The organism is Micromonospora sp. NPDC048063, assembly GCF_043202855.1.
Lineage (GTDB): Bacteria > Actinomycetota > Actinomycetes > Mycobacteriales > Micromonosporaceae > Micromonospora.
The window spans coordinates 544866-656573 of the sequence record NZ_JBIDBG010000002.1; the positions used below are offsets into that span (position 1 = coordinate 544866).

Below are 111708 nucleotides of genomic sequence, written 5' to 3' on the forward strand. Positions count from 1 at the left end.
CGGGGGGGGGGGGGGGGGGCCGCCGGGGCCGCGCCGGGGGGGGGGGGGGGGGGCCGGGGGGGGGGGCCCGGGGGGCCCACACCCCGTCGGTGGTCGCGTGCCGTCCGTGCCTGGCTGTCCGTTGTCCGGCATTGGCCGTGGGGGAGGCCCGTCGGGACGTCCGTCGGGAGGCGACGGCGATGCGGTGGCGAGGTGTCGACCGCGAGGTCGCGGCCCGTCGGCCCGCTCTTGACCGGGCCGGTGGGGTGGGTGCGGTGGGCGCTGTCGAGCTGCCCCGTCTGTGGGACCACCCCCGTCACAGCAGGCTCGGTCGCCTGCGGCGGCATGTTGTGCCCCATCTGTGAGGGCAGCTCGACAGGAGCCGGGCGGCGGCACGTGCGGCGTCGTCCCGTGGGTCCGGTTGTGTCCCGTCTGTGAGGGCAGCTCGACAGGGGTCGGGTGGCAGTGTCCCGTGGGTCCGGTTCGGGGTGTGACCGGGGGCATCGTGGGGGCGGAATCGTGGCCGGGCCGGGGTCGTTACACCCTGCGTACGGCCGAGCAAGACCCCCGCCCTCCGGCGGGCTGGCGTGCGGGCCCCCGGAATGTTGGTGGGCCGCCGGTCGTTACACATGGTCCCGGCCAGTGAAGGACGACCCCCTCGCCCTGCGCGGGCCGCTCCCGGTCTTCACGGCCGGTCTGATTCTTCCCGGCGCGTGACGCGCCGGATCCCCCGATTTCTTGAGCGCCGGACGGTGCTTGCGCCCCGCTGAACCCCCTTCGGCGTGTGGTGCCAACCCCCGAATGGAGCGTCTGATGAACACGATCCTGCGTAAGAGCGTTCTTGGTGTTGCTGGTCTGGCTTTTGCCGGTGGTGTGTTCGCCGGTCCGGCTGCTGCTCACGCCGCCCCGACGGTCGAGTCGGGTAAGCCTGTGGCGGTGGCGGTGCAGGCTGACAAGCCGGCCGTGGACAAGTCGAAGCTGATCCCGCATGGCGTGCAGGGTGCGCAGTCGCGCATCGACCTGACCGACGAGCAGGTCGCCAACGCCAAGGCGATCATCGCGGCGACGAAGAAGGCCGGCATGGACGAGCGGGCCGCGGTGGTGTCGATCGCGACGGCGTTGCAGGAGTCGAAGCTGGAGAACCTGGGTCATCTGGGTGACCGCAACGACCACGACTCGCTGGGTCTGTTCCAGCAGCGCCCGTCGAGCGGTTGGGGCACGGTGGAGCAGATCACCGACCCGGAGTACTCGACCACGGCGTTCCTGAAGGGTCTGAAGCAGGTCGACGGGTGGCAGGACATGCCGCTGACCGAGGCCGCGCAGACCGTGCAGGTGTCGGCGTACCCGGACCACTACGCCCAGTGGGAGCAGCAGGCCGCCGACCTGGTCGGCGAGCACTGGAACAGCTGACACACCGACATTCACCACAAGGGGGATCGCTGGCCGGCGCCCGACACGGGTGCCGGCCAGCGGCACATCTCCACCACCGACGACGGCCGGCACCCCACGCGGGGTGGCCGGCCGTCGGTGCGTACGAGGGTCAGACGCGGAAGCCGGCGGCCCGGGCCGCCTGACGTTCGCGGCGTCGGTCGGACCGGCGACGCAGGAACCAGACGACGAAGAGGACCAGCCCGAGCAGGAACGCCAGCACCAGCACCGGCAGGATGATCGCCACCATCGACATGACCACGCTGGTGGCGTCCTCGGCGGTGCTGGCCACCGGGGCACCGACGCCGGCCGTGGTCGCGTTGACGACCGGTCGGGCGGCGGACTTCAGCAGGTGCACGCCGAGGGCGATCAGCACCCCGGTCACCACCGGGACCCACTGGTGGGAGGAGAAGAAGCTCCCCGGGTCGCTCACCGTCACCGTCTCCGACGACGAGCCCGCGCCGAAGGCCAGGCCACCAGCGGTGGGCCGGACCACGGTCTGCACCACGTCGTTGACGTGGTCGACCACGGGCACCTTGTCGGCCACGACCTCGATGACCAGCAGCACCGCCAGGATGGCGAGCACCCAGCCGTTGCCGAGCCACTGCCAGCCGGCGGGCAGGTCGATCAGGCTGGTGTGGCGGGCCAGCAACCCCATGGTGAGCAGGGGGATGTAGGCGTTCAGCCCCGCTGAGGCGGCGAGGCCGGTACCGGTGAGAACTTCGAGCACCGACTCAGCATCCCACCGCCACGCCAGTGCCGCTCGGTGGCGCGGGCCGGGGCCTCCGCTACCCTCGTCGGGTGCGGTTGGTGATTGCGAAGTGCTCGGTGGACTACGTCGGACGGCTCTCGGCCCACCTGCCGCCGGCCACCCGGTTGTTGATGGTGAAGGCGGACGGGTCGGTGTCGATCCACGCCGACGACCGGGCGTACAAGCCGCTGAACTGGATGAGCCCGCCCTGCCGGCTGGAGGAGGCCCCCGGCGTCTGGCGGGTCGTCAACAAGGCCGGCGAGGAGCTGCGGATCACCCTTGAGGAGATCTTCCAGGACACCTCGTACGAGCTGGGCGTCGACCCGGGCCTGCGCAAGGACGGCGTGGAGGCGCACCTCCAGGAGCTGCTGGCGGCCAACCCGGAGACCCTCGGCGAGGGGTTCACGCTGGTCCGCCGGGAGTACATGACGGCCATCGGCCCGGTGGACCTGCTCTGTCGGGACGCCAACCAGGGTGCCGTGGCGGTGGAGGTGAAGCGGCGCGGCGAGATCGACGGCGTGGAGCAGCTCACCCGGTACCTGGAGCTGATGAACCGCGACCCGCTGCTCGCGCCCGTCGCCGGGGTGTTCGCCGCGCAGGAGATCAAGCCGCAGGCCAGGGTGCTCGCCACCGACCGGGGCATCCGCTGCGTCGTCGTGGACTACGACAAGCTGCGCGGCATCGAGCGGGACGAACTCACCCTCTTCTGACGCCCTCCGCCCCAGGGCTCACCGGCCGTACATCGCCTTGATGGCCCTGACGAGCCGGGCGACGTCGGCCGGCGTCCGCTCGAAGGTCGTGGAGGCCAGCAGCGACCGGGCCCGCCGGCGGGTGATCGCCTTGGCGCGGCTGAACTCGCGCAGCCCGTCCTCGCCGTGGATGCGACCGAAGCCGGAGTCGCCGACGCCGCCGAACGGCAGCGTGGACATCCCGGCGAAGGTCAGCGTCGAGTTGACCGACGCCATCCCCGAGCGCAGCCGCCGGGCGATGGCCACCGCGCGCCGCCGGCCGAAGACCGAACCCCCCAGGCCGTACGACAGGGCGTTGGCCCGGGCGACGGCCTCGTCGGCGTCGCGGACCCGGTTGACGGTCAGGGTCGGGCCGAAGGTCTCCTCGCGTACGGCGAGTGAGTCCTCCGGGACGTCCACCAGCACGGTCGGGCGCACGTACGGCGGCTGCACCGCGTCGGCGCCGCCCAGCACCGCCCGGCCGCCCCGGGCCAGCGCGTCGTCGATGTGCCGGCGGATCACGTCGAGCTGGCTCGGCATGGTGATCGGGCCGATGTCGGCGTCGTCGGGGCCGACGGTCAACCGGCCGGCCCGCTCGACCACCTTCCCGACGAAGGCGTCGAAGACCGGCTCGACCGCGTAGACCCGCTCGATGCCGATGCAGGTCTGGCCGGCGTTGGTGAGCGCGCCCCAGACGCAGGCCTCGGCGGCGGCGTCCAGGTCGGCGTCGGCGTCGACGATCATCGCGTCCTTGCCGCCCGCCTCCAGCAGCACGGGCGTCAACGACTCGGCGCAGGCCGCCATCACCTTCCTGGCGGTGGCGGACGAGCCGGTGAAGGCCACCTTGCCCACCCCGGAGCGGCAGAGTGCGGCGCCGACGTCGCCGAGCCCGTGCACCGCGGTGAACACCGGGTGCTCCGGCACCACCTCGGCGAACGTGTCGACCAGCCACTGCCCGACGGCGGGGGTGTACTCGCTGGGCTTCAGCACCACGGCGTTCCCGGCCGCGAGCGCGTACGCGACGGAGCCGATCGGGGTGAAGACGGGATAGTTCCACGGCCCGATCACGCCGATCACCCCGTGCGGCTGGTATTCGAGGTGGGCGGAGAACTCGGCCAGGACGAGCCGCGAGCGGACCCGGCGGGGGCCCAGCACCCGGCGGGCGTTGCGGGCCGCCCAGTCGACGTGCTCGACGGCGCTGACGATCTCCACGACGGCGTCGGCCAACGGCTTGCCGCCCTCGGCGTGCACCAGCTCGGCCAGCTCCTCGATCCGCCGGGCGAGCAGGGCCCGCCACCGCAGCAGCCGCTCCCTGCGCCCGGCGAAGCCGACCCCGGCCCACCACTCGCCGGCCGGGCGGGCGCGGTCGACCGCCCGCGCGACGTCCTCGGCGGTCGCCACCGGCAGGCGACCGACCTCCGCGCCGGTCGCCGGGCTCGTCGACACCAGCCGACCGTCCTCGATGACCGGGGTTCCCGGGGCATGCACAGCCGTCATGACGGAAGTCTAGACCTGAGGATTACTCGCCGGTAGGGTGGCGCGCCCGCTGGTTCCGGTCCGCCGGGTCGCCCGTATGGCAGAGGTCATGGCCCGCCGTCAGGCCTCGTTGAACGAGGTGGTGCCCGATTCCGTGGACATGGTCGGGGCGTCCGGCCGGCCGGGACTGTTTTGCGGTCCTTGTCAGCCGGTGGACGCCGAACCGGCGAACGGGAGGTGTCCGGCCGGGGGCGTGGAGGTGACCGCCCGGCGGTCGAGGGCGACCACCGTGTGGTGGCAGGCTGACGCGCGGGGTGACCGTGCGGGGTGGGGGGCTGACTGTCCATGGAGGAGCGTCCGGAACTGATGCCGTTGCTGACGGTGGCGGGCGGGGCGATGCGGGGGCTGAGTTTCCGGGTCGGCCCGGTGCGGCAGGTGATCGGCCGGGTGCCGACGGCCGACGTCGTCGTGCCCGACGCGCACCTGAGCCGCCGGCACGCCGAGGTCTGGCTGACGGACGAGGGCGCCTGCCTGGTGGACCTGGGCTCGACCAACGGCACCTGGCTGAACGACCGGCGGATCACCGGCGTGGAGCGGTTGGCCGACGGGGACGTGATCCGGGTCGGGCGCACGGAGCTGCGCCTCTTCGACCCGGGCGTGGCGCGGACCGATCCGGTGGGGCTCAGCTTCGGCCAGCCGCGCCGGGACCACCGCCCGACGCTGCCGCTGCCGATCGCGACCCCGGCCCTCCCGGGCGCCGACCCCCTCGTGACCCCCGCCCGGCAGGCTGCCCAGCCGGTGCCGCCGCTGTCGGCCGCGATGCCGGCCCTCCAGGGTTCCGACGCGGTGCCGCCGCTGCCGGTGGGCGCGCTGGGGCCCGCTCCGTCCTGACCTGTCGCCGCACACCTCCCGACCACCGAACATGGTGAAAGGGCCCATGGACGCGGCCGGGGCGTCGTGGCAGCATGCCGCGGATGGAGACCGGACAGCAGCTCGTGTCGGCGAACGGGATCACCCAGGCGGTGCGGGTGGCCGGGCCGCCGGACGGCGTGCCCGTGCTCCTGGTCCACGGCAACTGCTCGTCCGCGGCGTTCTGGAAACCGCTGGTGCGGCGGCTACCGGACACCCTCCGGGTGGTCGCGCCCGACCTGCGGGGCTACGGGTACACCGACACCGCCCCGGTGGACGCGACCCGGGGGTTGACCGACTTCTCCGACGACCTCGCCGCGCTGCTGGACGAGCCGTCCCTGTTCGCGCCCGGCGCCCGGCCGGTGGTGGTCGGGCACTCGTTGGGCGGGGGAGTGGCCATGCGGCTGCTGGTCGACCACCCCGACCGGGTGGCCGCGCTGCTGCTCGCCGCGCCGGTCTCGCCGTACGGCTTCGGGGGCACGCGCGACCTGGCCGGCACGCCCACCACGCCCGACTTCGCCGGCACCGGGGCGGGCACGGCCAACGCGGAGTTCGTCAAGCGGCTGGCCGCCGGCGACCGGGGCGCGGACAGCCAGGCCAGCCCGCGCAACGTGCTGCGGGCCACCTACGTGGCGGACCCGGCCTCGCTCGGCGACGACGAGGAACTGCTGCTGGACACCCTCCTCACCACCGCGACGGGCGACGACAACTATCCGGGCACGGCGGTGGACTCGGCGAACTGGCCCGGCACCGCCCCGGGCCGGCGCGGGGTGCTCAACGCGCTCTCCCCGGCGTACTTCCGGGTCGCCGACGAACTCGTGGCCGTCGCCGGCAAGCCGCCGGTCACCTGGATCCACGGGGACGCCGACGTGATCGTCTCGGACACCTCGCTGTTCGACCTGGCCCACCTGGGCTCGCTCGGCGCGGTGCCGGGCTGGCCGGGGGCGGATGCCTGCCCGGCGCAGCCGATGGTGGGGCAGACCCGGGTGGTGCTGGAGCGCTACGCGGCGGCCGGCGGCGCGTACCGGGAGGTGCTGCTGCCCGGCTGTGGGCACAGCCCGCACCTGGAACGGCCGGCCGAGTTCGTCGCCGAGTTGCTCCGGCTGACCGGCGGGGCGGCCTGACGACGGGCGGCCGACGACGGGCCGCACCGCTCGTGAAATACCCCACCGCGTCTCGACAACCGAACGTCACGTGGCAGACTCGCGCGCATAACCTTAGTGGCCGTTCACGCGGCTGTGCGGAGCATTGGGGAGGCCGGTCGTGGCGCGCGAGTTCACCAGCGTGGGCGTTGTGGGTCTGGGCACCATGGGTGCCGGCATCGTCGAGGTATTCGCGCGCAACGGCGTCGACGTCGTCGCGGTCGAGATCTCCGAGGGCGCGCTGGAGCGCGGCCGGGCCACCCTGACCGGCTCGACGGACCGGGCCGTGGCCAAGGGCAAGCTCGCCGAGGCGGACCGGGACGCGCTGCTGAGCCGGGTCCACTGGCAGGTCGGGCTGGACGCGCTGCACTCGGTGGACCTCGTCATCGAGGCGGTGCCCGAGCACCTGGACCTCAAGCAGCGGATCTTCGCCGAGCTGGACCGGGTCTGCAAGCCCGAGGCGATCCTGGCCACCAACACCTCGTCGCTGAGCGTCACCGAGATCTCCGTCGCCACCAGCCGGCCCAACCAGGTGATCGGCATCCACTTCTTCAACCCGGCCCCGGTCATGAAGCTCGTCGAGGTGGTCCGGACGGTGGTCACCTCCGCCGACGTGGTCGCCGACGTGGAGGCGCTCTGCGAGCGGCTCGGCAAGGTCGACGTGACCATCAACGACCGCGCCGGCTTCATCGCCAACGCGCTGCTCTTCGGCTACCTCAACCACGCCGTCGGCATGTTCGAGTCGCACTACGCCACCCGCGAGGACATCGACGCGGCCATGAAGCTCGGCTGCGGCCTGCCGATGGGCCCGCTGGCGCTGATGGACCTGATCGGCCTGGACACCGCGTACGAAATCCTGGACACCATGTACCGGCGCGGCGGCCGGGACCGCCGGCACGCCCCCGTGCCGCTGATCAAGCAGATGGTCACCGCCGGGCTGCTCGGCCGCAAGTCCGGCCGGGGCTTCTACACCTACGAGCGGCCGGGCTCCCCGAAGGTCGTACCGGACGAGCGGACGCCCGTGGCGGCGGAGCCGGCGCTGGCCGACGGCGCGCGGGCCATCGCGAAGGTGGGCGTGGTGGGCTCCGGGACGATGGCCACCGGCATCATCGAGGTCTTCGCCAAGGCCGGCTACGAGGTCGTTTCGGTGACCCGGGGCGCGGAGAAGTCCGCGAAGGTCTGCGAGGCGGTCAAGACCTCGCTCAACAAGGGCGTGGTGCGCGGCAAGCTCAGCGAGGACGACCGGGATGCCGCGCTCGGCCGGGTCAACTGGTCGGCCACCCTGGAGCACCTCGCGGACGTCGACCTCGTGGTCGAGGCCGTGGTGGAGGAGCTGAGCGTCAAGAAGGCCCTCTTCGCCAGCCTCGACGAGATCTGCAAGCCGGGCGTCGTGCTCGCCACCACCACCTCGTCGCTGCCGGTGATCGACGTCGCGATGGCCACCCAGCGGCCCGCCGACGTGGTCGGGTTGCACTTCTTCAACCCGGCCCCCGTCATGCCGCTGGTCGAGATCGTGCAGACCATCCGGACGTCGGCCGAGACGACCGCCACCGCCCGCGCCGTCTGCGCCGCGCTGGGCAAGACGGGCGTGGTCTGCGGCGACCGGTCCGGCTTCGTCGTCAACGCGCTGCTCTTCCCGTACCTCAACGACGCGGTCAAGATGCTGGAGGCCAGCTACTCCACCGCCGACGACATCGACTACGCGATGAAGCTGGGCTGCGGCTACCCGATGGGCCCGTTCGAGCTGCTCGACGTGGTCGGCCTGGACGTCTCGCTGGCCATCCAGCGGGAGCTCTACCTGGAGCTGCGTGAGCCGGGCTTCGCGCCCGCCCCGCTGCTGGAGCACCTGGTCACGGCCGGCTACCTGGGTCGCAAGAGCGGCCGCGGCTTCCGCGACCACACCCGTCGCTGAGCGGGTCAACGCCCGGCGCCGGTGACGGCGTCTGCATGGTGTGACCTTCGAGGAGTACGTCAGCAGCCGCGGGCCGGCCCTGATCCGGCTGGCCCGGCTGCTGACCGGGGACGAGCACCGGGCCGAGGACCTCACCCAGGACGTCCTCGCCCGCGCCTACGTGCACTGGCGGCGGATCGCCAGGGCGGACCGGCCCGACGTGTACGTGCGCCGGATGCTGGTCAACGCCAACCACTCCTGGTGGCGCCGGCGTACGAACCGGGAACTGGCGACGGCCGACTTCGCCGAGCGGCCGCAGCGCGGCGACCTCGGCGGCGAGACCGCCGACCGGGACGCGATGTGGCGGCTCGTCCTCGGGCTGCCGGAACGGCAGCGGGCGGTGCTCGTGCTGCGCTACTACGAGGACCTCGACGACGCGACCATCGCCCAGATCCTGGGCTGCTCGCCGGTCACCGTCCGCACCCATGCCATGCGGGCGCTCGCCCACCTCCGGGAGCGCTGCGGCCTCCCGACGACGAACGGGAGCCGGCCGTGACCGACCTCGACGAGCGGATCGTACGGGCGCTGCGCGAGCGCGCCGAGGGGGCGGTGGACACCGACCGGTTGACGGCGCGGGCCGTCGCCGGGGGAAAGGCCCGCCGCCGTCGTCGTCGGGCCGGCGCGGGGGTCGCGGTGGGCCTGGTGGCGGTGCTCGGGTTCACCATCGCCACCAGCGCCGGCTGGCTGGAGGGGGTACGCCCACCGCACGCCGCCGCGCCGGGAACCTCCGCGGTGACGCCACCCCGGGCGGACGGCGTACCGGGGGCCGCGAGCCGGCCCGACCTGGTGGGCACGGATCCGCAGGTGCTGCACTTCGGGTTGGACCCGGCACGGGCCCGCTATCTGGGCTGGGAGGTCTGGTCGGGGGTGGAGCTGGTCCGGGCCGACGTCGGCGGGGGCCGGGCGGTCACCGTCGAGCTGACCACCTCCGCCGGCGCGCTCATGCACGATGTGGTCAACGGAATGACGGTCGAGGAGGCCTACGACGGCAGCGACCGCCGGCACCGGGGCAGGGGAGACACGCCCAGCTGGGTCCGGCTCTGGCAACCGACCCGTGGCCTGTACGCCCGGGCCACCGTGACCGCCGCCACCGCCCGGGAGGTCGACGTGGCGGTCCGCGCCCTCCGGCTGGGCGACGCGCGCCGCTGCGACGGTCCGGTGCGGCTGACCACGCTGCCCACCGGCGCCCGGCTCACCGGCTGTCGGGTCGAGGCGGACTCCTTCCCCGACACGCTGCGGGTGTCGCTGCGGGTAACCGCGAACGAGCAGCGGCAGATGACCGTGTCCTTCGAGTACGCGAGCAGTATCGCCAGCAGCCGGACCGAGGGGAACCGGACGATCGCCGGCCGGCCCGCCTACCGTTACCCGCAGGGCGAGCAACTGGAGCTGCTCGGCTTCCCGCAGGCCCACCTGGTGGCCGACTTCGGCTGGCCCTTCGACGGCTTCACCGAGCAGGACGCCGCCGTCGTACTGGGCGGGGCACGGGTGGCCGAGGACCCGATCCGCCCGGAGACCTGGGACTGACCGGTCGTGCGCCCGTGCCGGGCCGGCCCACAGGTCGGCCCGTACGCTTGGTGACCGTGAGCCCCCGTCGCAACCGACCCCGCCGCGATGACACCGCCCACCTCGACTCCGACCGGGCCCGGCAGGGCGTCGCCTCGGTGCAGCAGTGGCGCGACGGCGAGTGGCAGGTGCGCGGAATCAGCGGCGGGGCGTCCACCAAGACGTACCGCTGCCCGGGCTGCGACCAGGAGATCCGGCCCGGGGTGGCGCACCTGGTGGCGTGGCCGGCCGACGGGCGGGGCGACCTGACGGACCGGCGGCACTGGCACAGCGGCTGCTGGCGCGCCCGGGACCGGCGCGGGCCGGTCGTCCAGCGCGGTCGCGGCGCCCCCAGGTACGGCTGAGCGATCTGGATCACCCTGTTTCCGCCCCGCCCGGCGTTCCCCGGCCGCACGGGTGAGACTGGACGGGTGAGCACACCGATCCGCGCGTCCACCATCCTGCCCGGGCATCGCGAGGACATCGAGCTGCACACCGCGGACGGACTGCGGCTGGTCGGCGAGCTGGCCCGACCGCTGGACCGGGAGCCGGTGGGCACCCTCGTCTGCCTGCACCCGCTGCCCACCCACGGCGGGATGATGGACAGCCACGTGTTCCGCAAGGCGGCGTGGCGCCTGCCGGCCCTGGCCGACCTGGCGGTGCTCCGCTTCAACACCCGGGGCACCAGCAGCCTGCGCGGCACCAGTGAGGGCACCTTCGACAACGCCGTCGGCGAGCGTTTCGACGTCGCCGCCGCCATCGAGTACGCCGAGTTCGCCGAGCTGCCGAACATCTGGCTGCTCGGCTGGTCGTTCGGCACCGACCTGACCCTGAGGTACGGCTGCGACCCGGCGGTCACCGGGGCGATCCTGCTCTCCCCGCCGCTGCGCTACTCCACCCCGGCGGACCTCGACCACTGGGCGGCGTCCGGCAAGCCGCTGACCGCCCTGGTGCCGGAGTTCGACGACTACCTGCGCCCCGACGAGGCGCGGGAACGCTTCGCGGCGGTGCCGCAGGCCGAGGTGGTCGGGGTGCCCGGCGCGAAGCACCTCTGGGTCGGCGACGCCGAGACCGTGCTGGACGAGGTGGTCCGCCGGGTCGCCCCGGCCGCCGCCGTGCCGCTGCCGACCACCTGGGACGGCCCGGTGGAGACCGGCGACGTCAGCGCGTACGCCGACCGCACGGTGGCCTCCTTCGCCGACCGCCCGGTGCCCGGCCCGCCCGCGGGCCAGGCCGGCTGACCCGCCCGCGGGTCGGGGCGGTCGTCGCGGTCCTGGCCGGGGTCAACGGGACTCCTGCCGGGGCAGGATCACCTCCCGCAGGATGAGCTGGAACGCGGCCACCGCCGGGATCGCGATCAGCGCGCCCACCACGCCCAGCAGGGACACGCCGAGCAGCGCGGCGACCAGGGCGGCCACCTCGTTGACCGCCACCGACCGGCGCATGACCTTGGGATAGATCAGGTAGTTCTCCACCTGCTGGTAGATCAGGAAGAACACCACGCAGGCGATGCCGACCGGCAGGTCGGTGGCGAAGCCGACCAGGCTGACGATCACCGCGCCCAGCGTGGCGCCGATCTGCGGGACGAGGTCGGTCACCGCGACCACCACGGCCAGCGCGAACGGGTACGGCAGCCCGACGGCCAGCGCGAAGACGAACGTGGTCGCCCCGGCCAGCACGGCGATGCTGAGCGCGCCCACCATGTACGCGCCGACCTTGGTCAGGATCTCGTCGCCGATCAGCCGCACCCGCTCCCGGCGGGACCGGGGCACCAGCGAGTAGCCCAGGTCGCGGAGCCGGTCGAAGTAGGCCAGGAAGTAGATCGTCAGCACCAGCACGGTCAGCCCCCGGAACACCGTGCCGAAGACCATCTGGGCCCCGCCGAGCACCCCGCCGAGCGCCTGCCCGATCGTGGCCGGGTTCGCCGCGTTCCGCAGCCGCTCCATCAGGTCGTACCGCTCCACCAGGTCGTTGACCGTCTGGTTGCGGCGCAACTCCTCCAGGTAGCTCGGCAACTGGTCCACGAACTGCCCGGTCTGCGTGACGATCGGCGGCACCAGGGCGAACACGCCGCCGCAGAGGAGCAGCACGACCGTCAGCGCGACCGTCGCCACCGCCGCGCCGTGCGGCAGCCCCCAGGACCGCAGCCGGACCACGGCGGGGTGCAGGCCCACGGCGAGGAAGAGCGCGATGAGCACCAGGACGAGGATTCCGGCCGCGTTGCGCAGGCCCAGATAGAGGGCGTACGCGAGCAGCACCCCGGCCGCACCCGTGAAGCCGACCAGGAAGCTGCTGCGCCGCAGCGGTCGCCCCGGCCTGCCGAACCGTCCCGGCCCGACGGCCGGGGGCTCGTCGCCGCCCGGCGCCGACGCCGGGCCCTCGGTCACCGCCCCGGCCCGTTCCTGCTCGGCGGCCCGTCCCCACCCGGGCTCGGCCGTCCCTTCTGGCTCGGCGGCCCGCGTCCGTCCCGGGTCGTCGGCCCCCTCCGGCTCGGCGGCCCGCGTCCGTCCCGGGTCGTCGGCCCGCACCGGCTCGGCGGCCGTCCCGGCCGGGTCCGGGGTGGCCCCCCGCTCCCGGTCGGCGCCCGACGCCGAGGGTCCGTCCTGTGCCATCCGGACCTCCCTGATCGACTTCCGCCGGCGCCTGCCGGCCCCCGGGCGCGGGGACCCCAGGTCCGGGGGCTCCGATCAGGAGCGTAGTGGTCGTCAGGGCGCCGGACCGACCCCGTCCGTCCCTCGGGTCGCGTCGGCCCGGCCGCCGGCCCACCCCACGGGATCCGCCGCCCGGCCGCTGTCGAGCTGCCCTCACAGACGGGGCACGACCGGATCCCACAGGATGCCACCGCCCGGCCGCTGTCGAGCTGCCCCCACAGACGGGGCACACCTGCCCCCGGCGGACGTGGCCCCGCATGGCCTCGACCCGGCCGATCAGGCGGCAGGCAATCGGGCCTGGTGTGACGGGTGGTCCCACAGATGGGGCAGCTCGACAGCGCCCACACCACCCGACCCGCCCGTGCGACGGGGCGGGTGGTCAGTCCTTCTCGACGACGACCTTGCTCGGCTTGGCGCTGCGCTCGTCGGTGGTCGGCTTCGTCGGCCGCTTGCCGTTCTCGCCGGTGCTGGTGATCTTCGTCGGCGTGGCGCCCCGGCCGGCCTCACCCGGCACCGCCGCCACGGTCGGCTCCCCCTCCACGCCGGCGCTGGCGGTGCCGCCGTCGACGGTGGTCACGGAGGCGACCCTGCCGCTCTCCGGCTGCCCGGCGTCCGCCGGCTCGATCCGACCCTTGGCTGGCTGGCCGGCCTCCGCCGGCTCGACCTTGCCCGCGCCGGGCCTGCCGTCCGCGGCCGGGGCGGCCTCCTTGCCCCCGGCCCCACCCGCCGAAGCCGCTGCCGCTCCGGCCGGCGTAGCCTCCTTCTTCGCCTCGCCCGCCCCGGCGGCGGTCGACGCCTTCCCGCCGTTCGCCGTCGCGGTGCCGGTCCCGGCCGGCCCGCCGTCGGCCACCGGGCCGGCCGCGGCGGTGGCCGTCCCGCCCGGTCCGTCGGCCGCACCGACCAGCCCCAACCGCAGCTCGGCCACCTGCCGCTGCAACTCGTCGGACTCCTGCCGCGACTTCCACGTCTCCTGCCGCAGGTCGGCGAGCTGCTGCTGGGCCTGCGCGATCTCCAGCATCACCTGGGCGAGCTGCTGGCGGCTCGCGGCGGCCTCCTGCTGGGTGGCGGCGAGGTGCTGCTGGGTGGTGGCCAGGTGCTGCTGCGTCGTCGCCGCGTACTCCTCGAACTGGCGACGCGAGGTCGCCACGTGCTCGTCGGCCTTGCGGCGCTTCTCGGCCGCCTCCGACTCGGCCCGGCCGAGCAGCGTCGCCGCCTCCTCCTCGGCCTGGCGGCGCATCGCCAGCGCGTCCCGTTCGGCGGCCTGCCGGACGGCGGCGGCACCCTGCTCGATCTCGTTCTTCCGGCTGGTGTACTCCGACTCCAGCGCGGCGCGGCGCGACTCGAACCCGGTCTCCAGCTCGTCGTGCCGGCTCTTGTGCTGCTGCTCCAGCTCGGCGAGGCGGGTCTTGTACTGCTTCTCCAGGTCGTCGCGGCGCTTGGTGAACTCCTGCTCGGCGGTCGTCCGGCGCTGGGTCAGCTCGCGGTCCGCCGCCTCGCGGCGGCTGTTGACCTCCTGCTCCACCCCGGCCCGCCAGGCGCCCAGCTCCTGCTGCGTCTGCGCCCGGGCCTGCTGCACGTACGCCTCGGTCTCCGTGCGCATCCGCTGCACGTACGCCTCGGTCTCGGCGCGGCTGCGCTTGGCCGCCTCGGCCGCCTGTGTGGTGAGCCGCTCCGCCTCCTGCCGGGCCTTGTCGCGGGTGGCCCGGCCGGCCTGGGCGGCGTCGTCGATGATCTGCTTGGCGTCCCGCTGGGCCTTGGCGTGGGTGGCCCGGCCCGCCTCGGTGGCCTGGTCGACCAGGCGCTTGGACTCCTGCTGGGCCTTGGCGTGGACCTCCTTGGCCGCCTCGCGGAGCTGGGTGGCCTCCTGCTGGGCCCTGGCGTGGACCTCCTTGGCGGCCTCGCGGAGCTTGGTCGCCTCCTGCTGGGCCCGGTGGTGGATCTCCTTGGCCGCGTCCCGCAGCTGGGTGGCCTCCTGCTGGGCCTTCGCCAGCGCCTCCTGGGCGGCCTTGCCCAGCCGCGCGGCCTCCTCCTTGGCGCCCCGGACCGCGGCGTCCGCCTCGGCCCTGCGGGCCGCGCTGTGCCGCTCCTCCTCCGCCCGGCGGGCGGCCAGCGCGATCTCGAAGTCCTTGAGCGCGGCGGCGGCCTGCTCGCGCGCCTCCTCGATGATGTTTTCGGCGGCGGCCCGGCGCGCCTCGATCTCCTGGTTGGCGGCGACCAGGACCGCGTCGGCCTGCTCCTCGGCGAGGGTGAGGATCTGCTCCACCCGCGGGCCGAGGTGCCGGAAGGAGACGTTCTCCAGCGCGCCGGAGGACTTGCGCGCCTGGGCGAGGTCCCGCTGGAGGACCTCCACCTGGCCGGCGAGCTTGTGGATCTGTGTGTAGGCCTGCTCCCGCTCGGCCGCGAGGGCCGCGATCTCGTGCTCCGCACGAGCGACGTACCGGTCGACCTGTCGTTTCTCGTACCCCCGCAGAGCGGACTCGAAGCTGGGCTCCGTGGTCACGTCCCCGCCGAGAGCGAACAGTTCCTCGCCGTGCGACATGCCCCCATCCTCACACGCATCCGGCTCTGCTGGGGCGATACGGACGCCCCGGATGGGACCTACTTCACTGCGGCCACGCTCGGGCAATTCCCTGACGGGCAAACGCATACGGCGCGGGGCACACCGGTCACCCGGTGTCACCCCGCGCCGTCGTCATGCCCCCCGGTCGGGTCGGTCAGTTGGACGTCTCGGCCGCCACCCGCTCGTCCGCGCCGTCGGCCTTCTTCGCCTCGGGCTTGGCCGGCGCGGCCTGGGCGGCCGGCTGCGCGGCCGGCACGCCCGGCACGATGCCGGCAAGGCCGGAGAGCATCTGGCCGAGCTGGGAGGTGACGGCGTCCTTCTGCCGGGTGAGGTCCTCGACCTCGCGGCGAGCCGCCTGGGTGGTCAGTTCGGCCTCGGTGCGCGCCTCGGTGAGCAGCCGCTTCGCCTCGGCCTTCGCCTCGCTGAGCGTCTTGTCGGCGAGCGCCTTGGCCTTGTCGACCGTCTCGTTGGCGGTGCGCTCCGACTCGACCCGGCGGGCCTCGGCGCGCTGCTCGATCTCCTTGGCCCGCTCCTGCGCGGCGTGCGCCCGCTGCTCCGCCTCGCTGACCAGCTTCTGGGTCTGCGCGACCTGCGCCGCGTGCCGCTCCGACTCCTCACGCTCGGCCTTCTCCCGGCGCTCGGCGAGCTGGAGCTCCAGGGCCTGGAGGTCCTTGTCGCGCTTGTCCCGCGCGTCGGTGAGCAGCTTGGTCGCCTCGGCGCGCTTCTCCTCGGCCTCCCGGGCGGCCTTCGCCCGCTGCTGGGTGATCTCCCGCTCGGCGGTCGCCCGGAGCGTGGCGACCTCGCGCTCGACGGTGGACTTCAGCTCGGCGACCTCGTGCGCGGTGACCGTGCGCAGCTGCTTGGTCTCGCGGTCGGCGTCGGCGCGCAGCGTGTCGGCCTCGCGCCGGGCCTGGACGCGGACCTCGGCGGCCTCCCGCTCGGCGGCGGTGCGGACGGTGCCGGCCTCCCGCTCGGCGGTGGCCTTCATCGCCGCCGCCTCGGCCCGCGCCTTGTCGGTGATCTCACGGGCCTCGAGGCGGGCGGCGGAGAGGATGCCCTCCGACTCGCGCTTGGCCTCGTTGCGGTGGTCGTTGGCCTGCTCCTCGGCCAGCCGCAGGATCTGCTCGACCCGGGTGCCGAGGCCGGAGAGGGTGGGCCGGCTGTTCTCCTCGAGCTGCTTGTTGGTGTCGGCGAGCTTCTGCTCCAGCGTGCTCATGCGCTGTTCGGCCTGGCGGAGCCGGCGCTGGGCGTCGTTCATGCGCTGCTCGGCCTCGGCCCGGGCCTGCTCGGACTGGGTCAGCGCGGCCGTCATCCGACCGATGAAGTCATCGACCTGGTGGGTGTTGTAGCCGCGTAGGCCGACGGTGAAATCGGGCTGGGAGTTCGCGTTATCGAAGAACGCAAGAGGGGAGGACTGCTGGGGCATTGGGACATACTCGCAGACTCCCCAGGGTGCTTCGCAAGAGCGGTCCCGAGCTTTCGCGTCCTCTTTACATGGTCAACTACGGGAGCCCCGGGAGGCGGGACCAATCGGCGATCTTGGCAGGTCCCGGGCGGGTCGGTCGGCACAGAGAGTGACTACGGAAAAGGGCCGCGGGAGATCGCCGCGGCCCTTTGTCGCGCATGGCCGGGTCGCTCGAATGAGCGCCCCGCGTCGGTGGCGGAAAACGATCGTCCTTCGCCCCCAATGGTCGTCGGTGTGGTCAGTGGCCGCGGAACCGGTTGATCGCGTCCTCGTGCCGGGAGCGCAGCTCGCGGTCGCGCACGCCGAGCCCGTCGGAGGGGGCGAGGCAACGGACGCCGACCTTGCCCTGGTGCGCGTTGCGGTGCACCTCGTACGCGGCCTGGCCGGTCTGCTCCAGGCCGTAGGTCCTGGACACGGTCGGGTGGATTCTGCCGAGTGCCACCAGCCGGTTCGCCTCCCACGCCTCCCGGTAGTTGGCGAAGTGGCTGCCGACGATCCGCTTCAGGTGCATCCAGAGGTAGCGGTTGTCGTACTGGTGCTGGTAGCCGCTGGTGGAGGCGCAGGTGACGACGGTGCCGCCGCGCTTGGTCACGTAGACGCTCGCGCCGAAGGTCTCCCGGCCCGGGTGCTCGAAGACGATGTCCGGGTCCTCGCCGCCGGTCAGCTCGCGGATCCGCTCGCCGAAGCGGCGCCACTCGTCCGGGTCCTGGGTCTCCTCGTCCTTCCAGAAGCGGAAGCCCTCGGCGGCCCGGTCGATCACCAGCTCGGCGCCCATCCTGCGGCACAGCTCCGCCTTGTCCGGGGAGGACACCACGCAGACCGGGATCGCTCCGCCGTTGAGCGCCATCTGGGTGGCGTACCCGCCGAGGCCGCCGGAGGCGCCCCAGATCAGCACGACGTCGCCCTGCTTCATGTTCGCCCCGTGGTGCGACACGAGCTGCCGGTACGCCGTCGAGTTGACCAGGCCGGGGCTGGCCGCCTCCTCCCAGCTCAGGTGGCGCGGCTTGGGCATCAGCTGGTTGGCCTTGACCACGGCCAGCTCGGCGAGGCCGCCGAAGTTGGTCTCGAAGCCCCAGATCCGCTGCTGCGGGTCGAGCATGGTGTCGTCGTGCCCGGCCGCGTCCTCCAGCTCCACCGACAGGCAGTGCGCGACCACCTCGTCGCCGGCCTTCCAGCGGGTCACCCCGGGCCCGGTGCGCAGCACCACGCCGGCGGCGTCCGAGCCGACCACGTGGTACGGCAGGTCGTGCCGCTTGGTCAGCTCGGAGTGCCGGCCGTAGCGCTCGAGGAACCTGAAGGTCGGCAGCGGCTCGAAGATGCTGGTCCAGACCGTGTTGTAGTTGATCGCACTGGCCATCACCGCGACGAGCGCCTCGCCCGGCCCGAGTTCCGGCGTCGGCACCTCCTGCACGTGCAGCGCCTTGCGCGGGTCCTTGTCCCGGGTGGCCAGGCCGTCGAACATCCCGGCCTCGTCCGCGCGCACCACGACGCCCCGGTACGACTCCGGCACCGGCAGGCCGGCGACGCCGCCGAGCTCCCGCTCCGGTTGGTCGGATCCCTCCGCCGCCATGATCGCTTCGAGGATGTCCTGCACGTCGACCTCCCGTTCGTCCGCACCCGCGCACGCGGGCCTGGGTGCTGCCATCGTCGGCGCGAGTGCGGCCGGCCGCCATGTCGGCATCCGACACATCCGACACGGCCGCGCTCCTGTTGAGGCGGGACGTTACTGAACGGTAGCTAGGGCTGGAAGTCCTCTGTGAAAAACTGCATCGGCCGATGCGTGGAGGTGTCCGGGCGGCGGTCGTACCGCGCAGTGCCGCGCTCGACGCCGGTGGTCACCGGCCCCCAACCCGGCGGCGGGGGCCGGTCGTGGGCGTCAGTGCGCGGCGGGCTCGACCAGCTCGACGAGCACGCCGCCGGCGTCCTTCGGGTGGACGAAGTTGACCCGGGAGTTCGACGTGCCGCGCTTCGGGGTGTCGTAGAGCAGCTTCACGCCCCGCTCGCGCAGCGCCGCACAGGCGGCGTCGATGTCGGCGACCGTGTACGCCACCTGCTGCACGCCCGGCCCCTTGCGGTCCAGGAACTTCGCGATGGTCGACTCGGGCGTCAGCGGGGCCAGCAGTTGCAGGCAGCCGCCCTCGGTGGTCGGGCCGACGGCCAGCATCGCCTCGCGGACGCCCTGCTCGGCGTTGGTCTCGGTGTGCACACAGCGCATCCCGAAGGTGCGCTGGTAGAAGTCGATCGCGGCGTCCAGGTCGGCCACGGCGACCCCGACGTGGTCGATGCGGAGCAGGCCGATGCCTGTGACATAGTCGGCAGCGGTCTCGGCGGGGGAGTTCTCAGCCATGGCGCTAGTCTGACCGAACAATCGTTAAGGCGTACAGGTCGGCACCCCCTCGGAGGCAGGTTATGGCTTCGGTGATCGTCAGCGGCGCGCGGACCCCCATGGGGCGCCTGCTGGGCAACCTCAAGGACCTCTCCGCGACCAGACTCGGTGGCGTGGCGATCAAGGCGGCGCTGGAGCGCGCCGGCGTCACCCCCGAGCAGGTCCAGTACGTGATCATGGGTCAGGTGCTCCAGGCCGGTGCCGGGCAGATCCCGGCCCGCCAGGCGGCGGTCGAGGCGGGCATCCCGATGTCCGTGCCGGCCCTGACCATCAACAAGGTCTGCCTCTCCGGCCTGGACGCGATCGCCCTGGCCGACCAGCTCATCCGGGCCGGCGAGTTCGACATCGTGGTGGCCGGCGGCATGGAGTCGATGACCAACGCCCCGCACCTGCTGCTCGGTCAGCGCGGCGGCTACAAGTACGGCGACGTCGTGGTCAAGGACCACATGGCGCTGGACGGGCTCACCGACGCCTGGGACTGCTGCTCGATGGGCGAGTCGACCGAGCGGCTCGGCGCGAAGCACGGCATCAGCCGCGAGGAGCAGGACGCGTTCGCCGCGGCCAGCCACCAGCGGGCCGCCGCCGCGCAGAAGAACGGGCACTTCGCCGACGAGATCACCCCGGTGGTCATCCCGCAGCGCAAGGGCGACCCGCTGGTGATCAGCGAGGACGAGGGCATCCGCCCGGACACCACCGTCGAGGTGCTGGCCAAGCTGCGGCCCTCGTTCACCAAGGACGGCACGATCACCGCCGGCACCTCCTCGCCGATCTCCGACGGCGCCGCCGCCGTGGTCGTGATGAGCAAGGCCAAGGCCAAGGAGCTGGGCCTGACCTGGCTGGCCGAGATCGGCGCGCACGGCAACGTGGCGGGGCCGGACAACTCCCTGCACTCGCAGCCGTCCAACGCCATCCAGCACGCCCTGAAGAAGGGCGGGCTGAGCGTCTCCGACCTCGACCTCATCGAGATCAACGAGGCGTTCGCCCAGGTCGGCATCCAGTCCACCCGTGACCTCGGCATCAGCCCGGACAAGGTCAACGTCAACGGCGGCGCGATCGCGCTGGGCCACCCGATCGGCATGTCCGGCGCCCGGCTGGTGCTCACCCTGGCCCTGGAGCTCAAGCGCCGGGGCGGCGGCACCGGCGCGGCCGCGCTCTGCGGTGGCGGCGGCCAGGGCGACGCACTGGTCATCCACGTCCCGGCCCCCGGCGAGAGCGGTCAGTGAGCGCGGCGCACCGCTGATCCGGTAGCCGCCGACAAACGAAGGCAGTGCAGTGAGCGGGAGGAGTGAGCCGGTCTTGCGAGCCCCGCAGCCGCGAACAGAGGCAGCACAGTGAGCGGGAGGAGTGACCCGGTCTTGCGAGCCCCGCAGCCGCGAACAGAGGCAGCACAGTGAGCGGGAGGAGTGAGCCGGTCTTGCGAGCCCCGCAGTCGCGAACAGAGGCAGTGCAGTGAGCGAGATCGTCGACGACGTGCCGGCGGCGGGCGCACCCCCGGTGCGCCGCAGCCGGGACGTGCCGATGCTGGTCGAGCGGGCCCGCGCGGGGGATCCCCGCGCGGTGGCCCGGCTGATCACCCTGGTCGAGTCGGGCGACGAGACGCTGCCGCGGATCGCGGCGGCGCTCGCGCCGTACGCCGGGCAGGCCCAGGTGGTCGGCCTGACCGGATCGCCCGGGGTGGGCAAGTCCACCACCACGAACGAGCTGGTCCGGGCGCTGCGCGCCCGGGGGCACCGGGTCGGCGTGCTGGCGATCGACCCGTCCAGCCCGTTCACGGGCGGGGCGATCCTCGGCGACCGGGTCCGGATGCAGGACCACGCGACCGACCCGGGCGTCTACATCCGCTCGATGTCCAGCCGGGGGCACCTCGGCGGGCTGTCGGCGGCCACGCCGCAGGCGGTCCGCGTGTTGGAGGGCGCCGGCTGCGACGTGGTGCTGGTGGAGACCGTCGGCGTCGGGCAGGCCGAGGTGGAGGTCGCCTCGCTGGCCGACACCACGCTGGTGCTGCTCGCCCCGGGCATGGGCGACGCGATCCAGGCGGTCAAGGCCGGCATCCTGGAGATCGCCGACGTCTTCGTGGTCAACAAGGCCGACCGGGACGGCGCCGACGCCACCTACCGCGACATCCAGGGCATGATCGCCCTGGGCGAGCGCGGCCCGGGCGACTGGCGGCCGCAGGTGGTCCGTGCGATCGCCGCGCGGGGCGAGGGGATCGACGACATCGCCGCCGCCATCGACAAGCACCGGGGCTGGCTGGTCGAGCACGGCGAGCTGCGCCGCCGCCAGGAGGCGCGGGCCGCCGCCGAGATCGAGGCGATCGCGCTGGGCGCGCTCCGCGCCCGGATCGGCTCCCTGCGCGACGGTACGGAGCTGCCGGCGCTCGCCGCGAAGGTGGCCGAGGGTGCCCTCGACCCGTACGCGGCGGCCGACGAGCTGCTCGCCCAGCTCGGCTCCTGAGGCGTCCCCTCCGGTACCCGCCGACCTAGTACGCTCGCACCGCTCCACGGACCCGTGGGGCGGTGCGCGGCGAGTGGGGGGACGATGGGCGACGAGGCGACCCAGGAGCTGTCGGTGACGCCGGACGCGGTGGCGGGCGGGAGCACGCACGTCTCCGACGAGGTGGTGGAGAAGATCGCGGTGGCCGCCACCCGGTCGGTGCCCGGGGTGGCCGAGCTGGGCGGCGACGTGGCCCGGTTCTTCAACGCGGTGCTCGACAAGGTCGGGCTGGACCAGGTCGGCGACGCCCGGCGGGGCTGTTCGGCCCACGTCACGAACGGCGCGGCCGTGGTCAACCTCGTCATCGTGATCGAGGCGGGTCGGCCGGTGCCGCAGGTGACCGACGCCGTCCGGGCGAAGGTGACCGAGGCGGTCGAGGCGTACGGGCTGCGGGTCGACGAGATCAACATCCGGGTCGACGACGTGACGCTGGGGGAGCCCGCCGCGCCGACCGCCTGACTGGTACGGGCAGCTCAGGTTACCGGCCGGTACGAGTATCCTTAGCGATCGTTCAGGCTGGGCTCTACACTCGACGTGCAGGTCGAGGACTCGAGGAGGAGCCCCGCGGATGAACGCCGACGAGATCGCAGCCGGACGGGCACGCTGGCAGGCCCGCTACGACGCCGCGCGCAAGCGGGACGCCGACTTCACCACGCTCTCCGGGATGGCCGTCGACCCGGTCTACGGGCCGCCGGAGGGCGTCGCCCACCCGGGCTTCGAGCGGATCGGCTGGCCGGGCGAGTACCCGTACACCCGGGGCCTGTACCCGACCGGCTACCGCGGGCGGACCTGGACCATCCGGCAGTTCGCCGGCTTCGGCAACGCCCGGCAGACCAACGAGCGCTACAAGATGATCCTCGGCGCGGGCGGCGGCGGCCTCTCGGTCGCCTTCGACATGCCCACCCTCATGGGCCGGGACTCGGACGACCCGCAGTCGCTCGGCGAGGTGGGCCACTGCGGCGTCGCGGTGGACAGCGCCGCCGACATGGAGACGCTCTTCGACGGCATCGACCTGGCCGGCGTGACCACCTCGATGACCATCTCCGGGCCGGCCGTGCCCGTGTTCTGCATGTACCTGGTTGCCGCCGAGCGGCAGGGCGCCGACCTGTCCCGGCTGGACGGCACGCTCCAGACCGACATCTTCAAGGAGTACATCGCGCAGAAGGAGTGGCTCTTCGACCCGGAGCCGCACCTGCGCCTGATCGGCGACCTGATGGAGTACTGCGCCCGGGAGATCCCGCGCTACAAGCCGCTCTCGGTCTCCGGCTACCACATCCGGGAGGCCGGTGCGACGGCCGCGCAGGAGTTGGCGTACACGCTCGCCGACGGGTTCGGCTACGTCGAGCTGGGGCTCTCGCGCGGGCTGGACGTAAACGTCTTCGCCCCGGGCCTGAGCTTCTTCTTCGACTCGCACGTCGACTTCTTCGAGGAGATCGCCAAGTTCCGGGCCGCCCGCCGGATCTGGGCCCGCTGGCTGCGCGACGTCTACGGCGCGACCAGCGAGAAGGCGCTCTGGCTACGGTTCCACACCCAGACCGCCGGGGTGTCGCTGACCGCCCAGCAGCCGGTCAACAACGTCGTACGGACGGCCGTCGAGGCGCTCGCCGCGGTGCTCGGCGGGACCAACTCCCTGCACACCAACGCGCTGGACGAGACCCTCGCGCTGCCCACCGACGAGTCCGCCGAGATCGCCCTGCGTACGCAGCAGGTGCTGATGGAGGAGACCGGGGTGACCAACGTGGCCGACCCGCTCGGCGGGTCGTGGTACGTGGAGGCGCTCACCGACAAGATCGAGGCCGAGGCGGAGGCGATCTTCGCCCGGATCCGGCAGCTCGGCGGGGAGGGCCCGCACCAGATCGGCCCGATGACCTCCGGCATCCTGCGCGGCATCGAGGACGGCTGGTTCACCGGCCACATCGCCGAGTCGGCCTTCGTCTACCAGCAGGCGCTGGAGAAGGGCGACAAGAAGATCGTCGGCGTCAACTGCCACACCGGCACGGTCGCCAAGGACCTGGAGATCCTGCGCATCTCGCACGAGGTGGAACTGGAGCAGCGCCGGGTGCTGGCCGAGCGCAAGGCCGGCCGGGACGACTCCGCCGTCAAGGCGGCCATCGAGCGGATGGTCGCGGTCGGCCGGACCGACGGGAACATGATCCCGGCCATGCTGGACGCCGTACGCGCCGAGGCCACCCTCGGCGAGATCTGCGACGCCCTCCGCGCCGAGTGGGGCGTCTACCGCGAACCCGCCCGCTTCTGACCCCCACCCCCTTACCCCTCCGCGATCTTGCACTTTCCGCCCTGGCAAAAGCCGCATAGGCCGTGTACCGGGGGCCGAAAGTGCAAGATCGCGGAGGGCTGGGTGGGTGGGCGGGAGCAGGCGTGACAGTTGCAACTGTCGCCGTCGCGGTTGATCTGAGTTCGGCGGGTCGCGTGCGAGACTAGGTAACCATGAGCGACCCACGGATCACCTCGTCGATCTTCACCCGCGGCGCGGTCGACCTCAGCGCGCTGCGCACCCCCGCACCGGCCCCCGCCCGCCCCACCGCCCCCGCCCAGCCCGGCCCCTCGGGCGGCCTGCCCGGCACCGCCGGCGGCGGCGTCAGCGTCATCGACGTCAGCGAGGCGACATTCCAGTCCGAGGTTCTCGAACGCTCGCTCACCACACCGGTGATCGTGGACTTCTGGGCCGAGTGGTGCGAGCCGTGCAAGCAGCTCTCGCCGGTGCTGGAGCGGTTGGCCGCGGAGGGCGGCGGCGCCTGGGTGCTCGCCAAGGTCGACGTGGACGCCAACCCGCGGATCGCCCAGATGTTCCGGGTGCAGGGCATCCCGATGGTCTACGCGGTGGTCGGCGGCCAGCCGATCGACGCCTTCTCGGGCGTGGTGCCCGAGGCGCAGCTGCGGCAGTGGATCCAGGCGGTGCTCAAGGCCGGTGGCGTGACCGTCGCCGAGCCGGAGGACCCGCGCCTCGACGAGGCCGACGACGCCCTGATGAGCGGCGACCTGGACGCGGCCGAGCGCGCGTACAAGAAGATCCTCGCCGAGTCCCCGGCGGACGCCGCGGCGGAGGCGGGCCTCGCCCAGGTCGGGCTGGCACGCCGGGTGGCGGGGGCAGACCCCGGCGCGGCGATCGCCGCCGCCCAGGCCAACCCCGACGACGTCGAGGCCCAACTCCTGGCCGCCGACATCGAGGTGCTCAGCGGTCAGGCCGAGGCGGCGTACGCCCGCCTGGTGGGCCTGGTCCGCCGCACCGCCGGCGACGACCGCGAGAAGGTACGCCAGCACCTGGTCGGCCTCTTCGCGGTCGCCGGGCCGGAGGACCCGGCGGTCGCCTCGGCCCGCCGGGCGTTGGCCAGCGCCCTGTTCTGAGCACGTAGCACGCCAGCGCGGGCCGGCGTTCCGGCCGGCCCGCCCGACACCTGAGGACGGGAGCCCATGATGCGCCGGATCGCCGTCCTCGACGCGCCCAGCAACCTCGGCCTGCGCCCACCCACGCCCACCTCGGTGCCGGGCTGCGCCAAGGCCCCGGGCGCGCTGCGCGACCAGGGGCTGCTCGCCCGGCTGCGGGCCCGGGACGCCGGCTGCCTCACCCCGCCCCGCTACGACCCCGGCGACTGGCGACCCGGCGACGGGGTCTGCCACGCCCGGGAGATCGCCGACTACTCGGCGGCGCTCGCCGAGCGGATCGGCGCCATCATCGACCGCGGGGAGTTCCCGCTGGTCCTCGGGGGCGACTGCTCGGTCCTGCTCGGCTCGGCGCTGGCCATGCACCGGCTCGGCGAGGCGGTCGGCGGCCGCATCGGGCTGGTCTTCGTCGACGGCCACTCCGACTTCCGGCACCCTGGCAACGCCTCCTACGTGGGCGCGGCGGCGGGGGAGGACCTCGCCCTGGTCACCGGGCGAGGGCAGGCCGACCTGGCCGCCATCGAGGGGCGCCGGCCGTACTTCCGGGACATCGACGTGGTGGTGCTCGGCATCCGCGCGCAGGACGAGTACCGCCTGGACCTCCAGGCCGCCGGGATCACCACCCGTCCGGTGCCAGCGCTGCGCGCCGAGGGCGCGGCGCGTACCGCCCAGTGGGCGCACGAGCAGCTCGCCGACTGCGCCGGCTACTGGGTGCACATCGACGTGGACGTGCTGGACCCGGCCGTGATGCCGGCCGTGGACGCCCCCGACCCGGGCGGCATCGCCTTCGCCGAGCTGGAGATCCTGCTCGCCGGGCTGGTCGACACCCCGCACTGCCTCGGCGTCGAGCTGACCGTCTTCGACCCCGACTACGACCCGGACGGCGCGTACGCGGCCGAGATCGTCAACACCGTGGTGGCCGGGCTGCGCCCCGTCTCCGCCCCGGGCGCGTTGCCGCCCCGGCTGCTGCCGGACTCGTCGGCGGCTACCGCCCCCACGGTCCGCGCCTCGTCGGCCGGCAGCTCCTCGGTAGGTGCCTCGCCGGCCGGCAACTCGTCGGTCCGCGCCTTGTCGGTACCCTCGGCCCGGCGGGGCAACGGCCGTCCCGAGCCCCCGATCATGCCCTCGCCCGTTCCCGCTGCTGCCGCCGTCCCCGCCCCCGAGGACGACGATGACGACCGTGACCCGGGCGGCGGCGTCGAGGCGCGCGCCGAGGACGTTCCGCCGGCTCTTCTCGGCCCGGTCGGCCCGATTGCTGCGGTCGGCCCGGTCGATGCGGTCGGGGCGGTCGCCCCGGTGGCCGACGGCACCGGTCCCGGTCCCGGTCTGGGTCCCGGCCTGGCCGCGCCGGAACCGGTCGGTCCGCCCGCCTCCGCCGGGCCTGGCCTGTTGCGCCGGGCGCCGCTCGCGGGCCTGGGTCCGGAGGATTCGTCGCCCGCGACCGACGACGGCACCTCGCCGTCCACCGCCGGCATCGCCTGACGGCCGTCGGGGTCTCCGACAGGTCCGGTCCGATCGGTTCGTCCGACTCATCCGACTCATCCGGCTCATCCGGCTCATCCGGCTCGGTCGATCCCGGGCGACCCGGTCGTGCGTCCGGCCCCCGGCGGCGTCGGCCTCTGGCACCCGGCGGCTTGCCCAGGCCGCGTGCGCTGGTGCTGGGCAGCTGAGCTGCACGTCTGCGTGCCCAGCTTCGCCCGGCCCGGGCTGACTCGGGAGTGCCGGTGGAACCTCATGGCTGTCACCGTCGACGTTTGACGTCCATGAGGTTCCACCCGTGGTGTCTGCCGGAGCTGGTCGGTGCCGGTCCCGGACCGTGTCCGTGGCTGCCCCGTCTGTGGGGGCAGCTCGACAGCGTCGAGCCGGCGGGCGGCGCCGCGGTCCGCGTCACCCGGCCCGGTCCGCGTCACCCGGTCCGGTCGGGTGCGACCCGTGGTGGGGTTGGCGCGCGCGGGGCGCGTCAGCGGGCCAGGGCGCGCAGGAAACGCTCGGCGGCGGGGACGGCGGTGGCGGTGCTGGCGCCGCCCTGCTCGACGAAGACCGCGAACGCGACGTCGCCCTGCCAGCCGACGAACCAGGCGTGCGTGTGCGCCGGGTTGTTGTCGTACTCGGCGGTGCCGGTCTTGCCGTGCACCGGCGCGCCCGGCACGTCCTTCAGCGCGGTGCCGGAGCCGGCGGTCACCACCTCGCGCATCATCGCCTTGACGGCCTCGACCGACTCCGGCTTGAGCTGGGAGCCGGGGGCGGCGGGCTGCGCCGGCGCCGGGTCCAGCACCAGTTTCGGCTGTTCGAAGCGGCCCCGGGCGACCGCCGCGGTGGCGGACGCCATGGCCAGCGGGCTGACGACCGTGGTGCCCTGTCCGATCGCGGCGGCGGCCTGCTCGGTCGCGCCGCCGTTCGCGGAGACCTTGCCCGTGAAGGCGTCGAGGCCGACGTCCCACTGCCCCTCCAGCCCGAGCGACCGGCCGGCGACGGCCAGCCCGTCGGGGCCGAGCTTCGGCGCCAGCGCCGCGAACGCCGTGTTGCAGGACTTGGCGAAGTCGGTGCGGAACGGCACCGCCCCCAGCTCGAAGTTGTCGGAGTTCTTGAACGGCCGGCCGTCCACCGTGAACGTCTTCGGGCAGGCCACCGTCGCGTCCGGCGTAACCGCGCCGAGGTCGAGCAGGCCGAGCGCGCTGACCATCTTGAAGGTGGAGCCCGGCGGGACCTGGGCGGTGAAGGCCAGGTTTTCCCCGGCCGCGCCGGGACCGTTGGCGGCGGCGAGCACGGCACCGTCGCTGATCCGCACCGCCACCAGCGCCGCCCGGCGCTTCTCGGCGCGCAGGGCGGCGTCGGCCGCGTTCTGGGTGGCCACGTCGAGCGTGGTCTTCAGCGGCTGCCCCGGCTGCGGCTCGCGGCGGAACACCTCGGTGCCGGTGGGGACCAGCGTGCCGTCCGGGCCGGGGCGCTCGGTGATCACGGTCAGCCCGGGCGCGCCGCGCAGCCGTTCGTCGTAGCGGCCCTGGAGGCCGCCGTGGCCGACCAGGTCGCCGGCCGCGTACCGGTCGGGGTGCTTCGCGAGGTCGTCGGCCTGGGCCGGGTCGACCGAGCCGAGCACCGCCCGGGCGAACTCGCGGGTGGGCGCGAGGTCGAGCTTGTCGCTGCGGAACTTGGTGCCCGGCAGGTCGTAGATGCGGGCCTTGATCTGCCGGTACGCCTCCTCCCGCAGGGTGACCACCTCGACGAACGCGCCCGGGTCGGCGTCGGCGAGCCGCTTGGGCAGGCCGGAGAGGTCCACCGGCGGGGTGATCGCCGGCCGGATCGCCCGGAAGGCCGCGTCCAGCTTCCGGGTCAGGCCCGCCACGTCGGTGACCTCGCTCGGTTGCAGCCCCACCCGCACCACGGGCCGGGGCGCCACGATCGGCTGGCCGGCGGCGTCGAGCACCGCGGCCCGGGGGCCGGAGTCCCGACGCAGCCCGAGCCGGTCGCCCCGGCTGAGCTGCTCCTGCACCAGCTGCGGCTCCCAGATCACCCGCCACTCGTCGTCGCCGCCGCGGCTGAGCCGCACCTGCCGGTCGTACGCCCAGCGGGTCTGACCCGGGAGGCTCCACTCGACTGTGACCACCGCCGTCGCGACGTCCGCGGTGATCTTCGCGTCGCCCTGGCGGGTCAGCGCCGGCGGCGTGGCCGCCAGCTCGCCGGAGAGCTCCTTGATCTCGCGGGACACGTTGGCGGCCGGCACCTTCGCGCCCGCCGGGTCCACGAACCCGACGGCCTGGAGGTCGCCGGAACGCCAGCCGGCCAGGAACGCGTCGACGCTGCGCTCCGGCCCGTCGTTGTCCGAGCAGGCGGTGAGCGCGCCGGCCGCGAGCGCGGTCACGGCGAGCAGCGCGAGCGACGGGCGGAGCCGGTTGCGAGGGTGACGGCTGGGGTACGAGGGGTGCATGGAGCAGTCCTCCGATCTCGGAACTGCCGTCACGCTAGTACGGCCGCGCCGCCCGTATCGTCCCGAGGCGGCTGCGACGTGCGCAAAGACGGGCCTGCGACGGGGTGATGAACAACCGGTGGCGGGGTAACCCCCGACCGGCCAACCTCGTATCCGCAACGGGTGAAAGGACAGAGTCCGGAACCGGACGTCCGCACCGTGGTCCGCCGACGAAGGCGCGGAACGGCAGGCCTAGGCTTGGCGGCAGAGTGACCCACAACGCGGTGGGTCGAGGGGAGTGGCACCGATGGACCGGCGTCCGGCGATCAAACCGGGACCCGACCTCCGGCAGGATGACACCAGCCGGGACGACAGCTTCGATTCGGCAACCGACGGGGACGGCTTCGACCGGCCCGACACAGGGGTGACCGGGATGACCGGTACGAGTATCGACACCATCTACGACCTGGGCCTGCCCGCTGACGCGCTGGCCGACGACGTGGAGGACAACGAGCTCGACGAGCCGGTACCCAACGCGGAGCGCCTGGTGGCCCAGGCCGTGGCGCTCGCCGGCGACGACCACGACGTGGCGACCCTGGTCAGCCGCTTCTGGCGGTTCGCGCCGGACGAGGAGCTGATCGGCTTCACCGCCGAGGAGATGCTCGACGCGGCGCGCGCGCACCGGGACCTGGCCCAGCAGCGGGTGCCGGGCGAGTTGAAGCTCCGCATCCACGAGCCCGACGCCGACCAGCACCACACGGTCATCGAGATCGTGACCGACGACATGCCCTTCCTGGTCGACTCGGTGACCGCCCTGCTCAACGCGCGCCACCTGGACGTGCACCTGCTGGTGCACCCGCTGGTGGTGGTGCGGCGCGAGCCGCTGGGCCGGCTGATCGAGGTCTCCGCCGACGTCGAGCCCGACGACGCGATCGCCGGCGACCTGGTCGAGAGCTGGATGCACGTCGAGATCGACCCGGTCCGGGACGCCGCCGAACGGGAGAAGCTGCGCCGCGAGCTCCAGCGCGTGCTGACCGACGTGCGGGAGGCGGTCGAGGACTGGCCGAAGATGCGCCAGCGGGCGCTCGCCCTCGCCGACGAGCTGGCCACCGCACGCACGTCGGACAACCGGCCGCCGGTGCCGGAGAAGGACATCACCGACTCGGTGGAGTTGCTCCGCTGGCTCGCCCACGACCATTTCACGTTCCTCGGCTACCGGGAGTACCGCCTGGCCGACGCCGGCGACGGGGGGCAGGCGCTGGAGGCCGTGCTCGGCACCGGGCTGGGCATCCTGCGCCAGGACTCCCCGGAGGCCCGGCCGCTGTCGTCGATGACGCCGGAGGCGCACGACAAGGTCACCGAGAAGCGCCTGCTGATCATCACCAAGGCGAACTCGCGGGCGACCGTGCACCGCTCCGCCTACCTCGACTACATCGGCTTCAAGATCTTCAACGAGGCCGGCGAGGTGGTCGGCGAGCGGCGCTTCCTGGGCCTGTTCTCCACGGCCGCGTACCGCACCAGCGTGCGCGAGCTGCCGGTGGTCCGCCGCAAGGTGGCCGAGGTGCTGGACCGCTCCGGCCTGAGCCAGCGCAGCCACTCCGGCAAGGACCTGCTGCAGATCCTGGAGACCTACCCGCGCGACGAGCTGTTCCAGATCAAGACCGACGACCTCTACCACGCGGTGATCGGCGTGCTGCGGATGGCCGGTCGCCGGCAGCTGCGGGTGTTCCTGCGCCGGGACGCGTACGGGCGGTTCATCTCCTGCCTGATCTACCTGCCCCGGGACCGGTTCACGACGCAGAACCGGCTTCGCATGCAGGACATCCTGCTCCGCGAGCTGCACGGCGTCGGGGTCGACTACACGACCCGGGTCACCGAGTCGATGCTGGCCCGGGTGCACTTCACCGTCCGGACCGACCCGACCAAGCCACCGAGTGACATCGACGCCGACCTGCTCGCCGAGGAGCTGGCCGACGCCACCCGGCTGTGGGACGACGACTACCGGCTGGTGTTGGAGCGCAAACTCGGCGACGAGCAGGCCAAGCACCTGTTCAGCCGGTACGCCGACGCCTTCCCGGAGGGCTACAAGGACGGCCACACGCCGTACGAGGCGATGAAGGACCTGGCCAAGCTGGAGCTGCTGGAGGAGCCCGGCCAGCTGGAGATGCACCTGTTCCGCAAGCAGGCCGCGCCGCGGGCCGGCGGGCGGGGCCCGGACGTCGACGAGGCGATGGACGTCCGCTTCAAGGTCTACCGGTACGGCGAGCCGATGATGCTCTCCGCCGTGCTGCCGGTGCTGCACTCCCTGGGCGTCCGGGTGGTCGACGAGCACCCGTACGAGGTGGACCGGATCGACGGTCGCGTCTACCTCTACGACTTCGGGCTGCGACTGCCGGAGGGGCACCAGGAGCTGGCCGAGGTGCGCCCGCACGTGGAGAACGCCTTCGCGGCGGCGTGGCGGGGCGAGGCCGAGGTCGACGGCTTCAACGAGCTGGTGCTGCGTAGCGGCCTCACCTGGCGGCAGGTGGTGGTGCTGCGGGCGTACGCGAAGTACCTGCGCCAGACCGGCGCGGTCTTCTCGCAGGAGTACATGGAGTCGACCTTCATCGCGTACCCGAGGATCGTCGCGCTGCTGGTGGAGCTCTTCGAGGTCCGGTTCGCGCCGGGCGCGATGGGTCACGAGGAGCGGGAGCGGCGCAGCGAGAAGCTGGTCGCGGAGATCCGGGGCGCGCTGGACGACGTCGTCAGCCTCGACCAGGACCGGATCCTGCGGGCCTACCTGACGCTGATCCAGGCCACCCTGCGCACCAGCTTCTACCAGAAGCGCGAGGACGGGCGGCCGAAGTCGTACGTGGCGTTCAAGCTGGACCCGCAGGCGATCCCGGACCTGCCGGCGCCCCGGCCGAAGTTCGAGGTCTTCGTGTACTCGCCGCGCTTCGAGGGCGTGCACCTGCGGTTCGGGCCGGTGGCCCGGGGCGGGCTGCGCTGGTCCGACCGCCGGGAGGACTTCCGCACCGAGGTGCTCGGCCTGGTCAAGGCGCAGATGGTGAAGAACGCCGTGATCGTGCCGGTCGGCGCGAAGGGCGGCTTCGTGCTCAAGCAGAAGCCGGGGGACCGCGACGAGGCGGTCGTCTGCTACAAGGAGTTCATCTCGGCGCTGCTGGACGTCGCGGACAACATCGTCAGCGGCGAGATCGTGCCGCCGGAGGACGTGGTCCGGCACGACGGCGACGACCCGTACATGGTGGTCGCGGCGGACAAGGGCACGGCGACGTTCTCGGACATCGCCAACGAGATCTCCACGGCGCACAACTTCTGGCTCGGCGACGCGTTCGCCTCCGGCGGCTCCGCCGGGTACGACCACAAGAAGATGGGCATCACCGCCCGGGGCGCCTGGGAGTCGGTGAAGCGGCACTTCCGCGAGATGGGCCACGACACCCAGACCCAGGACTTCACCGTCGTGGGCGTGGGCGACATGTCCGGCGACGTGTTCGGCAACGGGATGCTGTTGTCGGAGCACATCCGGCTGGTGGCCGCGTTCGACCACCGGCACATCTTCCTCGACCCGGATCCGGACGCCGCCACCTCGTACGCCGAGCGGAAGCGGTTGTTCGAGCTGCCCCGCTCGTCGTGGGAGGACTACAACCGGGAGCTGATCTCGGCCGGCGGCGGTGTGTACCCGCGTACCGCCAAGTCGGTGCCGATCTCGCCGCAGGTCCGCGAGCGGCTCGGCCTGGACGCCGAGGTGGAGCAGCTCTCGCCGCAGGAGCTGATGAAGGCGATCCTGACCGCGCCGGTCGACCTGTTCTGGAACGGCGGCATCGGCACGTACGTGAAGGCCTCCAGCCAGACCAACGCGGAGGTGGGCGACAAGTCCAACGACGCGATCCGGGTGGACGGCCGGAACCTGCGCTGCCGGGTGGCCGGCGAGGGCGGCAACCTGGGCTGGACCCAGCTCGGCCGGATCGAGTACGCCCAGACCGGCGGCCGGATCTACACGGACTTCATCGACAACGCGGCCGGGGTGGACTGCTCCGACCACGAGGTGAACATCAAGATCCTGCTGAACACGGCGGTCGCCGACGGTGCGCTGACCCTCCCCGAGCGGGACGAGCTGCTCGCCGACATGACCGACGAGGTCGCCGAGCTGGTGCTGCGGGACAACTACGACCAGGCCCGGGCGATCAACAACGCGCAGGCGCAGGCCGCCTCGCTGCTGCCGGTGCACCGGCGGATGATCACCGAGCTGGAGCGTTCCGGGGCGCTGGACCGGTCCCTGGAGGCGCTGCCGCCGGACGACGAGCTGGCGGTGCGGACCGAGTCCGGGCTGACCGCGCCGGAGTTCGCGGTGCTGCTGGCGTACGTCAAGATCGTCCTGGAGACCGAGATCCTCGCCGAGGGGCTCGCGGACGAGGAGTGGACGACCGAGGTCCTGGTCAACTACTTCCCGACGCCGATGCGCGAGCGGTTCGCCGACCGGATGGGCCAGCACCGGCTGCGCCGGGACATCGTGACCACCGTCCTGGTCAACGAGGCGATCAACCGGGGCGGCATCACGTTCGTCTTCCGGGTGGTCGAGGAGACGGCCGCCTCGGCGGCGGACGTGATCCGGGCGTACGTGGTGGTCCGCGAGGTGTTCGGGCTGCGCGAGCTGTGGGACGCCGTGGAGGCCCTGGACAACAAGGTCGACCCGGAGCTGCAGACGAGCGTCTACCTGGACACCCGGCGGCTGCTGGACCGGGCGGTGCGGTGGCTGGTGACCAACCGCCGCTCGCCGATCGACGTGCCGGCGGAGATCGCCCGGTTGCGCGACGGCGTGGCCCGGCTCCTGCCCGACCTCGAGGAGCGCTTCTACGGCAGCGAGCGGGAGTCGCTGGCGGCCCACATCGACTCGCTGACCGAGCGAGGGCTGCCGCGCGACCTGGCCGAGCAGACGACCCGGCTGATGTACAGCTTCGGCCTGCTCGACGTGGTGGAGACGGCGGCGAGCAGCGGGCGCGACGTCGGCGAGGTGGCCTCGGTCTACTTCGTGCTCTCCGACCGCTTCCGGGTCGACTCGCTGCTGTCGAAGATCTCCCTGCTGCCGCGGGAGGACCGTTGGCAGACGCTCGCCCGGATGGCGCTGCGTTACGACCTGTACGCCGCGCTGGCCGCGCTGACCGCCGAGGTGCTCGACTCCACCCCCGGCACCCTGCCGCCGCAGGAGCGGGTGCAGGAATGGGAGCAGTCGAACGCCACGTCGATCCACCGGGCCGAGCGGGCGATGGGGGAGTTCGACGAGTCCCGGGCGGACCTCGCCGCCCTGTCGGTGCTGCTGCGCCAGATCCGCACCCTGGTGCGGACCTCCGCCGCCGCCTGACGCCGGACACGCCACGCGGTCCGGCCGGTCGGTTCCCCGACCGGCCGGACCGCGTCGTCGTCTTCCAGGGTGTGCCCCGTTTCGCTGCCGTGCCGCGGGACCGGCCGGCCACGACGTGGCGGATGCCGCCGCCACCGCCCGGCCGGGACCGTGCGCCCGCCGGCCGCGGGGCCCTGGATCAGGCGGTCATGGAGGCGAAGACGACCACGTTGTCCGGGTAGCTGCGCGCCGCCTCGTCGAAGACGCCGCCGCAGGTGACCACCCGCAGGCCGGGCCGGTCGTTGGGGCCGTAGACCTGCTCCGTCGGGAACTCGGTCTTCGGGTACGCCTTCACCGACTCGACCGTGAACGTGACCCGTTGCCCGTCCTCGCGGGTGACGGTGATCGTGTCACCGGGTTGCAGGGCGCCGAGGGAGAAGAAGACCGCCGGCCCGATCTTCGCCGAGTCGACGTGCCCGACGATGACCGCGTTGCCGACCTCCCCCGGGCTGGGCCCCGGCTCGTACCAGCCGGCGCGCTGCGCCTGCTCCAGCGGGGGCACCTGGACGGTGCCGTCCGGGTTGGTGCCGAGCGACATGATCGAGGCGTCGACCCCGATCCGGGGGATGCTGATCGTGGTGGGGGCGGAACGGGTCAGCCCCGTGGCGGCCCCGGCGACGTCCGGGTCCGCGCCGTCGCGCCCCGGCCCGGAGGTGGCCGGTCCGGCCTGCGCCAGGGGCTGCGGCGGGCGGGGGGCGGGGGCGGTCATGACCGACGCGCCGATCATGCCGGTGCCCACCATGGCGAGCAGGACGATGGCGGCCGCGCCGGCGGCGCGCCACGGTTTCCCGTGACGGCCGCCGGCCCGTCTCGCCGTCATGTCAGACCAGCGACTCATCGGTCCGACGCCGACGCATCAGCACCAGGCCGCCCAGGGTGGCCGCGCCGAGCAGGCTGGCCCCACCGGCGGCCAGGCCCCGGTCGGTCCCGGCGCCGGCACCGCCGTCGCCGCCGTCGACCCCGCCGCGCGGCAGGACGACGAGTTCACCCTCGCCGCACGAGCCCTTGAGCTCGTAGCGGCCCGGCTTGGCGTCCTCGGAGACCTCGGCCTCGCCGTAGTAGACGAAGTCACGCTTGTGCTCCCAGCGGTCCTTGTCGTCCTTCCGGGACTCCTCGTCGGACCAGTCCTTCTTCTCGTGGTCCTTCTTCCAGTCGCCCTCGTCCGAGCCGTATCCCTCGTGGTCCTTGCGGTCCTCCTCGCGGCCGCTGTCGCCACGGTCCGAGCCCCAGCTGTCCTCGCCGTACTTGTCGTGGTCCTTGCGGTCCTCGCCCTCGCGGCCGCTGTCGCCCCGCTCGTCCGAGCCGTACTTGTCGTGGTCCTTGCGGTCCTCGCCCTTGCGGTCCTCGCCCTTGCGGTCCTCGCCCTCGCGGCCACCCTCGGCGTCCTGGCCGTGCTCGTAGCCCTTCCAGTCGCCCTCGTCGGCGGCGCCGCCGCCCTGGCCGTAGCTGTTCGACGGCTGCGGCTTGGCGGTCTCGTCCTTGCCTTCGTGGTCCTTGCCCTTGTCGTGCTCCTTGCCCTTGTCGTGCTCCTTGCCCTCGTGCTCCTTGCCCTTGTCGTGCTCCTTGCCCTTGTCGTGCTCCTTGCCCTCGTGGTCCTTGCCCTCGTGGTCCTTGCCCTTGTCGTGGTCGCCGGAACCCTCCTCCCCGCGCCAGTCGTCGCGGTCCTCGGCCGGCTTGAGCTTGACCTTGCCCGTGACCTTGGACCACACGTAGGCGTGCTCCTGGCGCTCCGAGCAGACCTCGAGCAGCTTGACCGTTTCGCCCGCCTTGACGACGTGGGGCTTGGCGTAGACCTTGCCCTCGTCGTGGTGGCCGTCCGCGAACGCGATACCCGGCGTGAACACGAGCAGGGAGGCACCACCGAGGGCAGCGCCCGCAACGACCTTCCCGAGCATCTTGTTTGCCATGACCTGCGTCACTCCATCCCTGTTGTCCTCGGCTCGGTGGCAACCGAGCTACGAACGACGTTAGACCGTTTCATGAGTTATGCAGGGAAAGATTCGTGTTTTAACCTATGTTGGGCATGCGGACGACAGGCGTGGTATGCCCGGTTTCGAGTGCTATGCGGCTTTCTCGCCCCGGGGCGGCAACCGGGTGTCGAACAAGCGGACCGCCGTGTGGCTCGACCGGATCGCCGCCATCAACGGGACCGCGGACAGCAGCTCCAACGGCGCGACGGGCGTCCGGGACCACAGGGCGACGCGAAGTGCACCGGCCCGCGAATCGTCGACATCATCGAGATCGACCCGCCGCCGAATCTGGTGACCGGCACCTCCGGCCATCCCGGCGGCACCGCCATGAGCGACACGGTCAAGGCCAACGGCGCCTACGTCAAACGGCATCGGGTACGCCCTGGCGAAGCTGGCTGCGATCGGCAACGCCCACAACCACATCGACGCCGCCCAGCACGGCTGGATCGGCTGGGACAGCAACATCGGCCCGACCGCCGACATGCCGAAGAGCGCCGCGGTCGCCTGTGGCAGCACCGTGGGCAAGGTGCGGCTTCATCGGCCAACCACTCGGCCCTGCGGGAGCCGTACGTCGGGTCGCCGACACGGTGAACGGCCGGACCGTGCGCTAGTCAGGGCATCGACTGGAGTCAGGGCATCGACGAGCTGTCGTTCGCCCAGGCGTTACGAGCTGGTCCAGGTGGGCTTGGACGCCGACATCGGCATGCTGGCCTGGTGCAACGAGTCCGGGCCCTGCCGGACTCCCCGATCTCGGGGGACTGGTTCCCCGCGCAGTTCACGCGGCTCCTGCGGAACGCGTACCGCCGCTCTCCTGACACCGGCGCCCCACCCGCCGCTGGCAGTGGGTGAGGCGCTCCGGCGGGGTTCCCCGGCCCGACCGCTCGATGGTCGAGCCGGGGGCATCACGTACGGAGGTCAGGGGACCGTCCTCTCGATCGCCGCCCGGCCCAGCTCGGCCAGGTCCCGGCGGGCCCGCTCGATGTTCTCCGGCGTCAGGTCCTGGCCCCGGGCCGCCACCAGGTCCTCCGGCTCCCAGGGCTGCTCCGCGCCGGTGCGGATGTTGTCCGGCGCCGCCCCCGTGCCGGTGCCGGTGGCCCCGGTGCCGGCGGCGTACGGGTCACCGATCAGCTGGTCGGTCGGCGCGCCGCCCCGTGGCTGGTCACCGGGCTCCGCGAACGACGGAGTGTCCCGGTCGGCGCCGCCGCCGGTCATCAGCTGGGGGATGCCGGTGTCGTCCTCGACCGCCGCGGCCACCTCGGGGCTCTCCTCCAGCGGTCGGTCACGGTCACGATCCGTCATGTGGCTGCCCTCCTGCCGGCAGGTGGTTCCTGATCCTCCCGGCGTACCCCGCGTGGCGGCGCCCATGCCCGGATGCGGGCCGGGCGGTTCAGCGCGTCTCGTCGGGGGTCTCCGGCCCGCTCGGCCGGGTTGCGCCACTGCCGCAGCAGCACCAACACGCCGAACACAGGCATGCCGAGACCGGCCGAGAGGTTGATCCGGACACCCTGCGCCTTCTGGGCACGCGATCGGCGCGGGGCGGCCGGCACGGGCGCACCGCCGGGCGCCCCTCGGGCCGGTCCGACCGGGGGCGCCCGTGGGAGCGGTCAGCGGCCGAGCACGCGGTCGAGGAAGTCGCGGTAGTGGCGGACCGCCATCCGCAACTGCTCGGTGTCGGCCGAGCCGGCGTCCTGCCAGCCGCCCAGCTTGTTCTTCTGCGCGGACAGCGCCGAGGCGAGCGCCTGGATCGCCTCGTCGACCAGCGACTGCGCCTCCCCGGCCGCCGCGCGGGGGTCGTCCACGAACCGCAGTTGGACGTCCCGCCAGCGGTCCCGGAAACCCTGCGCCGCCGTGGGGTCGAAGAGCGTGGCCGGCTCGGCGGCGACGGTCGACCCCGCCGGCCGGGACGTCCCGGCCGACTCCAGCGAGCCGGCGGCGGCACCCGTGCGCCCGGCCGACGCGTGCTCGGCGTCGGGGTCGACCATGGCGGGGGTGGCGCTGCCGTACCCGGGCCCGCCGGCCGCGGCGGTCTCCGCGTCGCCCGTCCAGCCGGACAGGTCGGTCCGGCGCTCGGGGCCACCGTCGGCGACGTCCGGCGGCAGCACGGTCGTGCCGCCCCGTGACCCGCCGCGCTCGTCGGGTCGGCCCTCGCCGCGCTCACCGGCACCGCGGAACTCGGCGGTCGGGTCGGCCCGGCGCCCCTCCCGGGCGCCGTCCACGGCCCCGTCGCCCGGCCGCGCGGTCGACTCCGTACGCGGGTCGACCTCGTCCTCGGGGCGGGGGCTGGCCAGGGCGGACGCGGCCACCGCGTCGCCGACGGTGGTGGCGCCGAAGGCCGTCGGCAGCGGACCCGGCTCGTGGAACTCCGGCCGACCGCCGTCGGCGTCCCGGCCGCCGGAGCGCGCCGCGCCGGCGCCCCGGTCGCGGGACCGTGTCGCGTCGGCGTCCCGATCGCCGGACCGCTCGTCGTCGGCCGTCCCGCGGCGCGGAGCGCGCTCGCCGGCGACGGCCGGGTCGTCGAACGTGCCCCGGTCGTCGAGGGCGTCCTCGGGCACCTCGGCGCGGCCGGCCTGGTCGCCGGGTGGCGGCACCGGCACCGGCGTGGAGCGGACGGCCTCGGGGTGCTCGTTGCCCACCCGCTGCTCTTCCTGTCGCATCGCGGTCTCCTCAGCGGCTCGTGACGTCGTGCTGGCTGTCCGGACTGCGCTGCTCGGGCGGCCGGTGCCCGACCGGCTCCTGGCCGAGCAGGTCGGCGAAGAGGGCGCGGTAGTGGACGACGGCCTGGCGGAGCTCCTCGGTGCTGGCCTCGCCGCGCGAGTTGCGCAGGTGGATCTCGTGGGCGTCGCGGTAGTGGCCCAGCGTGCGGGCGTGTTCCACCGAGAGGTGGGCGATCTGGTCGGAGAAGTCGCCGGTCGGGTAGCCCCGTTCGGCGATGAGCCGGGTGACCAGTTCGTCCGCGTCGCCCACGGTCTCGGCCGGGGAGTCCACGAAGCGGACCTGGATCTCCTCCCAGGCGGCGGCGTACCGGGCGCGGGACTCGGGGGCGAGGGGGGTGAGCGTGAGCCCGGCGTGGCGGCGCTCCCGCTCGCGCAGCTCCCGCTCGGCGGCGGTACGGCTGTCCCGTTCGGCGACGGCGCGGTCGTACTCGGGACCGAACCGCGACCGCAGCGCCCGACGGCGGGCGTACGACCGGGCGGCCACGGCCAGCGCCGCGACCACCAGCACGACGAGAACTATGACGATTACCTGCGTGGGCGACATGGCTCCTCCTTCGGTCAGTGGTATTCCCTCCGCTCCGTGATCGCCAATCCCGTTCCGCGGCACTTTCCTGACGAACCCGACCGGGCGGCATTCCCCGTGCCGGCATGACGAGTCGCACAGCGTGATCGCCCCCAAAAACTTGACTCATTCCAGAAAAGGGGCTTGGGTGGGGTGATGCCGGTCGAGACCGACGTCGAACGCCTCCGGGCCGCCGGGCTGCGGGTCACGCAGCCCCGGGGGCGACCACACCGATCAGGAGGAGCGCCATGAGCGACCCGCAGGCCAGCAAGCCGATCCTCACCACCCGTCAGGGTCACCCCGTGCACAACAACCAGCAGCAGCGGACGGTCGGTTCGCGTGGCCCGGCGACGCTGGAGAACTACCACTTCCTCGAGAAGATCAGCCACTTCGACCGGGAGCGCATCCCGGAGCGGGTGGTGCACGCGCGCGGCTTCGTCGCGCACGGCGAGTTCGAGGCGTACGGGACGATCGGCGACCAGCCGGCGTCGACGTACACCCGGGCCAAGCTGTTCCAGACCAGGGGCAAGAAGACCCCGGTCACCATCCGCTTCTCCACCGTCATCGGCGGCCGAGACTCCTCCGAGGCGGCCCGCGACCCGCGCGGCTTCGCGGTGAAGTTCCGCACCGACGACGGCAACTGGGACATGGTGGGCAACAACCTCCAGGTCTTCTTCATCCGCGACGCGATCAAGTTCCCCGACGTGATCCACTCGCTGAAGCCGGACCCGGTGACCTTCCGCCAGGAGCCGAACCGGATCTTCGACTTCATGTCGAACACGCCCGAGTCGATGCACATGCTGACCTGGCTGTTCTCCCCGTACGGCATCCCGAAGAACTACCGGACCATGCGCGGGTCCGGGGTGAACACCTACCGGCTGGTCAACGCCGGGGGCGAGGGCGTGCTGGTCAAGTTCCACTGGCTGTCGCAGCAGGGCGAGCACAACCTCACCCAGGCCGAGGCGGACGCCATCCAGGCCACCGACCTGGGCCACGCGTCCAAGGACCTCTACGAGGCGATCGAGCGCGGCGAGTACCCGAGGTGGGAACTCAACGTCCAGGTCATGAGCGACGACGAGCACCCGGAGCTGGACTTCGACCCGCTCGACGACACCAAGATCTGGCCGGAGGAGGACTTCCCCTACCTGCCGGTCGGCATGATGACGCTCAACCGCAACATCACCGACCACCACAACGAGAACGAGCAGATCGCCTTCGGCACCGGCGTGCTGGTCGACGGGATCGACTTCTCCGACGACAAGATGCTGGTCGGGCGCACGTTCTCCTACTCGGACACCCAGCGTTACCGGGTCGGGCCGAACTACCTCCAGCTGCCGGTCAACCGGCCGCGCGAGGACGTGGTCGTCAGCACCAACCAGGGCGGCGGCCAGATGTCGTACGGGGTGGACAACCGGGGCGGCAACCCGCACATCAACTTCGAGCCGTCCTCGGTCGCCGGGCTCCGCGAGGCCGACGAGTCCTACCGGGAGTACCGCCCGTTCGTCTCCGGCCAGGTCATGAAGGCCCCGATCGAGCGGCAGAACAACTACTCCCAGGCGGGCCGCCGCTACCGTGAGATGGCCGACTGGGAGCGCGACGACCTGATCCTCAACCTGACCACCCTGCTGGCACAGTGCGACAAGCACATCCAGGAGAAGATGGTCTGGCACTTCAGCCAGTGCGACGAGGACTACGGCCGTCGGGTCGCCGAGGGTCTCGGCATCTCCGTCGGCGCCTGATCCGCACCACCCACCGAACGCCCCGCCGGCCCCCGGCGGGGCGTTCGTCCGCTGTGGACGTCCGTCCGGTAGGCCCGACGCGACGGACGGTAGTGCATCGGGCGGGATTTACGTATCCTGCCCAAGGCGTCCGCCGGACGGGCCGGCACCGTGAGCCGCGACCGTCCGACCCGGACGCTGCCCGGCCGGCGCCGGCGCCCCCGCAGCCACACCTTCCGGGCGAGGTCTGATTGAAATCCCGCGACTGGCCGATCCGCTCCAAGCTGACCGCGCTGGTCGTCGTCCCGGTGACCGCGCTGCTGGCGCTCTGGATCTTCGCCACGACGCTGGCCTTCGGGCCGGCCCTCGACCTGCTCGCCGCCCGGACCCTTCTCTACGACCTCGGCCGCCCCGGCGAGACGGTGGTGGCCGAGCTGCAACGGGAGCGCCGGCTCTCGGTGGTGCACCTGGCCGGCGGGGAGGTCGCGCCCGGGCTCGCCGAGCAGCGCCAGCGGACCGACCGCGCGGTCGCCGAGCTGCGCCGCCGGGTCGGCGGTGAGGAACTGCGCGACGCCGCCGGCGACCACCTCGACACGCGGCTCGACCACCTCGTCACCGCGCTGGACGCGCTGCCCGCCGGGCGGGGGTTCATCGACCGGCGCGAGGTCGACCGGGCCGGCGCGGTCGGGCTCTACAGCGGGATGATCTCCTCGGCCTTCCAGGCGTTCTCGGCCATGGCGAACCTGCCCGACCGGGACCTGAACCGTCAGGCGCTCGCCGTCACCGCGCTCGGCCGCAGCCGGGAGCTGCTCGGCCAGACCGACGCCCTGCTGGCCGGGGCGTTCACCGCCGGCCGGTTCGCCGAGGGCGAGCACACCCAGGTCGTGCAGACCATCGCCAACCAGCGGTTCCTCGCCGAGGCGGCGGTCGCGGACCTGCCCGATGCGGAGCGCGCCGCGTTCCAGCGGCTGACCGAGGGGGAGGTCTTCGGCCGGCTGCGGACGATGCAGGACGCCCTGGTCGGCGCCCGGTCGCCGACCCGGCCGGCGGTGGACCCGGCGCAGTGGCAGGCCAGCTACGAGGCCGTGCAGCAGGCGCTGCGGGAGTTCGAGCTGGCCCAGGCCGACGGGCTCGCCGACCGGTCGGTGCCGACGGCCGTCGGCATCCTCGTCCGGCTCGCCGCCGCCGGGGTGCTCGGCCTGGCCGCCGTCGTGGTCTCGGTCCTGGTGGCGCTGCGGGTCGGTCGTTCCCTCGCACAGCGGCTCACCGGCGTACGCACGGCCGCGCTGGACATGGCCGAACGCCGGCTGCCCGACGTGGTGGCCCGCCTGCGCCGGGGCGAGCAGGTCGACGTCGCCCGGGAGGCGCCCGCGCTGGAGTACGGCGGCGACGAGATCGGCCAGGTGGCGCGGGCCTTCACCGAGGTGCAACGGACGGCGGTCCGCTCGGCCGTCGACGAGATCACCCTGCGCCGGGGGCTCAACGAGGTCTTCCTCAACATCGCCCGCCGCAGCCAGGGGCTGGTGCACCGGCAGCTCGCCCTGCTCGACCGGATGGAGCGGCACACCGAGGACCCGGACGAGCTGGCCGAGCTGTTCCGCGTCGACCACCTCGCCACCCGGCTGCGGCGGCACGCGGAGGACCTGGTCATCCTGGCCGGCGCCGCCCCCGGGCGGGGCTGGCGCAACCCGGTCGCGATGGTCGACCTGATCCGGGGCGCCATCTCCGAGGTGGAGTCGTACGACCGCGTCGACATCGCCGCGGTGCAGCCCGGTGGCGCGCTGGGGCGGGCCGTCGGCGACGTGATCCACCTGCTCGCCGAGCTGATCGAGAACGCCGCGGCGTTCTCCCCGCCGCACAGTCGGGTGGAGGTCTCCGGACAGCACGTGGCCAACGGCTACGCCGTCGAGGTCACCGACCGCGGCCTGGGCATGACCGCCGCCGCGCTGGAGGACGCGAACCGGCGGCTGGCCCGGTCCCCCGACTTCGAGCCCGCCGAGACGGCCCGGCTCGGCCACTTCGTCGTGGCCCGGCTCGCCGCCCGGCACGGCGTCCGGGTGCGGCTGCGCCCGTCCGACGGAGGCGGCTTGACCGCCGTCGTGCTCATCCCCGCCGACCTGGTCACCGACGAGCCGCCCCTGCTGCCCGAGGGCGTCGCCCCGCCGGAGCGCCAGCCCGGGGCGACGCCGGAGGAGCGGCGGATGGCCCGGGCGAGCCGGCTGAGCACGCTGCCCCGGCCCCGTACCGCCCGAGCCGCCGAACCCGGCGCGACGCCGCCTTCCGCAGCCCCGCCCGCCACAGCCGCGCCCGCCACAGCCGCGCCCGCCACAGCCGCGCCCGCCGCAGCCGCGCCCGCCGCAGCCCCCGCCGCGCCGGACCAGCCCGGTCGTGCCGCCGGCCCGGCCCCGTCCGCGTCCGGCGTCGGGGGCCCGGCCTCCGCCGGCCCGGACCGGCCCGCCTCCGCGTCCCGAGGCCCAGCCCTCGCCGGCCGGGTGCCCGGAGGCCCCGGCCCCGCCGAGAGCGCCGGGGAGATCGACGGGCTGCCGCGTCGGGTGCGGCGTCACGGGCCGGCCGTCCGGCAGCGGCGGTCGACGCCGGACGCTCCCGGGGGCGGTCCGGCGGTCGGGCACCCCGCGGCGGCCCGGCACCCGGTCGTTGACGGCCCGACGCCGCGGCCACCGGTGATCGAGAGCCCGGCCCCGCGCACTCCGGAGGAGGCGCGACGCGCCATGTCCGCCCTGCAGGCGGGCACCGCCCGTGGCCGTGCCGCGGCCGACGGGGCCGTGGCCGCCGCCCGTGGCCGTGCCGCGGCTGGCGGCGCGACGGCTGACGCGGCCGTGGCCGCCGGCGCCCCGGCGGCCGGTGGCGACACACCGGAGCAGGCCGCAGAGCCGACCCCGACCCCGACCCCGACCTCGATACCGACCCCGACCTCGATACCGACCCCGACCCCGACCTCGATACCGACCCCGACGCCGGCCGAGCCGCCGGCGGAACCGGACCCCGTGACCGCGACTGAGAGGGACGCCTGATGCTGCATCCGACGAGGCAGAGCGCCGATCTCGACTGGTTGCTCGACGACCTGGTGGAACGGGTGCCGCCCGCCCGCCAGGCGGTGGCGCTGTCGGCCGACGGGCTGCTGCTCGGCTCCTCCACCAACCTGGACCGCGCCGACGCCGAGCACCTGTGCGCGCTGGCGTCCGGCTTCTCTAGCCTGGCCCGGGGCGCGAGCCGGCAGGTGGCCGGCGGGGCGGTCCGGCAGACCGTGGTGGAGATGGAGTCGGCGTACCTCTTCGTCACCGCCGCCGGGCAGGGGGCCTGCCTGGCGGTGGTCAGCGACGCGGACGCGGACATCGGCCTGGTGGCGTACGAGATGGCGATGCTGGTCACCCGGGTGGGGGAGTACCTGAGCGCCCCGGCCCGGTCGGCGGCGGGGGCTGCCGATGCGGGCTGAGTCCCCCGGGCCGCAGCACGAGTGGCTCGACGACGACGCCGGCCCCGTCGTGCGGCCCTACACCCTCACCGGCGGGCGGGTCCGGTCGTCCGCGGACGGCTTCGACCTGGTCGCGTACGTGCTGGCCGAGCCGGCCGCCGACCCGGTCGCCCACCCGGAGCTGCACCCCGAGCACCGGCGCCTGGTGTCGCTGGCCGCCCGGCCGGTGCCCGTCGCCGAGTTGGCGGCCGAGCTGGACCTCGCGGTGGGCGTGGTCCGCGTCCTGCTCGGCGACCTGCTGGCCCGGGGACTGGTCGCGGTGCACCAGCCGACGGCCACCGCCTACCTGCCCGACGACGACATCCTCAAGGCGGTGGTCAGTGGACTCCGTGCGCTGTGACGAGGCTGGTTCCGCTCCCCGGATCCCGCTCGCGCTGAAGATCCTCATCGCCGGGGGCTTCGGCGCCGGCAAGACGACGCTGGTGAGCGCGCTCAGCGAGGTCCGGCCGTTGCAGACCGAGGAGATCCTGACCGGGGCCGGGGTCGACACCGACGACCTCTCCGGCGTCGAGGCGAAGTCGACCACGACGGTGGCGATGGACTTCGGCCGGATCACGATCAACGACGACCTCCAGGTCTACCTGTTCGGCACCCCGGGCCAGGACCGCTTCTGGTTCCTCTGGGACGAGCTGGCCTTCGGGGCGCTCGGCGCGGTGGTGCTCGCCGACACCCGTCGCCTGGCGGACTGCTTCCCGTCGATCGACTACTTCGAGCAGCGGGGCATCCCGTTCGTGGTGGGGGTGAATTGTTTCGACGGCGCCCGGCGGTTCAGCCTGGAGACCGTACGCCAGGCGCTGGACCTCGACCCCGACGTGCCGCTGGTGCTCTGCGACGCGCGGGACCGACAGTCCGGCAAGGAGGTGCTGATCGCCCTCGTCGAGCACGTGGCCCGGCAGCGCGGCGAGCCGGTGCCGGCGGCCTGAGCCCGCCGGCGCGGCCGGTCCCGTCGACCGGCCGCGATTCGGCGCGGCTTTCGGGGGCAAGGAGCCGGCACAGGGGGAAGCCTCTGGTTGGATCGACGGAGGAATCGGCGGAGGGTGGAACCGGTGACGGAACAGGGCGCGGTCGTCCACATCGGCGGCTACACGGCACACGGTGGGGGCCGGGGCACCGGCATCGTCGCGGCGCGGCGGGACCCGGGCTCCGGCGAGCTGTCCCCGCTCGGCACCGTCGCGGTCACCCCGGCGCCCTCCTTCCTCGCCCGGCACCCGCGGCTGCCGGTGCTGTACGCGGTCAACGAGCTGCCCGACGGCGAGGTCAGCGCCTTCCGGGTGGCCGCCGACGGCGACCTCACCCCGCTCGGCACCCGGTCCACCGGGGGCGCGGAGCCCTGCCACCTGGCGGTCGTCCCGGACGGCGGCCACCTCGTCGTGGCCAACTACGTCGGCGGCAGCGTGGCGGTGTTCCCGCTCGGCCCCGACGGGGTGCCCGGCGAGCGCAGTGACCTGGTGCGGCACGAGGGGCACGGGCCGGACCCGGAGCGCCAGGCCGGCGCCCACGCCCACATGGTCAACCCCGACCCGGGCCGGGGCCCGCTGCTCGCGGTCGACCTCGGCACCGACTCGATCTACCGCTACGACCTGGACGCCGCCTCCGGTCGGCTGGTGCCCCGGGCGCCCCGGGTGCGGGCGGCCGCCGGCTCCGGCCCACGGCACCTGGCCCGGCACCCGGACGGCCGGCGGTGCTGGGTGGCGGGAGAGCTGGACGCCTCGGTGACCGCGTACGAGTTGACCGCCGAGGGTGCGCTGCACCAGCGGGGCCGGGTCGACGCCAGCGACCGGCCCGGGCACGTCCAGCCGTCGGAGATCGCGGTCGGCCCGGACGGCCGCTTCCTCTACGTGGCCAACCGCGGGGTGGGCACGATCGCGGTCTTCGCCCTGGCCGGCGAGCTGCCGGAGCTGGTCGCCGAGGTGGACACGGGCGGGGAGTGGCCGCGGCACTTCGCCCGGGCGGGGGAGCACCTCTACGTGGCCGACGAGCGGGCCGACATGGTCCGGGTCTTCCGGGTGGACTCGGCCACCGGTGTGCCGGCCCCGGTCGGGGAACCGGTGGCGGTGCCCAGCCCCACCTGCGTCCTGCCCTGACCAGGCCAGATCAACGCGGCGAGGCGAGGCGGTCACTCGTCGTCGACAATTTGGTGGTCGAGTGTATATCCTGCGTAACTTTCGTCCGAACGGTTGTGGCAGCCACCGAGGCGGGTACGCAGTATGGTCAGCGTGTCAGCAGGCCGCCATCGCATGCGTTCCAACGTTCACGCAGCTACCGCCGCCGTTGCCGTCGGCGTGCTCGCCGTGACGGCCGGCGGCTGGTTCGGCTACCGGCAGCTTGCGCAACCGGACTGCTCGGGCAGGATCGAGCTGTCCGTCGCCGTCGCCGACGAGCTCGCCCCCGCCGTCGACGCGGCGGCCGCGCGGTGGGTCGAGGACGGGGCCGCGGTCGGCGGGACCTGCATCGCGGTGAAGGTCTCGGCCTCCGACCCGGTCGACGTGGCCGCGACGGTCGCCGCCAAGCACGGTGTCACGCTGGCCGGCGTCGGGCAGGCCAGTGGCACGGCGGTCAGCCCGGACGTCTGGGTGCCCGACTCCTCCACCTGGCTGCTGCGGCTCAAGACCGGCGGCGCCACCGCCTTCGACCCCGGCAACGGCGCGTCCATCGCCCGCAGCCCGGTGGTCGTGGCGATGCCGGTGCCGATCGCCTCGCGGCTGGGCTGGCCGCAGAAGAAGTTCAGCTGGACCCAGCTCCTCCAGCAGGTCCAGAGCGACAAGCCGCTGCGTACCGGCATCGTCGAGCCGACCCGCGACGCGGCGGGGCTGTCCGGCCTGCTCTCGCTGACCGCCGCCGCCAGCGCCACCGGCGGCCCGGACGCCGAGAAGGACAAGGTCGCCGCGCTGCGGGCGCTGGCCACCGACCGCTCGGCGCTGCGGCCGGACCTGCTCGCCCGGTTCCCCACCGCGTCGGACGCGACGACGGTCGCCAGCAGCCTCGGCGCGGCGGCGCTGTCCGAAGAGGACGTGATCCAGTACAACAGCAAGAAGCCGCCGGTGCCGCTGGCCGCGCTCTACCTGGAGCCGGCGCCCGCGCCGCTGGACTACCCGTACGCGGTGCTGCCCGGCATCGAGCCGGCCAAGGCGTCGGCGGCGCGGGAACTCTACGAGGTGCTCACCACCGCCGACTTTCGCGACAGGCTGGCGGCCCAGGCGCTGCGGGCGCCGGACGGCAACTGGGGCGCGGGCTTCGATGCCCCGCAGGGCGCACCCAGCCCGGCCGGCGGCGCGTCGGCCCCGCCGGCGACCGGCGGCACCGCGGCGACCGGCGGGCCCGATCCGCAGAACATGGACCGGGCGCTCTCCAGCTGGTCGATCGCCACCCAGTCCGGCCGGATGCTCGCCGTCATCGACGTCTCCGGCTCCATGAAGGAGAAGGTGGCCAACGCCGGCAACGCGACGCGGCAGCAGGTCACCGCGGAGGCGGCCCGGCGCGGGCTGAACCTCTTCGACGACTCCTGGTCCATCGGCCTCTGGACGTTCTCCACCGAGTTGGTCGGCTCCCGCGACCACCAGGAGTTGGTCGCCATCGGGCCGCTGTCGCGGCAGCGCGGCAAGCTGGAGCAGGCGCTCGGCTCGATCCGGTCCTCCAACGGCAGCACCGGCCTCTACGACACCATGCTGGCGGCCTACCAGAAGGTGCAGGACAACTGGGAGCCGGGCCGGGTCAACTCGATCGTGCTGTTCACCGACGGCAAGAACGAGGACTCCGACGGCATCACCCAGCAGCAGCTGCTGGCCGAACTCAACAAGATCAAGGATCCGGAGCGGCCGGTGCAGGTCGTGATCATCGGTATCGGCGGCGACGTCAGCAAGGCCGAGCTGAAGTCGATCACCGACGTGACCGGCGGCGGCGCCTTCGTCACCGAGGACCCGACCAAGATCGGCGAAATCTTCCTCCGGGCGGTCGCGCTGCGCAAGGCCCCGGCCTGAGTGACGAAGCAGGGCGCGCAGGGCCCGTCGTACCGTTGGATCCGGTACCGCGGGCCCTTTCCCGCCGCTGGGTCCGTCGCGAAAAGTGACGGCAATACGTCGGAAGCAATCGGCCACCGTGGTTGTCGGGGCAGGATGTCGTAGTGCTCCGCGGCCGGCCCGCGACGGGCCGGTCGACGACCGGGGCCGTCGGCATGCGAAGTGGGGAGGGCCGGTGACCTCGGCGACGCTGTTGACCCCCGCCCGAGCGGCGTCGCCGGACCAGCCGTGGTCCGGGCAGGCGGCCCGCACCGACGAGCGCGCCTACGTCCGCTCCCTGGTGGTGCTGGACACCACCATCCTGACCATCGCCGTGCTCATCGGGTACGTGGCCCGTTTCGGCGGCGACACCCCGGGCGGTTCGAAGGTCCCGTACGTCGTGGTGGCTCCCGGGCTCGTCGTCGCCTGGTTGATCTCGCTCCGGGTGCTGCGCTGCTACGACGACCGGGTCCTCGGGTACGGCGCGGACGAGTACCGCCGGGTCAGCGCCGCCAGCCTGCGCCTCGCCGGTGGCATCGCGATCGTCGGCTACATCGCCGACGTCGGCGTCTCCCGGGGCTTCCTGGGCATCTCGTTCGCGGTCGGCGCCGTCGGTCTGGAGGTGGCCCGGTTCGCCGCGCGCAAGCGGCTGCACCGGGCGCGGTCCCGGGGTGCGGGCTGGTCGCGCAAGGTGCTGGTGGTCGGCGACACCGCGCACGTGCTGGAGCTGGTGCACACCCTGCGCCGCGAACCGTACGCGGGCTACCAGGTGGTCGGCGCGTGCATCCCCGACGCGCTGCTCGCCCCGGTCGCCCAGCGGCTGGGCGACGTGCCGGTGGTCGGCTCGTTCCGGGGCATCCCCGAGGCGGCCACCGCCATCGGCGCGGACACGGTCGCGGTGACCGCCTCCGGCGAGCTGACCGCCACCCGGCTGCGGCGGCTGGGCTGGCAACTGGAGGGCACCGGCGTGGACCTGGTGGTGGCACCCGCGCTGACCGACGTCGCCGGCCCGCGCATCCACACCCGGCCGGTCGCCGGCCTGCCGCTGATCCACGTCGAGGCGCCCGAGTTCCGCGGCGCCCGCAAGCTGGTCAAGGGCTTCGTCGACCGGGCGGCCTCCTCGCTGGCCCTGACGCTGCTGCTGCCGCTGCTGGCCGTCATCGCATTGGCGATCAAGCTCGACAGCCGGGGGCCGGTGCTGTTCCGCCAGACCCGCGTCGGGCAGGGCGGCCGGGAGTTCGGCGTCTACAAGTTCCGCACCATGGTGGTGAACGCCGACGCCCTGCTGGCGGAGCTGGCCTCCCGCAACGAGACCGACGGCCTGATGTTCAAGATGCGCGACGACCCGCGGGTGACCCGGATCGGCCGGCTGCTGCGCAAGTGGTCGCTGGACGAGCTGCCGCAACTGGTCAACGTCCTCTTCGGGCAGATGAGCCTGGTCGGCCCCCGCCCGCCGCTGCCCTCCGAGGTGGCCCGCTACGACGGGGACGTGGCCCGCCGGCTGCTGGTCAAGCCCGGTATGACGGGGCTCTGGCAGGTCAGCGGCCGGTCCGACCTCAGCTGGGAGGACGGCATCCGGCTCGACCTCTACTACGTGGAGAACTGGTCGCTCGCGGCCGACCTGACGATCCTCTGGAAGACCTTCGGTGCCGTGGTCAACAGTCGCGGGGCGTACTGACCCGCCCCGGTGGGCGTCAGTCCTGCGGGCCGGTCCAGTCCAGGCACACCACGACCGCGTCGTCGACCAGGTCACCGGCGACGAACGCGCGCAGGTCGCCGATCAGCGAGCGCACCGCGTCCAGCGGCTCCATCGGCCCGGTCCGGCGCAGGAACCGGTCCAGCGCGGTCTCGCCGTACCGGACGTCCTGCCCGGTGGCGTCGACGACGCCGTCGCTGACCACGAAGAGCCGGTCGCCCCGGCACAGCTCGATCCGCTGCTCGTGGTAGTCGGTGGCCTCGAACATGCCGAGCGGGAACTGCGCCTCCAGCGGCAGCTGGTGGACCTCCCCGTCGCGCAGCAGCACGAGGCGGGGCGACCCGGCGTCGACCACGGTCAGCACCCCCGAGCGCAGGTCGAGGTCCATCAGCAGCGCCGCGAGGTGCTGGTCGCCGCGGTGCAGGTCGTAGATCGCCTGGTCGGCGAGGGCCGCCTGGTCGGCGAGGCCGAGCCCGGCCCGGCGGGCGTTGCGCAGCGCGTACGTGGCGAGCGAGGTGAGCATGGCGGCGGCCACCCCCTCGCCCGTGCCGTTGATGGTGGAGAGCCAGACGCGCTCCCCGTCGTCGGACCAGTCGAAGCTGTCGCCGCGCACCGCGTACGCCGGTTCGAGCTGCCCGGCGAGGCTGAACGAGGGCCGGATCCGGCTGCGGCCGGGCAGCATCTCCCACTGCATCTCGGCGGCGAGGGTGAGCCTCCTGCTGCGCCGCGCGGCCCGGTAGACGTCCGTGCCGGCGCTGACCGCGGCGATCTCGTGGGCCAGCGCGGTGGCGGTCTCCGTCAGTTCGTGGAGCGCCCCCGGGTCGCCGGGGGCCGGCGCCACCCGCAGCACCCCCCGGCGTTCCCCGCGCATCGACACCGGTAGGTACGCGGTGTCGTCGGCGACGATCGGGGTCTGGTGGTCGAAGCAGCGCCAGGCGGGGTGCCCCGGGCCGGTGACCGGCTCCCCGTCGCCGAGCGGCAGCAGCGCCGCCAGCCGGTAGTCGACCTGGAGGAGCTGCACCCGGGTGATCCCGTAGGCCCCGGCCAGGGTGTCGGCGACCCGGTCCAGCAGGAGATCGGCGGGCGCCTCGTTGAGGGCGCGCCGTACCCGGTCGACCGGTTCGCTCATCCTTGGCTCCTTGGTCGCGAGCCCGCACCAGCGGTTTCGGAGTAGTCTCGGGCGCACCATGGCGGAAGTGCACGGTCCCCAGGGGCCCCAGACGAGTATGGCTGCCGAGCTCGACGCGGTGGCCGACGCCCTGCTGACGGTCTGGGAGGCCGCGCGGGAGCGCACGACCAGCCGCGTCTCCGGCGCCCAGCTGCGCGCGATCATGCTGGTCGAGCAGCACGACGGGATCAACCTCCGCCGCCTGGCCACCGGGCTCGACATGCTGCTCTCCTCCGCCAGCCGGCTCTGTGACCGGCTGGTCGCCGCCGGCATGATGGAACGCGAGCCCGGCCGCCTCGACCGGCGGGAGATCTCGCTGCACCTCACCCCGGAGGCCCACCGGCTCCTCGCCGAGCTGCGCGACGACCGGCGGCAGCAGCTCGCGGCGATCCTCGGCGACATGACCCCCGAGGGGCGGCAGGCCCTGCTGCGGGGCATGCGGGAGTTCGACGAGGCGGCGCGTCGCCGCCACGCGTCCGTCCAGTCCGTCGAGCCGGCCGGCCCCTGGTCCGACGCGGGCGGCCCGGCGGAGCCTCGGGTCGGCCCACCGAAGCAGGAGTGGCCCGGCGACGAGCCGAGGGTGGCCAGGACGGCCTGACCCGCCGGCGGCACGCCCGGGCCGCGCCGGCCGCCCATCGGAGGAGTGGCTCAGGGCTGCCGGGTCAGCCAGCCGGCGGGTCGGGCGAGGATCCGGCGGATCACCGAACCGGCCCCGCCGACGGCCGCCGCCGCGCCGCCGAGCGCCGCGGGGCGGACGGTGACCGGCGACCAGGCCGCGGTGAGCACCCGGCGGGAGACCTCGGCGAGCACCGGCGGGCGGAGCCAGGGCGCCAGCGGGGCGTACCCGCCGCCGAGCACCACGGTGTCCAGGTCCAGCAGGTTGACCACCCCGGCCACGGCGACCCCGAGCGCGGTTCCGGCGTCGGCCAGGGCGTGCAGCGCCGCCGGGTCGCCCGCCCCGGCCAGCTCCGCGAGCCGGGTCGTCGCGGTGTCCGCCGGGAGGTCCGCGCCGGCCAGGCCGGCCGCCGCGAGGATGGCCTCCTGACCGGCGTACGTCTCCAGGCAGCCCCGAGCCCCGCACCGGCACGGCCGGCCGTCGGGGCGGACCGGGACGTGGCCGATCTCGCCGCTCCAGCCGCGGGCGCCCCGGAACAGGGAGCCGTCCAGGACGATCCCGGCGCCGATGCCGACCTCGCCGGAGACGTGCAGGAAGCTGGCCGGGCCGGCCGGTCCGGCGTGCAGCTCACCCAGCGCGGCGAGGTTGGCCTCGTTGTCGACCACCAGCGGTGGCACGCCGTCCACGTCCGCGGTCAGCGGCGGATGCCTGGCGAGGAGGGCGGGAACGGGCACGTCGCGCCAGCCCAGGTTCGGCGCGAGGCGGACCAGCCCGGCGTCGTCGACCAGGCCGGGCACCGCGAGGGCCGCGCCGGCCAGGGTGAGCCCCGCGCGGGCCGCCTCGGCACGGGCGTGGGCGGCCAGGTCGGCCAGCCGGGCGACGGCTTCGGCGGGGGAGACCGGCCGGAGGTCGGCGCGGAGCACCGTGTGGTGGCGGACCCGGCCGGCGAGGTCGACCACGCAGGCGGCCAGGTAGTCGACGTTGACCTCCAGGCCAAGCCCGGCCGGGCCGTCGGTGGCGAGCACCAGGCCCCGGGACGGCCGCCCCGCGCCGGTCCGCGGCGTCGGCTCCGCCTCGCGCACCAGCCGGCCGGCGAGCAGGTCCTCCACCACGGCCGAGACGGTGGCCCGGGTCAGGCCGGTCCGGGTGGCCAGCTCGGCCCGGGACGGCGGGCGGTCGGCGGCGGCGATCCGGCCGAGCACCACGGCGAGGTTCCACTCGCGCAGGCTGCCCTGCCGGACCGGCCCCGGCGGGGCGTCGGGTCGGGTCACTCCTTGACGCTGCCACAGGTCGATCGAATAATTCAACCACTGAACAAATAGCGGACGACACCCCCGGAGGTCTGCCATGGCGCCCCGTCCCACTCCCGCCGACAAGTTCTCCTTCGGCCTCTGGACGGTGGGCTGGCAGGCCCGCGACCCGTTCGGCGACGCCACCCGGCCGGAGCTGGACCCGGTCGAGGCGGTGCACCGGCTCGCCGGGCTCGGGGCGTACGGGATCACGTTCCACGACGACGACCTGGTGCCCTTCGGCGTGGACGCCGCCACCCGCGACGGGCACGTCGCCCGGTTCCGCAAGGCGCTCGACGAGAGCGGCCTGGTGGTGCCCATGGTGACCACCAACCTGTTCACCCACCCGGTGTTCAAGGACGGCGGATTCACCAGCAACGACCGCGACGTCCGGCGCTACGCGCTGCGCAAGGTGCTGCGCAACGTCGACCTCGCCGCCGACCTCGGCGCCCGCACCTTCGTGATGTGGGGCGGCCGGGAGGGCGCCGAGTACGACCTAGCCAAGGACGTCCGGGCCGCCCTGGACCGCTACCGGGAGGCCGTCGACCTGCTCTGCCAGTACGTCGTCGACCGCGGCTACGACCTGCGCTTCGCCCTGGAGCCCAAGCCGAACGAGCCGCGCGGCGACATCCTCCTGCCCACCGTCGGACACGCCCTCGCCTTCATCTCCACCCTGGCCCACCCCGAGCTGGTCGGGCTCAACCCCGAGGTCGGGCACGAGCAGATGGCCGGGCTGAACTTCGCCCACGGCATCGCCCAGGCGCTCTGGCAGGGCAAGCTGTTCCACATCGACCTCAACGGCCAGCGCGGCGTCAAGTACGACCAGGACCTGGTCTTCGGCCACGGCGACCTGCTCAACGCGTTCGCCCTGGTCGACCTGCTGGAGCACGGCGGCCCCGGCGGCGCGCCCGCCTACGACGGCCCCCGGCACTTCGACTACAAGCCCTCGCGCACCGAGGACACGACCGGCGTCTGGGCGTCGGCGGAGGCGAACATGCGGACGTACCTCCTGCTCAAGGAGCGGGCGGCGGCCTTCCGAGCGGATCCGGAGGTGGCCGAGGCGCTGGCGGCCAGCCGGGTCGCCGACCTCGGCACGCCGACGCTGGCGGCGGGAGAGGGCCACGCCGACCTGCTCGCCGACCGTTCCGCGTTCGAGGAGTTCGACGTCGACGGGGCCGCCGCGCGGGGCTTCGGCTTCGTCCGGCTCAACCAGCTCGCCGTCGAGCACCTGCTCGGCGCGCGCTGAGGGCCGCCGGAGATGCCGCTCGTCGCGGGGGTCGACTCCTCGACCCAGTCCTGCAAGGTCGTCGTCCGGGACGCGGAGACCGGTGCCCTGCTCCGGCAGGGCCGGGCACCGCACCCGGACGGCACCGAGGTCGACCCGTCGGCGTGGTGGTCCGCGCTGGCCGCGGCGGTCGACGCCGCCGGCGGGCTGGCCGACGTCGCGGCGGTCTCCGTCGCCGGCCAGCAGCACGGCATGGTCTGCCTCGACGCGGCGGGTACCGTCGTCCGGCCCGCGCTGCTGTGGAACGACACCCGCTCCGCCGGGGCCGCCGCCGAGCTGGTCGAGGAGGCCGGCGGCGGGGCGGCCGGCCGCCGGTTCTGGGCGGACGCGGTCGGCAGCGTGCCCGTGGCCAGCTTCACCGCCACCAAGCTGCGCTGGCTGGCCCGGCACGAGCCGGAGCACGCGGCCCGGGTGGCGGCCGTCTGCCTGCCACACGACTGGCTGACCTGGCGGCTGGCCGGCGCGCCCGGCCTGGCGGCGCTGCGCACCGACCGGGGCGACGCCAGCGGCACCGGCTACTGGTCCCCGGCCACCGGCGACTACCGGCTCGACCTGCTGGAGCGCGCCTTCGGCCGGCGCCCGCACGTGCCGGCCGTGCTCGGCCCGGCGGAACCGGCCGGCGCGCTGCGCCCCGACGCCCTCCCGGCCGGCCCGGGACTCCCCGACGGGGCCGTGCTCGGCCCCGGCACGGGGGACAACGCCGCCGCCGCGCTCGGAGTCGGCGCGGGGCCGGGCGACGTGGTGCTCTCCATCGGCACCTCCGGCACCGTGTTCAGCGTCGCCGACACCCCCGCCGCCGACCCGACCGGCGCGGTCGCCGGTTTCGCCGACGCCACCGGCCGCTTCCTGCCGCTGGTCTGCACGCTCAACGCCGCCCGCGTGCTCGACGCCGCCGCGGCCCTGCTCCGGGTCGACCTGGAGGAGCTGGCCGCGCTGGCGCTCGCCGCCCCCGCCGGCGCGGACGGCCTGGTCGTGGTGCCCTACCTCGAGGGCGAGCGGACCCCGGACCGGCCGCTGGCCACCGGCGCGGTACACGGACTGACCCTGCGCACCTCGACCCCGGCCCACCTGGCCCGGGCCGCCGTCGAGGGCCTGCTCTGCGCCCTCGCCGACGGCCTCGACGCGCTTACCGCCCAGGGCGCCACGGTGCGCCGGGTGATCCTCGTCGGCGGGGGAGCCCGCTCGGTGGCGGTGCGCCGGATCGCGCCCGAGGTCCTCGGGGTGCCGGTGGTCGTCCCGCCGCCCGGGGAGTACGTCGCCGACGGCGCCGCCCGCCAGGCCGCCTGGGTCGCCCTGGGCGGCGCGGCGCCCCCCACCTGGCCGGTCCGGGACACCGAGGAGTACGCCGCCGCGCCCGTCCCCGCCGTCCGCGAGCGGTACGCCGCCGCCCGCGACCGCTTCCTCGACCGACTCGACCGCGCCCCGGCCGTCGAGGAGTAAACGACTGTACGGGCGCGCCCCGGCTCGCGATCATCGACGGATGCGAACCACCCCCCAAGCGGACGAGGCGCCGGTGACCGTCGGGACCGGCATCCCCTCGATGCTCCAGTACGACGACGCGGACACCCCCTGCGACGTCATCGACGCGCTGGTCCTGGCGGACTTCGTCACCGGCCGGCACCCGTGGTCGCACACGGTCCGGCTCTCCCGGGTGCGCCCCGACGCGCCCCTGACCGCCCCCGACGGGCGGCTGCTGCGTACGGCGGTGGAGAACCGGCAGCGGTCCCGCCTGCTCGCCGGCGACGGCTGGACGGCCCGGGTGGTCACCTGGAAGGGGCGGGGCGCCGAGGTGACCGTCACGGCCGTGACCGAGGAGATCGGCCGGGCGGCCCTCGACCGGATCGTCGACGGCGCCGCCGAACCGGAGGACCCGGGTGCCGGCCGGATCGGCTTCTGGCACCAGAACCCCCGCCGCGGCAGCCAGCGGGACGTGCGGTCGATCGCCGCGCCGGAGTGGGCGCAGATCCGGCCGAACTACGCCGCCGGGGCGCGCACCGCGCTCGACGCGCTGATGGCGACCACCCCGGAGCAACTCGCCGGCCGGTTGGTGCTCCTGCACGGAGCGCCCGGGACGGGGAAGACCACCGCCCTGCGCGCCCTCGCCCGGGCGTGGCGCGAGTGGTGCCAGGTCGACGCCGTGCTGGACCCGGACGTGCTCTTCGCGGACCCGGCGTACCTGTCGGAGGTGGCGGTCGGGGACGAGGACGGCGAGCCGGGCACGGGTCGCCGGTGGCGGCTGCTCATCCTGGAGGACTGCGACGAGCTGATCCGGGGCGAGGCGAAGCAGGCCGCCGGCCAGGCGCTGTCCCGGCTGCTCAACCTGACCGACGGGCTGCTCGGGCAGGGGCGCGACGTGCTCGTCGCCATCACCACGAACGAGGACCTGTCCCGGCTGCACCCGGCCGTGGTCCGCCCCGGGCGCTGCCTGGCCCGGATCGAGGTGGGCCCGCTGTCGTACGAGGAGGCGACGGGTTGGCTGGGCACGTCGGCGGGGGTGCCGCCCCAGGGGGCCACCCTCGCCGAGCTGTACGCGCTGCGTGCGGGCACGCCGGCCACGCCCGCGGCCCCGCCCGCGATCGGCGGCTACCTCTGAGCCGCCCGACCCGCCCGCGCGCCGTCACCCGCTCGTGACCTGACCCTGGTTGGCTGCCGCTCATGACCTTGATGAGGGGCGGGGCGGCGCGGGTCTGGGGCGGCTCGGCCGCGCACCGGTTCTACAGCGTCGTGGTCTTCGTGCTGCTCGCCTCGCTGGACAACGTGGCGATCGGCCTGGTGCCCCCGCTGTACGGGCCGATCGCCGACGCCTTCGACGTGCCGCGGCGGCTGCTCGGCCTGGTCACCGCCGTGAGCTTCCTGGCCAGCGCGGTGGCGGCGGTGGGCTGGGCGTACGTCGGCGACCGCGCGAACCGCAAGCCGCTGCTGATGGTCGGCACCCTGATCTGGGCGCTGGGCACCGGCGGCAGCGCGGTCGCGGCGAACTACCCCGCGTTCCTGGCCGCGCAACTGCTGGCGGCGGTCGGGCTGGGCGCCGTCGGGTCGGTCGGGTTCTCGGTCGTCACCGACCTGATCTCACCCCGCCGGCGGGGGCTGGTGATGAGCTTCTGGGGGCTGTCCCAGGGGGGCGGCACGCTGGCCGGCACGCTGGTCGGCGGGCTGCTCGGGGCGGCCGACTGGCGGCGGCCGTTCCTGGCGCTGACGGTGGTCGGCCTGCTGGCGACCGCCGCCTACCTGTTCACCTACGACATCCGCCGGGGCCAGAGCGAGCCGGAGTTGGCCGACGCGCTCGCCACCGGCGCCGAGTACGACTACCGGATCAGCCGGGCGGACCTGCCGAGGATCCTCGGCAGGCGGACGAACCGGTGGCTGATCCTGCAGGGCCTCACCGCACAGGCGGCCTTCGGGTCGCTGGTCTGGCTGCCCGTGCTCTTCGCCGAGCGGGCCGAGGACCAGGGCTACTCCGCCGCCACCGCCGTGGTGGTGGGCAGCGTCTTCGCCACCCTGTTCCAGCTCGGCGGGGTGCTCTCCATCGTCGGCGGGCTGGTCGGCGACGCCCTGCAACGCCGTACGCCGAGGGGGCGGGCGCTGGTCGCGGCGGTCGGCATCCTCGCGGCGCTGCCGTTCTACCTGGTGCTCTTCTTCGTGCCGATCCGCATCGACGTGCCCGACGGCGCCGGCGCGGGGACGGTGGTCCGGGCGGTGCTGGCCAGCGTGGTCACCGAGCCGACGGTCGGGCTGAGCCTGCTCACCGCCGTGGTGGCGTTGGCGCTGACCTCCGCGAACTCGCCGAACTGGTTCGCCCTGATCGCCGACGTCAACCCGCCCGAGCACCGGGGCACCGTCTACAGCCTCGGCAACCTGGTGAACGGCGTCGGACGGGCGGCCGGCAACGGGCTGGTCGGGGTCGCCTTCCACGGGCTGCGGGCGGCCTTCCCGCCGCCGCTGAACTACGCCGTCGGGCTGGCCGCCTTCCAGCTCTTCTTCATCCCGACCGGGATCATGTACTGGCTGGCGTCGCGGACCTCGCCGACCGACATCGCCGACGTCCACGACCTCCTGCACACCCGCGCCGAGCGGCTGTAAGGAAGGGCCCCTTGTTAACGCATAGCGTTAACAAGGGGCCCTTCCTTACAGCTCAGGCCGGCCGGACCCAGACCGTGACGTCGGTGGGGACGGCGCCGTCGGTGTCGAGCGGGGCGCTGGCGTGCACCAGTTCGGTGCCGGCCGGCAGCGGCACGGCGGCGTCGCCGAAGTTGGTCAGCACGGTCAGCCCGCCGTTGCGGAAGGAGAGCACCTCGTCGCCGCTGGCGAGCCACTCCAGCGGGCCCGCGCCGAGGTCGTGCTCGCGGCGTAGCCGCAGTGCCGTCCGGTACAGCTCGTACGTCGAGCCGGGCACGCCCCGCTGCCGGTCCAGGGCGTGCTCCGCCCAGACCGGCGGCTGCGGCAGCCAGCTCGCGTCGGTCGGCCCGAAGCCGTACGACGGGGCGTCGGCCTCCCACGGGATCGGCACCCGGCAGCCGTCCCGGCCCCGCTCGGTGTGCGCGCTGCGTACCCAGGTCGGGTCCTGCCGCGCCTCGTCGGGCATCGTGGTGTGCTCCGGCAGGCCCAGCTCCTCGCCCTGGTAGAGGTAGGCCGAGCCGGGCAGGGCGAGCATCAGCAGGGTGGCCGCCCGGGCCCGGCGCAGGCCGAGCGCGGCGTCCGGCTGCGGGTCGCCGATGCCGATGCCGTTGGGCCGCTTGCCGCCGACGGGCAACCCGAGCCGGGACGCGTGCCGGACCACGTCGTGGTTGGACAGCACCCAGGTGGTCGGGGCGCCGACCGCGTCGGTGGCCTCCAGCGAGCGGGTGATCACCGCGTACTGGGCGGGCGCGGTCCACGAGGCGAGCAGGTACTCGAAGTTGAACGCCTGGTGCATCTCGTCGGGGCGCACGTACCGGGCCAGCCGCTCGGCCGGCTCGACCCATGCCTCGGCGACCAGGATCCGCTCGCCCGGGTAGCCGTCCAGCAGCCGGCGCCACTCCCGGTAGATGTCGTGCACGCCGTCCTGGTCCCACATCGGCGGACGCGGCTTGTCGACCTCCCGCCCGGAGAGGATCTCCTGCGGCTCCTGCCAGTCGGCCAGGTCGGCCTGCTTGATCAGGCCGTGCGCCACGTCGACCCGGAAGCCGTCCACGCCCCGGTCCAGCCAGAACCGCAGCACGTCCAGGAACTCCGCCCGCACCTCGGGGTTGTCCCAGTTGAGGTCGGGCTGCCCGGTGTCGAACAGGTGCAGGTACCACTGGCCGGGTCGGCCGTCGGGGTCGGTGACCCGGGTCCAGGCCGGCCCGCCGAAGACGCTCTGCCAGTCGTTCGGCGGGCGGTCGCCGTCCGGTCCCAGGCCGTCCCGGAACACGTACCGGTCGCGTTCGGGGCTGCCCGGGGCGGCGGCGAGCGCCGCGGTGAACCAGCGGTGCGCCGACGACGTGTGGTTGGGCACCAGGTCGACGATCACCCGCAGCCCGCGCGAGTGCGCCTCGGCGATCAGCCGGTCCGCGTCGGCGAGGCCGCCGAAGAGCGGGTCGACGTCGCGGTAGTCGGCCACGTCGTAGCCGGCGTCGGCCTGCGGCGACGGATAGAACGGCGACAGCCAGACCGCGTCGACGCCCAGCTCGACGAGGTGGTCGAGGCGGGCGGTGATGCCGGGCAGGTCACCGATCCCGTCGCCGTCGGAGTCGGCGAAGGAGCGCGGATAGACCTGGTAGATGACGGCCCGCGTCCACCAACCGGTGGCCGCGTCGGTGGGCGTGTCCTGGTGTGTCGGGTTGCTGTTCAGGGCCTTCTCCCGTGTGTCGAGCCGTACGGTCGGGTGCGTGGTGCCGGGGATCGGCGGTCCCCGTCAGTGTGCCCGGGGCGGCGCGGTCGATTCCCGCACGATCAGTCGAGTGGGCAGGATCACGGGCGTTCCCGGCGGGTCGCCGGCTGCCCGGCGGGCCGGGGCGCGGCCCGCGCCCGCGTCGGGGCCGGGCGGCTCCGGTCGCCGGCCGACGAGCGGGTCGAGCAGCATCCGGGCGGCCAGCCGGCCCTGCTCCGCCGCGGGCTGGGCGATCGTGCTCAGGCCGACGACGCGGGCCAGGTCGTGGTCGTCGACGCCGATGACGCTGACGTCCTGCGGCACCCGCAGGCCGGCGTCCCGCAGTGCCGTCATCGCCCCCATCGCCATCTCGTCGCAGGCGGCGAAGATCGCCGTCGGCGCGTCGCCGCGGCGGAGCAGCTCCTCGGTGGCGCGCGTGCCGCCGTCGATGGTGAACTGCGACTCCACGTCCAGGTCCGGGTCCGGGGCGAGGCCGGCGTCGCGCAGCGCGTCCCGGTAGCCCCGCCGCCGGTCGAGGTGCGTGGTGAAGGCCAGCTCGTCCTCCGGGTCGCCGGAGATGTGCGCGATCCGGCGGTGGCCCAGGTCGAGCAGGTGGCGGGTGGCGGTCCGCGCGGCGTCCACGTCGTCGATGCGTACGCAGGGCCAGCCCGGCACGACCGAGCCGGAGCTGACGGTCACCCCGGGCAGCGCCAGCTTCGTCAGGGCGATCAGGTCGGCGGGGCGCAGCGGCGTGGCGACCAGCATGATCGCGTCCACCCGCTTGTGCAGGTTGGCGGCGCTCAGCACCCGCTGGCGGGTCTGCTCCCGCCCGCCGAGGTTGTGCAGCAGCAGGTCGTAGCCCGACTGGTGGAGGAACTCCTCGACGGACTCCACGACGGTGGCGAAGAACCACCGGGTGATCCGCGGGACCACGACCGCGATGGCGCCGGTGCGCCCGCCGGCCAGCCGGGAGGCGCTCGGCGAGACGGCGTACTCCAGTTGCTCGGCCGCCGCGAGCACGCGCCGCCGGGTCGCGGCCGAGACCGTCGGGAGCCCACGCAGCGCCCGGGAGACGGTGGCCGTGGAGACCCCGGCCAGGCGTGCGACATCATCGATCTTCGTCACGGTACCCCCGCTTCGCGCCGGCTCCGCCGCCGCCGGTGTCCCGGCGGCGGCGGAGAGGCGTCAGCCCTTGACGCTGCCGGCGAGCAGGCCCCGCACGAAGTAGCGCTGGAGGGACAGGAAGACGATCAGCGGTACGACGATCGAGATGAACGCGCCGGCGGTGAGCCGCTGCCACTCGTTGCCCCGGGTGCCGGCCATCTCGGCCAGCCGGACGGTGAGCGGAGCGGTCTCGTTGCCGCCACCGGCGAAGATCAACGCCACCAGCAGGTCGTTCCAGACCCAGAGGAACTGGAAGATGCCGAACGCGGCCAGCGCCGGGGTGATCAGCGGCAGGACGATGGTGCGGAAGATCTTCGGGTGGGTGGCCCCGTCGACCCGGGCGGCCTCCATCAGGTCTCCCGGGAGCTGCGAGATGAAGTTGTGCAGCAGGAAGACCGCGAACGGCAGCGCGAAGCAGGTGTGCGCGAACCACACCTGCGCGAACTTCTGTTCGTCGACCAGGTCCCAGGCGGGCAGCACGGTGACCCCGCCGACGGTGACCCCGGTGGAGAAGAACTTCAGCAGCGGCACCAGCGCCATCTGCAGCGGCACGATCTGCAGCGCGAAGATCGCGATGTACACCCAGTCCCGCCCCCGGAAGTTGATCCAGGCCAGCGCGTACGCGGCCAGGGCCGCGAAGGCGAGCGGGAAGAGCACCGACGGGACGGTGATCGCCAGCGAGTTGATGAAGTAGCTGGCGAGCTGCCCGGACGACGAGGAACGCCCGAACAGCACCTCCTGGTAGTTCTCGAAGGTGAACTGCGGGTCGGTGAAGAAGGTCCACCACCCGCTGCTCTTGATCTGGTCCTCCGGCCGGAACGACGAGATGAACAGGCCGAAGGTCGGGATGGTCCAGAGCACCGCGATGACGATCGACACGAGGGTGGCGGTGCGGCTGTTCAGCCGCTTGCGCACCCGCGCGGCGGTGGTGGACGTGCGGCCGTCGGTCTTCTGGGTGCCGGCGGCGACGGTGGGCGTTGCGGTGGTCATCTCAGCCCTTCCGCTGCTGTCGGAGGTTGCGGATCTGGTAGATCACGATCGGCACCACCAGGACGAACAGGAAGACCGCCAGCGCCGAGCCCTGCCCGTTCTGGCCGTACCGGAACGCCTGGTTGTACATCTCGTTGGCGATCACACTGGTGTCGTAGTTGCCGTTGGTGGCCGTCCGGACGATGTCGAAGACCTTGAGCGTGGCGATCGACAGCGTCACCACGACCACGATCAGCGCCGGCCGGATGCTCGGCATGGTGATCTGCCAGAACATCTGCCACGGGGTGACCCCGTCGAGGCGGGCCGCCTCCACGATGTCGGCGGGGATGGCCTTGATGGCGGCGGAGAGCACCACCATGGCGAACCCGGCCTGGATCCACACCATGATCACGATCAGCAGCAGCGTGTTCAGCGGCGACTCCAGCAGCCACTGCTTCGGTTCGCCGCCGAGGCTCACCACGATCTGGTTGAGCAGGCCGATCTGCTCCTGCCCGTCGCCGCGGTAGGCGTACACGAACTTCCAGATGATGCTGGCGCCGACGAAGGAGATCGCCATCGGCAGGAAGATCAGTGACTTGGCGACCGCCTCGAACCGGGCCTTGTCCACCATGACCGCGTAGATCAGGCCGAACGCGGTGGCGACCAGCGGGACGAGGAGCACCCAGATCAGGGTGTTCAGCAGCACCCGGACGATCGAGTCCTCCGAGAACATCCAGCCGTAGTTGCGCAGCCCCACCCAGTCGTTGCTGCCCGCGTCCATGAAGGACAGCATCGTGGTGCGGATGGCCGGCACCACCAGCCCGACGGTCAGCAGCAGCAGCGTCGGCAGCAGGAAGAAGAGCGCGAACACGCCCTCGCGCGGCTTGCGCCGGCGGGGGAGCGGGGCGCCGCTCGCGGAGGCGGCGACGAGTTGCGCCTCCCGGCGGCGGGCGAACCAGGCCGGCACCACGTCGAGGAGCAGGAGCAGACCGCCCACCACCGCGACGAAAGCGATCAGCCCGTACATCAGCATGAGGAACTTTGGCTGTTCCTCCGCGAAGTCGAACTCCATCGACCCTCCCAGGTCTGGATCTGCCGGTGGGCCGGCCCGCGTCCGCGGACCGGCCCACCGTTCAGATCACTTCCAGCTGCTCTCGATGCCGTTCAGCACCGTCGCGGTGTCCTTGCCGTTGATCCAGTCGACCATGCCCTTCCAGAACGTCCCCGCGCCGACCGTGGCCGGCATCAGGTCGGAGCCGTCGAAGCGGAAGACCGAGCTCTTGTCCTGGAGGATCTGGACGGAGAGCTTGTCGATCGGGTTGGCGACGTTGGCCAGGTCGAGCTTGTTGTTCGCCGACACCCAGTCACCGATCTTGGCGCGGCTGTTGGCGTACTCGCCCGAGGCGAGGTAGGTCTGCACCGCCTGGACCTCGGGGCGGTCGGTGAAGGCCGCGACGAACTCGCCGCCGCCCAGCACCGGCTTGCCCTTCGCGGGGTCGATCGCCGGGAAGTAGAAGGCGAAGACGTCGCCGTCCTCGGCCACCTTGGTGCCCTTCGGCCACTGGTTCGCGTAGAAGGAGGCCTGCCGGTGCAGCGCGCACTTGCCGGTGGTGATCGGGAGGCCGGCCTCGCCGAAGGCGGTGGTGGCGATGCTCTTCACGCCGCCGTAGCCGCCGTTCATGTACTTCTCGTTCTTGAGGATCGTGCCGGCCTTGTCGACGGCCTCGGCGACCTTCGGGTCGTTGAACGGGATGCCGTGGGTGGTCCACTGGTCGTAGACCTCGGGGGTCTGCGTCCGCAGCATCACGTCCTCGATCCAGTCCGTGGCCGGCCAGCCGGTGGCGTCACCGGACTCGATGCCGGCGCACCACGGCTTGGTGCCGGTGGCGGCGATCTGGTCGCTGAGCTTGATCAGGTCGTCCCAGGTGGTCGGGACGGTCCAGCCCTTCTCCTTGAAGGTCTTCGGCGAGTACCACACGAACGACTTCACGTTCGAGCCGAGCGGGGCGCCGTAGAACTGGCCGTTGACGGTGCTGTACTTCAGCCAGTCGGCCGGGTAGTTCTCCTCCGCCATCTTCTTGGTGTCGGCGCCGACCGGCTTGAGCTTGCCCGCGTCGGCGAAGCGCTTGAGCAGACCCGGCTGCGGGATGAACGCGAGGTCGGGCGCGTTGCCGCCGTCGACCCGGACGCCGAGCTGCGCCTCGAACTCGGCGCTGCCCTCGTGGTCGATCTTGATGCCGGTGCAGTCCTCGAACTGCTTCCAGGACTCCGCCAGGCGGTCGGCCTCGATGTCCCGGATCGACGAGTAGATCGTGACCTTCTTGCCGTCGTTGTCGCCGTACTTCTCGTATGCGGCGCACTCCGCGGAACCCGCGGCGTCACTCTTCTTGTCGTTGCCGGTGCCGCAGGCGGTGACGCTCAGCGCCAGCCCCAGTACGCCGGCGATCGCGAGAGCCTGGCGTGATCTGGCAAACGCCATGCCGTTCTCCTTCCTTGCCGGCGCGTGGGGGATCGAACGCGCGCCGGTCCGATTTGGCATCAACACATGTAAGCGCTTGCATCCGACCCGGTCCACCCCAGACCGGACACGACCGAGTAACAATCCGGAAACCCCGTCGTTGCCGCGTGGGCGCGCTCCCATGACACGCGTCCGCATCTTTTCAGGAGTGGCGATTTCTGTCACGCTGGAGGTAGGTATAGAAGAATTTCAACATTGGAGGTTCTGGATGCGTAAGCGATGGCTCAGCCTGCTCGCGACCGGTCTGCTGGCCGTGGGCGCGCTGCTCCCGGCGGCCCCGGCGATGGCCGCGCCGACGTTCAAGGTGCCGTTCCCCTGCGGGCAGTCCTGGTCCGGCCAGACCCGGACCGGCCACAGCCCGGCGTACGCGATCGACTTCAACCGCACCGACGACCTCGGCGACCCGGTGGTCGCCAGCGCGCCGGGCACCGTCGACCGGGTCACGGACCTCGGCGGGACCAGCTACGGCAAGTACGTCCGGATCGACCACGGCGGCGGCTACAGCACCTACTACGCCCACCTCAACGGCTTCAACGTCTCCGTCGGGCAGACCGTCGGCTACGGGAAGGTGATCGGCTGGGTCGGCAGCACCGGCGGCTCCACCGGCCCGCACCTGCACTACGAGCAGCGGCTCAACGGCAACGACATCCAGGTCCGTTTCAACGGCGCGCTCGCCCTCTACTGGGGGACGAAGACCTACACCAGCGACAACGGCTGCGGCAGCACCACCGGCTCCGGCACGGTCAACACCAGCGGGACCCCGCTGACCGTCCGCTCCGGCCCCGGCACCGGCTACGAGGCGGTGGGCACCGTCGCCGACGGCACCCGGGTGACCATCTACTGCCAGACCAGCGGCACCACCGTCACCGGCACCTACGGCACCAGTTCGATCTGGGACCGGATCGGCAGCGGACGCTACATCGCCGACGCGTACGTCTACACCGGCCACGACGGCTACATCCCCAACGTGCCCCGCTGCTGAGCGCGGGACGGGGCCCCGGGCTGTCCCGGGGCCCCGTCATCCGGCCACACGGCCGGGAGCGGCCACCCGCGGACAGCACGGCGCCGGGGTCGTCGGGTCCGGATGCTCCCGTCGGGAGGACGGAGTTCCGGTCTCGACGACCCCGGCGGGTCCCGGTCGGCGGCGGACGGCCGCCACGTCAACTGAAGATGCTCACACCACCCGGCCCGACCAGCAGGCCCACCACGATGAGGACGATGCCCCACAGGATCTGCCGGCGGAACAGCGCGAGGATGCCGGCGACCACGAGTACGACTGCGAGAATCCAGAGAATCAGCTCCATGGTTGCTGGATACCCGAGCCGCCGACGCGGGAAACCTCCAGTTGATCGAGGTGGTCGCCCAGGTGGAAGACGCTGTAGGCCTGCTTGATCACGGGGTGGGCGACGTTGCGGACGCGTACCCCGCCCGGCGTGGTGCCCCGCTCGGTCCCGGCGTGCGCGTGCCCGTGCAGCGCCAGCGCGGTCGGTGCCGAGTCGATCGCCTGACCGAGTTGGTACGACCCCAGGAACGGGTAGATCTCCAGCGGCTCGCCGGCGAGCGTGTCCGGCACCGGCGAGTAGTGGGTGAGCGCCACCAGCACGTCGCAGTCGAGCCCCCGCAGCGCCGCGGCCAGCGCGTCCGCGCTCCCGGTGGTGGTCCGGACGAACGCCTTCATCTCCGGCTCGCCGAAGTCGCTGGCGCAGCGCCCGGCGAACCCGCCGCCGAACCCCTTCACCCCGGCGACGCCCAGCCGGCCGCCGGCGCACTCCAGCACGACGCCGTCGCCCTCCAGGACCCTGATCCCGGCGTCCTCCAGCACCGTGACCACCTGCGGCACCTGGTCGCACTGGTGGTCGTGGTTGCCGAGCACGGTCACCACCGGCACGCCCAGTCCGCCGAACTCGGTGGCCACGCACCGGGCCTCCGACTCCGTCCCGTGTCGGGTCAGGTCACCGGCGAGCAGCAGCACGTCGGCGTGCTCGGGCAGCTCCTCCAGCGCCGGCCGGAACCGGCCGACCACGTCCTCGTCCAGATGCACGTCACCCACGGCGGCGATCCGGATCACCATGGCACCTCCTCAGGGCAGTTGCTCGATCTCCGTGGGCGCCTGCGCGCGGATCACCCCGATGTCGCTGGTGATCGGCACGTCCGGGAAGCGCTCGGCCACCCGGCGCAGGATCTCCTCCCGCCGGTGCGGGCTCTCCACCTCGCCGTACAGCACGAGGCCGCGTTCCCGGCGGACCACGGTGATCCCCTGCTCGGCCACGTCCGGGTCCTCGGCGAGCAGCCGGTGTACCTCCGCCTCGACGTACTCGTCGGGCGGCCCGGTGGCGACGTCGCGGTGCTCGGTCACGGTGTCCCCTCTCCCTGCGGGGTGCCGGAGTACGGCACCACGTCCAGCCGGTCCAGCAGCACCAGGAACGCCTCCGCGTACGGCGAGTGCTGCGTCTCCTTGCGTACCCGTTCCCAGTCGATCTGCTCCCGCAACGAACGGGCGAGCGGCAGGCCCCGGGCGAAGTCGCAGTAGTGCTGCGAGAAGCTGAGCAGCTTGTGCACCATCAACTGGGTGGCCGAGAGCACCGGCATGTGGATCGCGTCGACCGGCCGGACCATCGTGTCGGCGAACGTCTCCTCGGTCACCGGCGTCTCGATGGGCCGGTGGATGAGGTCGACCATCCGCCCGTCGTCGAAGACCTTGACCAGCCAGTCCTCGGGCGGGCGCTCGGCCGTGAAACCCGCCGCGACCAGGGCCTCCAGGGCGCGTTCCACGTCGACCTCCCGGATGAGGAAGTCGACGTCGTGCTCGCTGGAGTGGCCGCCGTGGGCGTACACGGCGAAGCTGCCGCCGAGCGCGAAGGGAATCTCTTCCTGCTTGAGCACGGCGGCGACCTTCTTCAGCGTGTGCACCAGGCTCTCGTCCCCGCGCTCGGCCATTGGCGTCTCCCGTCGATGGTGGTAGGCGGCTGATCCAACTCCGGTACCCGGCATCCCGGGGGGCCACACCTGGCAGGAGGCGCGGGTGGGGTCAACCGGGAGCAGACGGTACAAATCTCCGGCAATGCGAGCGCGAGTCGGATAGCCTGTGCAGGGTGTCCAGATCACCGGAGGCACGGCGCGGCAGGGCCCGATTGCGCGCCGTCGCCCTGATCGGCATCGACGGCTCGGGCAAGACCACCCAGGCGCACCGGCTCGCCGACGCGCTCACCGCGGCGGGACACCCCGCCACCTATCACCGCAACGCGGGCGGGCGCCGCTGGCTCGGCCGCATCGCGCACCGCCTCGGCCGGCCGGACGCCCAGCGTCTCGTCGGGCGCGGCGGCCTGCTCGCCGTGGAGTCCGTGCTGCGCTGGCTCGCCATCGCCGCCGCCCTGCTCGGCTGCCTGGCCACGGGCCGGATCGCGGTCATGGACCGCTACTCCGCCTGCCAGTACGCGAGCATCCGCGCCCACGGGGGCCAGCGCTGGGAGCGGCTCGCCCGGGTGGGCTACCGGGTCTTTCCGCGGCCGCAGGTGACCTTCCTGCTGACCGTCGACCCGGCCGAGGCGTACCGGCGGATCGAGCAGCGCGGCACCGATCACGAGAGCATGCGCTACCTGACCGCCGCGGACGCCGCGTACCGGGCGCTGCCGGAGCATCCGACCTTCGTGGTGGTCGACGCCGGGCGCCCGCCGGAGGAGGTGTCCCGGCAGATCAGGGGCCACCTCGCCGGCTGGCTCGACGCCGCCGACGGGCGCGACGGCCCGTCCCACGCGGTGGCCGGCCCCGCCGTCGTGGCCGCGCCGGCCGTGGAGCCGGTCGCGGCGGGCCGCCTGGCCGGCTGACCCCGTCGGGCGCGACCGGCTGGTCGCGGGCGGACCGGGCCGGTCAGGCGCGGCCGTAGACCGGGATGCTCGCGCCACTGGTCGGCGCCGACTCGTCGGAGGCGAGGAAACGGACCACCGGCGCGATCTCGGCCGGCGTGACCCAGCGCGAGTGGTCGGCGGTGGGCTGGGCCGCGCGGTTCGCCGGGGTGTCGATGACGCTCGGCAGCACCGTGTTGCAGCGCACCCCGGCCGCCCGGTACTCCACGGCCACCGCGTTCGCGAAGGCGAGCACGGCTGCCTTGGCGGTCACGTAGCCGGCGGCGCCGGGGAAGGGGGCGACGGCCGCACGGGAGGACACGCAGACCACCGCGCCACCGCCGGCCGCGACCAGGCGCGGCAGCGCCGCCCGGGTCACCAGCCAGGTCGGTCGCAGGTTCACCGTCAGCATCCGGTCGAACTCCTCGACCGGGGTCTCGTGCACCAGCCCGCCGCCGGCGTACCCGCCGACGAGGTTGACCACCGCCCGCAGCGGCGCCGCGGGATCGTCGGCGGCCGCGGCGACCGCCCGCTCCGCGTCGGCCGGGTCGGTGAGGTCCGCGACCAGCCGGACCGGAGCGCCCGCCGCCGGCTCCGTCGCCGGCGGTCGCTCCCGCCCGGGTACGACCACCCGCCACCCCGCGTCGAGGAAGGCGGCCGTGACCGCCCCGCCCAGTCCGCCCGTTCCGCCGGTGACCAGCACACTGCGATCCGCCATGCGCCACACGCTAGTGCCGGCCCGGCCCCGGCGCCGCCCGCCGGGAGGTCGTCCCGGAGGCGTGGGGCGCCCGGGCCCGGGCGCCGCCGCGGTGACGGGGCGTCGCGGAAGGCGGAGAGGTGGCATGGTCTTTTCGGAGACGGTGGCCGACGGCGGCCGACCGGCAGGGCCGGGCCGCCCTCCCGGGGGAGGCGACGGCACCGGGGGAGTGGCACCCTGAGCAGATCCGGCGGTCCCGGCGGGCGGTGTTTTCCCCAACACGTGGAGTCATGGTTGACGCTCACGCCTCATGAAAGTAAGTTTCATCCGTGGCGAAGAGTCCGAAGATTTCTGCGAGTCACGAGCCGGGTGGACTGATCGTCCACATCAGCGGCCTGCTCCCGTCGTTGTCGCCGGCTGAGCAGCGGGTCGCCCGGCTGGTCGTCGCCGACCCGGCCGGCGCCGCGCGTCGGACCATCACCGACCTCGCCACCGCCGCCGAGACATCCGAGGCGACCGTCATCCGGTTCTGCCGGTCGGTCGGCATGGACGGCTACCCACAGCTGCGGATCCGGCTCGCCGCCGAGGCCGCCCGCCGGGTCGAGCCGCCGGACGCCCGGGTCGTCGGCGGTGACATCCCGCCCGGCGCCGACCTTGCCCAGATCATCGCCACCATAGCGTTCAACGACGCGCGCGCCGTCGAGGAGACGGCCGAGCAGCTCGACCCGGCGATCTGCGAGCAGGTCGTCGAGGCCATCGCGGGCGCGGGCCGGATCGACGTCTACGGTGCCGGCGCCAGCGGCTTCGTCGCCTCGGACTTCCAGCAGAAGCTGCACCGGATCGGCCGCACCGCCTTCTACTTCCCGGACGTGCACACCGCGCTGACGTCGGCCGCGCTGCTCGGTCGGGGTGACGTCGCGGTCGGCATCTCGCACACCGGCACCACCTCAGACGTGGTCGAGGTGCTGGAGCAGGCCCGGGCCCGGGGCGCCGCCACGGTGGCGCTGACCAACTTCCCCCGCTCGCCGATCACCGAGGTCGCCGACTTCGTGCTCACCACCGCGGCCCGCGAGACCACCTACCGTTCCGGCGCGATGGCGAGCCGGCTCGCCCAGCTCACCGTCGTCGACTGCCTCTTCGTCGGGGTGGCGGCGCGTAACCGGTCGCGGGCCCGCAAGGCCCTCGAGGCGACCGCGGAGGCAGTCCAGTCGCACCGGGTCGGCTCGGGACGGAGGCGGGCATGACGGCCGGCGCGGTGGAACCGCAGGACGTGACCACCCCGATGGCGGCCCGTCCGGTGATCCGGGTCGGCGCGCCGACGGAGCGGCGCAATCCACACAGCGTCGACCTCGACCTGATGTCGACGCGGGACGTGCTCTCGGTGATCAACGAGGCGGACCGGCGGGTGCCCGGCGCGGTCGCGGACGTCCTGGACGAGATCGCCGCGACGGTGGACCTGGCGGTGGCCGCGCTGCGCGGCGGGCACCGGGTGCACTACTTCGGCGCCGGCACCTCTGGCCGGCTCGGGGTGATCGACGCCGCCGAGCTCGCCCCCACCTTCAACTCGCCCCGGCACTGGTTCTGCGCGCACATCGCGGGCGGGCCGGAGGCCATGTGGCGGGCGGTCGAGGACGCCGAGGACGACGACCGGGGCGGGGCGGCCGAGGCCGCCGACTGCGTACGCGCCGGCGACCTCGTGGTCGGACTCGCCGCGAGCGGGCGCACGCCGTACGTCCTGGGGGCGCTCGCCGCGTCCCGGGCCAAGGGCGCCTCGACCGTGCTGCTCTGTGCCAACCCGGAGGCGGAGGCCGCCCGGTCGGTGGACGTCTTCATCGGCGTGGACACCGGACCCGAGGTCGTCACCGGGTCGACCCGGATGAAGGCGGGCACCGCGCAGAAGTTGGTGCTCAACACCTTCTCCACGGCAGTCATGGTGCGGCTCGGTCGGGTCTACTCGAACCTGATGATCGACATGGTGGCCACCAACGCCAAGCTCCGTGGCCGGATGATCTCGATCCTGATGGAGGCCACCGGCTGCTCCGAGGAGATCTGCCGGCGGGCCCTCGGCGAGGCCGACGGCGACATGAAGACCGCGCTGGTCTCGCTCGTCTCCGGGGCCGAGGTGTCGGCCGCGCGGGCCGCCCTCGCCCGCTCCGCCGACCAGGTCCGAGGCGCCCTGGCCCTGCTGGCCTCCTGACCGCGGCGCCCGCCGTCGCCCTCCGGCCCAGCCACGCCTCCATCCCGTCCCCGCGTCACCCCTGACCTCACCCGGCCGCCCGTACCAAGCCCGTTGCCCGAGTCACCCCGCACCTCGCCCGCCGCCACGTCACAGCGTCTCGCGTCGCCGGCCCACCCCCCGGGCAGCGCCGCACCGCCTCCCGTTCGCCCCTCCGTGCGAGCTGCGTCACGTGCCGGGCATAGATCCGGGGCGCGGATTGTTCATCGGGGGGTGGGGTATTACCACGGGCGTGGATGAACCGACCGGTCCACGGGCGCGTATCTGGCAGTGACCAGGATCGCAGCGCTGCGGTGAGCCGGGTCGCTGTGCCACCGGGGTGGGCGATGTTGCCATGGACCGGGGGCAAACGGCGACGCGTCGACCCGCCGACCCTGCGTGGTGCCCATCGGAGCGCCGCCACACGGGGTGCTGACAGCAAACGTGGACCGTGCTCTCAGCGGATTATCAGGCATTCGTGACACTTTCGACTCACGACATGGAATCCCCGACGCGTCTCATCTGTTGTGTAGGTGTCAGCACCGGTGGGCACAGCGGAAGTTACGGGGGAGGGCTGATGGACGTGGGGATGGCAAGGAACCGGGCAACCGGCGCGAGCGAGGGGACCGTGGGCAACGTGGACAAGAACATCGGCATGCGAACCGACGAGGTTGCCGAGGAGCGCGACCTGGTCGGCGTCTACCTTCACGAGATCTCCCGGACGCCACTGCTGGACGCCGCCAAGGAGGTCGACCTCTCCAAGGCCATCGAGGCCGGCCTCTACGCCGAGCACCTGCTCGGCGAGGACCGCGTCCCCGCCGGTGCCGACCGGGAAGACCTGGAGCGGCTGGTCGCCGAGGGTGAGCGGGCCAAGGACCTGTTCATCCGCGCCAACCTGCGGCTGGTCGTGTCGATCGCCCGCCGCTACGTCCGCTCGGGCATGCCCATGCTGGACCTGATCCAGGAGGGCAACACCGGCCTGGTGCGGGCGGTCGAGAAGTTCGACTACGAGCGCGGCTACAAGTTCTCCACCTACGCGACCTGGTGGATCCGTCAGGCCATCAGCCGGGCGATCGCGCAGCAGGAGCGCACGGTGCGCCTGCCGGTGCACCTGGTCGAGGACGTCAACCGGATGCGCAACGTGGCTCGGCAGCTCACCCGCGAGCTGGGCAGCGACCCGGAGCCGGAGCAGATCGCGGCGGCCCTCGGGGTCACCGTCGAGCGGGTCAACGAGCTGGTCCGCTGGTCGCAGGACACGGTGTCGCTGGACACCCCGGTCGGCGACGACGGCGACACCAACCTCGGTGACCTGGTGGCCGACAGCGACGCCCCGTCGCCGGAGGAGATCGTCCTCACCGGCCTGGAGCGGCAGCGGATCGAGGGCCTGCTCAACCACCTCGACGACCGGTCGGCCGGCATCATGCGGGCCCGCTACGGGCTGGAGGACGGCCGTGAGCACTCCCTCACCGAGGTGGCCTCGCGGTTCTCGCTCTCCCGGGAGCGGATCCGGCAGCTGGAGATCCAGGCGCTCGGCCGGCTCCGCGAGCTGGCCCGCGCGGAGGGGCTGCAGGCAGCCTGAGCTGGTAGGAATGACGGCGAACGGCCGGCGTCCGATAGGGGGACGCCGGCCGTTCGCCGTCTGCGGGTGCGGTCAGCGCACCCGGCCGTAGCCCTGGATGGGCATCAGGTTCATGCCCCGCTTGAGCACGTTGCGCCCCGCGCTCGGGGCGTCGATCACCTGGCCGCCGCCGACGTAGAGCGCGACGTGCCCGAGCCCTCGGTAGAAGACCAGGTCACCGGGGCGCAGCTCGCCCCTGCTGATGTGGGCGACCGCGCCCCACTGCATGCGGGCGTTGTGCGGCAGCGACTTCCCGGCCGCCCGCCAGGCCGCCGAGGTCAGGCCCGAGCAGTCGTAGCCGTTCGGTCCGTCGGCGCCCCAGACGTACGGCTTGCCGAGCGCGCCGTAGGCGTACCGGACGGCGACGCCGGCCCGGCCGGAGACCGCGGGAGCGCCGTCCGCGCTGTCGGGCCGGGCGGCCGGCTTCTCGGTGGCCCGGCCGTACGCCTGGCGGCGCAGCTCGTAGAGCTCGGCCAGGTCGCGCTCGATCCGCTTCTTCGCGGCGGTCAGCTCGCGGGCCTGGGCGGCCTGCCGACCGAGCGTGACGTCCAGCCGGGTCTTCTCGGCGAGCAGGCGGCGCTGGTCGTTGGTGAAGGTGGCGATGGTCTCCTGCCGCTGCCGGGTGAGCCGGTCGATCATGTGCAGCCGGTCCAGCACGGTGTCGGAGCCGCCGGGACGCAGCAGCGCCTCGGTGGTGGACAGGTGGCTGCCGGTCTTGTATGCGGTCACCGCCAGCTCGCCGACGTCCGCCCGGCTCCGCTCGGCCTGCTGCTCCAGCGGCCCGATCCGGTCCTGCACCCGGGTCACGGCGGCCTGGTTCGCCTTCATCTCCTCGCGGAGCTTGTTGTACGCCTCGACGACGTGCTCCAGCTCGGTGGAGGACTTCTCGATCCGCCGGGTCAGCTCGGCGGGTGTGGGTTCGGCCCGGGCCGGCACCGCGGGCGCGACCAGCGTGGCCGTCACCGCGGCGACCACCAGGGCGCGCAGCGTGTTCCTGAGGGACGACAAGAGCGGAAGGCTCCTCTCCCAGCACGCCGCCGCGGGCTGCTGAGGCCCTCGGCGACACCGGGCCGGTGCAGTCCTGGTGGACGGCGGTCGACCGGCCGGCCCGGACAACGTAACCCGGGGCAGGAGTCGTCCGCAGTTGAAGCCGGGGCGAATGTTGGCAAAGTGGCGGGGTGTGTCGGTCGCGCCGGCGCGCGTACGTGGCGGCGATCGTGCGCTGTCGCCGGACGGTGCCGCTGATTGTCGTCGATCGGGTGGTACGCGACTTTCGTCGTTCTGGGCGTATGCCGGCGGAGCCTGGGGCGCTATGACCGACAAGACGGACATGGAGGCCGCTACCCGGCGGCCTTGCCGCCGGCCGCCCGCCGGGGTGGGTGAAAAGCGCCGTATCGGCTGGCACGTGCGCCACACAATGAACCGCGGAGCCGGGAATCCCGTCGACCGGCATTGATGCGATCCGTCGGCGGGAGCCGACCCCGGCACTCAGCCGCGGGAGGTAGCGCAGTGAATCCTCAAGGCGCCACGACACGACAGACGCGGTCACCGGGGGCGACCGGCGGCCGGAACACTCTGCTCTATGCCCGACCCGGGATCATCGTGACCGTCGACCGGTTCACGGTCGGACGCAACAGTTGGCGGGTGACGGAACTGACCCACCTGGAGACCAGCCGCGGGCCGCACGACCGCGTCGCCGTCCGCGCCGTGGTGGTCACGGGCGCGATGCTCGGCGGCGTCGGGCTCCTGCTCGGCTTCACCGGCGGGCTGCAACGGCTCACCGCCGGGGCGTACCTCATCCTGGGCGCCGTCTTCCTGCTGCCGGTGCTGGTCGCGGTGGTGGGGGACCGGTGGCGACCGCCGGCGTACGAGCTGTGGGGCCGGCGGCGCGGCGAGCAGGTGCTGCTGTTCAGCAGCGACAACGAGCGGCAGTTCGGCCAGGTCACCCGGGCCCTGCGCCGGGCCCGGGAGATGAACCGGTACGGCGGCTGGGAGGATCCGCTCGCCTCCGTGGACCCGTGGCGGCCCCGCCGGTAGCTCGGCTCAGCCGGCCACCGGCTCCGGGGTGCGCTCGGCCCGGTCGGCGGTCACCCAGTCGCTGACCCGGCGCTCGGCGTAGAACGAGACGAACGGCACCGTGCCGGCCAGCATGACCAGGACCATCCGCTTCAGCGGCCAGCCGGCCCGGCGGGACAGGTCGAAGGCGGCCACCAGGTAGAGCATGTAGAGGAAGCCGTGCGCCTGGCCCACGGTCTCCACCAGGATCGGGTTGTCGAAGCCGTACTTCATCGGCATGCCGATGACGACCAGCAGGATCAGCGCCACGCCGACGATCCAGGCGATCACGCGGTACCGGGTCAGGGCTGCGCCCACCTTCGTCCGTCCTTCCGCGCCCGGCCTCAGCCGGGGTAGTCACCGGGCTTGGCGCCCGGGTTGTCGGTCAACCATTTCAGGTATCGGTTGTAGGCGGTGAGGTCCGCGTCCTCGCCGTCGGCGGCCGCCGCGGGCACGCGGGCGACCCGCACGGGGCGGCGTACGACCGGACGCGTCGGGGCGGCGGCCGGCCGCGACCCGGCGTCGGCCGGCCGCGACCCGGCGGCGGCCGACGGCTCGTCGGCCGGGGCCTGCGGGCCGCGCAGCGTGTGCCGGACCTCACGCCACCACACGAACACCACGAAGCCGGCGAAGATCGGCCACTCGATCGCGTAGCCCCAGCTGATCGCGTTGCCGGCGGCGGCCCGGCTGACCTGCCACCAGCCCAGCCCCAGGAACCCGACGACCAGCACGACCATGGCCACGTGGCGTGCGATCCACGCCGGGGTCCAGAGCCGCTTCATGGCATCGAGAGTACCGGGGCGGCCCGCGGTCTCCGACGCGGTGTCGTAGTGCGGGGGATGGTTTGGTGCCACCCGGTGTGGGCATCCGTTTAGACGCCAGCCCAAAACGACCAGGGGGGCGATGATGACCGGATCGATACGGCAGGACGAGTTCGGGAGCCCGGAGCAGCGGATGCCCGCGTGGGACGGCGACCACGTCCACGACATGGCCTCCGGCGAGGCGGACGTCGACGGCGAGCTGCTCGGCGTCGACCCGGCCGAGCTGGGAGACGAGGACCTGATCCGCGAGATGCACAGCCTGCACCGCACCCGGCTGGACACCTTGCGGCACGCGGCCGACTCCGCGCTCGCCAACCACCTGCGGCGCACGGCCGAACTGGAGACCGAGTACCTCGCCCGGCACCCCGGGCGAGAGGTGGACCCCAGCCGCCTGCGGGAGGCGTGATGGCGCACGCCGAGCGCGGGATGTCCGCGCCCCCGGAGGTGGTGTTCAACACCGCTACCGACCCCGACCGGGCGTCGGCCTGGCTGCCCGACCCGCTGCGCGGCGACGGCAGCCCGGCGGAGGAGGTCAGCGCGGAGGAACTGCGGGCCCGGTGGAGCGCCGCCGGGGACTGGTGCGCCGAGATCCGGGTGGACCCGGCCCTGGCGGGCGGCGCCCGGACGCGGCTCGACCTGACCGGCGGGCCGGACGCCGGCCGGATGGCCGAGGAGGCGCTGGACAGCCTCGCCCGCGAGGTGGCCGACAACCTGCAGGCCGGCTGAGCCGGGCCGGCCGACCCGAGGACCGAGGGAGACCGGGGTGACCGACGTGAAGGAGAAGGTGGCGCGGTTACGCCGGGCGTACGCGCCGCACGAGCACCGGCCGCTCGGCGGCTATCTGGTGTCGATGGGTGCCTACGCCGCGGTGACCGGGGCGCTCGCGGGGCTGGTCAGGGCGACCGGCCAGCACGTGCCCGAGCGTCCCGCCACGGCCGACGTGGTGCTGCTCGGCATCGCGACGCACAAGCTCAGCCGGCTGCTGGCCAAGGACGCGGTCACCAGCCCCCTGCGGGCGCCGTTCACCCGCTACGACCGGCCGATCGGCAGCGGCGAGGTGATGGAGCAGGTCCGCGACCAGGGCAGCGGCACCCGTCACGCGATAGGGGAGCTGTTGAGCTGCCCGTTCTGTCTCGCCGTCTGGGTCGCCACCGGGCTCACCGGCGGGCTCGTGCTCTCGCCCCGGCTGACCCGGCTGGTCGCGACCGCGCTGAGCGCCGTGGCCGCCTCGGACTTCCTCCAGATGGCGTACGCGATGGCGCAGCGGGCCGCCGAGGGCCCCGGGCACGACGACTGAGCACGCGAGGAGGCGGAGACGTCCCGGAGGGGGCCGGCGGTGTGCCGGCCCCCTCCGCGATGTCCCGCCCCACCGGTCGGGCCTGCTGGTGCCCCGGTCACGTCGGGGTCGTGCCGTGGTCCTCGCCGGCCCAGCCCCGGGACGCCTCCGGCTCCCGCTCGTCCTCGTCCGCGCCGGTGATGACCTCACGGTCGACGGCGGTCCTGTCGTGCTCGCTGGCGAAGTCGGGTTCCGGCAGGGTGTCCGTGCCCTCGGGGGGTTGACCGAGCGCCGGCAGCTTCCTGTGCTGCTCCTCGTGGTGGGACATCTCGCTCTCCTCACTCCTCGTCGGCCGCCCGTGCCGGGAGGCTGCCGGCCCGCCGTGACGCCACGAGCCGGCCGTACGGGCTGCCGGGGTCGTCAGGTGACCGATCCGCCGAGCAGGTCGGCCGCCTCGTCGACCGCGTACTCGCCCTCGGGCAGCGCGGCGATCCGGGTGAGGAGCTGCGCGGGAAGCTCCGCGGAGACGGCGCGGCGGTAGATGTCCGCCTGGCTGATCCGTTCCTGGCCGCGGTAGAGGTCCTCGAGCAGGTCGTCGAGGCGCCGGATGTCCGGCTCCTCCGCCGCCTCGGTCGGGGGCGCTTCGGTCACGGGTGCGTCGTCGGTCACGTCGGCTCAGCTACCCGCGACCGAATCGGTCAAACGTCACCACGCCGGCCGGCCCGCGCGCCGGACCTGCCGGGCACGGCCAGTCGGGGCAACCGGTGGCGCCCGGTCCCGGACGACTCCCCGGCGCGGGACGTTGGGGGTGTGACGGCGGTCATGGTCGGGGCCGGAACACCGGAGGCGGGGGGCCGGTTGAGTGAGGTGTCGGTGTGTCCAGCGTCCCCGGGCCTCACCCATATTGCCCTCGCGGAGTTCCGTCCGGCTGGAGCCGCGTCGCGCCACTCGCCGAGAGGCGACCTGCACACCGACGCCAGCGCCGCCCCCGAGCCCACAAGGCCCGGGGGCGGCGCTGTCCTTTCTGCCTCTCCCCGGCGTCGACCACGGGATCGGCGGCGAGGTGGATCTCCTCGACTGCCGCCGACCTCGTGATCAACGTCAGGTGGGTGGGTCAGGCGGGAGTGGGGGCGGGGGTGCGGCGGCGGGTGCGGACGGCGGCAGCCAGGTGGGTCAGGACCTCCTCTGTGGTCTCCCAGCCGATGCACGCGTCGGTGACCGACTGGCCGTAGGTCAGCTCGCGGGTCGGGTCGAGGTCCTGGCGGCCGGGGAGCAGGAAGCTCTCCAGCATGATCCCGACGATGCCGCGCTGCCCGGCGTCGAGCTGGGCGGCCACGTCGGCCGCCACCCTGGGCTGGTTGCGGTGGTCCTTGCCGCTGTTGGCGTGGCTCGCGTCGACGACCAGGCGCTCGGGCAGCCCGGCCGCCCGCAGCAGCTCCAGCGCGCCGGCGACCGACTCGGCGTCGTAGTTGGGCCGGCCGCCCCCGCCGCGCAGCACGAGGTGTCCGTCGGCGTTGCCCCGGGTGTGCAGGATCGCCGGGGTGCCGGAGACGTCGATGCCGGGGAAGACGTGCGGCACGCCGGCGGCGCGGATCGCGTCCACGGCCGTGCCGATGCTGCCGTCGGGGCGGTTCTTCATGCCGATCGGCATCGACAGGCCGGAGGCGAGCTGCCGGTGCACCTGGCTCTCCACCGTCCGCGCGCCGATCGCGCCCCACGCCACCGTGTCCGCGATGTACTGCGGGGTGATCGGGTCGAGGAACTCGCAGCCCACCGGCAGGCCGAGGCGCAGCACGTCGAGCAGGAGCGCCCGGGCCGTACGCAGGCCGGTGTTGACGTCACCGGAGCCGTCCAGCCCCGGGTCGTTGATCAGGCCCTTCCAGCCGACCGTCGAGCGCGGCTTCTCGAAGTAGACCCGCATCACCACCAGCAGGTCGTCGGAGACCCGGTCGGCGGCGACGCGCAGCCGGTGCGCGTAGTCGAGCGCGGCGGCCGGGTCGTGCACCGAGCACGGGCCGACCACCACCAGCAGGCGGTCGTCGGCGCGGTCCAGCACCCGGCCGACGGCGCGCCGACCGGCCAGCACGGCCGAGGCGAGCGTGTCGTCCAGGGGTAGCTCGTGGTGCAGCAGGGCCGGGGTGGTCAGCGGCACGACACGGTCGATCCGCTGATCGCTGACCCGATCGGTCTCCGGGGTCGTCACGGTGGGCATCCTTCCGCCGACCGTGCCCCGGGGCCGGTGCCCGGGTACGAGCCGGCTGCTCGTACGCAAAAGGGCAGGAACGAAAGCTCCTGCCCGGCCGGCTCGATGGCGGTGACGTCAGATCATGGTGAAGTCACCGGCGTGCGAGCCGGCTGCCTAAACCATCGATACGAACGCGTCACGCCGCCCAGCGTACCCGACGGCCCGGGAAGGTCCACCCGGTCGTCGGGAAACACTCGCCTCACGTTCACCTCCATCGATGTCTCCAGCGGTAACTTCATCGACACCGACCGCTGTTCATCCGGAGGTTCCGATGGATCGTCGTACCGTCCTGCGCGCCACCGTCGCCGGCGGCGCCGCCGCCTTCTCCGGCAGCCTCTGGGCGGGTGCCGCCGCCCTGGCCGCCCCGGCCCAGCCCGGCACCAGCCCGTACGGGCCGCTCGGCGCCGCCGACGCCCGGGGCATCCAGCTCCCCGCCGGCTTCACCAGCCGGGTCGTCGCGCGCTCCCGGCAGGCGGTGGCCGGCACGGCGTACACGTGGCACGACGCGCCCGACGGCGGCGCGTGCTTCGCCGCCGGCACGGGCTGGATCTACGTCTCGAACTCTGAGATCTCCACCACCGGCGGGGCCTCCGCGGTGCGCTTCGACGCCGACGGGAGCATCGCCTCCGCGTACCGCATCCTGTCGAACACCAACCGCAACTGCGCGGGCGGCGCGACCCCGTGGGGGACCTGGCTCTCCGGGGAGGAGGTCAGTCGGGGGTACGTCTACGAGACGTACCCGCAGGGCGGCCGGGCCGGGGTGCGGCGGGCGGCGATGGGCCGGTTCACCCACGAGGCCGCCGCCTGTGACCCGGACCGCCGGGTCGTCTACCTCACCGAGGACGAGACGAGTGGCTGCTTCTACCGGTTCCGGCCGACCACCTGGGGCGACCTCTCCGCCGGCACGCTGGAGGTGCTGGTCGCCGGCACGGGCACCAGCGGCCCGGTGAGCTGGGCGCGGGTGCCCGACCCGGACGGCTCGCCCACCTACACCCGCAACCAGGTCTCCGGGGCGAAGAAGTTCAACGGCGGCGAGGGCTGCTGGTACGCCGACGGCACCTGCTGGTTCACCACCAAGGGCGACAACCGGGTCTGGGCCTACGACGCCGTCAACCAGCGCATCGACCTGGCGTACGACGACTCGCTGGTCTCGGGGACGGCGCCGCTGACCGGGGTCGACAACATCACCGGCACCGCCGGCGGGGACCTCTACGTCGCCGAGGACGGCGGCAACATGGAGATCAACATCATCACGCCGGCCGGGGTGGTCGCCCCCTTCCTGCGGATCACCGGCCAGTCCTCGTCGGAGATCTGCGGACCGGCGTTCTCGCCGGACGGCACCCGCCTCTACTTCTCGTCGCAGCGCGGCACCTCCGGCTCCTCCTCCGGCGGCATCACCTACGAGGTGCGCGGCCCGTTCCGTTCCTGAGCGCGGCCCGCCCGCCGCCGCGCAACGGTCGCGCCCGGCCGGCGGTGACCCCGCGACGGGGGGAGGTCACCGCCGGTCGGGCGCGATCACGTGGGCGTGCCCGTCCACCCGGCGGGGTATGTGGGCGGGCATGAGTGACGAGCAGAGCGACCAGGAACGGGTCGAGTCCCGCGCGCACCTGCTGCCCGAGGAGGCGGCCGTCGGCAGCGAGGACCCGCAGGCACAGGCCGAGGTCATCCTCGAGGAGTCGGACATCCGGGAGGAGGACCGCAACGCCGCGCCGGACACCGTGCTGGAGCGGCGTACCTCCGATCAGACGGTGACCCCCGCCGAGCCCCCCGACTGAGGCACGGCGCCGCGTGCCCGCTGCGAGGCCGGGTAGGTGTGCTCCCGCAGCCAGGCGACGGGGCCTGCCGCCCGCAGCCCCGGCGGCAGGTTGCCGACCGGGTCGAAGGCCAGCGCGGCGTCCTCCCCGGCGCTGAGCTGCCCGCCGAGGGTGACCTGCCCGAACGGCCGCCACGGCCCGACCGCGGACGCGACCGCCAGCACCAGGCGCGGCGCGTCCGTCCGGGCCGCGGCGGCCACCTCGGCCAGGCTGCGACCCAGATCGGGCGACTCCGGGTCGGCCAGCGCGGCCAGGAGGAGCCGGCGCCCGCCCGCCCGGAACGACATGATCGTGCTGTACGTCCCGGCGAAGCGCCGCCGCGGCAGCGGTAGGTGCCGCAGCACCGGCGCGGCCCCGCTGGAGCTGACCAGCAGGTCGAACGGCTGCCCGGCGTCCCGGTGCAGCCGCACGGCCAGCCCCAGCACGTCCGGCCAACTGCCCGGCGTGGGCACGCCCTTGGAGAGGCGGACGGTCGCCCGGAAGCGCCCCGGGTCGTCCAGCAGCGGCACCCCGGCCGGCGGTCCCGGCGTACCCCAGACGGTCACCTCGCCGGCGAAGGAACGGCCCGCCGGGTGCAGCAGGCGGCCCCGGCGGAGCCGGGTCAGGGCTGCGGTCGCGCGGTCGACCGCGACGGCGGCGCGGTCGGTCACGGTGGCGGCAGGCGGCATCCTCCCCCGGTACCCGGCCGCCGACGGTCGATGCCTCGTCCCGGGCGGCGCGTCCCCTTCCGGCCCGCCCGATCGGATAGCGTCGTGCCATGCCCGACAGCGGTTACCCCTGGCCCATCGAGACGACCCGACTGGACAACGGCCTGCGCGTGGTGGTGAGCGAGGACCGCACCGCCCCCGCGGTCGCCGTGAACCTCTGGTACGACGTCGGCTCCCGCCACGAGCCCACGGGGCAGACGGGCTTCGCCCACCTCTTCGAGCACCTGATGTTCGAGGGCTCGGTCAACGTGGCGAAGACCGAGCACATGAAGCTGGTGCAGGGCTCGGGCGGCTCCCTCAACGCCACCACCAACCCGGACCGCACCAACTACTTCGAGACCGTCCCGGCCGAGCACCTCGAACTGGCGCTCTGGCTGGAGGCGGACCGGATGGGCGGCCTGGTCCCGGCGCTGACCCAGGAGACGCTGGACAACCAGCGTGACGTGGTGAAGAACGAGCGGCGCCAGCGCTACGAGAACGTCCCGTACGGCGACGCCTGGCTGCGGCTGCTGCCGCTGCTCTACCCGCCCGGGCACCCGTACCACCACGCCACGATCGGGTCGATGGCCGACCTGAACGCCGCCGACCTGGCCACCTTCCAGGCGTTCCACCGGACGTACTACGCGCCCAACAACGCCGTGCTGACCGTGGCGGGCGACGCCCCGGCCGCCGAGGTCTTCGCGCTGGCCGACAAGTACTTCGGCGCGATCCCGCCCCGCGAGGACATCCCGTCCGCGCCCGACGGCCGGACGGTCCCGGCCACCGGGCGGCCCGCCGTGGAGACGGTCACCGGCGACGTCCCGGCGCCCCGCGTCTACGTCGCGCACCGCACCCACCCCTTCGGCAGCCCCGGCTACGACGTGGTGACCGTGCTCGCCACGGTGCTGGGCAGCGGTCGCGGCAGCCGGCTCTACCAGCGCCTCGCCGACGGGGAGCGGATCGCCCAGCCGGACCTCGTCGGGGCGTACGGGGTGGACCTGGCGCACGCCCCCGCGCCGATGATCGCCACCGCCACGGCCCGCCCCGGGGTGAGCGGCGAGCGACTGGCCGCCGGGCTGGCCGAGGTGGTCGACGAGCTGGCCACCGTGCCGGTCACCACCGCCGAGCTGGACCGGGCCAAGTCCCTGCTCAGCACCATGTGGTGGCGGCAGATGTCGACGGTGGAGGGCCGGGCGGACACGCTCGGGCGCTACACCACCCAGTTCGGCGACCCGGCGAAGGCCGCGGAGCGGCTGCCGGCCTGGCTCGCGGTGACCGCCGAGCAGATCGCCGAGGCCGCCGCCGAGGTGCTCGCCGCCGACGACCGGGTGACCCTGACCTACCTGCCCGAGGAGAAGCCCTGATGACGCTGATCACCGACCGACCCGGGCCGGGCGTCGCCCGCCCCTACCGGTTCCCGCAGGTGGTCCGCCGCGCGGTGGCCGGCGGCCAGGTCGTCGCCGCGCACCTGCCCGGGCAGAACCTGGCCGTGGCGCTGCTGCTGCTCGACGCGGGCGCCGGGCGCGAGCCGACCGGCAAGGAAGGGCTCGGCGGTGTGCTCGCCAAGGCCCTGGAGGAGGGGACCGCGCAGCGCGACGCGACCGCGTACGCCCTGGCGATCGAGGCGCTCGGCACCGAGCTGGTGACCGGGCTGGACTGGGACTCCTTCCAGGTCAGCGTGCAGGTGCCGGTGGAGCGGCTGCACGCCGCCGTGGAACTGCTCGCCGAGGCGGTCCGCACCCCGAAGCTGGATCCGGAGGACGTCCGGCGCGTCCGCGACGACGAGGCGACCGCGCTGCGGATGGACTGGGCCAACCCCGGCCCCCGCGCCGACGCGGCGCTGCGCGCGGACCTGTTCGGCGCCCAGAACCGCTGGGGTCGCCCCATGTACGGCGACCCGGACTCGGTCGCCGGGCTGGACGTCGAGGACGTCACCGTCTTCCACTCCGAGTGGTTCATCCGCCCCGGCACCCTGGTCGTCGCCGGCGACCTGGACCGGCTCGACCTGGACGCGCTGGGCGCGGCGGCGTTCGCCGGCACCGGCGGCGGTCCGGTCGACCGGGGCGCCCCGATCGAGGTGCCGACCCGCCCCGGCCGGCGGATCATCCTGGTGGACCGCCCCGGCTCGGTGCAGTCCACGCTGCGGCTGGGCCACCCGTCGCCGCACCGCGCCCACCCCGACCACGTGCCGATGGCCCTCGCCGGCACGGTGCTCGGCGGGGCGTTCACCTCCCGGCTCAACCACCTGATCCGCGAGGTGCACGGCTACACGTACGGCATCCGGGGCGACTTCGCCTCGTCCCGGCGGTTCGGCCGGTTCGCGGTCAGCTCCGGCGTGCAGACGGCCGTCACCGCGCCGGCGCTCGTCGAGGCGGTCGGCGAGATCACCCGTACGCAGGAGACCGGGGTGACCGAGGAGGAGCTGGCGGTGGCGCGCTTCTGGCGGGCCGGGCAGCTCTCGGTCGAGTTGCAGAGCCCCCGGGCGATCGCCTCCGCGCTGACCACCCTGGTCGTGCACGACCTGCCGGACGACTACCACGCCCGGCTGCGGGAGTCGCTGCTCGCCGCCGACGTGACGCAGGTCTCCGCGGCAGCCGCCACCCACCTGCGCCCGGAGGCGCTCACCCTGGTGGTGGAGGGCGACGCCGCGGTGATCCGCGACGAGCTGGTCGCCACCGGCCTGGGCGAGGTCGTCGACGCCGCCCCCTGACCGCTGCCCCCGGCCCGGGGGTGGCCCGCGATGTGATGTCGGTCGCGGTCGGGGCGGGGCGGGTGCTCCGACACGGGCCGGTCGGCCGGCGGCAATGCTCCGGCGGGGCGGGGTCGGGACCCCGGATCTTCTCGCCGCGGGTGCGATCGGGCGGTGACGTTCCGGGCGGGTGGCCGCCCCGGGCGCGCCTCGGCTGCCGCCCGGCCCGGCGTGACGTCCGTCCGCGCGGTGGGAAAGCGTTCCCGGCCGCGGGCCCGGGCTGGGTAGCCTCGCGGGCATGAGGATCGGCATTGTGGGGGCCACCGGCCAGGTCGGTGGCGTGATGCGGCAGGTGCTGGCGGAGCGGGAGTTCCCGGCGGAGCAGGTGCGGTTGTTCGCCTCGGCGCGGTCGGCCGGGCGCACCCTGCCCTTCCGGGGCGGCGAGGTGACGGTGGAGGACGCGGCCACCGCCGACTACGCCGGGCTCGACATCGTGCTCTTCTCGGCCGGCAAGGGCACCGCCAAGGAGTTGGCGCCCCGGGTCGCCGCGGCCGGTGCCGTCGTCATCGACAACTCCTCGGCGTTCCGGACGGACCCGCAGGTGCCGCTGGTCGTCGCCGAGGTCAACCCGCACGCCGCCGCCGTACGCCCCAAGGGGATCATCGCCAACCCCAACTGCACCACGATGGCCGCGATGCCGGTGCTGCGCCCGCTGCACGCCGAGGCGGAGCTGGTCGGCCTGGTCGTCTCGACCTACCAGGCGGTCTCCGGCGCCGGCCTGGCCGGCGTGGCCGAGCTGGACGAGCAGGTCCGCAAGGTCGCCGAGCACGCCACCGGGCTCGCCTTCGACGGCGCGGCGGTGGAGTTCCCCGCCCCCCGCTCGTTCGCGCGGCCCATCGCGTTCAACGTGCTCCCGCTCGCCGGCTCGATCGTCGACGACGGCTCCTTCGAGACCGACGAGGAGCAGAAGCTGCGCAACGAGAGCCGCAAGATCCTGGAGATCCCCGGGCTGAAGGTCTCCGGCACCTGCGTCCGGGTGCCCGTCTTCACCGGCCACTCGCTCCAGATCAACGCCCGGTTCGCCCGTCCGGTCACCCCGCAGCGGGCCCGCGAGCTGCTCGACGGCGCGCCCGGCGTGGCGCTGAGCGACGTGCCGACGCCGCTGCAGGCCGCCGGTCAGGATCCGACCTACGTCGGCCGGATCCGCGCCGACGAGACCGTCGAGCACGGGCTCGCCCTGTTCTGTTCCAACGACAACCTGCGCAAGGGCGCCGCGCTCAACGCGGTGCAGATCGCCGAGCTGGTCGCCGCCGAGCGCCGCTGACCGACGCACGTACGACGGGCCCCGCCGACCTCGGCGGGGCCCGTCGTGTGGGCGCCCCTGGGGCGTACGCCGTGGTTCGATGGGGGCATCGGGACGGTCGAGCGGGAGGATGCCGTGGCGGACGACGAGACCCGGCGGGCGTTGACGGACCTGATCGCCGGTCACCGGCTCGGGGTGCTGGCCACCCTCAGACGGGACGGCCGGCCGCAACTGTCCACCGTCATCTACGCCTTCGACCCCGCGTCGGCGGTCATCCGGGTCTCGGTGACCGACGGCCGGGCGAAGACGGCCAACCTGCGCCGGGATCCCCGGGCCAGCTTCCACGTCAGTAGCGACGACGGCTGGGCGTACGCGGTGGCGGAGGCGCGCGCCGAGCTGACGCCGGTGGCCGCCGACCCGGACGACGCGACCGTGGCGGAGCTGGTCCACCTCTACCGGACGGTGCAGGGCGAGCACCCGGACTGGGCCGACTACCGGCGGGCGATGGTCGCCGAGCGCCGCCTCGTGCTCCGGCTGCACGTCGAACGCCTCTACGGCGCCCCGCCGCACGGCTGAGCCCGCCCGGGCGGCGGCCCGGGACGACATCGCGGACCTCCCGTTCGTCGTCGGTCGTCCGGCGCGGCGGCCGGGCCGGGCACCGGGGGCCTCCTCGGATCGTGTTCGCGTTACCCCGCTCGGCCGGCGGGTAGACGGCCTGTGCCGACACCGAGAGGGGAGCACCATGACAACGGTCGGAGAGTTCATGACGACCCGGTTGGTGACGATGGACGGCAACGACACGCTGACCGCCGCGGCGCAGGAGATGCGCGACAGCGCCATCGGCGACGTGGTGGTGACCGACGGCGACGATGTCATCGGCATCGTGACGGACCGGGACATCACGGTCCGGGGCGTGGCGGAGAACATGGACCCGAACACGACCCCGCTCAACCGGATCACCTCCAAGGACGTGATCACGGTGAGCCAGTACGACGACGCGGTGGCCGCCGCCGACCTGATGCGGACCTACGCCGTGCGCCGGCTGCCGGTCATCGACAACGGGCGGCTGGTGGGCCTGGTCTCGATGGGTGACCTCGCCGTGGAGCGGGAACCGCAGTCGGTGCTCGCCGACATCAGCGCCGACGAACCGAACAACTGACTGTCCGCCGCGGCGCGCCGGCTCCCGTCCCGGGGGCCGGCGTCGCGGTCCGCGCGGGCGGCGGGCGGGCCAGCCCGGCAGCGGCGCGAGCGTCGCCGCCCGCCCCGACACCTCCAGGCGTACGCCCCCGGCCAGGCCGGCCTGCTGGAAGAGCGACCCGGAGACGTGCCGGGCGCCGCACGGGCCGCAGTCGTACGTCAGCTCGGCTGGCACCCGGTCGCTCACCGCGCGGCTCGCCTCGCCGCGGGCCGTCGGTGCCGTCACCACCTCGGCGAACGCGCGCGCCGCGGCCTCGAACGCGGCACCGACCTCCGCTCCCGACCCGCCCTGCCGGGAGGCTACCGCGCGGGTACGACCCCGGCGGCGCACCCGCCTCACCCGATCCGGGCGAGGTTGACCCGGCACGGGACGGGGACCCCGTTCGGGACATGACCGACGGGGAGGAGAGGACCCGATGGTGGACGCGACGACGAGGTTCTTCGAGGACCTCGACCGGCGGGAGTACGAGCCCCTGCTGGACAAGTCCTCCGGGACCCTGCGCCTGGACCTGCACGAGGGGGCGCAGACGACGCACTGGCTGGTGCGGATAGACCGGGGCCGGGTCCGGGTGAGCCAGGAGGACCAGGACGCCGACACGGTGGTTGGCACCACCCCGGCGCTCTTCGAGGACCTCGCCACCGGGCGGGAGGACGGGATCGCGGCGCTGCTGCGGGGCGACCTGACGGTGTCGGGGCAACTCCGGCTGCTGGTGCAGTTGGAGCGGCTCTTCCCCGGCCACCCGGACGCCCGCGGCCCCCGCCGGCGTTTCCAGGGTCAGCGGGAGGTGCGGTGATGGCGCGGAACAACACGATCCGGATCCTGGACGGCAGCACCTTCGTCGTGTCGGAGGACACCGGGGACATCGAGGCCACGCCGAGCGAGCCGACCGGATTCTTCTCCCTGGACACCCGGTTCCTGTCCACGTGGGTGCTGACGGTGAACGGGGAGCGGCTCACGCCGCTGTCGTACGACGACCTCCAGTACTACGAGGCGCGGTTCTTCCTGGTGCCGGGGATGGCGACGCACTACATCGACGCCAAGCTGTCGATCATCCGGGAGCGGACGGTGGGGGGCAGCTTCCAGGAGCAGCTCACCATCCTCAACCACGACGAGAAGCCGGTCGACCTGGAGATCAGGATGGACGCGGCGTCCGACTTCGCCGACCTGTTCCAGGTCAAGGACGAGATCCTGAACAAGAAGGGCGAGATCTTCACGGAGGTCGAGACCGACCGGCTGCGCCTGGGCTACCGGCGGGGCAACTTCAGGCGGGAGACGACCATCTCCGCGTCCCCGCCGGCCCGGTACGACCGCAACGGCTTCGCCTACACGATCCACCTCGAACCCAACCAGAGTTGGGAGGCCCAGATCGAGGTCGGCACCTTCGCCGGCGCTCAGGGCGGCCGGGACCTGCGGATGGGGCTGGGGGCGCACGGCGACGAGCGGCTCGCCCTCCAGCACGACCTGGAGGAGTGGATCGCCAAGGCGCCCAAGGTGAACAGCCAGCACGACCAGGTCGCCGCGACCTACCGGCGCAGCCTGATCGACCTGGCCGCGCTGCGCTTCTCGCCGCTGTCGCTCGGCGGGGCGTCACTGCCGGCCGCCGGCCTGCCCTGGTTCATGACCATGTTCGGCCGGGACAGCATCCTGACCTGTCTGCAGACGCTGCCGTTCACGCCGGACCTGTCGAAGACCACGCTGCGGATCCTGGCCTCCCTCCAGGGCACCCGGTTCGACGACTTCCGGGACGAGGACCCGGGCCGGATCCTGCACGAGATGCGGTACGGCGAGACTGCCGCCTTCGAGGAACAGCCGCACTCGCCGTACTACGGGTCGGTGGACGCCACCCCGCTGTTCCTGGTGCTGCTCGACGAGTACGAGAAGTGGACCGGCGACGTCGAGCTGGTCATGGAGTTGGAGCGGGAGTGCCGCGCCGCGCTGAAGTGGATCGACGACTACGCCGACCTGGTCGGCACCGGCTACATCTGGTACGAACGGCGCAACACCGACACCGGCCTGGAGAACCAGTGCTGGAAGGACTCCTGGGACTCCATCTCCTACCGGGACGGCACGCTGCCCCCGTTCCCCCGGGCCACCTGCGAGGTGCAGGGGTACGCGTACGACGGGAAGCTGCGGGCCGCCCGGCTGGCCCGGGAGTTCTGGGGTGACCCGGAGTTCGCCGACCGGCTGGAGCGGGAGGCGGCGGCGCTGAAGGAACGGTTCAACCGGGACTGGTGGGTGGAGGACGGCGAGTACTACGCGCTGGCGCTCGACCCGGACGGCCGCCAGTGCGACGTGCTGAGTTCCAACATCGGCCACCTGCTGTGGAGCGGGATCGTCGACCACGAGCGGGCCGAGAAGATCGCCCACCATCTGGTCGGGCCCCGGCTCTTCACCGGCTGGGGGGTGCGGACGCTGGCCGAGGGGGAGGTGCGCTACAACCCGGTCGGCTACCACAACGGCACGATCTGGCCGTTCGACAACTCGTTCATCGCCTGGGGCCTGCGTCGGTACGGCTTCGCCGAGGAGGCGGCGGTCATCGCCAGCGGCATCCTCGACGCGAGCACCTACTTCCAGGGCCGGTTGCCGGAGGCGTTCGGCGGCTATCCCCGGGAGCTGACCAAGTTCCCGGTGGAGTACCCGACGGCGTGCAGCCCGCAGGCCTGGTCGACCGGCACGCCGCTGCTGCTGCTGCGGACGATGCTCGGCCTGGAGCCGCACGAGGGGCACCTCGCGGTGGACCCCCGGCTGCCGATCGGGATGGGCCGCATCGAGGTGCTGGACATCCCGGGCCGGTGGGGCCGGGTGGACGCGTTCGCCCGGGGCCGCCTCGACGTGCACCGGCTGACCGAGTGACGACGGGTCCCCGCCGGGCGGGCGAACCGGCCCGTCCCACCATGCCGGCCGGCCGACCGCACCGCGGCCGGCCGGCGACGCGGCTCGGTGGGCCACGCGCCACCGGTCGGCGGGCTGGCGTGCGGCTCAGGTCGGCAGGGTAAGTTCGCGCACATGCCGGAACTCGTGTACCCGCCCGTGATCGCCGCCGCCAAGACGCTGTTCCGGGTCCTGGACCTGAAGATCACCGTCGAGGGCGCCCACCACGTCCCGCGTACCGGCGGGGCGGTCATGGCCAGCAACCACGTCAGCTACCTGGACTTCATCTTCTGCGGGCTGGGGGCGAACCCGTCGCGGCGGCTGGTGCGGTTCATGGCCAAGAAGTCGGTGTTCACGCACAAGGTGTCCGGCCCGCTGATGCGCGGCATGCGGCACATCCCGGTGGACCGGCGGGCGGGCGCCGGGTCGTACGCGACGGCGGTCAGCGCGCTCAGGCGCGGCGAGGTGGTCGGCGTCTTCCCCGAGGCGACGATCAGCCGCTCGTTCACGGTCAAGGCACTCAAGAGCGGGACCACCCGGATGGCGGCCGAGGCCGGCGTGCCGGTGCTGCCGGTGGCGCTCTGGGGCACCCAGCGGCTCTGGACCAAGGGCCGGCCGCGCACCCTGACCCGCCGGCACACCCCGATCACCATCCTGGTGGGCGAGCCGATGGACCCGGCCGCCTACCCGGACGCCAACGCGATGACCGTCGACCTGAAGACGCGGCTGAGCGCGCTGGTCGACCGGGCCCAGCGGGAGTACCCGGACCAGCCCGCCGGCCCCGACGACACCTGGTGGCTCCCGGCGCACCTGGGCGGCACCGCCCCCACCCCGGAGGAGGCCGCCGCCCTGGACGCCCCCGCCCGCCGCCCCGCCACCCCCTGACCCACCGTGAGGGCCGGGCGGGTGGCCGGATCGGTCCGGTCCGGGGCGGGATGGTGTCTGCCGCGCCGGCGGCCGCCCGGTCAGGATTCACCGTATGAGCAGAGCAGCACTCGTCGTCATCGACGTCCAGGAGTCCTTCCGGCAGCGCCCGATCTGGGCGTACGCCTCGAACGACGACATCGTCGCCCAGGTCGGCCGGCTGGTCGACGCGGCCCGCGAGCGCGGTGACCTGGTCGTCTGGGTCCTGCACGCCGAGCCGGGCAGCGGCGGCGTCTTCGACCCGGCCGGCGGGCACGTGCGGCTGATCGAGGGCCTCTCGGCGGTCCCGGGGGAGCCGACGCTGGTGAAGACGTCGCACAACGCGTTCACCACCACCAACCTCCAGCAGACCCTGACGATGGCGGGCGTCCGCGAGATCACCGTCTGCGGGATCCGCACGGAGCAGTGCGTCGAGACCACCGCCCGGGTCGGCTGCGACCTCGGCTACGAGGTGACCTTCGTGACGGACGCGACGGTCACCTTCCCGACCCCGCACCGGGACCTGCCGGCCACCGCCACGCTGGAGGAGGTCCTCGCCGACCCGCGCACCCTGTCGAACGAGGACATGATCGCCCGCACCGAGTACGCCCTCGCGGGCCGCTTCGCCACCGTCCGCACCGTCGCCGAGGTGACCGGCGCGGTCCCGGCCGGCGTACGGGGCTGAGCCGATGGCCCGGGTCGTCTTCCTGCTCGTCCCGCAGGTGCACCTGCTGGACCTCGCCGGGCCGGCCCAGGTCTTCTCCACCGCCGCCGACCTCGGGCACGACTACCGCCTGCACTACGTCGCCGATCGGGAGGTCGTGCCGACCGTGCAGGGCGTACCGCTGGTGGCCGGGCTGGAGTGGCCCGAGCTGACCCGCGACGACCTGGTGGTCGTGCCGGGGTGGCGGCCCCGCGCGCACGGGCCGCAGGGGCCGGTCGGGCCGGACGACCTGCGGCGGCTGGCCGACCACCACGCCGCGGGTGGCACCGTCGCCAGCGTCTGCGCCGGGGCGTACGCCCTCGGCCGGGCCGGCCTGCTCGACGGCCGCCGCTGCACCACCCACCACGAGGTGCAGGACGAGCTGGCCCGGCGGTTCCCGGCGGCGCGGGTGGTACGCGACGTGCTCTACGTGGTCGACGACCGCGTGGTCACCTCGGCCGGCATCGCCAGCGGCATCGACGTGGCGCTGCACCTCGTGGCCACCCGGCACGGCCCGGCGGCGGCGGCCCGGATCGCCCGCACGCTCGTCGTCCACTCCCGGCGCAACGGCCACGAGCAGCAGGCCAGCGCCATGATGCGGCACCGGTCGCATCCGTCCGACGCGGTGCACCGGGTGCAGGACCTGATCGACCACCACTTCGCCGAGCCGCTGCCGCTGGCCGACCTGGCCGCCGCGGGCGGGGTGGCCGAGCGGACGCTGACCCGGCTGTTCCGGCAGGCCACCGGGCTGACCCCGCTCGGCTACCAGCAGACCCTGCGGGTGGAGCGCGCCGAGCACCTCATCGGCCACGGTGCCACCGTGGAGGCGGCCGCCCGCACGGTCGGCTTCACCGATGCCCGGATGCTGCGCCGGCTGCGGGCCCGTGCCATCCACGGTCGAAGCGTCCCCGCTGGTAGTAGTCGTCCCGGGAACGGAACTCCACCGGCAGCGACCCCGGCAGGGTGATCCGGGCGACGCCGGCGGACAACCCCGCCCCGGCCCGCACCGCCAGCACGTCCCGCTCGGGCGGCGAGAGGTCCACCAGCTCGGGGTGGGCCAGCCGGAACGCGGCCACCGCCCGGCGCACCCGGTGGGCCAGCCCGGCGACCTCCTCGGCGGGGCCGGCGAGGCCGAGAGCCGGCTGCTGGATGGTGCGCAGCGCGTCGCAGACCACCAGCAGCCGCGCCTGCTCGTCCGGCCCGGGCGGCAGCAACTCCAGCCGCGACGGCCACTGCCAGCGGATCTGGCCGCTGACCAGGCCCGGCAGCCGGACGACCCGGCGGTGCCGGGCGCCGTCGCCCGCCCCGTCGGCCAGGGCGATCCGCGGCCCGTCTCCGACGTACGCGATCCGCCGGTCGGTGACGGTCACCGCCACCGGCGCGGGCAGCGCCCACCGCCGCCGCGCCTCCGTGGGGCCGAGCAGGTGCCCCGAGGCGTGCAGCCGGTGCCGGGAGAGCACCCGTTCGCCCGCCTCCGGGACCAGCTCGTGCCGCCGGTCCAGCACGGGAGCGACGTCGTCGGTCCCGTCGAAGCGGTGCGGGGCGATGAAGAAGGGGGACGCGTCATCGTGCATCGTCATGACCTCTCCTGCAGACGGGCATCCACCACGAGCGTCGCCGACCCCGTACCAGCTGTCATGACGCCCGTTAGGGGGTCGGCCGGTCGTGCGACGCCTGTGACCGGTAGATGCCGATCTCCTCCGGCCGGACCAGGCCGTCCTCGATCGCCCGGGCGAGCAGCGCCGCCTTCGTGGCGGCCGGCCGCCCCGCTCGGGTGTACTTGATCCTCGCCCGGTCGACGTACTGCTTGACGGTGTGCTCGCTGATCCGCATCCGGCGGGCCACCGACGCCTTCGACATCGACTGGAACCACAGCAGCAGCGCCTCGCGCTCCTTGTCGGAGAGCGCGGGACGGTCCGGCCGCGGGTCGCCCACGATCGCCCCGGCGAGCGCCGGCGGCACGTACGGGCGGTCGCTCGCGGCGGCGAGCACGGTGGCCACGCAGTGCTCCCGCCCCTCGTGCTTGGCGAGGAACGCCACCGCCCCGGCGTCCAGCGCGGCGAGCATCGTCTCCGGGTCGGTGTGTTCGGAGTAGACCACCACCCGCCGGCCGGCCGCACTCAGCTCGGCGAGCTTGTCCCACGCCATCCGCCCGTGCAGGCGCAGGTCCAGCAGGACCACGTCGGCGTCCGGGGCGGCCCGCAGCACCGCGTCCGGGTCGTCGCCCGTCGCCAGCACGGTCAGCCGGGGCTCGCTGGCCAGCCAGGCGCACACCCCCTCGACGACGACCGGGTGGTCGTCCACGATCGCCACGCCGACCGGCCGTCCGTCGCTCACCGCCGCCACCGGGTCTGCGTCCATCTGATCTCCCCGTCCCGCTCGTAGAGGTGCTCCACCGGCCCGCCGTCCCCGCCCGGCGGCCCGCCGGCGCCCGTCCTCTCCCGACCGGCTCCCGGGCCGTCCCCGCCGGCTCCCGGGCCGTCCCGGTCGGGGGTGACCAGGCCGACCACCACCTCGTCGGGGCCGCAGACCACGGTCAGCCGGGCCCAGCCGCGGGCGTCGGACAGCGTCGCGGTGAGCGGGTCGGCGAGCCGGCGGCGCACGTCCACCGGCAGCGGCGGCGACGTGCCGACCGCCACCAGGTCGATCGGCAGCCCGTTGCGCTCGGCCAGGTCGGCGGCGGCCCGCAGCTCGTGCAGCAGCGGGTCGGGCACGTCGTCCGACTCGGCGATGAGCCGACGCAGCCGGGCGGCGGCCCGCACCGCCCGCCGCTGCACGTCCGGGTCGGCCGGGTCGGCCCGCCCGTCGGCCAGTTCGGCGAGCACCTCCTCCGCGGCGCCACTGACCAGCGCGAGGCGTTCGCGCCGCTCCCGCCGGGCCAGCTCGGCGGCGTCCCGCTCGGCGGTCGCCGCGTGGGCGGCCGCTGCCGCGCCGGCCCGCTGCCGGGCCAGCGCCGCGATCGTCGTGCTGCCGACGAAGACCGCCACCGGCAGGGTCGAGGTGCCGTAGACGTACATCACGTACCGGGCCAGGTCGGCGGGGGCGGTCGCGCCGTGGCCGAGGACCGCCGCCAGCGCGATCACCGAGTGCGCGCCCAGCAGGGCGAGCAGCCCGGCCACCCGCCGGTCCCAGACCGCCAGCACGAAGAACCAGCCGAGCGTGCCCCACACCCAGTTCGCGGCGGTGAAGAGCTGCCGCTCGCCGGCCGCGCCGAAGACCGCCGCGTCGACCGCCAGCAGCAGCGCGGCCACCGGCCAGGCCGGCAGCGGCGCGTCATGCAACAGCCGCACGCCCGCGAGCACGCCCGTCGCCGCGACGAGCAGCCAGCCGGCGAGGACCACCGCCGGCGCGGCGAGTTCCGCCCGGGCGCCCAGCACCGCGGGCAGCGCGATCGCCGCGTGCCACGCCAGCGCGATGACCACCGCCACGATCCGGGCGCCGCGGTCGGAGGCGTCCGCCACGGCCGCCACGGCGTCCGCCGGGGGCCGGCCGTTCCGGCGTGTACGCGGTGCCGGCACCGCCGTGGCGTACGCGTCGGCCAGGTCGCCGTCGCGGTCGGCCGGCGTCGCCGTCGTCTCAGTCGCCACCGGCCCACTCCAACCGGATCCGGGTGCCCGCGCCCGGGTGCGAGCTGATCTCGGCCCGCCCGCCCACGGCCGACATCCGGCCGATAACCGACTCGCGCAGGCCGTACCGGTGGGCCGGGACGGTGGCCGGGTCGAAGCCGGGACCGTCGTCGGCGACCTCGACCACGGCGATGCCGGCGACCCGGGCCAGCCGCAGGGCGGCGGTCGCGCCCGGCGCGTGCCGGGCCACGTTGGACAGCGCGGCGTAGGCGCTCTCGGCGAGCGCCTCGGCGACCGGCGCCGGCACCTGCACGGGCACCAGCTCGGCGGCCACCGGCAGCTCGGGCAGCCGCGCCCGCACCGCCCGCAGGCGCTCGTCCAGCGGCGCCGGCCCGTCGGCGGGCGCCGACCGCGCGTCGGCCAGCGCGGTGAGGGTACGCAGGTCGGCGGCGCACCGCTCGCGCAGCGCGGCGGACGGGGCGGGGACCGCGCCCAGCCCGACCATGGTCAGCGTGGCCAGCACCGTGTCGTGCAGGTCCCGGTTCTGCCGCCGCTCCGCCTCCCGGACGGTCCGGGCGACCAGCGCCTCCCGGGTGAGCCGCTGGTGCGCGACGAAGGCGGCATCGGCCCGGCCGATCCGCCGCCGCATGATCGCGGTCATCACCGCCGCGCAGGCGGTCTGCACCAGCAGCGTCCCCGCGTGCGCGGCGGCCTCGTCCGGCTGGCCGGCGGCGTGCGCGCCGACCGCGTAGGCGGCGGTCACCAGCAGCCCCGCCGGCACCGACCAGCGCGCCGGGGCGGTGGCCTGCGCGTTGATCACCGTGGTGCTGGCCAGCACCGCGATCCAGCTCCCCTCGCCGGGGAGCACCTCGGGCGCCACCAGCAGCGGGATCGCCAGGCACGCGGCGGTGGTCGCCGCCACGTCGCCGGCCATCAGCGGGCCGCCGATGCCGTGCCGCAGCGCCCGGTACGCGTACCACACCGACCAGGCCGTCAGCGCCGCGACGGCCGGCACCAGCAGCGCCGGCTCGACGGGCGGGGTGCGCACCGACAGGGCCACCACCGCCCCGACCAGGCCGCACGTCAGGCGCAGCAGCGCCGGCAGCCTGGTGAAGATGACGGCGAACGCGCCGCCGGCCGGGGTTTCCAGCGTGGTCGGCGACGTGCTCGGAAGGGCAACGGCCGGCATCGGGGAGAGGCGTCCTTCTGCGACAACGACCCGATCCGGGTCGGCGCGGCGGAGATCGAAGCCGGAGAATAACACGAGGATCGCCCCTGATATCACCCTCGGTGCGCGTCGTGTCGCCGGTCCGTCAACCAGTCGTCTTCCGTCGGTCGGCGTCGGGCTCCGCGGCTGTCGCCACCTGCGTCACCGCCGAGCCGGTCGGCTCCGGGCCGTGCGCGCCGTCGCCCCTCAGCCGCCGGCCCGGTCGGCTCCGCGTCGCGCCGCCGCCAGCAGGTGCCCGCTGGCGCCGATCACCTCCGGATCGCGCTCGAAGAGCGTCGCGCAGCGCAACACCTCCGCGAACAGCGGCCCGTCGGCCTCCGGCCCGCCCGCCACGGCCAGCAGCGGCCACAGCGGACCCTCGACGCCGTACAGGTCTGGCCGGGGGAGTCCGGCCGTCTCGAACTCGTCGACCACCTCGTCCGGCCGGTGGAAGTAGGCGGTGGTGAAGCCGCTGCCCGCGTCGTTGACGCCGGTGACGTAGGTGCGCAGCAGGGCGGGACGGGTGTGATCGTCCACCCGCCCCTGCCGGGTGAGATCCATCAGCGGCGCCTGCCGGCTGATCGTCGCCGTGACCACCAGGCCGCCGGGCCGGGTCGCGCGGGCCGCCTCGCGCAGCGCGGCGACCCGGTCCGCGCGACCGATCAGGTGGTAGAGCGGCCCGAGCAGCAGGGTCACGTCGGCGCAGCCGTCGGCAAGCGGCAGTCGCCGTGCGTCGCCGACCGTGGCGCTCACCCCGGGGTGCGCGCGCCGGGCCGCCGCCGCGTGCACGGGGACCAGGTCGACCAGGTGCACCCGGTGACCGGAGGCCGCCAGCCACCCCGCGTACGCGCCGGGGCCGCCGCCGACGTCCAGCACCGCCGCCGGTGCCGGCGGCAGCAGCCGGGTCAGAACCTGGCGGGTGCGCAGCCCCTCCAGCCGCCCCAGCGGGGTGCGCTCCAGCCGGTCCGCCTCCACGAAGACGTCGGTGTAGTAGCGCACGATGTCCGGCTCCGCCGGTCGGGACCCCGCCATCCGTCGATGCTGGCCACGAGCCGGCAGTGCTGTCACGTCAATTTGTCGGCCGGGCGCTCAGTTGACCGGCAGGGCCCTGGTGCCGCCGCCGGCGATCGACCGGGTCAGCTTCCGTCCACCCGACCAGAACCAGCAGCGCACCCCCCGGTCACCGCGTGCCCACGCCTCCTCCGAGGGGAACCGGTAGGTGGTGCCGGTGCGGTAGCGGAGCATGCCGTCGACCGGCACCTTCGCGTAGCGGGCGATGACCGTCCGGCACTTCGCGTGGATCGCGTCCTCGTCCTTCGTCGCGTCGTCGTACCGGCCGTCCGGGGCGGTCCAGATGCCCGCGTACTCGAACCGGTGCGGCTTGCCGCAGGCCACCGGCTCCAGGTTGCCCCAGCGGTTCTCCTCGCCGCAGGTGAACGTCAGCGAGGAGGGAGCCTTGAGGACGCCCCGCAGGGTGCCGGTGCGGGGCACGACCGGGTCGGCCACGGCGCCGCCGGTGCCGCCTGCGGCGAGCTCGAGCAGGTCGCAGCGGTACCACCGGCTGCCGCCCGACCAGCCGGGCGGCGAGGTGGGGGCCACCTGCACCGACAACCGGGCGCCGCGCCACTCGCCGCCGACGAACGTCTTCGCCCTGGCGTCGCAGTCGGCGAACGCGACGCGCATCGCCGCCGACCCGACGCGGGGCGGGATCGGGCGCGCGGCGATCTCACCGGTGAACGTGCCGATGTGGAACGTCTCGACCAGGTGAGGCTTCGCGCAGTCGACCGGCTGATGGCTGGTCAGATAGGCGGTCGCCTCGGCGATCACGTGACACTCGCCTGCCTGCGGCACGAACTGGCGGGCCTCGGCGACCGGCCGCCAGTCGTCCGTCAGGTCACCGTCGGTGCCCGCCGGTGTGCCGCACCCGCTCAGCACCCCCGCGACCAGCGCGGCCGAAAACGTGACGCCCAGCCAGCGTCGCATGTCGCCCTCCCCGTGCCCCGTGACAGCCGGCGCAGCATATGGCACCGGCCGGCCGCACGGTGTGCCGCCGGGGTCGGCCCAGTCGCAGGCGCAGGTGGCGCAGCAGCGCGACCTCGGCGAGGTGGTGGACGGCCTCCCGGTTGACGTGCCGCACGAAGCGTCGCCAGCGCCCGGTTCGCGAACGGCACGGCCGGTCGGCGGGCGCAGGCGTCGCACCGTCCCATTTCGACGCCGGTGCTACCTTCACGCCATCGCCGCCTCACCAGCCAGGAGCCGACCGTGAAGAGGTACGTGGGCCTGTTCGGCGTCATCGTGGCGGCGGCGGGCCTCGCCGTCATCGGCACCCTCGGCGGCGCGTACCTGGCCGACCGCACCGCGACCCGGCAGTCCGACCCCACCGCCGCCGTCACCGGCAGCACCGGCCGTCCGTCGACCGGATCCGGGAACGTCGACCCCGGCCGGTCGGCGTCGCCGGGCCCGTCCGCGTCGCCCAGCCAGGCGCAGCCCGCGCCCCGGACGTACCGGCTCGACCGGCCGATCCACGAACAGGCGTCGCTGAACGTCACGCTGGTCAGCGCCGAGACCAGCGGCGGAAAGCTGCGGCTGAACATCAGGTACCGCAACGACTCACGGGTCGCGTGGCCGGTGAGCTGCCCGACCGTCGACGTCGACCTGGTCTCCTCACACCTCACCCTGTCGGACGGTCGGACCGTGCGTCCCGAGAGGACCTGGTGCGCCACGACACGGGCCGGTCAGTCCTTCAGCATCGGGCCGGGCGAGCAGATCGACAGCTGGGCCGTCTACCCGGTGGCCCCGGAGGCCGCATCGTCCTTCGAGCTGACCTGGTACGACTTCCCCACCCTCGACGTCCGGCTCGGGTGACGACCCCGACGGTGCGGCCACGGAGCGTAGTCGTCGCCTGTCCTCCGCGCGAGCCCCACGTCGAGCCTCCCGGGCCGCCCTTCCGCGAGCTGCCCGAGTGCCCCGCCCCGCTTCCGCCGGCCGCCTGGAAGCAGACCATCGCCGAGCCCGACGCGGTGGCCGGGCACCTCGCCCGCGCCGCCGTGGCCACCCCTTTCCACCCGCTCAGGGGCTCCGAGGACGTGGGTCGACGTGAGTGCGCCCGGCAGGATTCGAACCTGCGGCCTTGGGATTAGAAGTGGCATTAAGGTCCTGATCCCTGGTTTCGGCAGTTTCGCTAGCTGCAAAAACTCTTGCTCCGGCCATCTCTACTTTCTCTGGCAGCCTACATTTCGCACCACGAATAGCTCCATGCCGGGCATGGCCAAGAGGCCTCAGTGAAGAGTGTGTAGTGACTCGGCGTAGTTTGGCGTCACAGTCGGCCGGACGTTGTCGGTGGCTTCAAGGCGGCTCCCAGTGGGCATCGGGCGGCATGCGCCACCGCCAGGGGCACGTGCCGGCCGCTGCCGCTTACAACCGTTACGCTAATGTCCGGCGGCTGGTACGAAAGTCAAAGCCGGAGGGCTGTCACAGGCCGACAGGGACCTACCGTCAGCCTGCCAGTGTCTGTATGAGCCGTCACAGCCCGCCTGTCGTTGCCTGCCGCGTAAAGGCCGGCTGCCGACGGGAGCGGTTTGACAGCAGGGGGCGGCTGCCGCAGCCCTTCCTATTGGCTATCAAGAATCATCAGCCTGAGCGCCTAAAGCCCGATTCTTGCCTCTTGCGGAACCTCTTGGCAAGTGAATCTTCTTTACGAGAATCTCAACCTCTCGATTCGCATCCTCGGTAGAGATGACGGTGACTGCCACATCTGCCCACGCGCCATTGATTAGACTGACGCGATACGGTATTTGACGGAGCTCGCCTTCTTGAACTCCCAAGTCTTGAATCATCTGCGTCAGTTGACGGTCCGTCTCGCCTCGGAGTTGCATCTGCAAGTGGTTTAGAGCAGAAAGCAGGGCCTCTTGAGATATGGGGGGGAGGCGTTTAAGGATATCGGATGCCAGCTTTGTGAATCTGATATGCACGGCCAATTGTTCGGGCAGCGACTCCGCCTCGATCAACGTCGAGTCGCTGACGCTTGTCCCAAGGTACGTCCGGGCGTTGACTAGCATGCCGGGAACGTTCAGCAGGTACAGGAAGACCCCCGACTCCTGCATCATTTCGAGCACCAACTCTGGGCGCGGCCCCCGGATTTCGCCCTTATGCTTGTAGACCCAGTCATCTTTCTCTTCGTTGGAAATGAGCAGAACCGGTCGACCGTGCGCCTTTGCCTCATTAAGCAACTGACGCCAAAGGATGTAATCACCGGCCTGTCGATGAGGATCGCCCCCCTTCTCGTCCATGTAGCCGGGTGGAATTCTTTCCCTCTTGCGTCGGGCGGCTTCTTCTGATGCTGCTTTTTGCTCGACGTCGCTGAGTGGAGGGCCCACCCTTTTGCTAAATAGCTCATCGACTATTTGGACGACAGTATCCTTGCCGGCCCTAACTTCATCCCTACTTAAGTCGTACGCACTCGCATCTCGCAGCACCTCTTCAATTGTTGCAGCTAGTTCGTTGACCCTCTCAATGAGTCTGTCGCGTTGGCTTTCTGCAATCTGATACCGTTTTGCGAAGCCCGAGATTCGAGCCGCAACCTGTGATAGTGACTTCGATATCTCGACGTTCTCTTTAGATGCCGCATCTAAGCGATCGTCAACGACGCCCGGGCGATTTCGATGAAACTCAAGGGCTGCCTGGTGAGTTAAAAAGAGCCGCGGTCTCATGGCTCTAAGAACTCCAAGGAATTCTTCACGCGCTTTCGGAGTAAACCGGTAAAGGTCGAGTAGGGCATTTGCGTCTAACGAGACTAGGCCTTCTCGGAATGCTTGCGTTCGTTGCTCGTTGCTTAGAGAATAGTAGCCGGGAAAGAGTTCTCGGGGACTGCTGCCTTCGGCAATCTCTATTCCTTCTGGGTTTCTAGTCAACTGGACTCCCTCCAATTAGTCAATTTTCGCCTCTCCTGCCCATTGTCGCCGCCCTTTGCATGATATAGATCACCTGCGACAGTGCGGCAAGCGGCAAGCGGTTGTCTCGGCCTACATCCGGTAGCAGCGGTTACGGCAAGTGCGTACGTCAGGCGCTCCGCGCGGCGCGGGCCGGGGCGCGGCAACCGGCTCCTGACGGAGCCGCCGCCCCGGCCGCCTACGGCGCCGGGGCGGAAAGTCAGCCGGCCCGCAAACCACGCCCCGCCCCGCGCGTCACCCCTGGGTCCGTGAAGGGACCCGGTGACGAGTCCCGGGACTGACCGGGTCCATGCGACAGCTCTACCTTCCGTCCCTTCGGCCTCGTGGCGCCTCACCGCGGACCGGTCGACGGTCAGTCGGATCGAGTTGCCGAACGGAATCCGTCAGGCCGCTCACGGGTCCGAGGTGGGGAAGGGGTGAAGGTAGGAGAAGGGGCGGAGGTTGGGGGCGGCGTTGGGGTTAGAGCTGCCTCCGGCGGGGGCGCAACGACTCCAGGATGGAGTTGCCGAACGGTTGCGGTCGTGGGTGGTGGAGGTGGGATGCCATCCCGCCAGCCACCGACCCAGGCAAGCCGAGCAGACCAGGGCCAGGGCGACAAGGTCATACGTCCGGTGGGGCGCTCCACCTTGTCGCCCTGGCCCTGGCCTGCTCCACGGTGTGTGGGTCGGCGGCAGACAGGATGACGACAGAACGCGTGGTTGCGGAGCTTCTGTCCGATATAGTGTCTTCGCTTTCGAAGCGAGCTGCCATCGACGCGATTGCAGGCTTGAGTCGGCTAGGCCATAGTGAACGCAGAGGGTGAGACGACGTGGCGGCACAATGGGAGACGCTTCTGGCGAGCGCCGGCGTTGCCGCGAGCACAACCCTATTAATTGAGTTTGCTGCTAAGCCCTGGCTTGAGTTGCGCAAAGACAGGCTCCTCAGAAGGGACAGGTTCAGGGAGGAGACTTTCGCGCAGGCTGTTGCGCTTTACGCACAATTGGAAACGGCTGTGCCGTGGATTAGGGGCGGTACGCGAGAAACGGTGCCCTTGGCGCAGGAAATTGAAGATCGAATCGCCGAAATTCGAGGCCGAGGCTATGACGCCCTGCCTAGAATGAGTAAGCCAGTGCAATTGCTACTTGTGTATGCGCTCGGAGTGACTGCAGGGTACATTCACGTGCACTTAGAGGTATTCCAAGCGGCAGAGCAGCGTGATGTGGAAAAACTCACGAAGCTTATTCCCGACGGTGAGATATTCAGTGAGCTTGGCAAGTCTGAAAAAGAAGCTGTTTTGGATCGCCTGCTTGGTGGTCGCGCGGAACAACTTGCCGCAGGATTTGAGCGACTGCGCCGGAATATGACTATTCCAATGGCATATGCGCAAACCCGGCGCTCGAATTTAATTAGGCGTGGCCTGCTAAGTCGAGACGCGCGTCGCATTCGTGCTGCGGAAAAGCCGCTGCAAGAGCTCCAGAGATGGCGCTACCGTTCTTTGGTCCAACGACTCCTAGGACGATGCCGCTCAGTGCTCCAACGGTCTCTAGCGGCGGATCGGACGGAATCGAGCGCCCCCGTCCAAGCAGGGAGAGCGGCGACAACCGACAGGTCGAGCAGATCAGCGGCAGTAGTCGACGCCGGCCAGCAGGAGCCCTGATCTTCGTAAGGTGTTGGCCGACAAGAGTCTTGATCTTTGCAAGGCGGGGGTGGTGAGCTTGATCGTCGGCCCGACGAGGTGGCCAAGCTGCACGGCGCGCACAGGCGATCGGCGCATCATGCCGTACCCGCGAAGGATTCGATCGCTGAGAGGCTGACTAGACCATGAGTACCGTCAGGCGCAGCTTCCGCAAACGCCATCAGTGGCACGCGTGGTCGGGTGAGATAGCCGATCTTGAGCGCCTGGGGAGAATTGTCGAAGAACTACACTCGACTTGGCTGAAAGAACGTGAATCTGAGGAGGCGCAGAGGAGTGCGGCCACCAAAGAGGCCGGGGCTATAAATGTTGTAGGAAATTCAAACCATGTATTCATAACTTCAGGCGAAAACGAAGTTTACCCTTTTGTGGGATTGATCGCCGAAGACGAGGATGAGGTTGCGGGGCCGATTTCGGAGGTGCTACCCGAGGTTGACCGAAGAAGCGTCGCGGGATTAAAGTTCGTCGCTACGCTTTGGCCGTCAGAGCGGTTTAGTGTGAGTTTCGCTCGCGATGCAAGTGAAGCGGTCGTTGTCGAGGTTTCCTCGCAGAGGACCGGGTGGGCCAAGCAGGCTTATGCCCGTCTCGCGGACGAGGTGGAGAAGGGTGTGCCTCGCTGGGCATCGTTGCGCTCGGACAACTCAAGGTTTGGTCTTGCTGTTTTTGCGGCGGCGGCTGCCGCCACTTTTATTGGTCTCGTATTGCCGAAGTCAAACGGGTGGGATGTGCGCGTTGCGGTCGGAGGTCTCGCATTTATCCTAACGTGGCCCATTTTTTACATGCAACGCCTTCATAAGTGGATCTTCCCCGGCTTTGAATTGCTAGGGGAGGGAAGTCAGTCATCTGGCTCCCGCCGTTTAGTCACGCTGTTCCTGTTGGGTGCGTCGATACCGATCGGCATTCTGGTAAATGCTGTTTCATAAGCGGGGTCTGCGAAAGGTTGCAGGCGCGGACTAGGACACTTCGATGGCTCCGGTGCCTGTATGTTGAAGGCTGCTGGATCCATGGCAGAGGCGCGGACGCTAGCTGGACGCTCGTCAGCAGAGGATCAGCGGGAGCTTCGGCGGCAAGCATCATTGGGCGACATCAGGCGATGGCCGACACCTGCACAACGGCATCAGATGGCATCGGTCGAAGAGAGATGCCAGGCGAGATCGACATTCACACCGAAGAGGTCAGGTGGGGGCTTCCGGTGAGCTAGAGGTGCGCGGCGACGAGTCCTGCACACGGTATTCCCCTCCTAGCTGGGCGTATCATACGCTCCTCCTCCTACGGTGGCGCGGCGAGGAGGACCAGTGACTGGCAATAGGAGAGGGATACCGGCATCAGTAGAGGCCGCCCTTTGGGCGATTAGCAACGGTCGGTGCTATGGCCCGGGTTGCCCTATGCCAGTTATGTTCGAAGTACGTCCAGGCGTGTACCGCAAAAATGTACAGATCGCCCACATCTACGGCGTGCGACCGGGCGCGCCTAGGTACACGTTGGGGATGCCAGACTCGGAACGTGACGCCTTCAAGCACCTCTTGCTGCTCTGCCTTCCCCATCATGCGGAGGTCGATGACAGGAGAACGGGGGAAAGGCTGTATCCGGCGGAGGTCTTGCTTGAGTGGAAACGGAAGCACGAGGGTGACAATAACGCTGAACTGAGCCGTATTGGCCCAGTCGATGAGGATGTATTCATGGACTACGTTGCGGAAATTTTCGAGCCTCCATTAAAACGGTTGGAGTCGATAGTGGACCGGTTGGAACAGACGGGCACCCTTAATGCAAACGCCGTAGTGGAGCTTCGCGGAATCGTGTCTGCCTTAACTGACAATCCAGTGGGCATAGATGCACGATCGGTTCGGATTCTCGCAGATGCCGTAGACAGGATCGGTGGTAGAAGCTTCTCGCGAACGGTGGCTCATTTCTCCGAGGCAGCAGACGCCATGATGAGGGCCGTGCGACGGTTGCCCGAGCGATGATCGGAGCAGGTGAGGATTGAGATGGTGGTTGTACAGCCATTCGTAGAGCCAAGCTGACCGACAGACGCAGTCCGAGGTCGACGGGAGGCGACTGGACGAGCAGGCCAGCGGCAGCTACTGACACCAGCCGACACGAGTCTTGATCTTTGCAAGGCAGGGAGGGCAGGCGTGTGTCGTGTTCTCAAGAACATCCGCTGATGCCACCCGACGATCCCAGACGGGCTGACCAGGGAAGAAGCCGTCTGGCCAGCCATCCGCGATTTCTAATCCCCAAGCCGCTTCCATCGCCGGCAGATCATGCACCCGCGACGGTCGCTCGGCGACCTCGGGCAACGTTTACGAGGCCCTCTGATGTCAGGAGGCCCACGGCGCGGTGAGCGGTGCCGACCGATACGCCATGCGCCCCAGCCAGCTCGGCAACCGTAGGAAGCTGGTCACCGGGCCGCAACGCGCCGGCTTCGATCTGCTCGCGCAGCTCTGCCGCGATTACTCGGTACGGGCTGTTTTCCACCGGACGCTGGGTCGGTACGGCCGGGCGCGGCGGCATCCGAGCAGCGAGCGTCCCAGCGGCCTGCTGGTCCGACTCCGACAGCCATGCGGCGTAGACACTGAGCGTTGTTGTGCCGCCGCCGCCATGACCAAGCCGGCCGGCGACTGTCCGCACGTCAACACCCGCGTTGATTAGCTCAGGCGCCGAGTAGTGGCGCAGCGCGTGGATGTGGCTGTCGATACCGAGCCGGGTGGCGAGTCGGCCGTACCGCTGGGTGATGGTGTCAGGCCGGTAGCCGCGATTGTTGTCCGGCTCGGGGGAGAAGACGTAATCGGCAGGGTCGGAGTCCGCGTCGAGCTGCGCCAGGCGGCCGAGGTACCGCCCATACAGCTCCCGCAGCACTTCGACCGTCTCCGGGTCGAGCGCCACCCGCCGCTGCTGGTGCGTCTTGGTGTCCTTCTCCTGCAACTCGCCGTGCTCGTCCAGGTAGGAGCTACGCCGCAGCGTCAAAACACCGGCGGTCAGGTCGAGATGGTGCCAGCGCAGCGCGCACAGCTCACCGCGTCGGGCGCCCGTCGTCATGGCGAGCCAGACCAGCGCGCCCCAGTCCGGGTCGCGCCACGCCTCGTTGATGATGCGCGCGGCGTTGGCCGGGTTCGGGGGCTGCGGGTCGGGGTGCGGTGGCGCGGGTGGTTCAGCCTGTCCAGCGGGGTTGACGGCGATCCAGCGCCACCGAACCGCCCGGCTGAGGGCACCAGAGAATCCAGTGGATTTGCCGCACCGACGAGGCGCTGAGCGGTTTGCAGACGTGCGGCCGGCACTTCGCGGTGCAGGTGTGCTCGCCTTCCACGTGGTGCTTCACGTACCCCTTACCACCGCACCAGTCACGGCAGCGACGCAGGCTCGCGTAGAACGATTCCAGCGTCTCGGGGTCGATCCGGCCGACCGGCAGCTTGCCCAGCACAGGGCGGACGTGTTTGTTGAGCTTGTTGACGTAGCCCATCCGCGTCGTGGCCTCGATGTCGGCCACCTCAAGCCACCGGTCAAGGAGTTGGTCGAGCGTCGCACGTGTGCGCGGGTTGCGCCGGTCGTCCACCTGGGCCAGCAACCGCGTACGCGCCTTCTCAGCTTCCTTGGCGGCGGTACGGCCGGCGGGGATGGTCTCGGTCAGGTAGTGCCGCTTGCCGCTGATGGGATCTTCGCCCGCGTAGACCTTCACTCTCAGTGAGCCGCTGGGCAGGGTTTCGATCTCGCCGCGTTGCCGCTTCCGGCGTCCGTTCGAAGTCGCCACGCGGCAAACCTATCTCGTTCGCACCACGTGTAGCCCCACGAGGACGGCTCGGCTGAGAGAAAGTCCTGTGCGCCCGGCAGGATTCGAACCTGCGGCCTTGGGATTAGAAGTCCCCTGCTCTATCCGCTGAGCTACGGGCGCGCGGCGTACGTGTCGCGCCAGAAGGGTACCGCCGACCACGGGGTGGCCGGTGGAACGGGTGGTCGCGTCCCACGTCGTCGATCAGGGTCGCACGCACCCCCGGCGGAGGTCACCCGGGTTCCGCCGTCGGCGCGGCCCGGCGGCCGACGGGTCGTACCCTCGGCTGGTGCTGCTTGACCCGGACACCGAGAACGACGTCGCCTACGAGCTGTGCCAGCTCCTCGGCCGCGCGATCCTGCCCATCCGCCGGACCGACGCTGGGCTGGCGGACGGCGGCCGGGACGAGGGCACGGCGTTCTTCTTCACCGGGCAGGGGCGGGAGTACCTGCTGACCGCCGACGCCCTCACCCACGCCCCGGCCGGGGAGATCGGGCTGCGGGCGAGCGTGACCGAGCCGGCCGGGGTGTCGGCGGACGCCGTGGCCCTGCCGGACTACGCCGCGCGGTGGCACCATCGCGGGGATCTCGGCGTCGCCGTCATGCCCACCGGCGGCCTGCACGAGCACGCCGACGGCGAGGGCTGGCGGTGGCGTACCCAGCAGGTGCCGGACGGGATCGCGGCCGACCGGGACGCGATCGCCCGGATCGGCGCGGAGCCGGGCTCGGCCATCGTGCTCGCCCACGGGGCCGGCGCGGACGGCGCCCGGCCGCTGGAGGTGGCGATCGAGCGGGTGGCGCGCGTGGGCGACGCCGTCCGGATCACCGCGGAGCTGCCGCTCGGCTACGTCGGCGCGCCGGTGTTCGGTGTCCAGGCCGGCGACGGTGAGGTGGGCCTGCGGTGCCTCGGACTCGTCCTGCCGGCCCGCGACGGCGGTCACCCGCTGGCCACCTTCGACCGCATCCGCGAGGCCGTCGCCGTCGTGTGAGGGTGCGTCGCCGCCGGGTCAGCCGCCCTGCGCGGGCACGCCCGCCTGGTCGGCCCCGTCTGCGGGCCGCCGGCTCGCCGGTGGCCGCTCCCCGTCGCGGACCGTCGGCCCGGCGTCGAAGAACGCGTCGGCCCAGCGCCCGACCTCCGCGAAGACCTTCTCGCGTACGGCGGGGCCGGAGAGCGTGAGGTCGTGCATGCCGCCGTCGAAGCGTGCCACGGTGACGTGCCGGCCGAGGCGGGGCGCCCAGCGGACCATGTGCTCGACGTCGAGGACGGCGTCGGCGAGCGCGGCCGACTCGTGCCACTTCGTGCCCTTGAACGAGCGGGTCGAGCAGGCGAGCAGCACCGGCACCCGAATGTCCAGCCCGGCGCGGAGCTGCCGCTGGGCGGTGCGGATGGCGTTCAGCCAACCGGCCCGGACGGGAAACCCGGCGAGCGGCTTCCACGCCAGGTCGTAGTTCCACTCGCCGTGGTGGTCGGCGTGGATGGTCTGGCTGTAGACGGTGCCCAGCCCGAACGGCAGGACACGGCGCGGCGCGCGGCGGCCCAGCGGGGCGACGGCGGCGGCGAGCGGCCGGCGTACCGCCCAGGGGGCGTTGATGTCGAAGAAGGGGCTGTTCAGGAAGAGCCCGTCGATGATCCCGGCGTCGCGGCGGGCGTGCGCCCAGAGCGGCATGATCAGGCCGCCGGTGGAGTGGCCCATCGCGAGCAGGGTGTCGTGCCCGTCGTCCTCGCGGATGATCGTCGCGGCGGCGTCCAGCTCCGGGAAGTAGTCGCTGACGTCGCGGCAGAAGTTCGGGGTCTGGTGGGGCAGCAGGCTGCGGCCGTGCTTGCGCAGGTCGACGGCGTAGAAGTCCCACCCCCGCTCGGCGAAGAAGTGGCCGAGGTGGGCCTGGAAGAAGTAGTCGGTGAAGCCGTGCGTGTAGAGCACGGCCCGCCTGGTCGGGCGGTCGGCGCGGCGACGGACCAGGGTGGCCACCACCGGCCCCTCGTCGTCGGTGCCGAGGTCGATCGTCTGCCGCTCGTACGGCGGGCCCAGCACGTCCGGTTCCACGAACGCGACGGTACGCCGGCGAGCTACCGGGCGGTAGCCCCGCCGTGCCCCGGCCCCGTCCGCCCGCACCGCGGACGGGGCCTCGGGCGTACGCCTCAGACCGTCTCCACCTCGGCGCGGGCCGGGTCGGTGTCCGGGTCGATCCCGGTCCCGGTCTCGGCGGCCGGGTGGCCGACGTCCCGCAGGTGCTTGTTGTGCCGCGGCTCCTGCTTGGTCTTCGCGTCGTTGAGCCGCCGCCGCAGGTCGTCCCGGACGTCGTTGAGCGCGGCGTGCAGGTCCTCCTCGGCGGACGTGGTGACGATCTTCTGCCGGCCGGCGATCCAACACTCCAGGGTGACCTTCTGCCCCCTGGCCTCCCGGTTCTTCACCGACAGTTCCAGCTCGGTGGCGTCGGCGTGGAACCCGGCCAGCCGGGCGTCCAGCGTGGCGAACTGCTCCGCGATCCAGTTCCGGTCGCCCTGGGAGAACCCGGCGCCGACCCGCAGGCACTCGGCGACGGTGGCCGGGTTGGCGACGGCGCTCATCGCCGCACCTGGCCGGGAACGAAGGCGGTTGCGGTGGTGGTCATCTGCATGATCGCTGACCCTCTCGTTCGTCGTGCTGTCGGCGGTGCGGTTGATCGAATCCATACCCCGCCGCCTCCCGTCCGGAACGTGACCTCTCCGGCACCCCGATCATCAGCCGGACGTCGTGGGCGCCCCCAGGGCCGCTCGGCCCTAGCACACCGGGACCTTGATCAGGTCTTTGTCCACAGGTGGTCCGGCTGTCCACAGGCCGGCGGGCGACGGTGGCGCCGGTCGTGCCCGACGGCCCAGGCTCGACACCGAGTCGACTCGCGATGGCAAGCCCGATCTCCCCCTGGAGGGACGATGTTCGACACCTACGTCACGATCGTGGCGCATCACGAACGTCATAGATGTTTGGCATCTCGGACAGTGACCGCAAACCGCTACCAGTGAAACTGCACGTCAACGCGGTCGGACTCCGGCTCGCGCCACCGCGCGGCAGGCCTGACCACGATCCGATCGACGATCGACCGTAGGGCCTTCACCCGCTCGGCGTGCGTGACGTCCTGGTCCTGCCAGAGCGCCAGCAGCGCCTCTGCCGCGTTCGCCGCGGCCACCGGGTCGGGCGGCACCTCAACCGATCCGAGGCGGGCCAGCTGGCCGGCGGCTCCCTGCTCTGCCTCCCGCAGCTCGGCCATCGCCTGCCGGTACACGTCGTCGGGCAGCCGCTCCAGCGCGTGGCTCTTGGCCAGTCGCACCATCGCCGATCGGGCGTCGGCCAGCTGCCGCTCCAGCGTTGCCCGGTCGGCCTGGCTCGACGTCATCCGGGCGAGCCGGCGGGCTCGCGCGTCGTGGTCGGTGCGCAGCTCGGCCGCCCACTCGGCGACCTGGCGCAGCACCTCGTCCACGACGCGGGCGAGGATGGGCCGGCCGACGCCGGGGCAGGTGCCGCCCTTGACGTCGCCGCGGCCGTCGCCGCAGACCAGGCGGTCGCCCTGTCGCTGAAGCTTGTGGCCCTGCGGGCACTCGACGAGCCCGACGAGCGGCCACGTCGGCGCGAGGTGCCGGGGTGGGGTGCCGGCCTCGGCCGCCAGCCGGTTCTGCACCTTCCGCCAGGTGACCTCGTCGACCAGTGCGTCGTGTTCGCCCGGCAACACCTCATCACCGGTGACGACCATTCCTCGGTACGCCGGATTGCGTAACAACTTCTTGACGTTGGCGGTGTGCATCGCCTTTCCGCGAATGGCGGCGAGGTATGCGGTGACCTCGCCGATAGGGTCACCGATCGCGTATCGGCGGAACACCTCGGTCATTGCTGGCCCGAGCACGGGATCCGGAATGAGGCGCTTGTTTACCCGGATGTAGCCGAGGGGCCGGCCGTGATGCTGGCCCCTTTCCGCGCGGCGGGCGATCGTGTTCGACCAGCCTCGCCCGATCTCATCCGACTGCATTTCCGCAATCGCCAGGAGATTCGTCAGCATCCATCGGCCGGATGGTGTGGACGTGTCGATCTGCTCAGTGGCGGACATGATGGTCACGCCCATGTTCGCCAATTCGGCGAGCATCTGGAGCGATTCGAGAACGTTGCGGCCGAACCGGTCGACCTTGTAGACGGCCAGGACGTCGACCTGCCCGGCCGCCGCCATCTTCCGCACCCGGTCGATGCCGTCGCGGGAGAAGTTCCTGCCGGTGCGGTCGATGTCGTCGACGACGGCGACCTCACGCAGGCCGGCTGGCTTGGCCATGCGGCGAATCGCGGACAGTTGGATGTCGGGGCTGTGGAAGTCGTCGCCACCGCGCCCCATCAACTCACTGACGCGCCGGTACGCGACGAACCGGCGGGGCTGGTCGGGGACGGCGGCGAGCTGGCCGCGGCGCCGGGGCATCAGCTCGCGGCTTGGCCGCGCCGGCGGACG

At 72.9% G+C, this 111708-nt stretch carries 100 protein-coding genes and 1 tRNA gene (1 of these 101 cut by a window edge); 55 read left to right on the forward strand and 46 right to left on the reverse strand.

Going from position 1 to position 111708, the window contains the following annotated elements; all coding sequences use genetic code 11:
- The first annotated feature begins 792 nt into the window (after positions 1–792).
- Entirely contained in the window at positions 793–1389 is a 597-nt protein-coding gene (locus ACGFZ2_RS07295) for a hypothetical protein (protein WP_393451017.1), read from the forward strand.
- 130 nt (positions 1390–1519) lie between these two features.
- Here the strand turns inward: ACGFZ2_RS07295 and ACGFZ2_RS07300 are convergent, their stop codons facing one another.
- Positions 1520–2137, reverse strand: a complete 618-nt coding sequence (locus ACGFZ2_RS07300; RefSeq protein WP_393260986.1) for a DUF4126 domain-containing protein — start codon at positions 2135–2137, stop codon at positions 1520–1522.
- 71 nt (positions 2138–2208) lie between these two features.
- On the opposite strand from ACGFZ2_RS07300, the gene nucS reads away from it, so the two are divergent.
- Positions 2209–2868, forward strand: coding sequence for an endonuclease NucS (nucS, locus tag ACGFZ2_RS07305; protein WP_076472317.1), 660 nt, complete (start codon positions 2209–2211; stop codon positions 2866–2868).
- Between the two features lie 18 nt (positions 2869–2886).
- On the opposite strand, the gene ACGFZ2_RS07310 is transcribed toward nucS, so the two are convergent.
- On the reverse strand, positions 2887–4383 hold the full coding sequence (locus tag ACGFZ2_RS07310) for an aldehyde dehydrogenase family protein (RefSeq protein ID WP_393451019.1): 1497 nt from the start codon (positions 4381–4383) through the stop codon (positions 2887–2889).
- A 324-nt stretch (positions 4384–4707) separates the two neighbouring features.
- On the opposite strand from ACGFZ2_RS07310, the gene ACGFZ2_RS07315 reads away from it, so the two are divergent.
- From ACGFZ2_RS07315 to ACGFZ2_RS07345, 7 genes are all read left to right on the forward strand, one after another.
- On the forward strand, positions 4708–5253 hold the full coding sequence (locus ACGFZ2_RS07315) for an FHA domain-containing protein (protein WP_393451022.1): 546 nt from the start codon (positions 4708–4710) through the stop codon (positions 5251–5253).
- Between the two features lie 74 nt (positions 5254–5327).
- Positions 5328–6395 carry an alpha/beta fold hydrolase gene (locus ACGFZ2_RS07320; RefSeq protein ID WP_393451025.1) on the forward strand — a complete coding sequence of 356 codons (1068 nt, stop codon included), beginning with the start codon at positions 5328–5330 and terminating at the stop codon, positions 6393–6395.
- Between the two features lie 139 nt (positions 6396–6534).
- Positions 6535–8325, forward strand: coding sequence for a 3-hydroxyacyl-CoA dehydrogenase family protein (locus ACGFZ2_RS07325; RefSeq protein WP_393451028.1), 1791 nt, complete (start codon positions 6535–6537; stop codon positions 8323–8325).
- A 40-nt stretch (positions 8326–8365) separates the two neighbouring features.
- Entirely contained in the window at positions 8366–8860 is a 495-nt protein-coding gene (locus tag ACGFZ2_RS07330) for a SigE family RNA polymerase sigma factor (RefSeq protein ID WP_393451031.1), read from the forward strand.
- Positions 8857–9888, forward strand: a complete 1032-nt coding sequence (locus ACGFZ2_RS07335) for a hypothetical protein (RefSeq protein WP_393451034.1) — start codon at positions 8857–8859, stop codon at positions 9886–9888. Before ACGFZ2_RS07330 ends, ACGFZ2_RS07335 begins: the two co-directional genes overlap by 4 nt.
- 56 nt (positions 9889–9944) lie before the next feature.
- A complete protein-coding gene (locus ACGFZ2_RS07340) occupies positions 9945–10271 on the forward strand; it encodes a hypothetical protein (RefSeq protein WP_393260973.1) in 327 nt (108 codons plus the stop codon).
- A gap of 66 nt (positions 10272–10337) precedes the next feature.
- On the forward strand, positions 10338–11147 hold the full coding sequence (locus ACGFZ2_RS07345; protein ID WP_393451037.1) for an alpha/beta hydrolase: 810 nt from the start codon (positions 10338–10340) through the stop codon (positions 11145–11147).
- 42 nt (positions 11148–11189) lie between these two features.
- On the opposite strand, the gene ACGFZ2_RS07350 is transcribed toward ACGFZ2_RS07345, so the two are convergent.
- From ACGFZ2_RS07350 to mce, 5 genes are all read right to left on the reverse strand, one after another.
- On the reverse strand, positions 11190–12518 hold the full coding sequence (locus tag ACGFZ2_RS07350; RefSeq protein WP_393451040.1) for an AI-2E family transporter: 1329 nt from the start codon (positions 12516–12518) through the stop codon (positions 11190–11192).
- Between the two features lie 418 nt (positions 12519–12936).
- On the reverse strand, positions 12937–15096 hold the full coding sequence (locus ACGFZ2_RS07355) for a hypothetical protein (protein ID WP_393451043.1): 2160 nt from the start codon (positions 15094–15096) through the stop codon (positions 12937–12939).
- Positions 15097–15271: 175 nt separating this feature from the next.
- Entirely contained in the window at positions 15272–16543 is a 1272-nt protein-coding gene (locus tag ACGFZ2_RS07360; RefSeq protein ID WP_393260964.1) for a cell division protein DivIVA, read from the reverse strand.
- 277 nt (positions 16544–16820) lie between these two features.
- Positions 16821–18176, reverse strand: coding sequence for a crotonyl-CoA carboxylase/reductase (ccrA, locus tag ACGFZ2_RS07365; RefSeq protein WP_393260961.1), 1356 nt, complete (start codon positions 18174–18176; stop codon positions 16821–16823).
- 282 nt (positions 18177–18458) lie between these two features.
- Positions 18459–18929, reverse strand: coding sequence for a methylmalonyl-CoA epimerase (mce, locus tag ACGFZ2_RS07370; protein ID WP_393260958.1), 471 nt, complete (start codon positions 18927–18929; stop codon positions 18459–18461).
- 62 nt (positions 18930–18991) lie between these two features.
- Between mce and ACGFZ2_RS07375 the strand changes: the two genes are divergently transcribed.
- The 6 genes from ACGFZ2_RS07375 (at position 18992) to ACGFZ2_RS07400 (ending at position 26345) form a co-directional block, all read left to right on the forward strand.
- Positions 18992–20191 (forward strand): acetyl-CoA C-acetyltransferase, encoded by a 1200-nt coding sequence (locus ACGFZ2_RS07375; protein ID WP_393451046.1) that lies wholly within the window; start codon positions 18992–18994, stop codon positions 20189–20191.
- A gap of 295 nt (positions 20192–20486) precedes the next feature.
- Positions 20487–21422 carry a methylmalonyl Co-A mutase-associated GTPase MeaB gene (gene meaB / locus ACGFZ2_RS07380; protein WP_393261655.1) on the forward strand — a complete coding sequence of 312 codons (936 nt, stop codon included), beginning with the start codon at positions 20487–20489 and terminating at the stop codon, positions 21420–21422.
- Positions 21423–21506: 84 nt separating this feature from the next.
- Positions 21507–21920 carry an Asp23/Gls24 family envelope stress response protein gene (locus ACGFZ2_RS07385; RefSeq protein ID WP_357699960.1) on the forward strand — a complete coding sequence of 138 codons (414 nt, stop codon included), beginning with the start codon at positions 21507–21509 and terminating at the stop codon, positions 21918–21920.
- A gap of 109 nt (positions 21921–22029) precedes the next feature.
- The gene (locus ACGFZ2_RS07390) at positions 22030–23718 is read left to right on the forward strand and encodes a methylmalonyl-CoA mutase (protein ID WP_393260954.1); all 1689 of its coding nucleotides are present in this window, start codon (positions 22030–22032) and stop codon (positions 23716–23718) included.
- Between the two features lie 191 nt (positions 23719–23909).
- Entirely contained in the window at positions 23910–24827 is a 918-nt protein-coding gene (locus tag ACGFZ2_RS07395; RefSeq protein ID WP_393260951.1) for a tetratricopeptide repeat protein, read from the forward strand.
- A gap of 66 nt (positions 24828–24893) precedes the next feature.
- Complete coding sequence (locus tag ACGFZ2_RS07400; protein WP_393451049.1) at positions 24894–26345, forward strand: arginase family protein; 1452 nt, start codon at positions 24894–24896, stop codon at positions 26343–26345.
- A gap of 478 nt (positions 26346–26823) precedes the next feature.
- On the opposite strand, the gene ACGFZ2_RS07405 is transcribed toward ACGFZ2_RS07400, so the two are convergent.
- Entirely contained in the window at positions 26824–28788 is a 1965-nt protein-coding gene (locus tag ACGFZ2_RS07405; RefSeq protein ID WP_393451052.1) for a penicillin-binding transpeptidase domain-containing protein, read from the reverse strand.
- A gap of 286 nt (positions 28789–29074) precedes the next feature.
- On the opposite strand from ACGFZ2_RS07405, the gene ACGFZ2_RS07410 reads away from it, so the two are divergent.
- Positions 29075–34126 (forward strand): NAD-glutamate dehydrogenase, encoded by a 5052-nt coding sequence (locus ACGFZ2_RS07410; protein WP_393451055.1) that lies wholly within the window; start codon positions 29075–29077, stop codon positions 34124–34126.
- A 178-nt stretch (positions 34127–34304) separates the two neighbouring features.
- Here ACGFZ2_RS07410 and ACGFZ2_RS07415 read toward each other — a convergent pair whose 3' ends face one another.
- From ACGFZ2_RS07415 to ACGFZ2_RS07435, 5 genes are all read right to left on the reverse strand, one after another.
- Positions 34305–34985, reverse strand: coding sequence for a class F sortase (locus ACGFZ2_RS07415; protein ID WP_393451058.1), 681 nt, complete (start codon positions 34983–34985; stop codon positions 34305–34307).
- Position 34986: 1 nt separating this feature from the next.
- Positions 34987–36072: a hypothetical protein gene (locus tag ACGFZ2_RS07420; RefSeq protein ID WP_393451061.1), complete on the reverse strand. Its 1086-nt coding sequence runs from the start codon at positions 36070–36072 to the stop codon at positions 34987–34989.
- A 978-nt stretch (positions 36073–37050) separates the two neighbouring features.
- Positions 37051–37434, reverse strand: a complete 384-nt coding sequence (locus tag ACGFZ2_RS07425) for a hypothetical protein (protein WP_393260937.1) — start codon at positions 37432–37434, stop codon at positions 37051–37053.
- 305 nt (positions 37435–37739) lie between these two features.
- The gene (locus ACGFZ2_RS07430) at positions 37740–38789 is read right to left on the reverse strand and encodes a hypothetical protein (RefSeq protein WP_393451064.1); all 1050 of its coding nucleotides are present in this window, start codon (positions 38787–38789) and stop codon (positions 37740–37742) included.
- A gap of 10 nt (positions 38790–38799) precedes the next feature.
- On the reverse strand, positions 38800–39393 hold the full coding sequence (locus tag ACGFZ2_RS07435) for a hypothetical protein (RefSeq protein ID WP_393260932.1): 594 nt from the start codon (positions 39391–39393) through the stop codon (positions 38800–38802).
- Between the two features lie 266 nt (positions 39394–39659).
- On the opposite strand from ACGFZ2_RS07435, the gene ACGFZ2_RS07440 reads away from it, so the two are divergent.
- From ACGFZ2_RS07440 to ACGFZ2_RS07475, 8 genes are all read left to right on the forward strand, one after another.
- Entirely contained in the window at positions 39660–41150 is a 1491-nt protein-coding gene (locus ACGFZ2_RS07440) for a catalase (RefSeq protein WP_393451067.1), read from the forward strand.
- A gap of 230 nt (positions 41151–41380) precedes the next feature.
- Positions 41381–44161 carry a nitrate- and nitrite sensing domain-containing protein gene (locus ACGFZ2_RS07445; RefSeq protein WP_393451070.1) on the forward strand — a complete coding sequence of 927 codons (2781 nt, stop codon included), beginning with the start codon at positions 41381–41383 and terminating at the stop codon, positions 44159–44161.
- Positions 44161–44583: a roadblock/LC7 domain-containing protein gene (locus ACGFZ2_RS07450; protein WP_393260927.1), complete on the forward strand. Its 423-nt coding sequence runs from the start codon at positions 44161–44163 to the stop codon at positions 44581–44583. Before ACGFZ2_RS07445 ends, ACGFZ2_RS07450 begins: the two co-directional genes overlap by 1 nt.
- A complete protein-coding gene (locus tag ACGFZ2_RS07455) occupies positions 44573–44962 on the forward strand; it encodes a DUF742 domain-containing protein (RefSeq protein ID WP_393260926.1) in 390 nt (129 codons plus the stop codon). Before ACGFZ2_RS07450 ends, ACGFZ2_RS07455 begins: the two co-directional genes overlap by 11 nt.
- Entirely contained in the window at positions 44943–45545 is a 603-nt protein-coding gene (locus tag ACGFZ2_RS07460) for an ATP/GTP-binding protein (protein ID WP_350708658.1), read from the forward strand. Before ACGFZ2_RS07455 ends, ACGFZ2_RS07460 begins: the two co-directional genes overlap by 20 nt.
- Positions 45546–45668: 123 nt before the next feature.
- On the forward strand, positions 45669–46706 hold the full coding sequence (locus ACGFZ2_RS07465; RefSeq protein ID WP_393451073.1) for a lactonase family protein: 1038 nt from the start codon (positions 45669–45671) through the stop codon (positions 46704–46706).
- A 132-nt stretch (positions 46707–46838) separates the two neighbouring features.
- On the forward strand, positions 46839–48599 hold the full coding sequence (locus ACGFZ2_RS07470; protein ID WP_393451076.1) for a substrate-binding domain-containing protein: 1761 nt from the start codon (positions 46839–46841) through the stop codon (positions 48597–48599).
- 214 nt (positions 48600–48813) lie between these two features.
- On the forward strand, positions 48814–50295 hold the full coding sequence (locus ACGFZ2_RS07475) for a sugar transferase (protein ID WP_357456127.1): 1482 nt from the start codon (positions 48814–48816) through the stop codon (positions 50293–50295).
- Positions 50296–50311: 16 nt separating this feature from the next.
- Here ACGFZ2_RS07475 and ACGFZ2_RS07480 read toward each other — a convergent pair whose 3' ends face one another.
- On the reverse strand, positions 50312–51442 hold the full coding sequence (locus ACGFZ2_RS07480) for a PP2C family protein-serine/threonine phosphatase (protein WP_393260916.1): 1131 nt from the start codon (positions 51440–51442) through the stop codon (positions 50312–50314).
- 97 nt (positions 51443–51539) lie between these two features.
- On the opposite strand from ACGFZ2_RS07480, the gene ACGFZ2_RS07485 reads away from it, so the two are divergent.
- Entirely contained in the window at positions 51540–52079 is a 540-nt protein-coding gene (locus ACGFZ2_RS07485) for a MarR family winged helix-turn-helix transcriptional regulator (protein WP_393451080.1), read from the forward strand.
- Positions 52080–52129: 50 nt separating this feature from the next.
- Here the strand turns inward: ACGFZ2_RS07485 and ACGFZ2_RS07490 are convergent, their stop codons facing one another.
- Positions 52130–53368 carry an ROK family protein gene (locus tag ACGFZ2_RS07490; RefSeq protein ID WP_393451083.1) on the reverse strand — a complete coding sequence of 413 codons (1239 nt, stop codon included), beginning with the start codon at positions 53366–53368 and terminating at the stop codon, positions 52130–52132.
- 76 nt (positions 53369–53444) lie between these two features.
- On the opposite strand from ACGFZ2_RS07490, the gene xylA reads away from it, so the two are divergent.
- The 4 genes from xylA (at position 53445) to ACGFZ2_RS07510 (ending at position 58751) form a co-directional block, all read left to right on the forward strand.
- On the forward strand, positions 53445–54632 hold the full coding sequence (gene xylA / locus ACGFZ2_RS07495) for a xylose isomerase (protein ID WP_393451086.1): 1188 nt from the start codon (positions 53445–53447) through the stop codon (positions 54630–54632).
- A gap of 12 nt (positions 54633–54644) precedes the next feature.
- Positions 54645–56111 carry a xylulokinase gene (xylB, locus tag ACGFZ2_RS07500; protein WP_393451089.1) on the forward strand — a complete coding sequence of 489 codons (1467 nt, stop codon included), beginning with the start codon at positions 54645–54647 and terminating at the stop codon, positions 56109–56111.
- Positions 56112–56151: 40 nt separating this feature from the next.
- On the forward strand, positions 56152–57264 hold the full coding sequence (locus ACGFZ2_RS07505; RefSeq protein WP_393260902.1) for a DUF5925 domain-containing protein: 1113 nt from the start codon (positions 56152–56154) through the stop codon (positions 57262–57264).
- A gap of 62 nt (positions 57265–57326) precedes the next feature.
- Positions 57327–58751, forward strand: coding sequence for an MFS transporter (locus ACGFZ2_RS07510; protein WP_393451092.1), 1425 nt, complete (start codon positions 57327–57329; stop codon positions 58749–58751).
- A gap of 52 nt (positions 58752–58803) precedes the next feature.
- On the opposite strand, the gene ACGFZ2_RS07515 is transcribed toward ACGFZ2_RS07510, so the two are convergent.
- From ACGFZ2_RS07515 to ACGFZ2_RS07535, 5 genes are all read right to left on the reverse strand, one after another.
- The gene (locus ACGFZ2_RS07515) at positions 58804–60480 is read right to left on the reverse strand and encodes an alpha-amylase family glycosyl hydrolase (RefSeq protein ID WP_393261653.1); all 1677 of its coding nucleotides are present in this window, start codon (positions 60478–60480) and stop codon (positions 58804–58806) included.
- 63 nt (positions 60481–60543) lie between these two features.
- A complete protein-coding gene (locus tag ACGFZ2_RS07520; protein WP_393260898.1) occupies positions 60544–61623 on the reverse strand; it encodes a LacI family DNA-binding transcriptional regulator in 1080 nt (359 codons plus the stop codon).
- A 60-nt stretch (positions 61624–61683) separates the two neighbouring features.
- Entirely contained in the window at positions 61684–62652 is a 969-nt protein-coding gene (locus tag ACGFZ2_RS07525) for a carbohydrate ABC transporter permease (RefSeq protein WP_393260896.1), read from the reverse strand.
- 1 nt (position 62653) lies between these two features.
- Positions 62654–63703, reverse strand: a complete 1050-nt coding sequence (locus ACGFZ2_RS07530; RefSeq protein WP_393260893.1) for a carbohydrate ABC transporter permease — start codon at positions 63701–63703, stop codon at positions 62654–62656.
- A 66-nt stretch (positions 63704–63769) separates the two neighbouring features.
- The gene (locus tag ACGFZ2_RS07535; RefSeq protein WP_393260892.1) at positions 63770–65110 is read right to left on the reverse strand and encodes an ABC transporter substrate-binding protein; all 1341 of its coding nucleotides are present in this window, start codon (positions 65108–65110) and stop codon (positions 63770–63772) included.
- Between the two features lie 247 nt (positions 65111–65357).
- Here ACGFZ2_RS07535 and ACGFZ2_RS07540 point away from each other — a divergent pair, with 247 nt between their 5' ends.
- Positions 65358–66131 (forward strand): peptidoglycan DD-metalloendopeptidase family protein, encoded by a 774-nt coding sequence (locus ACGFZ2_RS07540; protein WP_393303405.1) that lies wholly within the window; start codon positions 65358–65360, stop codon positions 66129–66131.
- Between the two features lie 178 nt (positions 66132–66309).
- On the opposite strand, the gene ACGFZ2_RS07545 is transcribed toward ACGFZ2_RS07540, so the two are convergent.
- Genes ACGFZ2_RS07545 through ACGFZ2_RS07560 form a run of 4 tightly spaced genes read right to left on the reverse strand, consistent with a single transcriptional unit; the run spans position 66310 to position 68140 of the window.
- Positions 66310–66453: a GPGG-motif small membrane protein gene (locus tag ACGFZ2_RS07545; protein WP_018786997.1), complete on the reverse strand. Its 144-nt coding sequence runs from the start codon at positions 66451–66453 to the stop codon at positions 66310–66312.
- Positions 66444–67220 (reverse strand): metallophosphoesterase, encoded by a 777-nt coding sequence (locus ACGFZ2_RS07550; protein ID WP_393260888.1) that lies wholly within the window; start codon positions 67218–67220, stop codon positions 66444–66446. The genes ACGFZ2_RS07545 and ACGFZ2_RS07550 overlap by 10 nt, the downstream gene beginning before the upstream one ends.
- A gap of 9 nt (positions 67221–67229) precedes the next feature.
- Positions 67230–67505: a hypothetical protein gene (locus tag ACGFZ2_RS07555; protein ID WP_393260885.1), complete on the reverse strand. Its 276-nt coding sequence runs from the start codon at positions 67503–67505 to the stop codon at positions 67230–67232.
- A complete protein-coding gene (locus tag ACGFZ2_RS07560) occupies positions 67502–68140 on the reverse strand; it encodes a nucleotidyltransferase (protein WP_393260883.1) in 639 nt (212 codons plus the stop codon). The genes ACGFZ2_RS07555 and ACGFZ2_RS07560 overlap by 4 nt, the downstream gene beginning before the upstream one ends.
- Before the next feature lie 101 nt (positions 68141–68241).
- On the opposite strand from ACGFZ2_RS07560, the gene ACGFZ2_RS07565 reads away from it, so the two are divergent.
- The gene (locus ACGFZ2_RS07565; RefSeq protein ID WP_393451095.1) at positions 68242–68973 is read left to right on the forward strand and encodes a dTMP kinase; all 732 of its coding nucleotides are present in this window, start codon (positions 68242–68244) and stop codon (positions 68971–68973) included.
- A gap of 43 nt (positions 68974–69016) precedes the next feature.
- Here the strand turns inward: ACGFZ2_RS07565 and ACGFZ2_RS07570 are convergent, their stop codons facing one another.
- On the reverse strand, positions 69017–69709 hold the full coding sequence (locus ACGFZ2_RS07570; protein ID WP_393260878.1) for an SDR family oxidoreductase: 693 nt from the start codon (positions 69707–69709) through the stop codon (positions 69017–69019).
- A 308-nt stretch (positions 69710–70017) separates the two neighbouring features.
- Here ACGFZ2_RS07570 and ACGFZ2_RS07575 point away from each other — a divergent pair, with 308 nt between their 5' ends.
- The 3 genes from ACGFZ2_RS07575 (at position 70018) to ACGFZ2_RS07585 (ending at position 73482) form a co-directional block, all read left to right on the forward strand.
- Positions 70018–70932 (forward strand): MurR/RpiR family transcriptional regulator, encoded by a 915-nt coding sequence (locus ACGFZ2_RS07575; protein ID WP_393260876.1) that lies wholly within the window; start codon positions 70018–70020, stop codon positions 70930–70932.
- On the forward strand, positions 70929–71885 hold the full coding sequence (murQ, locus tag ACGFZ2_RS07580; protein WP_393451098.1) for an N-acetylmuramic acid 6-phosphate etherase: 957 nt from the start codon (positions 70929–70931) through the stop codon (positions 71883–71885). Before ACGFZ2_RS07575 ends, murQ begins: the two co-directional genes overlap by 4 nt.
- 607 nt (positions 71886–72492) lie before the next feature.
- The gene (locus ACGFZ2_RS07585) at positions 72493–73482 is read left to right on the forward strand and encodes a sigma-70 family RNA polymerase sigma factor (RefSeq protein ID WP_357699892.1); all 990 of its coding nucleotides are present in this window, start codon (positions 72493–72495) and stop codon (positions 73480–73482) included.
- A 72-nt stretch (positions 73483–73554) separates the two neighbouring features.
- Here ACGFZ2_RS07585 and ACGFZ2_RS07590 read toward each other — a convergent pair whose 3' ends face one another.
- The gene (locus tag ACGFZ2_RS07590; protein ID WP_393451101.1) at positions 73555–74529 is read right to left on the reverse strand and encodes an NlpC/P60 family protein; all 975 of its coding nucleotides are present in this window, start codon (positions 74527–74529) and stop codon (positions 73555–73557) included.
- Between the two features lie 447 nt (positions 74530–74976).
- On the opposite strand from ACGFZ2_RS07590, the gene ACGFZ2_RS07595 reads away from it, so the two are divergent.
- Entirely contained in the window at positions 74977–75558 is a 582-nt protein-coding gene (locus tag ACGFZ2_RS07595; protein ID WP_393260868.1) for a DUF6232 family protein, read from the forward strand.
- Positions 75559–75564: 6 nt separating this feature from the next.
- On the opposite strand, the gene ACGFZ2_RS07600 is transcribed toward ACGFZ2_RS07595, so the two are convergent.
- On the reverse strand, positions 75565–75894 hold the full coding sequence (locus tag ACGFZ2_RS07600; protein ID WP_393260866.1) for a DUF3817 domain-containing protein: 330 nt from the start codon (positions 75892–75894) through the stop codon (positions 75565–75567).
- A 26-nt stretch (positions 75895–75920) separates the two neighbouring features.
- Positions 75921–76358, reverse strand: coding sequence for a hypothetical protein (locus ACGFZ2_RS07605; RefSeq protein ID WP_393451104.1), 438 nt, complete (start codon positions 76356–76358; stop codon positions 75921–75923).
- 121 nt (positions 76359–76479) lie between these two features.
- Between ACGFZ2_RS07605 and ACGFZ2_RS07610 the strand changes: the two genes are divergently transcribed.
- From ACGFZ2_RS07610 to ACGFZ2_RS07620, 3 genes are read left to right on the forward strand one after another with little or no spacing between them, the layout of a single operon-like run.
- Positions 76480–76803 carry a DUF6158 family protein gene (locus ACGFZ2_RS07610; RefSeq protein WP_393260861.1) on the forward strand — a complete coding sequence of 108 codons (324 nt, stop codon included), beginning with the start codon at positions 76480–76482 and terminating at the stop codon, positions 76801–76803.
- Entirely contained in the window at positions 76803–77123 is a 321-nt protein-coding gene (locus tag ACGFZ2_RS07615; protein WP_393260858.1) for a hypothetical protein, read from the forward strand. The genes ACGFZ2_RS07610 and ACGFZ2_RS07615 overlap by 1 nt, the downstream gene beginning before the upstream one ends.
- 37 nt (positions 77124–77160) lie before the next feature.
- The gene (locus ACGFZ2_RS07620) at positions 77161–77694 is read left to right on the forward strand and encodes a DUF1360 domain-containing protein (RefSeq protein ID WP_393260855.1); all 534 of its coding nucleotides are present in this window, start codon (positions 77161–77163) and stop codon (positions 77692–77694) included.
- A 97-nt stretch (positions 77695–77791) separates the two neighbouring features.
- Here ACGFZ2_RS07620 and ACGFZ2_RS07625 read toward each other — a convergent pair whose 3' ends face one another.
- From ACGFZ2_RS07625 to ACGFZ2_RS07635, 3 genes are all read right to left on the reverse strand, one after another.
- Complete coding sequence (locus ACGFZ2_RS07625) at positions 77792–78001, reverse strand: hypothetical protein (RefSeq protein WP_393260853.1); 210 nt, start codon at positions 77999–78001, stop codon at positions 77792–77794.
- A 92-nt stretch (positions 78002–78093) separates the two neighbouring features.
- On the reverse strand, positions 78094–78342 hold the full coding sequence (locus ACGFZ2_RS07630) for a hypothetical protein (protein WP_393260850.1): 249 nt from the start codon (positions 78340–78342) through the stop codon (positions 78094–78096).
- 445 nt (positions 78343–78787) lie between these two features.
- A complete protein-coding gene (locus ACGFZ2_RS07635; RefSeq protein ID WP_393260848.1) occupies positions 78788–79885 on the reverse strand; it encodes a 3-deoxy-7-phosphoheptulonate synthase in 1098 nt (365 codons plus the stop codon).
- A gap of 304 nt (positions 79886–80189) precedes the next feature.
- Between ACGFZ2_RS07635 and ACGFZ2_RS07640 the strand changes: the two genes are divergently transcribed.
- The gene (locus tag ACGFZ2_RS07640; protein ID WP_393451107.1) at positions 80190–81347 is read left to right on the forward strand and encodes an alkaline phosphatase PhoX; all 1158 of its coding nucleotides are present in this window, start codon (positions 80190–80192) and stop codon (positions 81345–81347) included.
- Between the two features lie 130 nt (positions 81348–81477).
- Entirely contained in the window at positions 81478–81693 is a 216-nt protein-coding gene (locus ACGFZ2_RS07645) for a hypothetical protein (RefSeq protein ID WP_393260845.1), read from the forward strand.
- On the opposite strand, the gene ACGFZ2_RS07650 is transcribed toward ACGFZ2_RS07645, so the two are convergent.
- A complete protein-coding gene (locus ACGFZ2_RS07650; protein ID WP_393260843.1) occupies positions 81660–82400 on the reverse strand; it encodes a phosphodiesterase in 741 nt (246 codons plus the stop codon). The two genes, ACGFZ2_RS07645 and ACGFZ2_RS07650, sit on opposite strands and share 34 nt — an antisense overlap.
- Positions 82401–82489: 89 nt before the next feature.
- On the opposite strand from ACGFZ2_RS07650, the gene ACGFZ2_RS07655 reads away from it, so the two are divergent.
- From ACGFZ2_RS07655 to ACGFZ2_RS07700, 10 genes are all read left to right on the forward strand, one after another.
- Positions 82490–83782 (forward strand): M16 family metallopeptidase, encoded by a 1293-nt coding sequence (locus ACGFZ2_RS07655; RefSeq protein WP_393260840.1) that lies wholly within the window; start codon positions 82490–82492, stop codon positions 83780–83782.
- On the forward strand, positions 83782–85128 hold the full coding sequence (locus ACGFZ2_RS07660) for a M16 family metallopeptidase (RefSeq protein ID WP_393451110.1): 1347 nt from the start codon (positions 83782–83784) through the stop codon (positions 85126–85128). The genes ACGFZ2_RS07655 and ACGFZ2_RS07660 overlap by 1 nt, the downstream gene beginning before the upstream one ends.
- A 277-nt stretch (positions 85129–85405) precedes the next feature.
- Entirely contained in the window at positions 85406–86431 is a 1026-nt protein-coding gene (locus ACGFZ2_RS07665; RefSeq protein ID WP_393260834.1) for an aspartate-semialdehyde dehydrogenase, read from the forward strand.
- A gap of 87 nt (positions 86432–86518) precedes the next feature.
- The gene (locus tag ACGFZ2_RS07670) at positions 86519–86986 is read left to right on the forward strand and encodes a PPOX class F420-dependent oxidoreductase (protein ID WP_393451458.1); all 468 of its coding nucleotides are present in this window, start codon (positions 86519–86521) and stop codon (positions 86984–86986) included.
- A gap of 166 nt (positions 86987–87152) precedes the next feature.
- Positions 87153–87569, forward strand: coding sequence for a CBS domain-containing protein (locus ACGFZ2_RS07675; protein WP_363704678.1), 417 nt, complete (start codon positions 87153–87155; stop codon positions 87567–87569).
- 454 nt (positions 87570–88023) lie between these two features.
- Complete coding sequence (locus ACGFZ2_RS07680) at positions 88024–88401, forward strand: SCP2 sterol-binding domain-containing protein (RefSeq protein WP_350708581.1); 378 nt, start codon at positions 88024–88026, stop codon at positions 88399–88401.
- Positions 88401–90461: a glycogen debranching N-terminal domain-containing protein gene (locus ACGFZ2_RS07685; RefSeq protein ID WP_393451113.1), complete on the forward strand. Its 2061-nt coding sequence runs from the start codon at positions 88401–88403 to the stop codon at positions 90459–90461. The genes ACGFZ2_RS07680 and ACGFZ2_RS07685 overlap by 1 nt, the downstream gene beginning before the upstream one ends.
- 153 nt (positions 90462–90614) lie before the next feature.
- The gene (locus ACGFZ2_RS07690; RefSeq protein WP_393260829.1) at positions 90615–91364 is read left to right on the forward strand and encodes a lysophospholipid acyltransferase family protein; all 750 of its coding nucleotides are present in this window, start codon (positions 90615–90617) and stop codon (positions 91362–91364) included.
- A gap of 94 nt (positions 91365–91458) precedes the next feature.
- On the forward strand, positions 91459–92067 hold the full coding sequence (locus ACGFZ2_RS07695) for an isochorismatase family protein (protein WP_393451116.1): 609 nt from the start codon (positions 91459–91461) through the stop codon (positions 92065–92067).
- 4 nt (positions 92068–92071) lie between these two features.
- Positions 92072–93052, forward strand: a complete 981-nt coding sequence (locus tag ACGFZ2_RS07700; RefSeq protein ID WP_393451119.1) for a GlxA family transcriptional regulator — start codon at positions 92072–92074, stop codon at positions 93050–93052.
- Here the strand turns inward: ACGFZ2_RS07700 and ACGFZ2_RS07705 are convergent.
- The 6 genes from ACGFZ2_RS07705 to ACGFZ2_RS07730 form a co-directional block, all read right to left on the reverse strand.
- Positions 92934–93659 (reverse strand): hypothetical protein, encoded by a 726-nt coding sequence (locus ACGFZ2_RS07705; RefSeq protein ID WP_393451461.1) that lies wholly within the window; start codon positions 93657–93659, stop codon positions 92934–92936. The genes ACGFZ2_RS07700 and ACGFZ2_RS07705 overlap by 119 nt on opposite strands.
- Positions 93660–93732: 73 nt before the next feature.
- Positions 93733–94446, reverse strand: a complete 714-nt coding sequence (locus tag ACGFZ2_RS07710; RefSeq protein ID WP_393451122.1) for a response regulator — start codon at positions 94444–94446, stop codon at positions 93733–93735.
- A complete protein-coding gene (locus ACGFZ2_RS07715) occupies positions 94419–95603 on the reverse strand; it encodes a hypothetical protein (RefSeq protein ID WP_393451464.1) in 1185 nt (394 codons plus the stop codon). Before ACGFZ2_RS07715 ends, ACGFZ2_RS07710 begins: the two co-directional genes overlap by 28 nt.
- Before the next feature lie 58 nt (positions 95604–95661).
- Positions 95662–96840: a sensor histidine kinase gene (locus ACGFZ2_RS07720; protein ID WP_393451125.1), complete on the reverse strand. Its 1179-nt coding sequence runs from the start codon at positions 96838–96840 to the stop codon at positions 95662–95664.
- Between the two features lie 225 nt (positions 96841–97065).
- Positions 97066–97890, reverse strand: coding sequence for a class I SAM-dependent methyltransferase (locus ACGFZ2_RS07725; protein WP_393451127.1), 825 nt, complete (start codon positions 97888–97890; stop codon positions 97066–97068).
- A 57-nt stretch (positions 97891–97947) separates the two neighbouring features.
- Positions 97948–98841, reverse strand: a complete 894-nt coding sequence (locus tag ACGFZ2_RS07730; protein WP_393451129.1) for a septum formation family protein — start codon at positions 98839–98841, stop codon at positions 97948–97950.
- Positions 98842–99120: 279 nt separating this feature from the next.
- On the opposite strand from ACGFZ2_RS07730, the gene ACGFZ2_RS07735 reads away from it, so the two are divergent.
- On the forward strand, positions 99121–99723 hold the full coding sequence (locus ACGFZ2_RS07735; RefSeq protein ID WP_393451131.1) for a hypothetical protein: 603 nt from the start codon (positions 99121–99123) through the stop codon (positions 99721–99723).
- A gap of 755 nt (positions 99724–100478) precedes the next feature.
- On the opposite strand, the gene ACGFZ2_RS07740 is transcribed toward ACGFZ2_RS07735, so the two are convergent.
- Complete coding sequence (locus ACGFZ2_RS07740; protein WP_393451133.1) at positions 100479–101768, reverse strand: PIN-like domain-containing protein; 1290 nt, start codon at positions 101766–101768, stop codon at positions 100479–100481.
- An 847-nt stretch (positions 101769–102615) separates the two neighbouring features.
- Here ACGFZ2_RS07740 and ACGFZ2_RS07745 point away from each other — a divergent pair.
- From ACGFZ2_RS07745 to ACGFZ2_RS07755, 3 genes are all read left to right on the forward strand, one after another.
- Positions 102616–103443: a hypothetical protein gene (locus ACGFZ2_RS07745; RefSeq protein ID WP_393451136.1), complete on the forward strand. Its 828-nt coding sequence runs from the start codon at positions 102616–102618 to the stop codon at positions 103441–103443.
- Positions 103444–103607: 164 nt separating this feature from the next.
- Positions 103608–104402, forward strand: coding sequence for a hypothetical protein (locus tag ACGFZ2_RS07750; RefSeq protein WP_393451139.1), 795 nt, complete (start codon positions 103608–103610; stop codon positions 104400–104402).
- 564 nt (positions 104403–104966) lie between these two features.
- A complete protein-coding gene (locus ACGFZ2_RS07755; protein WP_393451142.1) occupies positions 104967–105443 on the forward strand; it encodes a hypothetical protein in 477 nt (158 codons plus the stop codon).
- A 295-nt stretch (positions 105444–105738) separates the two neighbouring features.
- Here the strand turns inward: ACGFZ2_RS07755 and ACGFZ2_RS07760 are convergent, their stop codons facing one another.
- The 3 genes from ACGFZ2_RS07760 to ACGFZ2_RS07770 form a co-directional block, all read right to left on the reverse strand.
- Entirely contained in the window at positions 105739–106515 is a 777-nt protein-coding gene (locus tag ACGFZ2_RS07760; protein WP_393451145.1) for a tyrosine-type recombinase/integrase, read from the reverse strand.
- Positions 106516–106627: 112 nt separating this feature from the next.
- Complete coding sequence (locus ACGFZ2_RS07765) at positions 106628–107224, reverse strand: hypothetical protein (RefSeq protein WP_393451148.1); 597 nt, start codon at positions 107222–107224, stop codon at positions 106628–106630.
- 68 nt (positions 107225–107292) lie between these two features.
- Positions 107293–107365, reverse strand: a tRNA-Arg gene (locus ACGFZ2_RS07770).
- A gap of 166 nt (positions 107366–107531) precedes the next feature.
- Here ACGFZ2_RS07770 and ACGFZ2_RS07775 point away from each other — a divergent pair.
- Positions 107532–108230: a hypothetical protein gene (locus ACGFZ2_RS07775; protein WP_393451151.1), complete on the forward strand. Its 699-nt coding sequence runs from the start codon at positions 107532–107534 to the stop codon at positions 108228–108230.
- A gap of 18 nt (positions 108231–108248) precedes the next feature.
- On the opposite strand, the gene ACGFZ2_RS07780 is transcribed toward ACGFZ2_RS07775, so the two are convergent.
- The 4 genes from ACGFZ2_RS07780 to ACGFZ2_RS07795 form a co-directional block, all read right to left on the reverse strand.
- Complete coding sequence (locus ACGFZ2_RS07780; RefSeq protein WP_357455745.1) at positions 108249–109286, reverse strand: alpha/beta hydrolase; 1038 nt, start codon at positions 109284–109286, stop codon at positions 108249–108251.
- 95 nt (positions 109287–109381) lie between these two features.
- Positions 109382–109810, reverse strand: coding sequence for an HPF/RaiA family ribosome-associated protein (locus ACGFZ2_RS07785; protein ID WP_393260799.1), 429 nt, complete (start codon positions 109808–109810; stop codon positions 109382–109384).
- Positions 109811–110235: 425 nt separating this feature from the next.
- Positions 110236–111678, reverse strand: a complete 1443-nt coding sequence (locus ACGFZ2_RS07790; protein WP_393451154.1) for a recombinase family protein — start codon at positions 111676–111678, stop codon at positions 110236–110238.
- Positions 111678–111708 carry the 3' portion of a helix-turn-helix domain-containing protein gene (locus ACGFZ2_RS07795; protein WP_393451158.1) on the reverse strand. The gene runs 386 nt beyond the window's last position, so only the last 31 of its 417 coding nucleotides appear in the window; the start codon falls outside the window, past its right edge; the stop codon is at positions 111678–111680. Before ACGFZ2_RS07795 ends, ACGFZ2_RS07790 begins: the two co-directional genes overlap by 1 nt.

Bases quoted from the DNA above. Each gene is read 5' to 3' on its own strand.
- ACGFZ2_RS07295 (WP_393451017.1), top strand. From the start codon at position 793: ATGAACACGATCCTGCGTAAGAGCGTTCTTGGTGTTGCTGGTCTGGCT.
- ACGFZ2_RS07310 (WP_393451019.1), bottom strand. From the start codon at position 4,383: ATGACGGCTGTGCATGCCCCGGGAACCCCGGTCATCGAGGACGGTCGG.
- ACGFZ2_RS07315 (WP_393451022.1), top strand. From the start codon at position 4,708: ATGGAGGAGCGTCCGGAACTGATGCCGTTGCTGACGGTGGCGGGCGGG.
- ACGFZ2_RS07320 (WP_393451025.1), top strand. From the start codon at position 5,328: ATGCCGCGGATGGAGACCGGACAGCAGCTCGTGTCGGCGAACGGGATC.
- ACGFZ2_RS07350 (WP_393451040.1), bottom strand. From the start codon at position 12,518: ATGGCACAGGACGGACCCTCGGCGTCGGGCGCCGACCGGGAGCGGGGG.
- ACGFZ2_RS07355 (WP_393451043.1), bottom strand. From the start codon at position 15,096: ATGTCGCACGGCGAGGAACTGTTCGCTCTCGGCGGGGACGTGACCACG.
- ACGFZ2_RS07360 (WP_393260964.1), bottom strand. From the start codon at position 16,543: ATGCCCCAGCAGTCCTCCCCTCTTGCGTTCTTCGATAACGCGAACTCC.
- mce (WP_393260958.1), bottom strand. From the start codon at position 18,929: ATGGCTGAGAACTCCCCCGCCGAGACCGCTGCCGACTATGTCACAGGC.
- ACGFZ2_RS07375 (WP_393451046.1), top strand. From the start codon at position 18,992: ATGGCTTCGGTGATCGTCAGCGGCGCGCGGACCCCCATGGGGCGCCTG.
- meaB (WP_393261655.1), top strand. From the start codon at position 20,487: ATGCTGGTCGAGCGGGCCCGCGCGGGGGATCCCCGCGCGGTGGCCCGG.
- ACGFZ2_RS07385 (WP_357699960.1), top strand. From the start codon at position 21,507: ATGGGCGACGAGGCGACCCAGGAGCTGTCGGTGACGCCGGACGCGGTG.
- ACGFZ2_RS07390 (WP_393260954.1), top strand. From the start codon at position 22,030: ATGAACGCCGACGAGATCGCAGCCGGACGGGCACGCTGGCAGGCCCGC.
- ACGFZ2_RS07395 (WP_393260951.1), top strand. From the start codon at position 23,910: ATGAGCGACCCACGGATCACCTCGTCGATCTTCACCCGCGGCGCGGTC.
- ACGFZ2_RS07400 (WP_393451049.1), top strand. From the start codon at position 24,894: ATGATGCGCCGGATCGCCGTCCTCGACGCGCCCAGCAACCTCGGCCTG.
- ACGFZ2_RS07405 (WP_393451052.1), bottom strand. From the start codon at position 28,788: ATGCACCCCTCGTACCCCAGCCGTCACCCTCGCAACCGGCTCCGCCCG.
- ACGFZ2_RS07410 (WP_393451055.1), top strand. From the start codon at position 29,075: ATGGACCGGCGTCCGGCGATCAAACCGGGACCCGACCTCCGGCAGGAT.
- ACGFZ2_RS07415 (WP_393451058.1), bottom strand. From the start codon at position 34,985: ATGACGGCGAGACGGGCCGGCGGCCGTCACGGGAAACCGTGGCGCGCC.
- ACGFZ2_RS07420 (WP_393451061.1), bottom strand. From the start codon at position 36,072: ATGGCAAACAAGATGCTCGGGAAGGTCGTTGCGGGCGCTGCCCTCGGT.
- ACGFZ2_RS07425 (WP_393260937.1), bottom strand. From the start codon at position 37,434: ATGACGGATCGTGACCGTGACCGACCGCTGGAGGAGAGCCCCGAGGTG.
- ACGFZ2_RS07430 (WP_393451064.1), bottom strand. From the start codon at position 38,789: ATGCGACAGGAAGAGCAGCGGGTGGGCAACGAGCACCCCGAGGCCGTC.
- ACGFZ2_RS07435 (WP_393260932.1), bottom strand. From the start codon at position 39,393: ATGTCGCCCACGCAGGTAATCGTCATAGTTCTCGTCGTGCTGGTGGTC.
- ACGFZ2_RS07440 (WP_393451067.1), top strand. From the start codon at position 39,660: ATGAGCGACCCGCAGGCCAGCAAGCCGATCCTCACCACCCGTCAGGGT.
- ACGFZ2_RS07450 (WP_393260927.1), top strand. From the start codon at position 44,161: ATGCTGCATCCGACGAGGCAGAGCGCCGATCTCGACTGGTTGCTCGAC.
- ACGFZ2_RS07455 (WP_393260926.1), top strand. From the start codon at position 44,573: ATGCGGGCTGAGTCCCCCGGGCCGCAGCACGAGTGGCTCGACGACGAC.
- ACGFZ2_RS07480 (WP_393260916.1), bottom strand. From the start codon at position 51,442: ATGAGCGAACCGGTCGACCGGGTACGGCGCGCCCTCAACGAGGCGCCC.
- ACGFZ2_RS07485 (WP_393451080.1), top strand. From the start codon at position 51,540: ATGGCTGCCGAGCTCGACGCGGTGGCCGACGCCCTGCTGACGGTCTGG.
- xylA (WP_393451086.1), top strand. From the start codon at position 53,445: ATGGCGCCCCGTCCCACTCCCGCCGACAAGTTCTCCTTCGGCCTCTGG.
- xylB (WP_393451089.1), top strand. From the start codon at position 54,645: ATGCCGCTCGTCGCGGGGGTCGACTCCTCGACCCAGTCCTGCAAGGTC.
- ACGFZ2_RS07505 (WP_393260902.1), top strand. From the start codon at position 56,152: ATGCGAACCACCCCCCAAGCGGACGAGGCGCCGGTGACCGTCGGGACC.
- ACGFZ2_RS07510 (WP_393451092.1), top strand. From the start codon at position 57,327: ATGACCTTGATGAGGGGCGGGGCGGCGCGGGTCTGGGGCGGCTCGGCC.
- ACGFZ2_RS07525 (WP_393260896.1), bottom strand. From the start codon at position 62,652: ATGACCACCGCAACGCCCACCGTCGCCGCCGGCACCCAGAAGACCGAC.
- ACGFZ2_RS07530 (WP_393260893.1), bottom strand. From the start codon at position 63,703: ATGGAGTTCGACTTCGCGGAGGAACAGCCAAAGTTCCTCATGCTGATG.
- ACGFZ2_RS07535 (WP_393260892.1), bottom strand. From the start codon at position 65,110: ATGGCGTTTGCCAGATCACGCCAGGCTCTCGCGATCGCCGGCGTACTG.
- ACGFZ2_RS07540 (WP_393303405.1), top strand. From the start codon at position 65,358: ATGCGTAAGCGATGGCTCAGCCTGCTCGCGACCGGTCTGCTGGCCGTG.
- ACGFZ2_RS07545 (WP_018786997.1), bottom strand. From the start codon at position 66,453: ATGGAGCTGATTCTCTGGATTCTCGCAGTCGTACTCGTGGTCGCCGGC.
- ACGFZ2_RS07550 (WP_393260888.1), bottom strand. From the start codon at position 67,220: ATGGTGATCCGGATCGCCGCCGTGGGTGACGTGCATCTGGACGAGGAC.
- ACGFZ2_RS07560 (WP_393260883.1), bottom strand. From the start codon at position 68,140: ATGCCGGGTACCGGAGTTGGATCAGCCGCCTACCACCATCGACGGGAG.
- ACGFZ2_RS07570 (WP_393260878.1), bottom strand. From the start codon at position 69,709: ATGGCGGATCGCAGTGTGCTGGTCACCGGCGGAACGGGCGGACTGGGC.
- murQ (WP_393451098.1), top strand. From the start codon at position 70,929: ATGACGGCCGGCGCGGTGGAACCGCAGGACGTGACCACCCCGATGGCG.
- ACGFZ2_RS07585 (WP_357699892.1), top strand. From the start codon at position 72,493: ATGGCAAGGAACCGGGCAACCGGCGCGAGCGAGGGGACCGTGGGCAAC.
- ACGFZ2_RS07595 (WP_393260868.1), top strand. From the start codon at position 74,977: ATGCGATCCGTCGGCGGGAGCCGACCCCGGCACTCAGCCGCGGGAGGT.
- ACGFZ2_RS07605 (WP_393451104.1), bottom strand. From the start codon at position 76,358: ATGAAGCGGCTCTGGACCCCGGCGTGGATCGCACGCCACGTGGCCATG.
- ACGFZ2_RS07610 (WP_393260861.1), top strand. From the start codon at position 76,480: ATGATGACCGGATCGATACGGCAGGACGAGTTCGGGAGCCCGGAGCAG.
- ACGFZ2_RS07615 (WP_393260858.1), top strand. From the start codon at position 76,803: ATGGCGCACGCCGAGCGCGGGATGTCCGCGCCCCCGGAGGTGGTGTTC.
- ACGFZ2_RS07625 (WP_393260853.1), bottom strand. From the start codon at position 78,001: ATGTCCCACCACGAGGAGCAGCACAGGAAGCTGCCGGCGCTCGGTCAA.
- ACGFZ2_RS07635 (WP_393260848.1), bottom strand. From the start codon at position 79,885: ATGCCCACCGTGACGACCCCGGAGACCGATCGGGTCAGCGATCAGCGG.
- ACGFZ2_RS07640 (WP_393451107.1), top strand. From the start codon at position 80,190: ATGGATCGTCGTACCGTCCTGCGCGCCACCGTCGCCGGCGGCGCCGCC.
- ACGFZ2_RS07645 (WP_393260845.1), top strand. From the start codon at position 81,478: ATGAGTGACGAGCAGAGCGACCAGGAACGGGTCGAGTCCCGCGCGCAC.
- ACGFZ2_RS07650 (WP_393260843.1), bottom strand. From the start codon at position 82,400: ATGCCGCCTGCCGCCACCGTGACCGACCGCGCCGCCGTCGCGGTCGAC.
- ACGFZ2_RS07655 (WP_393260840.1), top strand. From the start codon at position 82,490: ATGCCCGACAGCGGTTACCCCTGGCCCATCGAGACGACCCGACTGGAC.
- ACGFZ2_RS07660 (WP_393451110.1), top strand. From the start codon at position 83,782: ATGACGCTGATCACCGACCGACCCGGGCCGGGCGTCGCCCGCCCCTAC.
- ACGFZ2_RS07665 (WP_393260834.1), top strand. From the start codon at position 85,406: ATGAGGATCGGCATTGTGGGGGCCACCGGCCAGGTCGGTGGCGTGATG.
- ACGFZ2_RS07675 (WP_363704678.1), top strand. From the start codon at position 87,153: ATGACAACGGTCGGAGAGTTCATGACGACCCGGTTGGTGACGATGGAC.
- ACGFZ2_RS07680 (WP_350708581.1), top strand. From the start codon at position 88,024: ATGGTGGACGCGACGACGAGGTTCTTCGAGGACCTCGACCGGCGGGAG.
- ACGFZ2_RS07685 (WP_393451113.1), top strand. From the start codon at position 88,401: ATGGCGCGGAACAACACGATCCGGATCCTGGACGGCAGCACCTTCGTC.
- ACGFZ2_RS07690 (WP_393260829.1), top strand. From the start codon at position 90,615: ATGCCGGAACTCGTGTACCCGCCCGTGATCGCCGCCGCCAAGACGCTG.
- ACGFZ2_RS07695 (WP_393451116.1), top strand. From the start codon at position 91,459: ATGAGCAGAGCAGCACTCGTCGTCATCGACGTCCAGGAGTCCTTCCGG.
- ACGFZ2_RS07700 (WP_393451119.1), top strand. From the start codon at position 92,072: ATGGCCCGGGTCGTCTTCCTGCTCGTCCCGCAGGTGCACCTGCTGGAC.
- ACGFZ2_RS07705 (WP_393451461.1), bottom strand. From the start codon at position 93,659: ATGCACGATGACGCGTCCCCCTTCTTCATCGCCCCGCACCGCTTCGAC.
- ACGFZ2_RS07710 (WP_393451122.1), bottom strand. From the start codon at position 94,446: ATGGACGCAGACCCGGTGGCGGCGGTGAGCGACGGACGGCCGGTCGGC.
- ACGFZ2_RS07720 (WP_393451125.1), bottom strand. From the start codon at position 96,840: ATGCCGGCCGTTGCCCTTCCGAGCACGTCGCCGACCACGCTGGAAACC.
- ACGFZ2_RS07725 (WP_393451127.1), bottom strand. From the start codon at position 97,890: ATGGCGGGGTCCCGACCGGCGGAGCCGGACATCGTGCGCTACTACACC.
- ACGFZ2_RS07730 (WP_393451129.1), bottom strand. From the start codon at position 98,841: ATGCGACGCTGGCTGGGCGTCACGTTTTCGGCCGCGCTGGTCGCGGGG.
- ACGFZ2_RS07750 (WP_393451139.1), top strand. From the start codon at position 103,608: ATGAGTACCGTCAGGCGCAGCTTCCGCAAACGCCATCAGTGGCACGCG.
- ACGFZ2_RS07755 (WP_393451142.1), top strand. From the start codon at position 104,967: ATGCCAGACTCGGAACGTGACGCCTTCAAGCACCTCTTGCTGCTCTGC.
- ACGFZ2_RS07760 (WP_393451145.1), bottom strand. From the start codon at position 106,515: ATGACGACGGGCGCCCGACGCGGTGAGCTGTGCGCGCTGCGCTGGCAC.
- ACGFZ2_RS07785 (WP_393260799.1), bottom strand. From the start codon at position 109,810: ATGAGCGCCGTCGCCAACCCGGCCACCGTCGCCGAGTGCCTGCGGGTC.
- ACGFZ2_RS07790 (WP_393451154.1), bottom strand. From the start codon at position 111,678: ATGCCCCGGCGCCGCGGCCAGCTCGCCGCCGTCCCCGACCAGCCCCGC.